At 43.1% G+C, this 114423-nt stretch carries 136 protein-coding genes (1 of these 136 only partly in view); 63 read left to right on the top strand and 73 right to left on the bottom strand.

What is annotated here, in order from left to right; all coding sequences use genetic code 11:
• Window positions 1-212: the 5' portion of a helix-turn-helix domain-containing protein gene (locus PHI47_RS06415; RefSeq protein WP_299935187.1), read on the bottom strand. It extends 16 nt beyond the left edge of the window; only the first 212 of its 228 coding nucleotides appear in the window; its start codon is at window positions 210-212; its stop codon lies off the left edge, out of view.
• A 9-nt stretch (window positions 213-221) separates the two neighbouring features.
• Entirely contained in the window at window positions 222-692 is a 471-nt protein-coding gene (locus tag PHI47_RS06410) for a phage regulatory CII family protein (protein WP_299935184.1), read from the bottom strand.
• Window positions 693-788: 96 nt separating this feature from the next.
• Here PHI47_RS06410 and PHI47_RS06405 point away from each other — a divergent pair, with 96 nt between their 5' ends.
• Complete coding sequence (locus tag PHI47_RS06405; protein WP_299935181.1) at window positions 789-1034, top strand: hypothetical protein; 246 nt, start codon at window positions 789-791, stop codon at window positions 1032-1034.
• Here PHI47_RS06405 and PHI47_RS06400 read toward each other — a convergent pair.
• Both PHI47_RS06400 and PHI47_RS06395 read right to left on the bottom strand, forming a co-directional pair.
• Window positions 1018-1305 carry a hypothetical protein gene (locus PHI47_RS06400; protein WP_299935178.1) on the bottom strand — a complete coding sequence of 96 codons (288 nt, stop codon included), beginning with the start codon at window positions 1303-1305 and terminating at the stop codon, window positions 1018-1020. The two genes, PHI47_RS06405 and PHI47_RS06400, sit on opposite strands and share 17 nt — an antisense overlap.
• On the bottom strand, window positions 1302-1553 hold the full coding sequence (locus PHI47_RS06395) for a helix-turn-helix domain-containing protein (protein WP_299935175.1): 252 nt from the start codon (window positions 1551-1553) through the stop codon (window positions 1302-1304). The genes PHI47_RS06400 and PHI47_RS06395 overlap by 4 nt, the downstream gene beginning before the upstream one ends.
• A gap of 105 nt (window positions 1554-1658) precedes the next feature.
• Here PHI47_RS06395 and PHI47_RS06390 point away from each other — a divergent pair, with 105 nt between their 5' ends.
• The 18 genes from PHI47_RS06390 to PHI47_RS06305 all read left to right on the top strand — a co-directional run bounded on the left by PHI47_RS06390 (window position 1659) and on the right by PHI47_RS06305 (window position 12470).
• Window positions 1659-2321: a LexA family transcriptional regulator gene (locus PHI47_RS06390; protein ID WP_299935172.1), complete on the top strand. Its 663-nt coding sequence runs from the start codon at window positions 1659-1661 to the stop codon at window positions 2319-2321.
• Window positions 2322-2332: 11 nt separating this feature from the next.
• Window positions 2333-2845 (top strand): hypothetical protein, encoded by a 513-nt coding sequence (locus PHI47_RS06385; RefSeq protein ID WP_299935170.1) that lies wholly within the window; start codon window positions 2333-2335, stop codon window positions 2843-2845.
• Window positions 2846-3602: 757 nt separating this feature from the next.
• Window positions 3603-3926, top strand: coding sequence for a hypothetical protein (locus PHI47_RS06380; RefSeq protein WP_299935168.1), 324 nt, complete (start codon window positions 3603-3605; stop codon window positions 3924-3926).
• The gene (locus tag PHI47_RS06375; protein ID WP_299935165.1) at window positions 3923-4417 is read left to right on the top strand and encodes a hypothetical protein; all 495 of its coding nucleotides are present in this window, start codon (window positions 3923-3925) and stop codon (window positions 4415-4417) included. The genes PHI47_RS06380 and PHI47_RS06375 overlap by 4 nt, the downstream gene beginning before the upstream one ends.
• 137 nt (window positions 4418-4554) lie before the next feature.
• Window positions 4555-5013 (top strand): hypothetical protein, encoded by a 459-nt coding sequence (locus PHI47_RS06370; protein WP_299935162.1) that lies wholly within the window; start codon window positions 4555-4557, stop codon window positions 5011-5013.
• A complete protein-coding gene (locus PHI47_RS06365; RefSeq protein ID WP_299935159.1) occupies window positions 4977-5618 on the top strand; it encodes a ParA family protein in 642 nt (213 codons plus the stop codon). Before PHI47_RS06370 ends, PHI47_RS06365 begins: the two co-directional genes overlap by 37 nt.
• Window positions 5590-6393 carry a ParB/RepB/Spo0J family partition protein gene (locus PHI47_RS06360; protein ID WP_299935156.1) on the top strand — a complete coding sequence of 268 codons (804 nt, stop codon included), beginning with the start codon at window positions 5590-5592 and terminating at the stop codon, window positions 6391-6393. The genes PHI47_RS06365 and PHI47_RS06360 overlap by 29 nt, the downstream gene beginning before the upstream one ends.
• Window positions 6394-6481: 88 nt before the next feature.
• On the top strand, window positions 6482-6760 hold the full coding sequence (locus tag PHI47_RS06355; RefSeq protein ID WP_299935154.1) for a hypothetical protein: 279 nt from the start codon (window positions 6482-6484) through the stop codon (window positions 6758-6760).
• Window positions 6761-7193: 433 nt separating this feature from the next.
• Window positions 7194-7403, top strand: coding sequence for a hypothetical protein (locus PHI47_RS06350; protein ID WP_299935152.1), 210 nt, complete (start codon window positions 7194-7196; stop codon window positions 7401-7403).
• Window positions 7404-7503: 100 nt separating this feature from the next.
• Complete coding sequence (locus tag PHI47_RS06345) at window positions 7504-7887, top strand: hypothetical protein (protein ID WP_299935149.1); 384 nt, start codon at window positions 7504-7506, stop codon at window positions 7885-7887.
• The gene (locus tag PHI47_RS06340) at window positions 7880-8803 is read left to right on the top strand and encodes a DNA cytosine methyltransferase (RefSeq protein WP_299935146.1); all 924 of its coding nucleotides are present in this window, start codon (window positions 7880-7882) and stop codon (window positions 8801-8803) included. Before PHI47_RS06345 ends, PHI47_RS06340 begins: the two co-directional genes overlap by 8 nt.
• Before the next feature lie 129 nt (window positions 8804-8932).
• Window positions 8933-9172, top strand: a complete 240-nt coding sequence (locus PHI47_RS06335) for a hypothetical protein (protein ID WP_299935144.1) — start codon at window positions 8933-8935, stop codon at window positions 9170-9172.
• On the top strand, window positions 9172-9501 hold the full coding sequence (locus tag PHI47_RS06330) for a hypothetical protein (protein ID WP_299935141.1): 330 nt from the start codon (window positions 9172-9174) through the stop codon (window positions 9499-9501). The genes PHI47_RS06335 and PHI47_RS06330 overlap by 1 nt, the downstream gene beginning before the upstream one ends.
• 64 nt (window positions 9502-9565) lie before the next feature.
• A complete protein-coding gene (locus PHI47_RS06325) occupies window positions 9566-10108 on the top strand; it encodes a hypothetical protein (RefSeq protein ID WP_299935139.1) in 543 nt (180 codons plus the stop codon).
• Window positions 10105-10317 carry a hypothetical protein gene (locus PHI47_RS06320; protein WP_299935137.1) on the top strand — a complete coding sequence of 71 codons (213 nt, stop codon included), beginning with the start codon at window positions 10105-10107 and terminating at the stop codon, window positions 10315-10317. The genes PHI47_RS06325 and PHI47_RS06320 overlap by 4 nt, the downstream gene beginning before the upstream one ends.
• The gene (locus tag PHI47_RS06315) at window positions 10314-11138 is read left to right on the top strand and encodes a hypothetical protein (RefSeq protein WP_299935135.1); all 825 of its coding nucleotides are present in this window, start codon (window positions 10314-10316) and stop codon (window positions 11136-11138) included. The genes PHI47_RS06320 and PHI47_RS06315 overlap by 4 nt, the downstream gene beginning before the upstream one ends.
• Window positions 11122-11361, top strand: a complete 240-nt coding sequence (locus PHI47_RS06310) for a hypothetical protein (protein WP_299935132.1) — start codon at window positions 11122-11124, stop codon at window positions 11359-11361. The genes PHI47_RS06315 and PHI47_RS06310 overlap by 17 nt, the downstream gene beginning before the upstream one ends.
• Before the next feature lie 11 nt (window positions 11362-11372).
• Window positions 11373-12470, top strand: a complete 1098-nt coding sequence (locus PHI47_RS06305; RefSeq protein ID WP_299935129.1) for a site-specific integrase — start codon at window positions 11373-11375, stop codon at window positions 12468-12470.
• Window positions 12471-12486: 16 nt separating this feature from the next.
• Here the strand turns inward: PHI47_RS06305 and PHI47_RS06300 are convergent, their stop codons facing one another.
• Entirely contained in the window at window positions 12487-13869 is a 1383-nt protein-coding gene (locus PHI47_RS06300) for a M23 family metallopeptidase (protein WP_299935126.1), read from the bottom strand.
• A 68-nt stretch (window positions 13870-13937) separates the two neighbouring features.
• Here PHI47_RS06300 and fbaA point away from each other — a divergent pair, with 68 nt between their 5' ends.
• Window positions 13938-15020, top strand: coding sequence for a class II fructose-bisphosphate aldolase (gene fbaA / locus PHI47_RS06295; protein WP_299935124.1), 1083 nt, complete (start codon window positions 13938-13940; stop codon window positions 15018-15020).
• A 38-nt stretch (window positions 15021-15058) separates the two neighbouring features.
• On the opposite strand, the gene PHI47_RS06290 is transcribed toward fbaA, so the two are convergent.
• From PHI47_RS06290 to PHI47_RS06280, 3 genes are all read right to left on the bottom strand, one after another.
• Window positions 15059-15901 (bottom strand): peptidylprolyl isomerase, encoded by an 843-nt coding sequence (locus PHI47_RS06290; protein ID WP_299935121.1) that lies wholly within the window; start codon window positions 15899-15901, stop codon window positions 15059-15061.
• 92 nt (window positions 15902-15993) lie between these two features.
• The gene (locus PHI47_RS06285; RefSeq protein ID WP_299935120.1) at window positions 15994-17910 is read right to left on the bottom strand and encodes a response regulator; all 1917 of its coding nucleotides are present in this window, start codon (window positions 17908-17910) and stop codon (window positions 15994-15996) included.
• A 9-nt stretch (window positions 17911-17919) separates the two neighbouring features.
• Complete coding sequence (locus tag PHI47_RS06280) at window positions 17920-19866, bottom strand: response regulator (protein ID WP_299935118.1); 1947 nt, start codon at window positions 19864-19866, stop codon at window positions 17920-17922.
• Window positions 19867-19981: 115 nt separating this feature from the next.
• Here PHI47_RS06280 and nth point away from each other — a divergent pair, with 115 nt between their 5' ends.
• Window positions 19982-20629: an endonuclease III gene (gene nth, locus PHI47_RS06275; protein WP_299935115.1), complete on the top strand. Its 648-nt coding sequence runs from the start codon at window positions 19982-19984 to the stop codon at window positions 20627-20629.
• 14 nt (window positions 20630-20643) lie between these two features.
• Window positions 20644-20859, top strand: a complete 216-nt coding sequence (locus PHI47_RS06270) for a hypothetical protein (protein WP_299935113.1) — start codon at window positions 20644-20646, stop codon at window positions 20857-20859.
• Window positions 20860-20862: 3 nt separating this feature from the next.
• On the opposite strand, the gene cmoA is transcribed toward PHI47_RS06270, so the two are convergent.
• The gene (gene cmoA / locus PHI47_RS06265) at window positions 20863-21579 is read right to left on the bottom strand and encodes a carboxy-S-adenosyl-L-methionine synthase CmoA (protein ID WP_299935110.1); all 717 of its coding nucleotides are present in this window, start codon (window positions 21577-21579) and stop codon (window positions 20863-20865) included.
• Between the two features lie 125 nt (window positions 21580-21704).
• The gene (pyk, locus tag PHI47_RS06260; protein WP_299935107.1) at window positions 21705-23201 is read right to left on the bottom strand and encodes a pyruvate kinase; all 1497 of its coding nucleotides are present in this window, start codon (window positions 23199-23201) and stop codon (window positions 21705-21707) included.
• A 135-nt stretch (window positions 23202-23336) separates the two neighbouring features.
• Here pyk and PHI47_RS06255 point away from each other — a divergent pair, with 135 nt between their 5' ends.
• From PHI47_RS06255 to PHI47_RS06215, 9 genes are all read left to right on the top strand, one after another.
• On the top strand, window positions 23337-23990 hold the full coding sequence (locus PHI47_RS06255; protein WP_299935104.1) for a hypothetical protein: 654 nt from the start codon (window positions 23337-23339) through the stop codon (window positions 23988-23990).
• Between the two features lie 58 nt (window positions 23991-24048).
• Window positions 24049-24705 carry a hypothetical protein gene (locus PHI47_RS06250; RefSeq protein WP_299935102.1) on the top strand — a complete coding sequence of 219 codons (657 nt, stop codon included), beginning with the start codon at window positions 24049-24051 and terminating at the stop codon, window positions 24703-24705.
• Window positions 24706-25020: 315 nt separating this feature from the next.
• Entirely contained in the window at window positions 25021-25266 is a 246-nt protein-coding gene (locus PHI47_RS06245; protein WP_299935099.1) for a helix-turn-helix transcriptional regulator, read from the top strand.
• On the top strand, window positions 25263-25508 hold the full coding sequence (locus PHI47_RS06240) for a hypothetical protein (protein ID WP_299935097.1): 246 nt from the start codon (window positions 25263-25265) through the stop codon (window positions 25506-25508). The genes PHI47_RS06245 and PHI47_RS06240 overlap by 4 nt, the downstream gene beginning before the upstream one ends.
• A gap of 105 nt (window positions 25509-25613) precedes the next feature.
• Entirely contained in the window at window positions 25614-25898 is a 285-nt protein-coding gene (locus PHI47_RS06235) for an HU family DNA-binding protein (RefSeq protein ID WP_299924521.1), read from the top strand.
• Between the two features lie 148 nt (window positions 25899-26046).
• Complete coding sequence (locus tag PHI47_RS06230) at window positions 26047-27480, top strand: ATP-binding protein (protein ID WP_299935094.1); 1434 nt, start codon at window positions 26047-26049, stop codon at window positions 27478-27480.
• A 20-nt stretch (window positions 27481-27500) separates the two neighbouring features.
• A complete protein-coding gene (gene msrB, locus PHI47_RS06225) occupies window positions 27501-27905 on the top strand; it encodes a peptide-methionine (R)-S-oxide reductase MsrB (RefSeq protein ID WP_299935091.1) in 405 nt (134 codons plus the stop codon).
• Window positions 27905-28438, top strand: a complete 534-nt coding sequence (locus tag PHI47_RS06220) for a peptidylprolyl isomerase (RefSeq protein WP_299935088.1) — start codon at window positions 27905-27907, stop codon at window positions 28436-28438. Before msrB ends, PHI47_RS06220 begins: the two co-directional genes overlap by 1 nt.
• A 130-nt stretch (window positions 28439-28568) precedes the next feature.
• Window positions 28569-30044, top strand: coding sequence for an inorganic phosphate transporter (locus PHI47_RS06215; RefSeq protein WP_299935086.1), 1476 nt, complete (start codon window positions 28569-28571; stop codon window positions 30042-30044).
• A 329-nt stretch (window positions 30045-30373) separates the two neighbouring features.
• Here PHI47_RS06215 and motB read toward each other — a convergent pair whose 3' ends face one another.
• From motB to PHI47_RS06175, 8 genes are all read right to left on the bottom strand, one after another.
• Window positions 30374-31222 carry a flagellar motor protein MotB gene (gene motB / locus PHI47_RS06210; protein ID WP_299935083.1) on the bottom strand — a complete coding sequence of 283 codons (849 nt, stop codon included), beginning with the start codon at window positions 31220-31222 and terminating at the stop codon, window positions 30374-30376.
• A gap of 12 nt (window positions 31223-31234) precedes the next feature.
• On the bottom strand, window positions 31235-32005 hold the full coding sequence (motA, locus tag PHI47_RS06205) for a flagellar motor stator protein MotA (RefSeq protein WP_299935080.1): 771 nt from the start codon (window positions 32003-32005) through the stop codon (window positions 31235-31237).
• Between the two features lie 107 nt (window positions 32006-32112).
• Window positions 32113-33270, bottom strand: coding sequence for a cation:proton antiporter (locus tag PHI47_RS06200; protein WP_299935078.1), 1158 nt, complete (start codon window positions 33268-33270; stop codon window positions 32113-32115).
• A 2-nt stretch (window positions 33271-33272) separates the two neighbouring features.
• Window positions 33273-34412: a dihydropteroate synthase gene (folP, locus tag PHI47_RS06195; RefSeq protein WP_299935075.1), complete on the bottom strand. Its 1140-nt coding sequence runs from the start codon at window positions 34410-34412 to the stop codon at window positions 33273-33275.
• Complete coding sequence (locus tag PHI47_RS06190; RefSeq protein WP_299935072.1) at window positions 34402-35025, bottom strand: DNA polymerase III subunit delta'; 624 nt, start codon at window positions 35023-35025, stop codon at window positions 34402-34404. The genes folP and PHI47_RS06190 overlap by 11 nt, the downstream gene beginning before the upstream one ends.
• Window positions 35012-35560 (bottom strand): HobA family DNA replication regulator, encoded by a 549-nt coding sequence (locus PHI47_RS06185; RefSeq protein ID WP_299935070.1) that lies wholly within the window; start codon window positions 35558-35560, stop codon window positions 35012-35014. Before PHI47_RS06185 ends, PHI47_RS06190 begins: the two co-directional genes overlap by 14 nt.
• On the bottom strand, window positions 35561-36772 hold the full coding sequence (locus PHI47_RS06180) for an aspartate kinase (RefSeq protein ID WP_299935068.1): 1212 nt from the start codon (window positions 36770-36772) through the stop codon (window positions 35561-35563).
• Window positions 36772-37242, bottom strand: coding sequence for an RNA pyrophosphohydrolase (locus PHI47_RS06175; RefSeq protein ID WP_299935065.1), 471 nt, complete (start codon window positions 37240-37242; stop codon window positions 36772-36774). Before PHI47_RS06175 ends, PHI47_RS06180 begins: the two co-directional genes overlap by 1 nt.
• 69 nt (window positions 37243-37311) lie before the next feature.
• Here PHI47_RS06175 and hemW point away from each other — a divergent pair, with 69 nt between their 5' ends.
• Genes hemW through PHI47_RS06145 form a run of 6 tightly spaced genes read left to right on the top strand, consistent with a single transcriptional unit; the run spans window position 37312 to window position 42253 of the window.
• Window positions 37312-38373 carry a radical SAM family heme chaperone HemW gene (gene hemW / locus PHI47_RS06170; RefSeq protein WP_299935062.1) on the top strand — a complete coding sequence of 354 codons (1062 nt, stop codon included), beginning with the start codon at window positions 37312-37314 and terminating at the stop codon, window positions 38371-38373.
• Between the two features lie 52 nt (window positions 38374-38425).
• Complete coding sequence (gene tatB / locus PHI47_RS06165) at window positions 38426-38839, top strand: Sec-independent protein translocase protein TatB (protein WP_299935059.1); 414 nt, start codon at window positions 38426-38428, stop codon at window positions 38837-38839.
• Complete coding sequence (tatC, locus tag PHI47_RS06160) at window positions 38839-39621, top strand: twin-arginine translocase subunit TatC (protein ID WP_299935056.1); 783 nt, start codon at window positions 38839-38841, stop codon at window positions 39619-39621. The genes tatB and tatC overlap by 1 nt, the downstream gene beginning before the upstream one ends.
• Complete coding sequence (gene queA / locus PHI47_RS06155) at window positions 39614-40645, top strand: tRNA preQ1(34) S-adenosylmethionine ribosyltransferase-isomerase QueA (RefSeq protein WP_299935053.1); 1032 nt, start codon at window positions 39614-39616, stop codon at window positions 40643-40645. Before tatC ends, queA begins: the two co-directional genes overlap by 8 nt.
• A 51-nt stretch (window positions 40646-40696) precedes the next feature.
• Window positions 40697-41923 (top strand): molybdopterin-dependent oxidoreductase, encoded by a 1227-nt coding sequence (locus tag PHI47_RS06150; RefSeq protein ID WP_299935050.1) that lies wholly within the window; start codon window positions 40697-40699, stop codon window positions 41921-41923.
• Between the two features lie 9 nt (window positions 41924-41932).
• Window positions 41933-42253, top strand: coding sequence for a sulfite:cytochrome C oxidoreductase subunit B (locus tag PHI47_RS06145; RefSeq protein WP_299935047.1), 321 nt, complete (start codon window positions 41933-41935; stop codon window positions 42251-42253).
• A 5-nt stretch (window positions 42254-42258) separates the two neighbouring features.
• On the opposite strand, the gene recQ is transcribed toward PHI47_RS06145, so the two are convergent.
• From recQ to ilvC, 4 genes are all read right to left on the bottom strand, one after another.
• Window positions 42259-44085 (bottom strand): DNA helicase RecQ, encoded by a 1827-nt coding sequence (gene recQ / locus PHI47_RS06140; protein ID WP_299935044.1) that lies wholly within the window; start codon window positions 44083-44085, stop codon window positions 42259-42261.
• A 21-nt stretch (window positions 44086-44106) separates the two neighbouring features.
• Entirely contained in the window at window positions 44107-44883 is a 777-nt protein-coding gene (locus PHI47_RS06135) for a DNA-processing protein DprA (RefSeq protein WP_299935042.1), read from the bottom strand.
• 68 nt (window positions 44884-44951) lie between these two features.
• Window positions 44952-45986 (bottom strand): divergent polysaccharide deacetylase family protein, encoded by a 1035-nt coding sequence (locus tag PHI47_RS06130; RefSeq protein WP_299935039.1) that lies wholly within the window; start codon window positions 45984-45986, stop codon window positions 44952-44954.
• A gap of 57 nt (window positions 45987-46043) precedes the next feature.
• Window positions 46044-47066: a ketol-acid reductoisomerase gene (ilvC, locus tag PHI47_RS06125; protein ID WP_299935036.1), complete on the bottom strand. Its 1023-nt coding sequence runs from the start codon at window positions 47064-47066 to the stop codon at window positions 46044-46046.
• 166 nt (window positions 47067-47232) lie between these two features.
• On the opposite strand from ilvC, the gene PHI47_RS06120 reads away from it, so the two are divergent.
• Window positions 47233-47868 (top strand): hypothetical protein, encoded by a 636-nt coding sequence (locus PHI47_RS06120; RefSeq protein ID WP_299935033.1) that lies wholly within the window; start codon window positions 47233-47235, stop codon window positions 47866-47868.
• On the opposite strand, the gene ruvX is transcribed toward PHI47_RS06120, so the two are convergent.
• Genes ruvX through rpmH form a run of 7 tightly spaced genes read right to left on the bottom strand, consistent with a single transcriptional unit; the run spans window position 47853 to window position 52815 of the window.
• On the bottom strand, window positions 47853-48251 hold the full coding sequence (gene ruvX, locus PHI47_RS06115) for a Holliday junction resolvase RuvX (protein WP_299935353.1): 399 nt from the start codon (window positions 48249-48251) through the stop codon (window positions 47853-47855). The two genes, PHI47_RS06120 and ruvX, sit on opposite strands and share 16 nt — an antisense overlap.
• On the bottom strand, window positions 48251-49600 hold the full coding sequence (gene mnmE, locus PHI47_RS06110) for a tRNA uridine-5-carboxymethylaminomethyl(34) synthesis GTPase MnmE (RefSeq protein ID WP_299935350.1): 1350 nt from the start codon (window positions 49598-49600) through the stop codon (window positions 48251-48253). Before mnmE ends, ruvX begins: the two co-directional genes overlap by 1 nt.
• Complete coding sequence (locus PHI47_RS06105; protein WP_299935030.1) at window positions 49594-50424, bottom strand: Jag N-terminal domain-containing protein; 831 nt, start codon at window positions 50422-50424, stop codon at window positions 49594-49596. The genes mnmE and PHI47_RS06105 overlap by 7 nt, the downstream gene beginning before the upstream one ends.
• Window positions 50411-52021 (bottom strand): membrane protein insertase YidC, encoded by a 1611-nt coding sequence (gene yidC / locus PHI47_RS06100; protein WP_299935027.1) that lies wholly within the window; start codon window positions 52019-52021, stop codon window positions 50411-50413. Before yidC ends, PHI47_RS06105 begins: the two co-directional genes overlap by 14 nt.
• On the bottom strand, window positions 52015-52347 hold the full coding sequence (gene yidD, locus PHI47_RS06095; protein ID WP_299935025.1) for a membrane protein insertion efficiency factor YidD: 333 nt from the start codon (window positions 52345-52347) through the stop codon (window positions 52015-52017). The genes yidC and yidD overlap by 7 nt, the downstream gene beginning before the upstream one ends.
• On the bottom strand, window positions 52325-52669 hold the full coding sequence (rnpA, locus tag PHI47_RS06090) for a ribonuclease P protein component (RefSeq protein WP_299935023.1): 345 nt from the start codon (window positions 52667-52669) through the stop codon (window positions 52325-52327). The genes yidD and rnpA overlap by 23 nt, the downstream gene beginning before the upstream one ends.
• An 11-nt stretch (window positions 52670-52680) precedes the next feature.
• Entirely contained in the window at window positions 52681-52815 is a 135-nt protein-coding gene (rpmH, locus tag PHI47_RS06085) for a 50S ribosomal protein L34 (protein ID WP_013459438.1), read from the bottom strand.
• 143 nt (window positions 52816-52958) lie between these two features.
• Here rpmH and PHI47_RS06080 point away from each other — a divergent pair, with 143 nt between their 5' ends.
• Window positions 52959-53483, top strand: a complete 525-nt coding sequence (locus tag PHI47_RS06080; protein ID WP_299935021.1) for a hypothetical protein — start codon at window positions 52959-52961, stop codon at window positions 53481-53483.
• On the opposite strand, the gene PHI47_RS06075 is transcribed toward PHI47_RS06080, so the two are convergent.
• The 3 genes from PHI47_RS06075 to PHI47_RS06065 all read right to left on the bottom strand — a co-directional run bounded on the left by PHI47_RS06075 (window position 53480) and on the right by PHI47_RS06065 (window position 57195).
• A complete protein-coding gene (locus PHI47_RS06075; RefSeq protein WP_299935019.1) occupies window positions 53480-53833 on the bottom strand; it encodes a hypothetical protein in 354 nt (117 codons plus the stop codon). The two genes, PHI47_RS06080 and PHI47_RS06075, sit on opposite strands and share 4 nt — an antisense overlap.
• Window positions 53834-53841: 8 nt before the next feature.
• A complete protein-coding gene (locus tag PHI47_RS06070; protein WP_299935017.1) occupies window positions 53842-56421 on the bottom strand; it encodes an AAA family ATPase in 2580 nt (859 codons plus the stop codon).
• A 75-nt stretch (window positions 56422-56496) separates the two neighbouring features.
• Window positions 56497-57195: a DUF445 domain-containing protein gene (locus PHI47_RS06065; RefSeq protein ID WP_299935014.1), complete on the bottom strand. Its 699-nt coding sequence runs from the start codon at window positions 57193-57195 to the stop codon at window positions 56497-56499.
• Window positions 57196-57355: 160 nt separating this feature from the next.
• On the opposite strand from PHI47_RS06065, the gene PHI47_RS06060 reads away from it, so the two are divergent.
• Genes PHI47_RS06060 through PHI47_RS06045 form a run of 4 tightly spaced genes read left to right on the top strand, consistent with a single transcriptional unit; the run spans window position 57356 to window position 59008 of the window.
• Window positions 57356-57835 (top strand): hypothetical protein, encoded by a 480-nt coding sequence (locus tag PHI47_RS06060; protein WP_299935011.1) that lies wholly within the window; start codon window positions 57356-57358, stop codon window positions 57833-57835.
• The gene (locus tag PHI47_RS06055; RefSeq protein WP_299935008.1) at window positions 57835-58260 is read left to right on the top strand and encodes a hypothetical protein; all 426 of its coding nucleotides are present in this window, start codon (window positions 57835-57837) and stop codon (window positions 58258-58260) included. Before PHI47_RS06060 ends, PHI47_RS06055 begins: the two co-directional genes overlap by 1 nt.
• Window positions 58261-58305: 45 nt before the next feature.
• Entirely contained in the window at window positions 58306-58725 is a 420-nt protein-coding gene (locus tag PHI47_RS06050; protein ID WP_299935005.1) for an HI0074 family nucleotidyltransferase substrate-binding subunit, read from the top strand.
• Window positions 58700-59008 (top strand): nucleotidyltransferase domain-containing protein, encoded by a 309-nt coding sequence (locus tag PHI47_RS06045; RefSeq protein ID WP_299935002.1) that lies wholly within the window; start codon window positions 58700-58702, stop codon window positions 59006-59008. The genes PHI47_RS06050 and PHI47_RS06045 overlap by 26 nt, the downstream gene beginning before the upstream one ends.
• 7 nt (window positions 59009-59015) lie before the next feature.
• On the opposite strand, the gene PHI47_RS06040 is transcribed toward PHI47_RS06045, so the two are convergent.
• The 16 genes from PHI47_RS06040 to PHI47_RS05965 all read right to left on the bottom strand — a co-directional run bounded on the left by PHI47_RS06040 (window position 59016) and on the right by PHI47_RS05965 (window position 74515).
• Complete coding sequence (locus PHI47_RS06040; RefSeq protein WP_299934999.1) at window positions 59016-59267, bottom strand: DUF2442 domain-containing protein; 252 nt, start codon at window positions 59265-59267, stop codon at window positions 59016-59018.
• A 77-nt stretch (window positions 59268-59344) separates the two neighbouring features.
• The gene (locus PHI47_RS06035) at window positions 59345-60004 is read right to left on the bottom strand and encodes a hypothetical protein (RefSeq protein WP_299934996.1); all 660 of its coding nucleotides are present in this window, start codon (window positions 60002-60004) and stop codon (window positions 59345-59347) included.
• Window positions 60001-61305 carry an aminopeptidase P N-terminal domain-containing protein gene (locus tag PHI47_RS06030; RefSeq protein ID WP_299934993.1) on the bottom strand — a complete coding sequence of 435 codons (1305 nt, stop codon included), beginning with the start codon at window positions 61303-61305 and terminating at the stop codon, window positions 60001-60003. Before PHI47_RS06030 ends, PHI47_RS06035 begins: the two co-directional genes overlap by 4 nt.
• 29 nt (window positions 61306-61334) lie before the next feature.
• The gene (locus tag PHI47_RS06025) at window positions 61335-61829 is read right to left on the bottom strand and encodes a chemotaxis protein CheW (protein ID WP_299934991.1); all 495 of its coding nucleotides are present in this window, start codon (window positions 61827-61829) and stop codon (window positions 61335-61337) included.
• 2 nt (window positions 61830-61831) lie between these two features.
• On the bottom strand, window positions 61832-64315 hold the full coding sequence (locus PHI47_RS06020; RefSeq protein WP_299934989.1) for a chemotaxis protein CheW: 2484 nt from the start codon (window positions 64313-64315) through the stop codon (window positions 61832-61834).
• 10 nt (window positions 64316-64325) lie between these two features.
• Window positions 64326-65270: a chemotaxis protein gene (locus tag PHI47_RS06015; RefSeq protein ID WP_299934985.1), complete on the bottom strand. Its 945-nt coding sequence runs from the start codon at window positions 65268-65270 to the stop codon at window positions 64326-64328.
• On the bottom strand, window positions 65267-66040 hold the full coding sequence (locus PHI47_RS06010) for a UDP-2,3-diacylglucosamine hydrolase (protein ID WP_299934983.1): 774 nt from the start codon (window positions 66038-66040) through the stop codon (window positions 65267-65269). The genes PHI47_RS06015 and PHI47_RS06010 overlap by 4 nt, the downstream gene beginning before the upstream one ends.
• On the bottom strand, window positions 66000-67013 hold the full coding sequence (argC, locus tag PHI47_RS06005) for an N-acetyl-gamma-glutamyl-phosphate reductase (protein ID WP_299934980.1): 1014 nt from the start codon (window positions 67011-67013) through the stop codon (window positions 66000-66002). Before argC ends, PHI47_RS06010 begins: the two co-directional genes overlap by 41 nt.
• Window positions 67000-67497, bottom strand: a complete 498-nt coding sequence (greA, locus tag PHI47_RS06000; RefSeq protein ID WP_299934978.1) for a transcription elongation factor GreA — start codon at window positions 67495-67497, stop codon at window positions 67000-67002. The genes argC and greA overlap by 14 nt, the downstream gene beginning before the upstream one ends.
• A 47-nt stretch (window positions 67498-67544) precedes the next feature.
• The gene (locus PHI47_RS05995) at window positions 67545-68183 is read right to left on the bottom strand and encodes a tRNA threonylcarbamoyladenosine dehydratase (protein WP_299934975.1); all 639 of its coding nucleotides are present in this window, start codon (window positions 68181-68183) and stop codon (window positions 67545-67547) included.
• On the bottom strand, window positions 68180-68947 hold the full coding sequence (gene surE / locus PHI47_RS05990) for a 5'/3'-nucleotidase SurE (protein ID WP_299934972.1): 768 nt from the start codon (window positions 68945-68947) through the stop codon (window positions 68180-68182). The genes PHI47_RS05995 and surE overlap by 4 nt, the downstream gene beginning before the upstream one ends.
• Entirely contained in the window at window positions 68944-70242 is a 1299-nt protein-coding gene (locus PHI47_RS05985; RefSeq protein ID WP_299934969.1) for an ArsS family sensor histidine kinase, read from the bottom strand. Before PHI47_RS05985 ends, surE begins: the two co-directional genes overlap by 4 nt.
• Window positions 70243-70905 (bottom strand): response regulator transcription factor, encoded by a 663-nt coding sequence (locus PHI47_RS05980; RefSeq protein ID WP_299934966.1) that lies wholly within the window; start codon window positions 70903-70905, stop codon window positions 70243-70245. It lies immediately after the preceding gene.
• A 34-nt stretch (window positions 70906-70939) separates the two neighbouring features.
• Complete coding sequence (feoB, locus tag PHI47_RS05975) at window positions 70940-73051, bottom strand: ferrous iron transport protein B (protein WP_299934963.1); 2112 nt, start codon at window positions 73049-73051, stop codon at window positions 70940-70942.
• Window positions 73041-73280, bottom strand: a complete 240-nt coding sequence (locus tag PHI47_RS05970; protein WP_299934960.1) for a FeoA family protein — start codon at window positions 73278-73280, stop codon at window positions 73041-73043. Before PHI47_RS05970 ends, feoB begins: the two co-directional genes overlap by 11 nt.
• 11 nt (window positions 73281-73291) lie before the next feature.
• Window positions 73292-74515 carry an OprD family outer membrane porin gene (locus PHI47_RS05965; RefSeq protein ID WP_299934957.1) on the bottom strand — a complete coding sequence of 408 codons (1224 nt, stop codon included), beginning with the start codon at window positions 74513-74515 and terminating at the stop codon, window positions 73292-73294.
• Window positions 74516-74660: 145 nt separating this feature from the next.
• On the opposite strand from PHI47_RS05965, the gene PHI47_RS05960 reads away from it, so the two are divergent.
• Window positions 74661-75209, top strand: coding sequence for a CDP-alcohol phosphatidyltransferase family protein (locus tag PHI47_RS05960; protein WP_299934954.1), 549 nt, complete (start codon window positions 74661-74663; stop codon window positions 75207-75209).
• 38 nt (window positions 75210-75247) lie between these two features.
• On the opposite strand, the gene PHI47_RS05955 is transcribed toward PHI47_RS05960, so the two are convergent.
• The 5 genes from PHI47_RS05955 to PHI47_RS05935 are packed head-to-tail and all read right to left on the bottom strand — an operon-like array spanning window position 75248 to window position 78644.
• Entirely contained in the window at window positions 75248-75583 is a 336-nt protein-coding gene (locus PHI47_RS05955; RefSeq protein ID WP_299934951.1) for a DUF86 domain-containing protein, read from the bottom strand.
• Window positions 75576-75869: a nucleotidyltransferase family protein gene (locus tag PHI47_RS05950; protein ID WP_299934948.1), complete on the bottom strand. Its 294-nt coding sequence runs from the start codon at window positions 75867-75869 to the stop codon at window positions 75576-75578. The genes PHI47_RS05955 and PHI47_RS05950 overlap by 8 nt, the downstream gene beginning before the upstream one ends.
• 56 nt (window positions 75870-75925) lie before the next feature.
• Window positions 75926-77227: a DNA recombination protein RmuC gene (locus tag PHI47_RS05945; protein WP_299934945.1), complete on the bottom strand. Its 1302-nt coding sequence runs from the start codon at window positions 77225-77227 to the stop codon at window positions 75926-75928.
• 52 nt (window positions 77228-77279) lie between these two features.
• The gene (locus PHI47_RS05940) at window positions 77280-78197 is read right to left on the bottom strand and encodes an SPFH domain-containing protein (protein ID WP_299934942.1); all 918 of its coding nucleotides are present in this window, start codon (window positions 78195-78197) and stop codon (window positions 77280-77282) included.
• A gap of 12 nt (window positions 78198-78209) precedes the next feature.
• Window positions 78210-78644 (bottom strand): NfeD family protein, encoded by a 435-nt coding sequence (locus PHI47_RS05935; protein WP_299934939.1) that lies wholly within the window; start codon window positions 78642-78644, stop codon window positions 78210-78212.
• A 134-nt stretch (window positions 78645-78778) separates the two neighbouring features.
• On the opposite strand from PHI47_RS05935, the gene PHI47_RS05930 reads away from it, so the two are divergent.
• On the top strand, window positions 78779-79177 hold the full coding sequence (locus tag PHI47_RS05930; protein ID WP_299934936.1) for a YchJ family metal-binding protein: 399 nt from the start codon (window positions 78779-78781) through the stop codon (window positions 79175-79177).
• 93 nt (window positions 79178-79270) lie between these two features.
• Here PHI47_RS05930 and PHI47_RS05925 read toward each other — a convergent pair whose 3' ends face one another.
• Both PHI47_RS05925 and PHI47_RS05920 read right to left on the bottom strand, forming a co-directional pair.
• Entirely contained in the window at window positions 79271-80077 is an 807-nt protein-coding gene (locus tag PHI47_RS05925) for a formylglycine-generating enzyme family protein (protein WP_299934934.1), read from the bottom strand.
• 93 nt (window positions 80078-80170) lie between these two features.
• The gene (locus PHI47_RS05920; RefSeq protein ID WP_299934932.1) at window positions 80171-81814 is read right to left on the bottom strand and encodes a methyl-accepting chemotaxis protein; all 1644 of its coding nucleotides are present in this window, start codon (window positions 81812-81814) and stop codon (window positions 80171-80173) included.
• A 217-nt stretch (window positions 81815-82031) separates the two neighbouring features.
• Between PHI47_RS05920 and rho the strand changes: the two genes are divergently transcribed.
• From rho to PHI47_RS05890, 6 genes are all read left to right on the top strand, one after another.
• Window positions 82032-83357 carry a transcription termination factor Rho gene (gene rho / locus PHI47_RS05915; protein WP_299934929.1) on the top strand — a complete coding sequence of 442 codons (1326 nt, stop codon included), beginning with the start codon at window positions 82032-82034 and terminating at the stop codon, window positions 83355-83357.
• A gap of 1 nt (window position 83358) precedes the next feature.
• The gene (murI, locus tag PHI47_RS05910; protein WP_299934926.1) at window positions 83359-84105 is read left to right on the top strand and encodes a glutamate racemase; all 747 of its coding nucleotides are present in this window, start codon (window positions 83359-83361) and stop codon (window positions 84103-84105) included.
• A gap of 57 nt (window positions 84106-84162) precedes the next feature.
• The gene (locus tag PHI47_RS05905) at window positions 84163-85806 is read left to right on the top strand and encodes a DNA polymerase III subunit gamma/tau (protein ID WP_299934923.1); all 1644 of its coding nucleotides are present in this window, start codon (window positions 84163-84165) and stop codon (window positions 85804-85806) included.
• 203 nt (window positions 85807-86009) lie between these two features.
• Window positions 86010-86228, top strand: coding sequence for a cold-shock protein (locus PHI47_RS05900; RefSeq protein ID WP_299923813.1), 219 nt, complete (start codon window positions 86010-86012; stop codon window positions 86226-86228).
• 92 nt (window positions 86229-86320) lie between these two features.
• A complete protein-coding gene (locus tag PHI47_RS05895) occupies window positions 86321-86506 on the top strand; it encodes a hypothetical protein (protein ID WP_299934920.1) in 186 nt (61 codons plus the stop codon).
• Window positions 86507-86572: 66 nt separating this feature from the next.
• The gene (locus PHI47_RS05890; protein WP_299934918.1) at window positions 86573-86935 is read left to right on the top strand and encodes a cupin domain-containing protein; all 363 of its coding nucleotides are present in this window, start codon (window positions 86573-86575) and stop codon (window positions 86933-86935) included.
• 13 nt (window positions 86936-86948) lie between these two features.
• On the opposite strand, the gene PHI47_RS05885 is transcribed toward PHI47_RS05890, so the two are convergent.
• On the bottom strand, window positions 86949-87080 hold the full coding sequence (locus tag PHI47_RS05885; RefSeq protein ID WP_299934916.1) for a hypothetical protein: 132 nt from the start codon (window positions 87078-87080) through the stop codon (window positions 86949-86951).
• A 77-nt stretch (window positions 87081-87157) separates the two neighbouring features.
• Window positions 87158-87757 (bottom strand): hypothetical protein, encoded by a 600-nt coding sequence (locus PHI47_RS05880; RefSeq protein ID WP_299934913.1) that lies wholly within the window; start codon window positions 87755-87757, stop codon window positions 87158-87160.
• A 116-nt stretch (window positions 87758-87873) separates the two neighbouring features.
• On the opposite strand from PHI47_RS05880, the gene PHI47_RS05875 reads away from it, so the two are divergent.
• From PHI47_RS05875 to PHI47_RS05845, 7 genes are all read left to right on the top strand, one after another.
• Window positions 87874-88506: an HAD family phosphatase gene (locus tag PHI47_RS05875; protein ID WP_299934910.1), complete on the top strand. Its 633-nt coding sequence runs from the start codon at window positions 87874-87876 to the stop codon at window positions 88504-88506.
• Between the two features lie 10 nt (window positions 88507-88516).
• Window positions 88517-88708 carry a YwbE family protein gene (locus PHI47_RS05870; protein WP_295012656.1) on the top strand — a complete coding sequence of 64 codons (192 nt, stop codon included), beginning with the start codon at window positions 88517-88519 and terminating at the stop codon, window positions 88706-88708.
• 225 nt (window positions 88709-88933) lie between these two features.
• The gene (locus tag PHI47_RS05865) at window positions 88934-90430 is read left to right on the top strand and encodes an aldehyde dehydrogenase family protein (protein ID WP_299934906.1); all 1497 of its coding nucleotides are present in this window, start codon (window positions 88934-88936) and stop codon (window positions 90428-90430) included.
• A 71-nt stretch (window positions 90431-90501) separates the two neighbouring features.
• On the top strand, window positions 90502-90888 hold the full coding sequence (locus PHI47_RS05860; RefSeq protein WP_299934903.1) for a DUF779 domain-containing protein: 387 nt from the start codon (window positions 90502-90504) through the stop codon (window positions 90886-90888).
• Window positions 90889-91083: 195 nt separating this feature from the next.
• Complete coding sequence (locus tag PHI47_RS05855; RefSeq protein WP_299934900.1) at window positions 91084-91425, top strand: nucleotidyltransferase domain-containing protein; 342 nt, start codon at window positions 91084-91086, stop codon at window positions 91423-91425.
• Window positions 91412-91801: a HEPN domain-containing protein gene (locus PHI47_RS05850; RefSeq protein WP_299934897.1), complete on the top strand. Its 390-nt coding sequence runs from the start codon at window positions 91412-91414 to the stop codon at window positions 91799-91801. Before PHI47_RS05855 ends, PHI47_RS05850 begins: the two co-directional genes overlap by 14 nt.
• A gap of 65 nt (window positions 91802-91866) precedes the next feature.
• Complete coding sequence (locus PHI47_RS05845) at window positions 91867-92058, top strand: YwbE family protein (protein ID WP_299934894.1); 192 nt, start codon at window positions 91867-91869, stop codon at window positions 92056-92058.
• A gap of 9 nt (window positions 92059-92067) precedes the next feature.
• On the opposite strand, the gene PHI47_RS05840 is transcribed toward PHI47_RS05845, so the two are convergent.
• The 4 genes from PHI47_RS05840 to PHI47_RS05825 are packed head-to-tail and all read right to left on the bottom strand — an operon-like array spanning window position 92068 to window position 94555.
• Window positions 92068-92514, bottom strand: a complete 447-nt coding sequence (locus PHI47_RS05840; RefSeq protein WP_299934890.1) for a hypothetical protein — start codon at window positions 92512-92514, stop codon at window positions 92068-92070.
• A complete protein-coding gene (locus PHI47_RS05835) occupies window positions 92511-93167 on the bottom strand; it encodes a 3-methyladenine DNA glycosylase (protein WP_299934887.1) in 657 nt (218 codons plus the stop codon). Before PHI47_RS05835 ends, PHI47_RS05840 begins: the two co-directional genes overlap by 4 nt.
• Entirely contained in the window at window positions 93168-93977 is an 810-nt protein-coding gene (locus PHI47_RS05830; RefSeq protein ID WP_299934884.1) for a TIGR00282 family metallophosphoesterase, read from the bottom strand.
• Window positions 93974-94555 carry a hypothetical protein gene (locus PHI47_RS05825; protein ID WP_299934881.1) on the bottom strand — a complete coding sequence of 194 codons (582 nt, stop codon included), beginning with the start codon at window positions 94553-94555 and terminating at the stop codon, window positions 93974-93976. The genes PHI47_RS05830 and PHI47_RS05825 overlap by 4 nt, the downstream gene beginning before the upstream one ends.
• 44 nt (window positions 94556-94599) lie before the next feature.
• Here PHI47_RS05825 and PHI47_RS05820 point away from each other — a divergent pair, with 44 nt between their 5' ends.
• Window positions 94600-95106, top strand: coding sequence for a YgjP-like metallopeptidase domain-containing protein (locus PHI47_RS05820; RefSeq protein WP_299934879.1), 507 nt, complete (start codon window positions 94600-94602; stop codon window positions 95104-95106).
• An 88-nt stretch (window positions 95107-95194) separates the two neighbouring features.
• Here the strand turns inward: PHI47_RS05820 and rlmC are convergent, their stop codons facing one another.
• The 10 genes from rlmC to yajC form a co-directional block, all read right to left on the bottom strand.
• Window positions 95195-96316, bottom strand: coding sequence for a 23S rRNA (uracil(747)-C(5))-methyltransferase RlmC (gene rlmC / locus PHI47_RS05815; protein WP_299934877.1), 1122 nt, complete (start codon window positions 96314-96316; stop codon window positions 95195-95197).
• Entirely contained in the window at window positions 96316-96795 is a 480-nt protein-coding gene (locus PHI47_RS05810) for a CZB domain-containing protein (protein WP_299934875.1), read from the bottom strand. Before PHI47_RS05810 ends, rlmC begins: the two co-directional genes overlap by 1 nt.
• A gap of 87 nt (window positions 96796-96882) precedes the next feature.
• Complete coding sequence (locus PHI47_RS05805) at window positions 96883-99870, bottom strand: DEAD/DEAH box helicase (RefSeq protein WP_299934873.1); 2988 nt, start codon at window positions 99868-99870, stop codon at window positions 96883-96885.
• Complete coding sequence (locus PHI47_RS05800) at window positions 99848-101011, bottom strand: Mur ligase family protein (protein WP_299934870.1); 1164 nt, start codon at window positions 101009-101011, stop codon at window positions 99848-99850. Before PHI47_RS05800 ends, PHI47_RS05805 begins: the two co-directional genes overlap by 23 nt.
• On the bottom strand, window positions 101008-102552 hold the full coding sequence (locus PHI47_RS05795) for a GGDEF domain-containing protein (RefSeq protein ID WP_299934867.1): 1545 nt from the start codon (window positions 102550-102552) through the stop codon (window positions 101008-101010). The genes PHI47_RS05800 and PHI47_RS05795 overlap by 4 nt, the downstream gene beginning before the upstream one ends.
• Before the next feature lie 10 nt (window positions 102553-102562).
• Complete coding sequence (locus tag PHI47_RS05790) at window positions 102563-103063, bottom strand: hypothetical protein (RefSeq protein WP_299934864.1); 501 nt, start codon at window positions 103061-103063, stop codon at window positions 102563-102565.
• Between the two features lie 4 nt (window positions 103064-103067).
• Window positions 103068-105515: a leucine--tRNA ligase gene (gene leuS, locus PHI47_RS05785; protein WP_299934861.1), complete on the bottom strand. Its 2448-nt coding sequence runs from the start codon at window positions 105513-105515 to the stop codon at window positions 103068-103070.
• A gap of 108 nt (window positions 105516-105623) precedes the next feature.
• Window positions 105624-106601, bottom strand: coding sequence for a protein translocase subunit SecF (secF, locus tag PHI47_RS05780; RefSeq protein WP_299934858.1), 978 nt, complete (start codon window positions 106599-106601; stop codon window positions 105624-105626).
• Between the two features lie 2 nt (window positions 106602-106603).
• The gene (secD, locus tag PHI47_RS05775; protein ID WP_299934856.1) at window positions 106604-108181 is read right to left on the bottom strand and encodes a protein translocase subunit SecD; all 1578 of its coding nucleotides are present in this window, start codon (window positions 108179-108181) and stop codon (window positions 106604-106606) included.
• Window positions 108171-108437 (bottom strand): preprotein translocase subunit YajC, encoded by a 267-nt coding sequence (gene yajC / locus PHI47_RS05770; protein WP_299934853.1) that lies wholly within the window; start codon window positions 108435-108437, stop codon window positions 108171-108173. Before yajC ends, secD begins: the two co-directional genes overlap by 11 nt.
• 69 nt (window positions 108438-108506) lie before the next feature.
• Between yajC and PHI47_RS05765 the strand changes: the two genes are divergently transcribed.
• A complete protein-coding gene (locus PHI47_RS05765; RefSeq protein WP_299934852.1) occupies window positions 108507-109724 on the top strand; it encodes an apolipoprotein N-acyltransferase in 1218 nt (405 codons plus the stop codon).
• A gap of 41 nt (window positions 109725-109765) precedes the next feature.
• Here the strand turns inward: PHI47_RS05765 and PHI47_RS05760 are convergent, their stop codons facing one another.
• Window positions 109766-111253 carry an acetyl-CoA carboxylase biotin carboxylase subunit gene (locus tag PHI47_RS05760; protein WP_299934850.1) on the bottom strand — a complete coding sequence of 496 codons (1488 nt, stop codon included), beginning with the start codon at window positions 111251-111253 and terminating at the stop codon, window positions 109766-109768.
• Window positions 111254-111463: 210 nt separating this feature from the next.
• Between PHI47_RS05760 and cysK the strand changes: the two genes are divergently transcribed.
• From cysK to PHI47_RS05745, 3 genes are all read left to right on the top strand, one after another.
• A complete protein-coding gene (cysK, locus tag PHI47_RS05755) occupies window positions 111464-112387 on the top strand; it encodes a cysteine synthase A (RefSeq protein WP_299934847.1) in 924 nt (307 codons plus the stop codon).
• On the top strand, window positions 112388-112957 hold the full coding sequence (locus tag PHI47_RS05750; RefSeq protein ID WP_299934844.1) for an aminotransferase class IV family protein: 570 nt from the start codon (window positions 112388-112390) through the stop codon (window positions 112955-112957).
• A gap of 65 nt (window positions 112958-113022) precedes the next feature.
• Window positions 113023-113442 carry a hypothetical protein gene (locus PHI47_RS05745; RefSeq protein ID WP_366882633.1) on the top strand — a complete coding sequence of 140 codons (420 nt, stop codon included), beginning with the start codon at window positions 113023-113025 and terminating at the stop codon, window positions 113440-113442.
• A gap of 10 nt (window positions 113443-113452) precedes the next feature.
• On the opposite strand, the gene PHI47_RS05740 is transcribed toward PHI47_RS05745, so the two are convergent.
• Window positions 113453-114352, bottom strand: coding sequence for a LysR family transcriptional regulator (locus tag PHI47_RS05740; RefSeq protein WP_299934837.1), 900 nt, complete (start codon window positions 114350-114352; stop codon window positions 113453-113455).
• Window positions 114353-114423: the final 71 nt, after the last annotated feature.

Below are 114423 nucleotides of genomic sequence, written 5' to 3'. Positions count from 1 at the left end.
TCGAGAAAATAGACTTTATATAGACCGCCATGCGGTGCTTTCTCTTCTCTACTATGGATAGGCCATCCATCAGATCTGAGAATACTTATCTTATTACGCAGGTTTAGCTCATTCCACATTTTTGCCGCTTCGAGTGCCGTGATCTCACGACCGCTCTTGAGCCAATCCAAAACCGTTTCGATCATTCCGGTACGCTTTGTCATAGGTGCCATCTCATCCCCCTACTTAGTCATACCGATAATCGAATACAGAGCCGTGATTTCATCCATCGCCATACGTCGGATACGTTCACCCTCTTTTTCGTCAATCTCTCCGTCTTTTACCGCCTCAAAAAGGGTTTCGCTGAGTGAGCCGGTATGAGATTGGATTTTCAACCCTGCCATCATAATGTCGGTGATGCTACACTCCTTCCATATATCCGAAACCTTTGAAGCTTCTTTGATTGAATCAATGATACGGGTGTCTCCGGTTAAGTTGGTGATTTCGATGACACGATCCACCGATAGAGGGCGATGTGTTTGATTCGGGTCAAGGGTGCCGTATAAATAGCCTCGTGTCGTTCCTAACTGCTCTGCGACCTTTTCGATCTTGCAGTTATGCAATGTCATATAGTCATTAATGACAGCCTGTGCGGTTTCGTATACGGTGCGGAACGGTGCGGTGTCATCGCCGAACATTTCTTCTAAACTCATTGGATTTCCTTGTATTTTTTTTCGGAGTTTTCCACTCTAAAAGCCTTTGTGATATAATCGAGTTGCAACAAAATCACACTCACAAAGGTTTTTACAATGGAAATTACTGTCATGTTAAGCGTTTTTAAAAAAGAGGAATGTTTGTTTGAAGAACTTGCCTCGTTTGGAGTTTTACCCCGAGTAGGGGAAACTATTGTGCTCAAAAAGTCAAAAGATGGAGATATGAGATGTGAGCATACGTGCGTTGTTGAATCGATAACACATACAGTTAATTTGGACACTAAGCCCATCTTCTCATCTATGATGCCGTATGTGACGGTGCAGGTCATCCCTGAGCCTTAGATGCTGAAATTAACCCTAATTTTTCTGCAATTTTTTGATTAATTGCAGATGCGTCACTATTTAGTTTTTCAACTTCATCAATCCATTTTTCATTCATGTGTGGCTCTAGGGCTTTTCGGATGTCACTGCATAGCCCTAAAAGTTTATCAGGGATAATAAATTCGTGAGGTCCGCGATTAGGGTTTTCTACTTCATCTACAATCGCCAAAATATCGTCTATGGCTTTGATATATTTTATGATCGTTAGGTTTGTACTATATGTTTTTTTCACGCACTCTCCTTTTGGTGTAATTGATTTTCGTGTTCTACTTGAACGTGCACGGCTGCATCGGGCATACTTTTACGATCAAGTAGCCATTGTTTGATGTTGAGCCATGCGTCGATTGGGATGCCAAACGCATCACGCAATTGAATAGCTTGACCAACTGATAAATCAAGCTTGCCTCTCATGTATTTTGATACTGTTGGCTGCTCTACTTTCAAAACAGCTGCCATTTGTGATTGTGTTGGTAGTTTCATGAGGCTTATTATTCCATTTTGGAATTTAAAAGATACTTAAAATAAATTCTATTTTGGAATATTCCATTAAGGCATAATTATCTAAGGTATAAATGGTGGTAAATTATGGATATTGTTATGCGTATTAGAACCGAGATGAACATTCTCGGAATTAAACAAAAAGACATGGTAAAGAGATTAGGCGAAAATCAAAGTGCGGTTGCTAAATGGTTAAGTGAAAATGATGATATACGAAATGATATTCCAATTTCTGTATTATCAAAAATTGCTTATATTTTAAATGTTGATGTTGCCTATCTTATCGGAAGCCAAGATGAAAAGCGGATCGATCCATCTAACGGAGTCACTTTTATACCAGTAGTAAATATTGCGGCGGGGGCAGGTGCTGAGGGGCTACTCCCTGAGTATATTACTGAAGAAAGAGTTCCAATATGGACTAAATTTCTAAACGGTATTAACCCTAAAAACTTGTCAATATTTCAAGTTGTTGGGGATTCGATGGAGCCTACAATTAGACCGGAGGACTGGGTTATCGTAGATATGGTTAATAGCAGATCAGTTGAAATGGTTGATAGTATTTATCTAATTAGCAAAGATGGATCTATTCAGATAAAAAGATTGCATTTCAGAGGTTCAAAAGGGGTTGATATCATAAGTGATAACAAAGAATATCCAACCGAAAACACAATATTGAATAATATTGAGCTTCATATTTTAGGAAAACTCTATAAGCATGTTAGATCGTTAGGCTCATTAGCAGAAAAATAAGGGGGTTTTAAATGGCAATTGTAAAATGTAAAGAGTGCAATGAGGGAATAAGTGACAAGGCTGAAAAATGCCCAAAATGTGGAGTATCTATCCCAAAAAAAACATCTACTACAACTTGGGTTGCTGGGATAATATTCGCTTTTATTGTTTTAAAGGTTATATCTCCATCTTCGAGTAATGAAAATGTTGCAAATTCAGCTCCTGTAGTTCCTGATGAAAATAAAATAGCAGAAGATAAAATTTGGAAAGAAAAATTTTATAAAACATTAATCGGGGCAAAAAGTATCAAAGCAAGCCTTAGAAATCCAGATAGTCTTGTTTTTGAATCTGTTTTTATGACTGATAACGGAGATGTTTGTTATAAATATCGTGCCCAAAATGGATTTGGTGGGCTTAACACCGAATATGCTGTTTTAACAAAAAAAGGCAACTTTTATCATAATAATTATGATCTTCAAAAAAAGAAGTGCTATAACGTAAGCGGGCAAGAAGTAAAAGAATCAGTAAAAATGGCTCCTCTTTAATCTATATTAACTATATTTTAGGGCTTCGCCCTGAAAACAAAATATTACCCCTCAAAAAATCCATATCATCTTAATTTTTTAAACATCCTATTTTTATTACAAAATATTCCATAATAGAATTATTTTAAGCTCTAATTAAATTCCATTATGGAATAATTACCATAAGAGTTAAAAAAAGGAAATACATGAAACGCAATGACCCTAAGTTCAAAGCCTACTGCAAAAAAGTTGATCCAACTGGATTTTACAAAAACCGTATTGATGAAATTTCAAAAAAAATCAAAATAGTTTCATAGATTACACCTCGGTGTGATCTGATGATCCTATGCTCAAACGGGGCGAGTTGCCCTGAGACCTGACAGTGAAAAGTAACCGTTGATCGGTGGTGCTGGTTTGGGATGAGTTACCGTGAGGGTGACTGAGCGGCGAAGCAGCCGTGTAATTTTCCCGCGGGAAAATTTGAAGAGTTAGAGTGTCTAATGGTGCCTATCTATATGGTAGGTTCCACCAACCACTCGAAGCAGTCGTGCCAATGAACAATCCATCATACGATCTCCTAAATCGAAACGGCATTACCGATCGACTGCTTCACTCCTCCCCTACCCCAGAGTCGAGTAAACCATAATGATGGGATTTTAATTGCAAGGTGGGGGCAGAGCTTTTTATAAACCATTCTGCGGTCGGGATTTACGCCAGGCTTTGCTCCTCGGAGCTTTGCCCGATAGTGGAGTGGTCTACAAAGAGTTCAGGAGAAGCAATGAAAGAGTATCTCAAATGGATTATTGGCGGCATTGTAGCGGTTGTAGCTATAACAGCACTATCGATCGGTATTAAATATTTCGCTCAACCAATGAGCCGATCAATCGATCAAAAGACATTTATGGAATCACAGCAGTACGTTGACGGCTCAGTTCGTGATTTGTCTAAGTATCAGGTTCAATACACGGTCGGGGATGATGCGACGAAAGCAATGATCCGATCAACGGTGCAACATCAGTTTGCCAATTTTCCGAGCGAAAAAGTGCCTTTGCACTTACAGCCGTTTTATAGCTCTATGATGAGCGGAGGAGATTTAAAGTGAAACGTATTTATCTGTTTTTAATGGCGTTGACTTTGGCGATGTTTTTTGCCGGATGCAATCAGGAAGAGTCAGGTGAGCAACTGCAAGATCGACAGCAAGCAGAACAAACAAAAATTGCCGTTCAATCAACGGGGATGCCGTCTATCATAAACTTTACTGAAAAAAAGAATATGAAGATGATCTTGGAAATGCGAGATAACGCAGGGCTTCGTACCTATACCTATATGCGCGATATGAACGGGAATCTGCATCAGTTATGCGATTCGATAGGGTATCCGATCCCATATAGCACTCAATACACCAACCCGCAACAAATTGCTATGAAAAGTAGCGCTTACGGAAACGCGGTACTACCACAAGCCGACCCTAACGGTCTTTATTCTCCTGAGTCGGCGGAAGGGTCTTATGTTATGTGCTTGAACCCAAATAATAAACAGCTTACCCCCGTATATGTCGAAGAGCGACTTATCACGAGTCCATACAAACTTTAACTATGTCCCCGACATCAATGTCGGAGACATCCCCACAGAGCTTTCTACGAGGCACAGGTTCCCTTTGCGGTTCGCTGAGTCACGTAGAGAGCTTCCGAAATTTCCCACGGGAAAATCCAACCAAAAAAGGCAAAGTAATGGAACAGTTGAAAGCGATAGCATTATTAAAAGCGTTTCAAACACATTTAGGTGCAAGCAAAGAAAGCCTTGCTAATTACGAAGATGATCTACAAACATGGGATCAAATCGATGAAGCAATCGCCGAACTCGAAGCCCCTAAAAGCTGTGAATGGATCAACACCAACGATGAAATGCCAAAAGCGGGTCAAATTGTATTTGCTTATATGGAAAATGATGTTGAGCTTGGAGAAAAAGTATTCGAGTTTCATGATGGAATAAGAGCCGTGTATTACCCTGAATTTCATATGGAATGTGACGGTACTTTTGATGGTGATTGCGATTACAATGAAGAAAGGGATGAATACTATTTGCCTGAGGGATGGTATGAATGGAATAGTGTTGAAGATATTCATTGGATGGCTACTAAAAAAGCAAAACTGTGGATGCATATCCTAGTGCCAAAGAGTTCCAAATGATACTCACCCTAGCACACACCAAAGGCGGTGTCGGAAAATCAACACTCGCTTGGCATCTCGCTCACTCGATCGGTCACGGCACTACTGTAATCGATCTCGACTTTCAGCAAACCATCAAATATCTAAACCTTATGGGTGGTGAACCGCTGAACGTTATACAGCCTCAAACGTCTGAGGAGTTGATCACCATACTCCAAAACATACCAAGCACTCAAATCGTCATTATTGATGTAGGTGGGTTTGATGCGGCGATCAATCGAACTGCTATCGAGTACAGCGACTTGGTAGTGATACCGATCAGCGATAGCGTTACTGAGGTGATAGGCTTCGAGACGTTCAAAGATATCTTGAGCGAGATCGGAAGCCATGCAGAGGTATGTATGGTACTCAACAACGTCCACCCACTCGCTCGTAACTTCAAAGATATTGAGCAAGCCGTATATGGAACTGGGTTCCGCATACTGAAAAACATAATCCGAAGCCGTAAAATCTACCGAACGACAATGGGTGATGGAAAGAGTGTATATCACGGTGCTATTGACGGTACCGCACGATCTGAAATATCAGGACTTAAATATGAACTTATCAGCCCTACTAGATGCTAAAGCCAAAACCCCGACTCGCACGAACGGTATCACTGATCTTATGGAGATAGAGATATCGAAGATATACCCAAACCCCGACCAACCCCGCAAATACTTCGACCATGTATCATTGGGAGAACTGGCTGAATCTATCAAAGAAAAAGGCCTGCTCCAACCTATCAGCGTAGTACGCAGAGAGAATAGATACATGATCATAGCAGGTCAGCGCAGATGGGAAGCTCATAAAATCATCGGAGCATTGACGATCCGGGCAATAGTATCATCGTATGAGAATACGGTTATCGATGAAATGGCGCTGATTGAAAATATCCAACGTGATGACCTGACCGATTTAGAAGTAGCAATGGCGATAGTTCGGCTATGGGAGTCGGGAGCGTATGATCAAAAGCAGGATCTCGCATCCGTGATTGCCAAACCGCTCTCATATATATCCAAGGCATTCAGCGTCGTGAACAAACTTGACCCAACTATCATTGCTGAAGTGAAGAGTGAAAGACGAGAATACGGAATGTCGGTACTCGATGAACTCGCACGAATAAAACAACCCGAAAAACAGCGTGAAATCTATCAGCGATACAAAGCAGGCGAAATCACACGCGATGATTTCAAGGAAGCGGCAAAGCCGAAAGCGGAAAAAATTTCCCGCGGGAAAATGAAACACGTTTCGACTATTTTCGCAAAGGGTGGAGATTCGGTTGAGTCTATCAACTTTGACAAGATCATTTCCACATTAGACCCTGAGAAACAGTACAGAATCACCATCGAGGAGATTTGATGAAGTATAGGCTCATTTTAGCATCCCTCAACGGTCTGCCATTATGGTGGGCGATACGCATTATTGAAGAACTACCAAAGGAGAAACTATGTTAGAAGAAACGCTCAACCTTAGCACGCCAAACGGGGTCGCTATAAATTTTGAAACCTACGAAGATTATGACACTTATGATAAAGCCTTCAAGGGTGCTATTCATGCGATTCTAATTCCTTTTATTTTGGCTTGGGTGTCCCCAGTATTAGCGAGTGGTTATCTTATAACTGCCGCTTTTTTATATGGTACCGTTTTTCGTCATAAGTCGCAAGGCTTTTGGGGAACAGTTGTTCTAGTACTTGGCTTATATGCTCTATTAGTTATGGCGGTGTGACATGGAAGATCAAATCATAGGAATTATTTGCGTTTTGGCTTTATTCGTATCTATCGGATGGGTTTCATACAAATCCAAGCGACGCTACGGCGAAAACCCAAAGGGTGCAAAATGGCAGAAATAATCCCCAACAACGGAATGTTTGAAGTATTGGATAGCGGTGAGCTTATCAAAGCTTGTAAAAGCGTTTATAGCGCAAATGGATTGTTGATGAAGAGGATTAGCGGATGATAGATAAACCAATGCCAAAGCAGTGTTGGACATGTGCTCATGCTATTGACCCGCACCTTGATACCCCGATCACTGAATTACCGGAAGAATATAACTTTATTTGTGAGTATAGCCGCAATGAGGTTGAGTTCAATGCTACGTGTGACAGCGATTATAAACCATGTCCGCAAGTTCAAAAAGATTTTAATAGTGGATGTCACCTATGAAAAAAAGAATACAAATCCCACCCCCGAAGATCGTCGCCCGATACGGCAAAGACTATGCCATTACTCAGGGAGTCAATAGCGGGTTGTTCTATGGATTTTATAGAGATAAGTTCCTCGGTCACAACATTGCTATGAGTTATGTTATCAGTTTAATCTCGATCCAAGAGGGTCAGAACTTCGACATTAATAAGGTGGAAATACTATGAGTACACATTTGAGAGTTTTGCAACACATTCACAAATCGCAAAATGTTTCTTCGCTTGAACGTGCGAAGCGTGAGATTGAAGAGATGATGAGGGGTACAAAATGCAACTGACATTACGAATCGATGGGATCACCACATCTGACGCCGACACCGTAGAAAATTTAGAATTGTTATGTCTGTCTAATGAGCGATATGGGTCGGTTGAGCTTTGTTTTAAAAGTGATTGTATCGGTGGAATGAATTTAGGTTTTGCACGAATCAAACTTTACAATTCAAATCTTGCTATTGATGCGGATGCAACTTTCGAGAGTGCTAAGTTTCTAGGTGAAGAAATTTGCCGAAGATGGAACCTGCAAAACGTAAAAATTGGGGAGGCTACACAATACTATCAGATGCCATGTCCATATGGCTTTGATAGTATAGAAGATAACCCGCTTTTTCAATCGTTTATGAAAAGCTCTACCAATAGGAGGATACGTGAATGAGTTGGCTCTTTTCGCAGATGCTGGTGGAGGAATACTCGGCGGTAAACTTCTCGGATGGCGAACCGTGTGCGCCGTTGAGCGTGATTCCTACGCCGCACAAGTTTTGGCACAACGACAAAATGACGGATCCTTCGAACCTTTCCCGATATGGTCTGACGTGTCAAGTTTTGACGGCTACCCGTGGCGAGGAATTGTTGATGTCATATCTGGCGGGTTTCCGTGTCAAGACATCAGCAGTGCCGGAAGCGGATGCGGATTGGACGGAGCGCGGTCGGGGCTTTGGAGAGAAATGGCGCGGATCATCGGCGAAGTACGACCCCCACGCGTCCTCGTGGAAAATTCTCCGCTTCTCACTTCTCGGGGAGGAGATCGAGTTATTGGAGACCTTACCGCGTTGGGGTATGACTGTAAATGGGGAGTTATCGGAGCGCACAATGCCGACGCTCCACACAAGCGTGACCGGATATGGATCGTCGCGACACGCCAATGCACTGAACACCCAAGACACAAAGCAATCCGAAAGTCTATTCGACGAAATCGAATTAAACGAGGATCGATCACACCAAGAGTTTTTCTATACTCCAAAAGCGAACGACGCAGAGAAGCGGGGAAAAGTGTCGGCGGACAAACGCAACGGGATAGTGGGGCAGGTGATGAACTTCTATCCAACTCCAACGGCTTCGGACGGTTTCAAATGGAACAATATGACAGTCCAGGAGAGAGTGGAAAAGGGTCAACATATTCGACTCTGCAATTTCATAACTACTATGGAGGGGAATCGGGTCGGTGGCCTATTGAACCCAAACTGGGAAGAGTGGCTCATGGCGTGGCCAATAGGCCACACAGGATTAAAGCCATTGGAAACGGACAGGTTGGAAGAATGGTACCGTTGGCATGGAGTATCTTAAGCAAATAATGCGGGTTCTCCCCGCATAACCACCTACTAAAACAATCCACCAAAATCACCACCCTGCCCCACACTAAACCCGTCCAACCATTCCTCACGCCGACGGGTTCACTGTGAGACAATCAAAAAGGATATTTTATGGACAAAGAGCAATTTCAAAACAATATGATGATGTTCAAAAACGGCATCATTGATTATGTAACATTCACTTCAAGATGTATTCAATATATAAATTCACTCGAAGCCGAAAACGCAAAGCTCAAAAAGCCGAAGACGTGTGATGGGTGTGTATTTGAAAATGCAAAGTGGGGAGTTCAAACACATTGTATAACTTGTAATAGAGATAAAACAGATCATTTCCAGTCAAAGGCTACCTAATGTGGCAAACCTACGAAGACTACTGTGCAGAAATGGAATATCTCAAGGCCGTTCCACTCCCCGAAGAGATATGGCGGAGAGAATACGCACCCAAAGACGAAGCCTACCGCGAACCGCTCATCATCACCCCGAAAAACAGAAACCGCCCGATGAGTGCTACTTTGGAAAACCATATTGCCAACGTCGGGAAAATGGTACCGAAGCCAAAAAAGAAGTATGCGCCTCGCATATCCCGCAAAGGGTGGACAACGGAACAGATCAAAGCGAGACGATCCGAGAATTCCCAAAAATGCAAGGCGCGGAAGAAATTAGCCCAAGTGATTTTATAAAGCCTGAGCATTACTTCGATGCTTTGGAAGCGCAGAGAATTTTAAATGAAATGAGGAGAGCGGGATGATACAAAAAACTTTAACCGAAACATATAGCCTAAGAGGTGAAAAATGCCTATGGGCTAAAATAAACCTTGATTGTGGAGAAGAGAGCGTTAATGTAATGATCTCAAGCGACTACGGTGAGTTTAATCACTATTGGGGTTATTGTGGGATGAACCCTAAAAAGTTTTTAACAACAACTGATATGCACTACACGATGAAAAAATTAATGGGTGGTGCTGACAATATGTATGAGCCTGACTTTGATGCTAGGCTCGTATCATTTAAAGAAAAAATTATTGAATATAGAAAAGAATATAATATCACTAAACGTCAAGCTAGAGACGCTTGGGATAAAGTTTTATCTATATTTAATTATTGCCAAAACAGTAACGAATTGTATTTTAGTCAATGTATTAATGCGGATGAGCTTGACTGTATTTTATATGATTGTGAATCAATCCCTGAAAATACAAAAATGAAAAATTATGTTACTGATTTTTGGGAAGATATTTGGGTTCCTTTTTCTGAGTTCTTGAAAGAAGAATTAAAGGATCAACTATGAACCGAGAACAAGCCAAAGCCACTATCCGAAGTCGAGTAGTAGTAAACGCACAACACATCAAAAGCCTCCATTCGGTTGACGAAGTGATCGATCAGCTCTGTGATGAACACGAAGATCGGATGAGAGAAAAAGACCTGAAAGTCGAGTGGTTACAAGAGTGCATCGATAAGCGAAATGAGTTTGATAAAAAGTATGGAGAGCAACCATGAAACCCGCAATATTCAACAACGAAATGGTGAGAGCGATACTTGATGATCGAAAGACTAATACACGCAGACCATTTACTTTTAAAAAGTGCATTAGAGATTATGTCAAATCAATGGGTCAAGATTATTGCCTAAAACATCAAAATAAACTACACGGCGAATATGATTGGTCGATCAGAGAGCGTAGCGGAGTATGGGCTGATTACACTCACCAACAATTTTTAGATGAATACGCTCCCTACAAAGTCGGTGACATTATCTATGTGCGGGAGACGTGGGCAGAAGTATTTGAAATAGAATATATAGACTTTGGGGTATGCGAACGTGAAATAAAAAATATAAGCGATTGTATATCAAATTTTGAATCCATATCTAAAATACAAGTAGGTATGTCTAATAGATGTTCGCCTCCAAATGCTGAAGAAAGAATGCGTTATATTGTCTATAAAGCTGAAAACTTAGAATACACTAATAAAAAGTATAAACTGCTTTGGACCCCATCTATCCATATGCCAAAAGAGTACGCCCGTTTATTCCTCAGAGTAAAAGACGTTCGTATTGAGCGGTTGAATGAGATCAACAGTGCAGATGCTAAAGCTGAAGGTATCGATGAGAAGAATATTACTGATGCAGAGGTAGCACATTATATGGGCTATACGTGTGATGCGTATGTTGGATATTACGATCATGAATACACAATATCAGCGTTTGCAAAACTTTGGGAATCAATCTACGGTAACGGCTCATTCGATAACCGATACGTTTGGGTGATTGAGTTTGAACGAATTAGTAAAGAGGAGGCGATGAGTGGAACAGCAACCTAAATACCTATCCCTCCCCCACCTCGCCCGTCACTATGATCTCCACACCGACACCATGAAAAAACGGCTTAAAGAGATCGAAATGCAACCGAACGAACACTTCATCATACTGCACGAGGGTGAGCGAAAAACAGTACGCTTTGACGTTGAAAAAGTCCACGAAGCCCTCACCGCAAAATCACAACCCGAAAACGTCAATGATATTTTAAACAGATTACTCATTTAAGGAGTGCTACAATGTCGCTTCATGGTGTTTCTGTCCGAAAGGGCAAAGGTATGGCAAAAGTATATGCCAGAGGTAAAAAGCTGTATATTGACTATATGGTGGACGGTGAACGTAAGAGAAAAGCAACGGGACTCGATGATACCAAAGAGAACCGAAAACTTTGTGAGACTACGATTATACCGAAACTAATGTCAATGATAGCTACAGGTGAAATCCATAAAAAGAAGCCGAAAACATTCGGACATTATTATGAGATTTTCTTAAAACGTAAATCCGAAAACTCATCCTACCGAAACAAAAAAACGCAGTGGGATATCGCGAACAAAGTATTCGGCTATAGAGATATCGACACGATAACACGGTTCGAGGTTAAAGAGTACCTAGCATCCGTTCCGATTATGAACCGATCAAAAGCTCCGCTCAAAACACTCTTCAATGAGATATTTGAAATGGGGATAGATGATCGGGTGATCGATGCGAATCCGGCACTAAACATCCGTTTAAAACCTGAACAGAAAAAAGAGATCGACTACTTCACAAAAGAGGAAGCTCGAGCGCTCATTGAAAACGCCGAGGGTATAATGCGGCCATATCTGCTATTGGCATTCAATACGGGTATGCGACCGGAAGAAATCTTCGGGTTGCAAGCCGGTGATCTGAAAGATGGATGGATCGATATAAAACGGGTCAGAACCGATAAAAAGATTCGACACCCGAAAACGAAAAGCTCTATCCGTAAGATTCCATGCCCTCAGTTCGTGATCGATGAAGTGCTGAAGCTTAACAGTGGAAATATCTTCTTATTCGGTGAGTATGATGATGCGAGAAAGATGCCGAAGCATTGGCACCCGTTGTTAGAAAAAACGGGTATCCGATACCGACGGCTATACGCTTGCCGTCACACGTTCGCCACCACGATGCTCCGTGAAAGCATTGTAAGCATCAGCGAACTATCCGGGATGCTTGGTCACGCAAATGTACAAACGACACTGGCACACTATGCCTCTGTAATCGATTCAGCATTGCTGAAACTGGATAAGAATTTCGACCTGTTTGGCTCATTTTCGTCACAGTCAAATAACAAAACCGCTCAAAGCTCCGTAAAATAGGGCTAAAACAAAAATATTACTGTACCGTATATCGATCACCTTTTTGCGGTAATATCACAATTCCCTGCGCCGTTTGCATTTTAATTGGCAGATTCATCGGGCGGCGCATCGAAATCGGATCAACTTTGCTGACACTAAAATGCAAATGTGGCCCGCTCGTATATCCTGTATTGCCCGAATAACCGATCAAATCCCCTTTGAGAACTTTTTGACCGATTGCGACGGCAGTTCCCCCCTGTTTAAGGTGGTAATAATTTCCCATTGTCCCATCGCTATGTTCAATAATGACGTAATTGGCGTATTGACGATATTCAGGACTTGCTCCGCCAAGGTTATTACTTCCCTCTGCTCCGACGACGATCCCTTCACGCGCTGCATATATCGGTGTTCCTACAGCTACAGGAAAATCAACCGCATAAGCTGAAAGCCCTTTGTGTGAAGTATCCCCATGATAGCCTTGGGAAACATAAACATTAGCCCCTTTCACAAACGGAAGTGTATAAAGATAATTATCTTGATGTATGGCAAAGGCCGATCCCCTTACCCACCCATAGGATGAACGATAATCAACTCCCAAGGCAGCTGAAATACGGGAAAGTTCCAATACTTTTTTTTTGCTTCTACCTGGGACTTCGATAAACAGCGGAAGGCGGTTTGAGGCTTTTAAATTACTAAGAGATTCAAAATCGATGCTCAACGTAACCGTATAGGGATTTAGGTTTTCCACTTCAAATTCATAACCGCCGGCTCCGTTTTGATCAGCACTTAAAATAACGCTGTTACGTGAACCGATTTGCGCTATTTTTTTAATACCGGATACTTCGGAACGTTTTAAAATCCGCAAATGTTCCTCGTATGCCTGTTCCTGTTCAATCGCGATCTGGATACTTTTTTGTTCCAGTGCCTGTTCATCACATAATGCTTCAATACTTTTGATAGAGTGGTGAGGATAGTTTTTTTGATAGAAAGCAATCACTTCCGCACGTATTCGAGGATGATGAAGCGGATCCAAAGGGGCTGATACCAAATCTTCAAAACTCTTTTTATCGGATTGCACCATCGCTGCATCCAAAGATTTTCGATACATCGCATCGATTGTATCCTTGGTACTTGCCAGCTCTCTTAAATCTTTGAGATAGATTTTTAATAGTTCACTGTCAACTTCCTTAGTAGCAGAAAGTTCCTGCCCTACAGCCAAGGTAGCTTGAACACTATCCAAAAAATTACGCAATATTTTTTTATTGGGTTCCATTACCGGTTGTTGACTCAGTTTTTCAATCGATACAGTACTTTTTTGGAGGGGATCAGCCAACGTATCAAATACTACCTGAGATTTGGCATTAAGTGTCAAAAAACTCAATAAAAAAAACATACTGACACGGGCCAAAACCAACTCCATTTTTTTTTAATTCTATCATTATTGCTCTAAGGATATAATATCGTCTATTTTAACTGTGGGGTAAAGTTATGTCCGTAAACATTTTAGAAGTGATGAAACCGGGAGTAATCTTTGGTGATGATGTTCAAAAATTATTTGAAATTGCCAAACAAGAGAGATTTGCTCTTCCTGCCGTAAACGTTGTCGGAACTGATTCTATCAATGCCGTTTTAGAAGCGGCCAAAATCGTCAATTCTCCTGTCATTATTCAGTTTTCCAACGGTGGCGCAAGTTACTACGCGGGTAAAGGATTAAGTAATGACAATGAACAAGCAGCCATCGTTGGTGCCATCAGCGGAGCCATCCACACACATATGATGGCAGAAGCGTACGGAATCCCAGTCATCTTGCATACCGACCATGCAGCACGTCATTTGTTACCATGGATTGATGCTCTTCTCGATGCAGGTGAAAAACATTACGCCCAATACGGTAAACCGCTCTTTAGTTCTCACATGCTTGATCTCTCCGAAGAGAGCTTGGAGCAAAACGTTTCAACGTGTGTTGAATACATGAAACGTATGGATAAAATCGGCATGACGTTAGAAATCGAACTTGGTGTTACCGGAGGGGAAGAAGACGGAGTTGATAATAGCAATATCGACAATGCCCTCCTTTACACTCAACCTGAAGATGTCGCCTATGCGTATGAAAGACTCAGCGCCGTGAGTAACCGATTCACCATCGCCGCATCATTCGGAAACGTCCACGGTGTTTACAAACCAGGCAATGTTGTCCTTACCCCTATCATCCTCAACAACTCTCAAAAATACATCAAAGAAAAATTTGCCACCGCTTCGGATAAACCTGTCAATTTCGTATTCCACGGCGGTTCAGGTTCAACTCACGAAGAGATCCGCGAAGCAATCAGCTACGGCGTTATCAAAATGAATATCGATACCGATACCCAATGGGCAACATGGGAAGGGGTCAAAGATTATTACGAGAAATACAAAGATTATCTCCAAGGACAAATCGGAAATCCTGAGGGTGAAGAAAAACCAAATAAAAAATATTATGATCCGAGAAAATGGTTACGAGACGGACAAAAAACATTAATAGCACGTGTAAAAGCGGCATTTAATGATTTGAACGCGATTAATAGAAATTAAGAAATATTCCCGCTAAAGCGGGAATATTTGAAGTAAGATTATTTAGAGTAATTAATTTTCGCTTTTGAACGTAAATCAGCCATTTTTTTATCCATATACGCTTTAAACTTATCCATTTTCAAACGCTGCTCGATAAAGTTTTTGACATCATCAAATCCAAGTTTTTTAGCCGCTTTTTTATCTTCGACATAAATAACATGATACCCGAACTGGCTTTGTACAGGAGTAGAGGAGATTGTCCCCTCTTTCATAGCAAATGCCGCATCGTTAAAAGATGGAACCATTTGCCCGCGAGGGAAGTATCCAAGATCTCCTCCTTTTGCTGCACTTGGTCCGGTTGATTTTGATTTGGCCTGTGCAATAAACTCATTACGCAGTTTATCTCCGCTAAGACCTCTCATGCTTTTGATGATTGCATTGCCTTCAGCTTCGGTTTTTACCAAAATATGGCGAGCATGGATTTTTTCTTTATCCACAAATTCATCCGGATTAGCATCAAAATATGATTTTACTTCTTTTGCATCAATTTTAATTGCTTCAAATTGTTGTTGTTCCCAAACTTTTGCTGCGAGCTGAACTTTTAACCGGCTTACCAGCGTATCAAGTTCTTGTTTATATTCTTTTGTATCCAAGACACCCGTTTTTTGAGCATCATCATAGACTAACTCTTGAGCAATCATCCCTTCGATAATCCGTTGGCGTAATTCGTTTTGTTTATCGGCCGGAAGAGAATCAAAACGTCCTTGCGTCCCTTCCATTAATACTTTATTAACTTCATCCGTGGTGATTTCATCACCGTTAACAGTCGCTAGAACAGCCCCCGATGCAATCGGAGCACTCAACAATAAGCCTAAAATCCAAGCGCTATAATATCGCTTCATTACTATCCTTGTGTTTTTCCCTTTTTAGGAGGGGGTTTTGATTTCGGCATTATAATACATTTGTGAGTATAGTACGCAATAAATAACCAAAATTAAATGGCGTTATTATTGCGTCTTTGCTGGGCAATTTTCAGGTAGCGATCCAACGTCTGCAAAAGGAAATGTTTATCGATCGGTTTCGCTAAGTGCGCATCCAATCCGGCTGCAATTATGCGTTCACGATCCCCGATCAATGCGTGTGCCGTAAGGGCGATGACCGGTACAAATCCGCGTGAATCACGCTTATCAATCTCCTTAATAAGCCGATTGGCCATCAAGCCATCCATTACCGGCATATCGATATCCATCAAAACCAAATCGAAATGCTCTTTCAGATAGGCATCGACTGCTTTTTGCCCATTCTCAACTGCTACGACTCGGAAATGTTCCTGTAATAAAATCGTCTCAAGAAGTTTAAGGTTGATAAGATTGTCTTCTGCAACCAAAATTTTGATATTCTCGGCTTGTGGAATAGTTTGCGCCTCGGGACTACGTGAAATATACTCTTTCGGCATCGTGTTCCAAATAACAGCCAATGTTTTATGAAGCGAACTTGGCAAAATCGGTAAGGTAACGATGGATGCAACAGAATCGATGACGGCATCTGCTTTCTCACCATAATCCAATTTCATAATCGGAACGATACGTAGATTTGGATAAGTCGATTTTAGTGCATCGATTTGGGATTTTGCAATATGCGGTATGTCTAAAAATAAGACATCACTCTCATGCAAAGCGGTATTCACCAAATCATGTATCCCTTTAGTTTGGACATTGAAAAGTTCTAAATATTTGTATAATAAAGCCCCTTGCGCAGAGAGGTGATGTTCTTGAGTATAAATAGCTGCACGGGTACCTTCGACAAAATCAAATTTCCCTTCTTCATTCAGCTGATGAGTAACTCGGAATGAAAAACGTGACCCTTTCCCACTTTCAGAAGCAAGCATCAGATGAGAATCCATCATATCCACATATTTATGGCTTAAGCTAAGACCGATCCCCAATCCGTCTTTGCCTTTGCGTTGATTATCCCATGCTGAAGCAAAAGGGCGTAGGAGGGTTTTGATTTTTTCATTTTCGATACCGATACCCGTATCACTTACCGCATATTCAACCTCAATGAAATTTCCCTCTTCTTTAGCAATAAGAATCTCAACAAGGACACGTCCTCCGTCTTCGGTAAATTTAATACCGTTTTGGACCAGATTACGCATAACAGCGAGAATTTTATCCTGATCTCCAATCATTGTTTTAGGCAAATGCGGATCGATTAAAAACATAAGATTAATATCTTTTGAGAGGGCAAGATCGCCAAACTGCTGTGAAAAACTCTCATACACTTCAAGAGGATTAAAAAGTGCCAGATTGGCATGAACACTTCCGCTTTCAACCTGCATCATCTCAAGAAGATTTTCGATATTACGCATCATTGACTGGGCACTTCGGCTTGTCATCTGCACATATTCTTGCTGCCATGAACTCAGAGGAGAGCTTTTAAGCAATTCGCTGAATCCGATAATGGCATTCATAGGAGTGCGAAATTCATGCGAGATATTCGTCAAAAATTTCTTTTTAAAATCTTCAAAATAACGCTCTGCCGCCCGTGCACGTTCAATGATCGAAGTATCTCGGAAAACTACGCCGATAATCGGATAGTCATCCAGTAAAACTGTTTCTGATTTTGCGGCAACATCATATGATATGCCGCCCGCAGTAATTTTTCCACGGTAATTACCCGATTGAGAGAGGAGAAAAGAGAGATCTACCCCCTGCGGATCAAACCACATATTTAACGGAGCAACCTCATCTAATTCGTTCACCCCTAAAAATTCTAAAAGGAGCTCATTACACCCAAGCAAGGTTCCTGACATATCCGTATAAATCATCGGATCAGAATGCAAATGAGCACACGAAGCGAGTAATTTAGCCGTATGGGCATAATCGTTTGCGAAACTTTCTAAGTAAACCATATCCGTTCCTTATGCACTAACATGCAAATATTTGTGAAGAATATATTCAAGTTTTTCACGTGTAAGCGGCTTTGAAAGATAATCATCCAAGCCACGACCTAAAATATACTCCCGATCCCCTTCCATTGCCAATGCGGTTAATGCGATAATAGGCATTCGTCCGACCCGTGCAGGACCTTCTTCAGCTTTAATCTCTTGGGTAGCCAAAATACCGTCTTTGATCGGCATATCAATATCCATAAAGACAATATCAAACTTATGTTCACGACACGTTTCCACCGCTTCATCTCCATTTGAAACTGCGATGACATTAATGCCATACTCTTTGAGCAATAATTTAATCAACCGCTGATTAATTAGATTGTCCTCGACGACCAAAGCATTCACACCGCGTTGGATTTGTGGGACGACAACAGGAGTCTCTTTAGGAATACTCAGGATTTCCACTAGATGCTCCAGTAAAGACGTCGGCAATAACGGCTTGGTGAGGGATACATCGATGAGATGAAGCATCTTTGCCTGAAGCCGTTCATGCTCTTCGAGAAGCAATACGGTTTTACACGTTCGTTTGATTCGTGAAAGCGGCATTGTCCAGTCACTTTTTTCTTGAGAAGCGATGATATAAACTATTTCCGCATCGGTAAAAATCGATTCATCAACCATTTGCGTTTTCGTTACACTCACCCCGAAACTACGCAAGTAGTTGGTGAGATGGTTGGCATCATCCAATCGTTTTTCATCAACAAGGACAACTTTAACATTATGCGCATTGATCATCTGCATCGCATGATCAGAAGAACCATCCAACGTTAATGCAAAACTAAATGAAGAACCCCGCCCTTCATCACTGGTAATTTTAAGTTCACCGCCCATCAATGAAATTAATCCGTGCGAAAGGCTTAGCCCAACACCTAAACGACTGTCGGCATGATCCCCTGATACAAACGGTCTTGTTATGTAACTGAGATCCGACTTACTGATCCCTTTACCTGTATCTTTCACCATAAAACCAATATTACACGTTCCCGTCGTATTGCGTTTAAGAAGCTTTACTTCAATCGTTATCCGTCCGCCCGGCTGAGTAAATTTAAGTGCGTTATTATAGAGGTTATTAATTACTTGTTTAATTTTACGGATATCTCCCGTGATATAGGTTGGAAGTTTCGGATCAATAAAGAATAAAACCCCTACCCCTTTATCCCCACCCATCGAAACGGCTCCACGAGCAAGCTCTTCCATCTCCGCAACGATGTTAAATTCGCTTTTACTGACGTTTAGCCGTCCATTTTGCATTTGTGCCAAGTCAAGGAGATTTTCGATGTTAGACATCAGGTTGCGCGCTGAACCTTGGACGGAATGGATGTATTCAAGCTGAGTATCGTTTGGAGACGTTTTGGAAAGAAGCTCTACAAATCCCAAAATACCGTTCATCGGGGTACGGAATTCATGCCCGATATTGGCTAAAAATTTGGTTTTAAGCTGTTCGACTTTTACCACTTCCGCCTTCAGATCGACGAGGTTGCTCTGATCTTCCAGTCGTAACAGATAAAGATCCGTCCCCCCCTCTTGAATCAAAGTAGAAGTCGCAGACATAATGTGCATCTTTCCGGAAGGATCGACCATACCCAAACCATACCCTTTGGGAAAATGGGTTCGTAAATAATCGAGCCAGCTTTTGTCATATTCGGTAAATACCTCTTCATCTTCATGATCAAAAAGTTCCCGGATACTCTCATGATTCGTACGTAGTTGTTCAATCGTTTTAAACGAAACCAAATCAAAAAAGGCTTTATTCGCCCCTATCCATCCATTCTCTTTTGTAAAAAAAAGTAAGGCAGCGGTATCGGTGTCCAAAACTTTATAAAAAAGCTCTTTATTGATGCTTTGATCACTCTCTTCAGCGAAGCGATGATCGTCTTTTGTAAAAAGTTTTTGAATCATACGTAGTAATCCCAAAGTTATCCCCTTAATTCATGTTGCATGGAAATCGGTTATTGTAACACAAAATTATCATACTAATGTTTTTTTTTCGAACGTGATACAATACGGCCCAAAAAAACGGATAATTTTGATGAAAAAAGCAACTAAAAAAGAGATTGCTGCGATCAAAGCAGCTCTTTTGGAACGCTATTCTGATGCGGTAACGGAACTCAACTATGCCAACGCTTATGAGTTGGTGATTGCCGTAGCCCTCTCCGCTCAATGCACCGATAAACGGGTCAACCTCATCACTCCCGCTTTATTCGAAGCCTATCCGACCCCTGAATCCCTCGCAAACGCGGATATTAACGATGTGAAATCACTCATTCAAAGCTGCTCGTTTTTTAACAATAAAGCGATCAATCTTATAGCTATGGCCAAAAGGGTTGTCGACGTTTACGGCGGTGAAGTCCCGTTGGATGAAAAAGAACTGGTAACGTTAGCCGGTGTCGGACAGAAGACAGCACATGTTGTCCTCATCGAATATACCCAGGCTAACCTTATGGCGGTCGATACCCATGTCTTTCGGGTAAGCCATCGATTAGGTTTAAGTGAGGATCTCAGCGCTATAGCTACTGAAGAGACATTGGTCAAAAAGTTTAAAACCAATCTCCATCAACTCCATCAGGGACTCGTTCTTTTCGGACGATACATCTGCACTGCTAAAAATCCAAAATGTGACAGTGAATGTTTTTTAAGAGAGTTTTGTAAAAGCACGGATAGCTTTAAACCCAGATGAGATACAATATTCAAATGAAAAAATACTATATTCTAATTGTACTTCCGGTTTTATTTGCAGGTTGCTTTAACGACCGTGGAGTCAGTCTTCGTTATTATAACGACTGTGAAGAGTATTATGATGCACAAGGGTATTATCACAAACAATGCGATAAAAACCTTGTGGATTATAAAGATATAAAAGAGGTACTTCAGCCGGCGCAAAACCCTGAAAGAGGAAGTGTAAGATAGACGCTATTTAATCGCAATAAACGTGGCAAAATTGGCCCACTGAAATAGCACTTCACACGTTTTGAATCCGTTATTCTTAGCCATTTGAATGTTTTCATTCATGGTATAAGGGATGAGGACATTTTCGAGCGCTTCCCGTTTTTGGACAATCTCGTATTCACTATACCCTTGTACCTTTTTGAAATCATAATAACAGTCGATCAGTTCTTTATTCAATTTCGGATCTTCACTCACCACTTTTTCGCTAAAAATAAAAACACCCCCTTCATTCAGCGTATCACTGATAGTACGCACGAGTGAGTCTCGAACCATCGGACGGATAAATTGCAGGGTATAATTGCTGATAATCACTTGCGCTTTTTCATACGGAAACTGAAGGATATCTCCTTCATACAGTTCGATAGCGGAACCGTACGCTTCGATCTTTTTACAAGCATGGGTAATCATCGCGGGAGAATTATCGATACCGACGAGCCGGACGCTGCTGTTTTTCCCCACAGCACGCTCTATCTCGAGTAATAACGACGCAGTCGAACATCCCAAATCGTATACAATTCCCCCCTCGCTCAATGCATTTAGGGCAAACCGGCGTGTGAGCGCTTGTGATTCTTTATAGAACGGAACGGAACGCAGAAGCATATCATCGAAAACAGCCGCAACTTCGGCGTCAAATTCAAATTGTTTGACAATCGGTTTGGTAAATAAGGTATCAGTTTTCATAAAGGGTATTGTAGCGTAAAAGGGAAAGTGTTTTGAGGGGCAATGAATGCGACGAAACAAACGTTTAGGCCCCTCAAGCGATAAAAAGCAATTTTCAGTCCATATTTTTAATCTTTAAGTTTACATCAAAACAAAGTTGGAATCCCATTCTCCTCACTTTTTTTCGTCTTACTCGGATGAGATTTCGTCTCACCGAAAAAAGTAATCTCATTTTCACGCAAAATTCGAATAATATTAGTAGTTCCCGGCATACCTATCGGGTATCCTGCCGTAAAGATATAGGTTTGGTCTTTATCGATAATTTTCCGCTTCAAACCGCTTTGGATAATATCGCTTAACATCTCTTCAATACGCCCTTTTTTAATAAGATAGGCAGGTACCACACCCCATACTATGGTAAGTAACCGCGCGACTCTCTCTTCATGTGTCGCCGCATAAATCGTCATTTTAGGACGGTAACGGGAGAGTTTTTTGGCGGAAGATCCCGACGTTGTCATTGCAATGATTCCCTCTGCACTCAATGAATCACCCAAACGGACAGCTGATTCATTGACCACATCCATCGCATCATCATAACCGAAGTCGAATTTACCAAACGGATAAATCTCTTCAATCGCTTGAATGGTATTCACCATCGTCTCAACGACCAGCACCGGATTATGCCCGATAGAACTCTCCTCAGAGAGCATTACCGCATCTGTCCCATCCAGAACAGCATTGGCTACATCACTTATTTCTGCGCGCGTTGCCATATCTTTTTCAGTCATCGATAATAACATCTGCGTTGCCGTAATGACAGGTTTGGAATGTTCATTCGCTTTGTCAATGAGCATTTTTTGAATTGTCGGTACACGATAATAAGGGACTTCAATCCCCAGATCACCCCGTGCCACCATAATGCCGTCCGAATGACGTAAAATCTCATCAATATTTTCAACCGCATCAAATTTTTCAATCTTTGCAAATAACTGTACTTCTCCATCACAGGAACGGATAACTTCACGCGCATTGATCATATCTTGAGCATTTTGAACAAACGAAATCGCCATGAAGTCAATCCCATTTGTAACTCCCCATGCCATATCAGTTTTGTCCTTTTCAGTCAAAACATCAAGCCCCAAATGGGAATTGGGGAAATTTACCCCTTTGTTCGACGAGAGTTTTCCTCTATTTTCGACAATGGCTTGAACATAACTACTGTTTTGAGAAACAATTCTGGCACGAATAGTCCCATCATAGAGATAAATAAGATCATTAATATTAAGCATACGTAATATCTCGCTTTGGTTAATGGAAAGTCGGTATTCATTTTCTACGACTTTTTCACCGTCAACACACTCATAATAAAAATTGAGCCGATCACCACTTTCGAGATAAAAATCTTCTTTAAGTTTGCCAACACGGATTTTAGGACCTGAAATATCTTGTAACACGCCGACGATCAACCCGGTTTCACGCATAGCTAGACGAATATTGGCTAAAACGCGGGAATGGTATTCATGGGTACCATGCGAAAAATTAAGACGGAAGACATTTACCCCTGCTTTTATCAATGATGAAAGAATTTCTACAGTATCAGAAGCGGGGCCGACAGTTGCTAAAATTTTGGTCCGTTTTTGCATAATCGTAACCTGCCTTAAATTTTTGGAAATGGTAACACATTTCCGAAATATTCTTGGAATTGCCGGGTTGAATTTTTAATCATTCTCAGCGATTTTAGAATACAATAAGATAATCTAAGTAATATGGATGGAATTATGACCCAAAGAGTGATTGATACGGATATTGTTCTTATCGATATCATCGACTTCTCCCGCCTTGGTATGGAGGAGCAACTTGAAATCATCTCTTATCTCTCCTTGACTTACAAAAAAATGATCCAAAAAATGGTCAAGATTTCTGGGATTCCGATGGAAAAAATGTTGCAGGGAATTATCCCGACCGGAGATGGTTTTTACTGTATTCTACATCCGAGTCTAAAAGGATTTGGTCCTATTTTAGGACTCTCTTTTATCCATTTTTCTGATTTGATTGCAAAAGAATACCCCTATTTTAGAGGGATCCGAGTGGCAGTACATACCGGCAAAGTACACCGTTTTGAAGATATTCTAGGGCATGAAAACTTTGTCGGTGACGGATTAAATGAATGCGCGCGCTACATTGAAATCAAAAATCTCATTATCAGTACCGTTATCATTTCCGATCGTGCGTATGAAGTACTGCAAGAGTTTTTACTTCTTCACGGCGATTTTCATGCTCTTTTGGAAAAATGTGAATTTCGACATAGCTCTCTTCATACCTTCCAAGACAAACACAAGGTTACTCGCAACGGCTATCTGATTTGGATGCGTAAGGGAGGGATCATTCCCCCTCCCAAACCCGATTGGATGATTCCTTCCAAAAAACGCTAATCAGGGACAATGATTTTTTTGGTAAGATAACATCAATAATATCCCATAAGGAGGATGTGTGCGTTTTAGTATTGATGAATATGCAAAGACATTCAAAATGTCTAAAGAGATGATCCAAAATAAGCTCCGCACCAAACGGCTTAACTACATTATAGAGGGAGGGGTGACGTATATCATCGTACCTCGAAGCTCTTTGGATGAAGAAAAACGACAAGAAATTGCTCAAACTATCAAATCTTCAGCTCCGGCACCCACTCCTCAAAAAACAACTGTGGGAATGATTATCACCCTTTATCAGAAAGAGAATCAGCAGCTCAAACTTAAAATTAAAGAGCTTGAAGCCAAAGTTGATCGTCTTGTTAATGATAAAGAGCAAATGCTCATCGCCGAACGTGAACGCATTGAAGAGATTTATACGGCCAAAGATGAACAGTTGAAAAATCTGTTGGAAGTGATCAATACCAAACTTCTCCTTTCGCAAGGCAATACGGTGCACGATGTGGATGTTACCGCCATATCTTCTGTCGCACCGACACTTGCAACCGGCATTATCGAACTCAAACGTTATCTAAAGTTCATCGGTATGAGTTCAGAAGAACGTAAAGCGGTGAAACGACGTTTTGAGTTTGCTTTCGGTAGTGATGTACGGATTATTCAAAAAGAGGGAGAATTCTACGTCGACCTCTCCAAATACGATTACACCGATTTTCTCTAAAAATGAGGGGGATTTCCCCCTCACCAGCCCTTCTTCAATCTCCCTTCTGCTCTAAAATCATCCTCCAAACGTTCTAGTACTATTCAAATTTGCTGTTTTACTTCCTATTTCTACCAACTTTTTATTAAATCCATACAATTAATATACGTTATTCCGTATGTTTTATACGTTTTAATTATTTATAAAACTGGTATAGTTTATGCTATATCTATTAAATATACATTTTTACTCTATTTATTGCACTTTATATGATATATTAATTATATTTTATACGTTTTAATGTTTATTTTAAGGAAAGAATACTACAATGGAGCAATGGAAATGAGTGATCTTTTTAATCTTCTTCACAATGCCGTAGAGGCACAAAGCAACGGTAAGAAGATTTCCCAAAAAGAGATGGCCGGTAAACTCGGAATTTCCATGCGAACATATCAAGACTGGAGACTTGGGAACGCGAAGCCCCAAGCTGCAAAAGCGGTAATCGATATGCTGGGTATGCTAGATGATGATGAGATCATTCGGGTAGTACGAAAAATAAATAAGTTAGGGGATAAATCATGAGCAGTTTAAGTGAACAAGAACGCATCGGATTGGAAGAGGTATTTTTATCTATCTCTTCTTCTAAAAATTTTATGAAGAAATGGTCCGTTTGGAGTAAAAACCTCTCTCTCCGTTTCGATGCAAAAAAGTTTGCTTCTCCCCTCTTATTGACACAAGTTCCAAGAATATGGATAAAAAATGGCCTAAAAAACCACAAAATCACTAAACTGTTCAACAAAATGCAAAAAAGAAGAAAAATTTAAGGTAAGAGATATTAAAGTATTCGCGGCTAAAACACTTTATCCCTCACGTACTCCTATGTACGGGAGGTTCGAGTGTTATTCGCATATCTAAATCAAGGGCAATAAATGAATAAAGCGCAATTCGTAGAGTTGGTTCAAAAAAGCGGCGGTTATAAAACAAAAGTTGAAGCTGAAACAGCTATTAAAGCTTTCACAGAAGCGGTAACCGCAGCTCTTGTTGCGAAAGAAGAAGTTTCATTGGTAGGATTCGGAAGTTTTGCTTCTTCTCTTCAAAAAGGGAAAAGCGGTAAAGTTCCAGGAACAACTAAAACTTACAGCACAGCTGATAAAATGGTTCCTAAATTCAAACCGGGCAAAAGTCTTAAAGACAGCGTTGCTGCCGGAAAATAATTTTCTCTTTCTTTTTCGAGGGGTTATCCCTCGAAACTTCTCTTCTGTACTTCTAACCTGTTTACACTGTATCATTTAAATTCTGTTATAATTTTTAACTTATATCGTATTTATAAAATTATCTATACTCTAAAAAGGGGCATTTTAAGTGTTTTTATCTTTTTTTAATCGCTTTAAATCCAAAAAGCCTCTATCTACTGAGCCAATAGAACAAAACAAAGATGATTTATTCCAAAAAGAGTTCTTCCAAACAATCGCTCAAGAAGTGAATGGAGCTTTTTTTGAGAACTTTGCACTTTACCACCATAATGCAGTTACCCCCATCGATCTCCTTATGTTTCTACCGGATAGAGGAATTTATTTTGGAGAAAAAATCACATGGACTTTTGATGAACTAAAAGGGGCACACGTCGAGCGTTCATCCAAACAAAGCAATAAATCCCCTGCAACCCATTTGGAAAATACACAATGGAGAATCCAAAAAAAATTAGAAGATGTATTATCTTTTGATTCAACCCCCATTGAACGATTTTTTTGGATGACACATATGAGTGAACATGAGTTTGATACTCTTGATTCCTCTTTCCAAGAACTTTTGCCAAAAGGGCGATTGATATTTTCCAATGATTCAAAAAAGATGATTCGAGAGAAATTTGAAGCCCTTTCGACCCTTCAAAAGGAACCCTATTCTAAAGTCAAAGTGATCGGTTCCCTTTTATCTCACACCTTATTACTCCCAAACCCTTCTAACCCTTTTGGTTCTTTGCTTTGCGATGAACAAATCCGTTTTTTGGATACTCCGCTTGAGACTCCGATTACACAATTATGTGGGGATTACGGAAGTGGAAAAAGTACCCTCTTACTCCGTAAAGCGATACAAATACTGCTCGATGATCCAACGAAAAAGATTATTATCTTCACGCCTACAAAACTAGGCGGGGAACTTTTGCGGGATGAGCTTCTCGCACTTATTGAATATGGAGCCTTCAGTGTTGAACTCGCTTCTTTCTCTTTTTACACTCCAGAACAAAGCAACTCTGCTGACTATAGAAAACATTTTCAAGATTCTACCCATCTTTTTTGTGATGATGCCGACCGAATGAAGAGTGCTTTTATCGAAACTCTGCGTCATGAAAGTAAAGGCCGGTTACTCTTGGTCTGCGCTCTAGAGCCGGTTGTCTCCTCTTGTACAGTTAAGCTTATCAATCATTACCGCTATGATGCACGTCATCATCTTGTCCGATGTAAAGAAAATGCCATTTTAATGACACTTTTAAGCCTTTTACGTAAACAGCTTACTCAATCGCCTACGTCACAAATTATGGTAGTCCTCGATGATTATGAAATGCTCAAAGAATACAAAATAGCTATTGATGAATATCTTCATAATAACTGCCGGATTTTGACTCCCGCATTTAGCCTCCAATATCAAAACCTCGACGATGTGATCCTGACGACACCAGAATGTCTGAGCGGTTTATCAATTCAGCACCTCTATCTTATCTCTGCAGTCGAAAATCACGACTATCCCTATATACTAAGCCGTGCATCAGAAACAGCAACTATAATCTCAGTTGCATAATAGCTAAGAGGAAGAAATCGATGACAAAAATCACAAAAACCGATCAAGAGTGGCAAGCCCTTCTATCGCCCGAAGCGTATCATGTCGCTCGTCAGCACGGAACAGAAAGAGCCTTTAGCGGTGAATATGCCCTATTTAAAGGGGATGGTGTCTACCAATGCGTCTGTTGCGGTGCAGCACTGTTCGATTCAAGTGCCAAATTCGATTCGGGTACGGGCTGGCCAAGCTTTGATCATCCTATTTCCCCTGACGCGTTAGAGGAGAATCGGGACAATTCACACGGTATGATCCGTGTTGAAGTGCTGTGCGCCGCATGTGATGCCCATTTAGGGCATGTTTTTCCCGACGGTCCCGCACCAACAGGATTACGTTATTGTATAAATTCGGTCACGCTTACCTTTACACCACACCACCAGGAGTCTTAATGCGATTACTACTTACCTTACTGTTCGCGGCAACGCTTTCATTTGCCGCTTCCCATCCAAAAGTTCTACTCCAAACAACTCAAGGAGATATCACGTTGGAGCTTTATGAAGATGTCGCCCCAATGGCTGTTGAAAACTTCACAACCCTTGCCAAAAATGGCTATTACAATGGTCTTATATTCCACCGTATCATCAAAAATTTCATGGTTCAGGGGGGTGATCCAACCGGGACAGGGGCAGGCGGTGAATCTATTTGGAAAAAACCGTTTAAAGATGAGTTTAAATCGGGTGTCGTATTCGACAAAGCAGGTATTTTAGCGATGGCAAACGCAGGACCCCGAACCAATGGAAGCCAGTTTTTCATTACAACCGCACCTACACCATGGCTTAACGGCTACCATACAATCTTCGGTCGTGTCGTAGCAGGTATGGATACACTCGCTAAACTTAACAATGTCCAAACCAACGGGCAATACGGCGGTGACAAACCGCTCCAAACACAAAAAATTATCAAAGCCACATTACTTCCTTAACCTCTCCCTATTCGCCCGTCAAAGTCTCTTCAAAGAGATAACCGGGCATAATTCTGTAATCATTTCGTAACCATTTTGTAACGGTTTCGTAATATTATTCCGGCCCTAAATTCAATTTGAGGATAACTTGATGTCTATAATTTTGGATGCGCTGAACAATGTCGGCACAATCACTATTTTTTTATTACTTCTTTCATTAGGTATTGCTCTATTTTATGAGATGATTAACGGCTTTCATGATACCGCGAATGCAGTATCGATGATCATTTATACTAATTCTCTAACACCGGGACAATCCGTTTTGATGGCAGGGATTATGAATTTCTTCGGTGTCATGCTCGGAGGGATTGGTGTTGCGTACACGATTGTCCATCTTCTTCCATTGGATATCATTGTTTCATCAAACCAAAGCGCTACATTAGTTATGATCTATTCATTGCTCATTGCCGCAGTCATTTGGAATTTTGGTACATGGTACTTCGGTATTCCGGTATCGAGTTCACATTCCCTAATCGGTTCATTAATAGGGGTAAGTGTTGCATTTAGCATGATGCACGGTTTCGAATTCTCACAAAGCGTCAACTGGTCTGCTGTTTATAAAGTTTTGACCGCATTAGCACTCTCCCCTTTGGTTGGTTTCGGTTTTGCCTATCTAATGATGAAAGCAGCCCGCAAATTTATGCCAAGCCCAAAGTTTTATAAATCTCCCGAAGATGAAACAAAACGAAAACGTCCAAATTTCTGGATGCGCATGGGGATCATCGCCACAGGTGCCGGTGTCAGCTTCGCACATGGTTCGAATGACGGCCAAAAAGGGATGGGTTTAATCATGATTATTTTAATCGGCATTCTCCCTACCTATTACGCTTTGGATATGAGCTCTCATGAGTACAAAATTAAGCAAACGCAGGACAGTGCCGCCAATCTTGCCAATTTTTACGCTGAAAATAATGAAACATTAAACCAATTGGTCAGTGATAAGCATCTCATCAGTGCCTTGAAAGTTAAAAATACGATTGCTGAATGTGATGTGAATCAAGTACATCAGACTACGGCCTTGATTGCCGATAAATTTAATGGTATCAAATCATATTCGGAACTCTCAGAAGGAGATCGTTGGAGCGTTCATACCGCTATTTTGTGTACCGATAACTTTTTCAGCCAAGTTGAAAAAGCGGTGGATAAAGACAAATCCGATTACGTTGCGAATCAGCGTAAAACTTTAGTAAATACTTCTGAATATATCCCGTATTGGGTTATTGTTGCCGTAGCCTTGGCTATCAGTATCGGAACCATGATCGGGTATAAAAGAATCGTCCATACTATCGGTGAAAAAATCGGAACACAACCGCTTAACTATATGCAAGGCACAGTGGCACAAGCCATCGCAATGGTAACGATTTTGCTTTCAAACTTTTTTCATGCTCCGGTCAGTACAACCCATATTGTTTCCAGCTCCGTTGCCGGATCGATGGTTGCAGAACCTGAAGGGGGAGTCCAAAAAGGGATGATCAAAACTATTTTGCTATCATGGATTTTCACATTGCCAATAACCGCATTGATGAGTGCGGCAATCTATTACTGCCTCAGCTTTATTGCTAAATAAACTCATTTAGCAATCAACGCTTTTTCCTTCTAATGGTATTTGGCTTTTCAGCCAAATACTTCCTCAATATTCGATTCATTAGACTTTCTTGCATAACTTCGAGTTGGGAAAATAGGACACGGTTCACCCTGAGCCTGTCGAAGGGTATGTAGTTGCTCATGGTTCGACAAAACAAGGGTACTGCTCGCGAAGCGATGTTTCCTTGAGCTCACCACGAACGAAAAAGCAAGTCTATTATTCTCTTGCATTGTAATGATAAAGTGCAAATGAAGATAAAATATCTAAGAAAAATGGGGGAAAAGACATCTCTTTTCCCCTTATAATTGCGGTTATTGAGGTTTCTTTATTTTACCTAATGCATCCAAAACGGTTTGCTGTTTCTGCGGTTCAACCGCTTTCTTGTCAGAAACAAACATATAGAATTCAACACGTCTATTTTTGACTCGCTGTTCTTCAATCGCATTGGAGGCAATCGGATTTGATTCGCCAAAGCCTGCTGATGACAAGCGTTCTGCTTTTACGCCGTTGCGAATGAGTTCTCTGACTACATTGGCGGCACGTGCGCTTGATAATTCCAAATTATCCTGAAAACGGCTGCCTACGGGAAGCTTTGCATTATCCGTATAGCCTCGAACCGAGATATCAACACTTGCAGGAAGCGTATTTATGATTTCTGCAATCCGTCTGATAAACATATGTTTTTCTTCATCGTCAATCGTTGCATCAGAGCCTCGGAACGATACACTCACCGGCAGCTTCAATAAGACACCGTCCACTGTTTCGTCCAAAGGACCGGCTCCGCTTCCGGTTTGATCACCCATGTCTTGCTCTAGTTTACTGAGCATTTTTTCAACCGTTTGCTGAACCATAGGTTCGCCCGTTAAAAGTGATCCGCCCTCTGCAACCGGCATTTGCCCTGCAGGATTTGCCGAAGCATTAGGAACAGGCTTAACTTCCGCTTCCATCGGCACAACCGGACTGGTTGTTTCCGGGGCAGGGGCATAATCGTAGATTTTAACAAACTCTTCTTTGACTGCCCGCAACTTCTCTTTATTGACCGAGGCAATCGCATAAAGGGCAATGAAAAGTGCCAACAAAAGACTGAAGAAGTCGGCTGTTGGTACTGCCCACTTCTCTGCCGGAGGACATTCAGGACACTTTTTACATTTCTTACCCATGCATGTACTTCATTAATTAAATTGACTGTGTTTCGCTTCAACAGGTGAAAGGAAATTTAATAATTTTGCTTCAAGGGTACGAGGGTTATCGCCGTGAACAATTCCAATAATCCCTTCCAGCATCAATTTTTGTTCTTTAACAATGTGGTGTGCTTTTTTATTCAATTTATTACCCATAGGTCCAAAAAGAACGTACGCACTGAAAATACCCGTTACAGTAGCGGTAAACGCTCCGGCGATACCGGCTGCCATTTCAGCTGGATTATCGAGTTTTTGCAGCGCCAAGATCAGACCCAAAACTGCCCCAACGAGACCCAAAACGGGTGATGTCTCCCCTGCTAGAATCCAATAGTGGGCACAACCGTGATAATAGTGTTCCGTCTCTTCAATCACCAGTTCAAGGGTTTCCTCAATGGTATGGATCTCATTACCGTCAACGGCCATACTAAGGCCTTGCTTCAAAAAGTCATTATCTAATTGTGCCACTTTTTGTTCCAAAGACAATAAACCGTCACGCCGAGCCATAATCGATAAATCAACGATCTCTTTGATCCGCTCATGTAGGTTAACCTGAGACTTTTTGAAAATAATCGAAACGCTTTTAAATGCCCCTTTAACATGCTCAGGGTCAGTACTTATCATTGACGCCAATAGCGTTGTCGGCATAATAATAATAAGTGAAGTAATATGGACAACATGGACAGGGTTCCCCCCCTCCATCAAGTCTCCAATAGAAATACTAGCAATCGCCCCCAATATTCCCAAAACGACCGTTAAATCCACGTGACTCCTTTTCGCAATAAGTAACTTTCATCCATGATAGTGTTACCTAGCCAAATTTTTCGATTGTACCTTGTTTTCACTAAAAATTGTCAAAATGCAACCTATTTTTAACCCTTATTCTGATTGAAAAATGAAAATAGCATCTTAATTACAATCATTAAAAATATCCCGCTTCCCATACTTGCTACTATAAACGCGTAATACTCATCATGACTAATCGCTTTCGCACCGTATCCGAGAGTAGCAATCGCAACCGTAAATGTTAGCGGCATCGAATCACTCAATGAAAATAGAATCGTATTTTTGAACCCAAGATACCCGCTATAAGCCACAAAAGAGCTTAAAAGACGAATACCGATAATCGCTCCGGCTATGAAAAGGGCCAACTGAAGTATTTTAGGGTCACTAAAGGCATCCAGAGATAGGGTTGAACCGACATGAATAAAAAAGATCGGAACCAAGAATCCGAATCCGAACGAAGAGAGTTTTTCAGGAAGCTCAGTTTTGTGTTTAAAGTACGTGGCAATAAACATCCCGGCCAAAAATGCCCCTAGAACCACATCGATTTTGAGATACAGCATCACGGCAACCATGATAAACATCAGTGCCATCGAAAAACGGATATCCTGATCTTTACTATCATCATGAGGCATAATAAGCGTTTTAAGTCCGGGATACCACCAAAAAAGGATTCGTATTCCTCGAAAAAATAGGATGAAGCCGATTAAAAAGGCAAACAATCCCCCTAACGTAAAGAGAAATTCACGATTATATCCATGCTCTAAGCCACCGCTGAGAATGGTGATAGCCATAATGCTTACCAACTCCCCGATAATTCCGATGTTGAGCGCAAGAGCCAGCCACGGCTGGTGTTTACCATATTCTTTTACTAATGCCATTAGCATCCCAAGCGAAAAGATAGGGAATACCACAAGATATACTGCGCTTAAATCCATGTACATAAACAGGGTAAAAGAGCACCCATAGAGCATCGTAAAATAGATCACCGTGCGCCGCAAAAGTGATGATTTAGCAAATCCGAATTCTTTGAGATTAACTTCCATCCCTGCCAAAAACATTAGGTATAAAAATCCTACTTTAGCAATAATTTTAAAGAGCTCATTTTCAACTAAAAATCCAAAATAAGCGGCCAGGCTCCCTAACATAATCTCGACAACAACTACCGGCACTTTGGTAACACGAGATAAAAAGGGAGAGAGCAACACTAATAGGGATAAGGTAATAATAACAACACTATTGCTCATAATCATCCCCTTAGCGCCTTCCATACTCGGATAGCCTGAGCATGTTCTTTCACATCATGAACACGGACAATCGAAGCGCCCTGTTCTATTGCTTTAAGATGAAGGGCCAGTGTGCCGGAAAGACGCTCAGAACTATTTGAAGGTGAAATCGAATTAATCATCGATTTACGGCTTGCTCCAACTAACAGTTTTTTACCAAAACGCAGATAATGGCTCTGGTGGGTAATCAGGGTGAGATTATCTTCTAATCGTTTACCAAATCCAATCCCACAATCCAAAATCACATCTTTAACTCCAAATGATTCCGCTTTAGCAATCCGCTCACTAAAAAAAAGTTCTACATCATGAATGACAGATGAGTAAATCGGATTTTCCTGCATATTCACTGGAGTGCCCTGCATGTGCATAATCACAGCCGTTGCACCGTAGCTGCCACAAAGCCGTGCAACCTCATCATTCGCTAAACCCGTAATATCATTAATAATATGAAATCCTCTTTCTAACGCATACTGAACGACACGAGGCTCATAACTGTCCAGACTAAGACGCGTTTTTTCATAGAATTTTTGCTCATACAATACATCGATAATCGGACGTACCCGCTCAAGTTCCTCTTCCACACTCACCGCAATACTTCCCGGACGGCTCGATACGCCTCCCAGATCAATGATATCGGCACCCTCTTCAATCATCGTCTCGATACGTTCAACCGCACTTGAACCCTGAAACCGGCTGGCGTGATAGAAGCTGTCGTCGTTAGCGTTAAGAATTCCCATAATGGAGATATCGTCATCGTGTTTCAAACGACAAAAACTTTCCAGTTCAATCGAAAGCTGTTTTAGGCCAAACGGTTGGGCCTTCTCTTTTTTCACAAGTTGTTGGAGTTGGCGCTCGGTTGCGATCAAAAGGACATCCACTTGAGGAATCGATGCTGTTACCGTACCTCGCGGAACCGCAACATCGGCACCGATGCTAAGAGCATCTTGCTTGAGGATATTGGCAGCCCCCACATGCAGATCACGGATACGGATCAGATGGAGTGTCCCTTTATCCTCTAAAATCGAAACGCCGCCGCCATCTACACCTAAAGATTTGAGTTCACGATGCAGATTTATAGTGTTTGAGAGTTTTTCAACGACCACGTTTGACCTCTTTGAGAAAATTCATGAGCACCATCACTAATACGCTTTGCAACCGGCTGTTCAGTTCTATCAGGCGGAGTGCTTTATCAAACCCTTCAAGCTGTACTGTTGAAAGAGGGAGCTTCTCGATATGAATCGCCTGATGCATGAGTTGCTCTATCAGTGCTTTGGCTTCATGTTTTTTAAGACGATCATTCTCTTTGACAAAAGCGAATAGCCCTGAAAGGTCAAGTGTTTTGAGGCTAATCGGAAGAGCTTCATGAGTGCGTTGTGTATGTTCTTGGGTAAGGCTAAGCCTGGAACGTACGGTTGGGAGAAACGTGCTTTTGTTAGGCGCGATAAGGATAAAAACGATATTGCGGGGAGGCTCTTCAAGAATTTTTAGAAGGGCATTTTGAGCCGGAACCGTAAAACTTTTGGCTCCAAGGATCAGCGTTTTGGTGTTTTCTTCACTTTTATACGCCTCGGCAATCACCTCTTTGGCATCTTCGATTTTAAAATCGTCTCGCATAAAGGTGACACTGCGAAGGGGGCGTAACGATTCCTCTATTTCTCTGGCTCTCTCTTCTATCTCAGAGGTGATAAGAATTCCGCCCCGTTCATTCGCGAACATTAATCTCCCCGAACAGTACGGCACTGAGTGTTTTATCAAAAAGGCGGTAAAGCTGCAATAGCTTGATATCGATGAGAGGGTCATGCGAACGCAATACTAATGCGTTTTGAAAGCGCTCATCCATAATCCATAACAGCGAGTTCGTACTGCGTTTGGCAATATCTGCGCGACGATCATCACCCTTACCGATGTACCAAAAAAGATATTCACCCTTAAAAGTGATATCAAGCATATCGCTGAGCATATCAATCGACTCGCCACCGCTGACATGATCATAATGGGGATACAACGCATCAATGCAAACAATAGGGATCATCGGACGGTCGGGGGAACGTTTGTTCAATGATGCCGTAATATAGTGCGAAAACCATTTACGGTCATGGTCGGTAATGAGGACGAGACTTTTCCCCCCCATCATCTGATCCATGGCATTAGCAATAGCAGGGGTCCATTCGAAACGCTGTTCTTCGAACCAGCTCATCGATGCCCCCTCGGAGCGAATCGATTCTAATGTCCATTGATCAAAACGGCGCACTTATTGATCCAATGCGTAAGCACTGTGCAACGATCGCACTGCAAGCTCCGCGTATTTTTCGTCGATAACCATCGACACTTTGATTTCCGATGTCGAGATCATCATTATGTTAATGTTTTCACGTGCCATGGTTTGGAACGCTTTTGCCGCTACGCCGGTATGTGATTTCATACCGACACCGACAATGGATACTTTACAAATATTTTCATCGTATGATGCTTCACTGATCTCATCATCGGCGATGAAGGTTTCAACCACTTTTTTGGCATCCAAAAGTTCCGTTTTAGGGACGGTAAAATCCAAATTGGTTTTGCCATCATGACCTGAAGTTTGGATAATCATATCGATATTTACACTGTTGTCGGCCAAACGGGTAAAAATATCCGAAGCAATTCCGGGACGATCGATCACGCCGCTGAGTGATACTCGTGCTTGGTTTTTATCGAGTGCGATACCGCTGACAAGTGGTTTTTCCATAATATTCTCTTCCTTTGTGATAAGTGTCCCTTCCGCATCACTAAAGCTGGAACGGGTTACGAGGTTAACGTTTAATTTTTTAGCCAATTCGACAGAACGGTTTTGGAGCACTTTTGCTCCTAAAGAAGCCAGTTCCAACATCTCATCGTAACTGATTCGATCCATCTTACGTGCTTTCGGCTCGATTCTTGGGTCAGTAGTATAAATACCGTCTACATCGGTATAAATTTCACATAAATCCGCTTCCAATGCTCCCGCAAGGGCAACGGCAGAGAGGTCTGAGCCTCCGCGTCCAAGCGTCGTTACTTGACCACTCTCACTCACACCTTGAAATCCGGCAACTACAACAACTTTACCTGACGAGAGTTCTGAATGCATCGCACTTGGATCGATACTCTCGATTCGAGCTTTCGTATGAATACTATCCGTCACAATCCCTGCGCGGCGGCCACTCATAGAGGTTGCTTTATGTCCCATCGCATTGAGGGCAATCGAAAGAAGCGCCGCCGTTACCCGTTCACCCGAACTAAGCAGCATATCGACTTCACTGCGTTCCGGCGTCGTCGTATAATGTTCCGCATACGCAATCAATTTATTAGTTTCACCGCTCATTGCCGATACGACGACGACAACTTGGTGCCCTTCTTTAAGCGTTTTAGAAACACGGTTGGCGACGTTTTGGATCCGCTCCAAATCGCCGACGCTGGTGCCTCCGAATTTTTGAACAATTAGCATTACAGATACCCCTTGGCTCTAAAATGGGAGATGACACGTTCATAGACCGGTTTTTTAAAATGGGCGATGTGGCCCAATAGCTCATCGATCGCAACAAAACGGTACGCTTTAAATTCAGGGTGCTTGGTATCCAAATCGATTTTTGCCCCTTTTTTCAAACGTACCAAATAATAGCGCTGTTTTTGACCTGCATACGGAGCCATTTTTGCTGCGACATGAGGAGGAAAGTCATACGCGATCCATTCAGGATACTCGGCAATGATCTCTACTTTTTTAGTACCGATCTCTTCCTCAAGTTCCCTAAAAAGCGCTTCTTCACTCGATTCGCCTTCATCAATTCCCCCTTGAGGAAACTGCCAAACCCCCACCAAATCATTACGTTCGGCGATAAAAATATCTTTCGTCTCGGGATACTCGGGAGAAACAATAATCGCCGCCACATTCGGTCGGTAGAACTTTTTTTCGGTCATTCACCATCTTTTAGTGTATTTTGGATGGGTATTGTAAACTATTCGCTATTAAAAATACTATAATCTCATATGCTTTTATATATTCACATCCCTTTTTGCGATAGCAAATGCTCCTACTGTGCGTTTAATTCTTATGTTGATAAATTTTCCCTGCGCGAAGCGTATATGAATGCCCTTATCCTACAGCTCAAAACAGAGTTGCTCCGTTTTAATGTAAGCGCAAGCAACCCTATTGAAACAGTATTTATAGGAGGAGGCACTCCTTCTACAGTAGAGCCCTCGCTTTATCGACCGCTTTTTGAGATGATCGACCCTTATTTAGCCCGTAACTGTGAGATTACTTCCGAAGCCAATCCCAACAGTGCCACCCGTTCATGGCTGGAGGGAATGTATGAATTGGGAGTTAACCGTCTGAGCTTCGGTGTTCAAAGCTTCAACAATGAAAAATTAAAGATTCTAGGACGCGCTCACCACACCCAGCATGCCCTCGAAGCAATCCGTACCGCTTCCGCTATCGGATACAAACATCTCAGTGTTGATTTAATCTATGGTGTACAAGGTGATACAAAAGCCCTTTTAAAAGCGGATGTAACCCAAGCACTTGCCCTTCCCATCGATCATATCAGTCTCTATGCCCTCACTATCGAAGAGGAGACGGCGTTCGAAAAAACACCCGAAATGGCAAATGAGGAGTTAGAACTGACCCGATGGCTATTTCGTGAAATCACTTCTCACGGATTTGATCAGTATGAAATTTCCAATTTCGGTAAATACCGCTCACACCACAATATCGGATATTGGGAGCATAAACCCTACATAGGGCTGGGAGCCGGCGCTGTCGGATTTTTAGAAAATTGCCGTTATTATCCGATAACAAGTGTCGAACACTACATCCAAACCCCCTGTGAAATTAGGCTCGAGGAGATTGAAGCGGAAGCACTTTTAAGTGAAAAACTCTTTTTAGGCTTTCGCAGCTGTGTCGGTGTTGAGGTAAAACATCTCAATCCTAAACAAAAGAGACAAGCCGAACTTCTTTGCCATGAGAAAATGCTCACCTGCCATAATGAGCGCTATTTTAATCCCGATTTTCTTCTGGCCGATGAAATCGCATTGAGAGTAGAAGGGTTTTAAACTTTATTTGGATAAAATCCCTCCTTATCACATCAAGAAGTAGGCACTTATTATGTTTGGAATGGGTTTAGGTGAAATTTTTCTTATCGCTATTATTGCGATATTGTTTTTAGGACCGGAAAAGCTCCCCAGTACAATGGTCGAAATCGCTAAATTTTTTCGAAGCGTCAAAAGTACGGTCAACACAGCACGTGCAACCATTGAAGAGGAGATGAAACTCTCCGAACTCAAAGAAGAGGTACTCAATTATAAAAATGAGCTCACAAATGCCAGTTCGGAATTGGAACGTATGACCAATGTCACTGAAATCGGTGCCGAACTGACCGGAATTAAAAGTGAACTTGATTTTAATACCATTGCCCCTTCCGCACCATCAGCGCCTAAAGAACCTGAGGTAGTCACTTTTGCGCCAAAGCCAAAAGAGATTAAAACAATAGAAACCAAAACTACCCTAGAGAATGCCTAATGTTTGATGATTTACGTCCCCATTTAGTCGAGCTTCGTAAACGCCTCGGCATCAGCGTTGCAACTGTTATTATTATGTTTTTTGTTATGTGGAATTTTCATGATGACATACTCGCATGGATTACTCAACCGCTTATTGACGCATTAACCGTAGCTGCTAAAATCTCTCCGAAAGCCGCTAAGGGTATGCTGGTTACCAAAGAGCTGTCCGAAGCCTTTTTTGTTGCGATGAAAGTTTCCTTTTTTGCCGGTCTGATCGTCTCACTCCCTGTTATACTCGCACAGATATGGCTTTTTATCGCACCGGGGCTTTATGCCAATGAAAAAAAGATGATTATCCCTATCGTTGCAGGGGGAACAATCATGTTCCTCATAGGTGGGGCATTTGCGTACTATTTTGTCACTCCGCTAGGATTTGCTTTTTTCATCGAATTCGGAAGTGCTTCGTTCGTCCCTATGTACAACATCAGTGAATATGTTGATTTTTTCACCAAAATAATATTGGGATTCGGTTTGGCATTTGAGCTTCCCGTCTTTTGTTATTTTCTCGCCCTCTTGGGTCTGATTGATGATCGAATGATGACCGGCTTTTTCCGCTATGCGATTGTTCTGATTTTCATCATTGCCGCTGTCTTAACCCCGCCGGATGTTCTCAGCCAAATCATGATGGCAGTACCGTTGATTCTTCTATATGGTATCTCTATTTTGATCGTTAAAGCAGTCAATCCAGCCCCTAAAGAAGATCCTTACATCGAAGAAGACGAAGAAGAGACCATTGACTGAACCACTCGACCCTCTTCTAACCGAAAGCTATGATTACCAACTCCCCGAGGGTCTCATAGCAACCCATCCGGCCTATCCAAGAGACCATGCACGACTTCTCGTCTATAATCGCTGTGATAAAACGATCACTCATGCCCGTTTTGATGCTCTTGAATCCTTTTTACCCGAAAGCTGCGGAATTATTTTCAATGATACCAAAGTCATCAAAGCACGGCTTTACGGGAAAAAAGAGAGTGGAGGAGCAATTGAGCTCCTTATCAATCGCCCCCATGATGCCCATACCATCAATGTCTATATCAAAGGACGGGTAAAAGAGTCTACCCTGTTACACTTCGATGATAATCTTAGTGCCCGAGTTATTGCATTATCTGAAGACGGTAGCCGTGAAGTCAACTTTTATTCCCATGACACCCTTATCCGATTTGAAGATCTCCTACCCATTCTAGAAAAGATCGGGCATATCCCACTCCCCCCTTATCTAGGACGTGAAGATGACTCCGAAGATGAGCGCGAGTACCAAAGCGTCTTTGCACACCACGAAGGTGCCGTTGCCGCACCGACAGCCTCTTTGCATTTTACCGATGAGCTATTTGAGTCGGTTTGTTCACAGCATCCACATGCTTTTGTAACCCTACATGTAGGTTCTGGAACCTTTAAACCCGTCGAAGCAAAGATCATTACCGACCATCCAATGCACTCGGAATATTTTAATATCTCACCCTCGGCACATGACCTTATCCACAGCGACATCCCCTTGCTATCCATCGGAACAACCTCGACGCGTACAGTCGAATACCATGTTCGTCACGATGCAAAAAGTGGAGAGGCAAACCTCTTTTTACACCCGAATAATCCCCCAAAACGTATCAATCATCTCCTCACCAATTTCCATCTTCCCCAGTCGACACTTCTGATGCTTGTTGCCTCATTTGTAGGACTCGAAGAAACGCACCGAATTTATCAAGAGGCGATAGATGAAAAATACCGCTTTTTTTCCTACGGTGATGCAATGCTTATACTCTAAATCATTCCAGATTATGATAAAATAGTGATATTATAATCGAAGGCAGATCGTATGAGATATCTTAACCGCAGACATTTTTTAGGTGCCGGCTTACTCCTTGGGGCGACAAGCCTTCTTGGAAAAGAGACACCGTCAAAACCTATTGCCATTCCACAAGAATTTACAACGCCCATTATTGCATTTCCGGAAAAAAAGCCAATGGTCACGATTTCCGACCGTCCTCCGTTGCTTAAGTCCTCAAAAGGACGTGATATTTTTACCCAAGCTATCACTCCGAATGATGAATTTTTCGTCCGTTGGCATCTTCCGGATATCCCGACTCACATCGATTTGAATGAGTTTCGTCTGGAGGTAAAAGGATCAGTCAATACCCCTCTTTCCCTCAGTGTTGATGATTTAAAATCTAAATTTGAACCTGCAGAGATTACTGCAGTCTTGCAGTGTGGCGGTAACAGCCGCAAATATTATGCAGTTACCGGACAAGCAACCCATGGTGTCCAATGGGACCATGGCGCAATGGGCTGTGCCGTATGGAAAGGGGTACGACTCAAAGACATTTTGAACCGTGCCGGAGTCAAAGAAAGCGCTTCATGGGTTGGCCTTAACGGTTTAGAAAAACCGGCGATGGAGGAGACTCCTGACTTTTTCCGTGAAATGGAGATCAAAGAAGCACTTGAGGATCAAATCATCGTTGCCTATTCCATGAACGGCGAAGATCTCCCCTATCTCAACGGTTTCCCGATCCGTCTCGTCATTCCGGGACACTTCTCGGACAGCTGGGTAAAAATGCTAAGTGAGATTATGGTTATGGATACCTACCGTACAAGCTTCTTTATGGACGTAGCCTACACCGTACCGGATAACGATTGCGAATGTGTCGTTTCAGGAAGCGATTTTGAATACAAACGTAAACCCATAGCTGCCATGAAAGTCAAATCGGTCATTGGTTATCCATCTTCCAATACCGTAATCAAAAAAAGCTCCAAAGTAAAAATTGCAGGTGTAGCCTTCGATCAGGGTAAAGGGATCAAAGAAGTTATGATTTCTCTCGATGGCGGTAAAAGCTGGAGTGCGGCAAAACTGGGTCAAGATTACGGCAAATTTGCCTTCCGGCCATGGAGTTTTGAATGGGAAACCAAAACAAAAGGTAATTTTACGATTATGGCACGTGCTATCAACCGTATCGGCAATATTCAGCCACTTGCGGATGAGATCGGTTGGAATGCCGGCGGATATCAATACAACGCTGTTGATAGCGTTAATGTGAAAATTGTATAAGGTTCAAAAATGAAAAAATTACTAATACTCAGCGCATTTTTGGCTGCTACCGCATTCGCTCAAGTTGATAAACCGATTGAGATGCCTTACGTTGATTATCCAATGGTACAAGGTGACCATGATGAAGTAGCACAGCAATACTGCCTTATCTGCCACTCATGGGGATACATTCTTAATCAAGGTAAAAAAAGCCGTCCCTATTGGACAGGAACCGTTCAAAAAATGGTTAATGAGTTCAAAGCCCCGATAGGAAAAGAAGATCAACAAACCATCATCAATTATCTCGTAAAACACTACGGATATGAGGCAACATCAGGACAAGGGCATTAAGCCCTTCACCCCTTAGCCCTCGACAACTCTCTGCAAACCTCCAAAAACTGTTCTCCGTATTTATCATACTTCACCATACCGATACCGGAAATCGCTAACATATCCTCTTTCATTTTTGGCATTTTGTGTGACATTTCAAGTAAGGTTTTATCGCTAAAGATAACATATGCAGGAACTTTTTCCTCGCGTGCCAAATGCGATCTCAGAACCCTGAGTGTCTCAAATTCAGGACTGTGTATCTCATTATTAAGCGATGTTTCCGATTTAATCGGTGATTTTGGCGGATTGAGTGTTGTTTCTTTGATACTAACTTTTTGCTCCCCTTTTAAAATAGCAACCCCCTTTTCAGTAATTTTTAACACTCCGAAATCGGCTTGAAAAAGTGCTTCTATCTCTATAAGTCGATTGGCAATAGTAAGCCACTCTTGTTTAGAGCGATCTCGACCGATGCCATAGACACTGAGAAGATTGTGTTGCGTACTCAAAACTTTTTGAGATTCAGATCCACGTAGTACATCGATAACATAATGGGAACCAAAACTTTGTGCTGTTTTATGAACCGTAGATAAAAACTTTTGTCCTTCAACGGAAATATCAGTGATCTGAAAACTGCCCGCTTCAAGACAATTATCACATACTCCCTTACAATCATCGATTTTATCTCCGAAATAGGCTGCTATCCCTTTATGACGGCACACCTCTCCACTCGCAAATCGGATGGAATCATTCAATTGTTGCAGGGCAACACGTTTATACTCATCGCTCCCGTCATTTTTTTCAATCAACGACTTTCGATTGACCACATCTGACATGGAGTAAAGTAATAGTGTCTGCGCTTCCAGTCCGTCTCTTCCGGCACGACCAATTTCTTGATAGTAATTTTCGATCGATTTGGGCATTGAAGTGTGAATAACAAAGCGGATGTTACTCTTATCAATTCCCATACCAAATGCTACAGTCGCGACTACTACCTGAAGAGAATCGTCCATAAACGCTTTATGAACAGAAGTCCTCTCATCTATGCTCATTCCGGCATGATACGCACGCGAAATAACCCCATTAACATTTAGAAATCGGGATATCTCTTCCGTCTCTTTGCGTGAAAAGGCATATACTATGCCACTTTCCCCTTGTTTTTGCCGAATAAGCGCCAATAACTGCTTTTGCCCATTTCCCTCTCTGTTTTTTGCCCTAATCGTAATATTGCTTCGAAAAGCAACTGCTTTGATCAGTTCCGGATCATTCAAATGGAGTTGGTTGATAATATCCGATTTAACTTTTTGTGTTGCCGTAGCGGTAAAAGCTGCTATGGAAACATGAGGGAATGTACTGCGGATGGAACTGAGCTTTCGGTAATCATCTCTAAATTCGTGCCCCCACTCACTGATACAGTGCGCCTCATCGATAACAAAGGTACTGATCTTCAAGTGTTGTAAAAATTCGATGAACCCTCTTGCTGCCATTCTCTCCGGTGAAACATACAAAAGTTTAATCTTTTGTTCCATCAGTTCTCTTTGGATACGTTGTACTTCTGCTTCACTTTGCATCGAGGAGAGCGATTCGGCTTTTACTCCCATCACTTTGAGTGCAGAGACTTGATCGTACATCAATGCCAAAAGAGGAGAAACAACAATAGTCACCCCCTCTTTCATAATGGCAGGCAATTGATAACAAAGCGATTTTCCCCCTCCGGTAGGAAGCAGCATTAGCGTATCTTTATTATCGATAATACTTTGAACCGCTAACGCTTGATGTTCTCTGAATTCGCTAAAACCGAATACCTCTTTCAGTGTTGCGTGAAGGCGACGATCATCCGTGGAATTATCTATCATAAGACTCTTTCATTATTTTTCTCATACTACAGCCACTCTTCCGTTTCGTACTTCAATGATGCCGCTTAACTCAGCTTCAAAAATATCACTCGGAAATTTCCCAACTACCTCTTCATAGGTTGGGTTATTACGACAATAGGCGATAAAGGGTGTATCATCGATTGCGTTACGCCCTTTTTGACTCATAAGGGCAACAAACGTGTCAATATCATCTATAGCAGTCGCTTTCCCATCACTCAAAAGCTGCCGCGTTGCAGTACTTTCTCGAAGACGATGTGGAAGAACATAGATCTCTTTGCCCATTGATAAAGCATATTCAACACTCCGCATACTCCCACTACCGATATCGGCTTCAGTCACTATCAGTGCATCGCCTAGGGCTACTACAATTTCGTTTCGTACCACGAAGCTCCATTCACGTGCCGAAAAATCTGGTTCAAACGGAGTCATAGTAAGGCCATATTGTTCAATCGCCTCAATCAGCGAAGCATTGGCAGCAGGATAACGTATATCAATACCACAAGGCAATATCGCTATCGTATTTTCCGATCCCGCCCCCTGATGAGCTATTGCATCTACCCCTGCGGCCGCGCCGCTGACTACCACCATTCCGGAAAGGGATAATTTTTTAGAAAGTTCATATGTCGTTGCACGGGTATATGGGTTAGGCCGACGCGTTCCGACGATCGATATTTTAGGGCGATCAAGCAGCCTCGAATCACCCCGATAATAAAGTTTTTCAGGATAACGCTTCATACAGGTGAGTTCGGGGATGAGAAAAGGAATTTCGTTGTTCATGTCCATTCTTTATGATAATACATAACGATAGCAAAAAATGAGAGAAAAATAAAATATCTGACAATTTGTCAGATTTGATCAATTCCGACCAGTTGTACCTCTTTTAAGATTTCTTTCGATTCTTTAAGTGCTTGAATCGTATCGACTCTGGGGTGTCCAATCGCAATAGCGGTTCCGTAGCGTTTTGCTTTTGCTACCGCCTCTTTGATCTGTTTTTTGACATTTGCCACACCATCTTTATCGTCTAAAAAGACATCTCGTACCAAATAACGCATTCCATATTTACCCGTCGTCTCTCGCCCTTTACTCGTAGCAATCGTACGGCTGTCTACAAATTGCAATCCCTCTTTTTGCATGATTCGGATCAATCTATCCATCGCAACCGGATCAGACGTAAACTTTGAACCTGTATGATTGTTCATATAATGAGCATTAGGAAAAAGCTGCTTTAGTGCATTGAGCCGTTGTTCGATCTCCTCTTCTGTACTACCTATCCGCAAGGTATTTGGTTCTTCATCCTGAAAAGCAACCGCTTCCAAAGGTAAATGCACCATATACATACGATGTTGTTTCGCCAATATCGCCGAATCGGGATGACGTGAGCTTGGAGGGAGGAAAGACATGACCAATGGTAATCCCGTTGATTGGATTGCCTTAACATCATGTGCATACGATACGTCATCCATTATAATGACCAATTTGGCTTCTGTTCCAGCAGGACGAAGAGGTCGCTTTTCCGGCGGTGGCGGTGGAATTTTTTTATCGTTGGGCGCATATTCATGCTGAGGATTAACCTCTTCATGGATTTTCTCACGTCTTAATAAATCTTCGAGTTCTTTTTTAAGACGGCGGATTTCATTTGCTTGTGTCACATTTTGAGGTTTTATAACCGGAAGGTTGTTTTCATCGATAGTTGCAATTTGCTGAATCTGTGCAACCAGTTTTTCCGTCTGCATACGTTCAGCGGCAAGTTCGTTTTCAGCCTGATGAAATCCGATAAAATAGCCGACTAATACTGCAGTAAAAATTAGAAGAAGTGCCGTAAGCCCAAAAAGAAACCATTTTAAAAAGGGAGATTTGGAAGATCGAGGTCGTTTACTCATTCTAGAAAGAACCTCTTGTTTGGAAGTTTTCAGAGCGTCATGCTCTGAAAGGGAAAATTAGTTTGTGCTTTGGTTAACGATTTTATTTTTAGAAATCCATGGCATCATCGCACGAAGGCTTACACCCGTACGTTCGATCAAAGATGCTTTTGCATTTGTACGTTCAGCGTTCATACGTGGATAACCCGCTTGACCTTCAAGGATGAAATCTTTTGCAAAACGGCCGTCTTGGATCTCTTTAAGGATCTCTTTCATGGCCGCTTTTGATTGTTCATTGATAACACGTTTACCGCTTACGTAGTCACCGTATTCCGCTGTGTTGGAGATAGAGTAACGCATATCCGCAATTCCACCCTCAAACATCAAGTCAACGATGAGTTTAAGTTCGTGAAGACACTCGAAATAAGCAAGCTCAGGTGCGTAACCCGCTTCTGTCAATGTTTCAAATCCCGCTTGAACGAGAGATACTGCACCGCCGCAAAGAACCGCTTGTTCTCCGAAAAGGTCTGTTTCTGTTTCGTCTTTAAACGTTGTTTCGATGATCGCTGTACGTCCGCCACCGATAGCCGATGCGTATGAAAGAGCCAAGTCTTTCGTTGTACCGCTCGGATTTTGTCCTACTGCGATCAAATCGGGAATCCCGCCGCCGCGAACAAATTCAGAACGTACGGTATGACCTGGTGCTTTAGGAGCGATCATTGTTACGTTGATATCGCTTGCCGGTTTAATACGTCCGTAGTGGATGCTGAAACCATGACCGAATGCGATCGTTGCACCTGATTTTAGGTTTGGAGCGATTTCGTTTTTATAGATTTCTGCTTGATTCTCATCCGGAAGAAGGATCATAACAACGTCAGCGTATGCAGAAGCTTCTGCTACTGTCATAACTTTGAACCCTTTAGCTTCCGCTTTGCCCCATGAGCTACCCTCTTTGCGAAGACCGATAACAACTTCAACACCGCTATCACGAAGGTTTTCCGCGTGTGCATGACCTTGTGATCCAAAACCGATCATTGCCACTTTTTTGCTTTTGATTAATTCGATATTACAATCTTTATCGTAGTAGACGTTCAATGCCATACAGGTATCCTTGGAGTAAGCTCATAGGCTTAAAATTTGGCGAATTATACCCCACTTTTGCATAAAAATATATTAGCGTACCCTTATACCGTTATGCTAAATCGTTCACTAAGGGTGTCTAAACGATCCCATGCTACAATTCACCCAAAAAAGAATGGGGATTTTTATGAAAAAATTTAACCTTTTTAAAGAGATTATTATTGTTACCAAAGATGATTTTTTACGTGCCGCCAATTCGGCAAAACGGTTTGCTATCAGCTATAACGGTGAAATCGTGTATGAACCCTTCCCTGCAACGTTCATCTCGATTTTTGAAGGCTCAATCCCCCCTCTCTCACCGCTTGCAACTAATCTCGCCCGTCCGATCAGTTCAATGCTCGGTGATAACTACCGTATTGTCGAAGATGACGATCGTATTTTGATCAAAGCCTCCGGTGCATGGCAAAACATTATCGGATATAACCAAAAACGCGCACTCTACGATGATACAACAGGTGATGGAATCGCCGAATTCTCGGATAAAACACTGGAAGATATCGGATGGCATGCAACCGAATTTAATATCGGTTATCGTGAGATTGTTGAACAGTTTGAAGTACAATGTGATGGGATTTTACTCTGTATTGAGCAAGAAGAGCCGTATCAGTTCAGCGGATTGGGATTTGTATTTGATATCGAGCGTGCAAGAAAGATCGGGTTTGATTATTGTGTAACGGCCATACAAAAGAAACTGGCAAATGATGAAGATTTTGCCATCCTAACCGACGATGAAGCAGAAGCCAAAGATTATTTCTTAAGCTGATCGAGATACCGTTCTAAAATAATCTTCGCCGAAAGAGAGTCGATACGACCGTCCCGTTTGTAGCGGATTTCACCCTTCATCAGCGCTTCCGCTTCTTGGGAGCTGTGAGATTCGTCTTGGTAGGCGATTTCGCCACTGAATTCAACGAGGTTCATAAAATGCGCTACACGACGTCGCATCTCATCCTCGGTCGTGCTTCCCATCGGGATACCAACCACAACCGTTGTTGCTTCATATTCGTTTAACACTTTTTTGACATCGTTGGCGGCTTGGTTACGGTTTTTGCGCTCTACCGCCGGAAGCGGTGTGACGATTCCCGATCCCGCACTCAGTGCTAATCCGATCCGTTTTAAGCCTAAGTCGATTGCGATAATAGTTCCCATCATTTCCCCAAACAAAACTGTCCGAACATTTTGTCGAACATCTCATCGAGTTCATACGGACGGCTGATTGAAGCGACAGCTCGGATCGCGGCATTGATGTGAAAGGAGAAAAACTCTAATTCACCATCACGAAGAGGCTCATACGCTTCATCGATAGAGAGAACGGCTTTCTCGGTTGCACTGATCTGACGTTGAGAGATCAACATCATCTCCTCACCGTCGTTTTCATAATCCATGAGAGAACTCAAAGTAGTAATCAACGATTGCATTTCCTGTTTACAACTCAACCGTATCGGAGCGTATTCACTAATCACGGTTGATTCAAAACATTCCGGCAAATCCGATTTGTTCAAAATGCAGATAAACGGTTTCTCTTCGCGGTAACGTTCGATCAAATCGATAATAGCACGATCTTCTCCATCGATCTCACGCGAAGAATCAAACAGAGCAATCACCACATCGGCATTTTCAATAGCTGAAATGGAGCGCTCTATCCCGATTCGTTCAATCTCATCGTGAGCGTTACGTATCCCCGCCGTATCGACCAAACGGATCAGATGAGTACCAATACGTACCTGTTCTTCGATCGTGTCACGGGTAGTACCTGCAATGTCGCTGACTATGGCACGTTCATAATCAAGTAACGCGTTAAGAAGGGAACTTTTCCCGACATTGGGTTTACCGATGATAGCAACCCGAAATCCCTGCATCAATCCACTGCGTCGTCGGCTTGATTCGAGGGTACGAGAGAGGGTATGTTTTATCTTTTCCAGCTTCACTTCGATCTGCTCTACGACATCTTGAGGCAAATCCTCTTCAGCATAATCGATCACCACTTCTGAGTACGCCAAGATTTCAAGAAGCGAATCACGAATTCCCTCGATATAACCGCGCAATTCTCCCTTCATCTGACGGGCTAAAATTCGTGCGGCATCGTCGCTTTTGGCTTCGATCAATGCTGCAGTTGCTTCGGCTTGGGTCAGATCGAGGCGCCCGTTTAAAAAAGCCCGTTTACTGAATTCACCCGGTTCAGCTAAACGTGCCCCTTCAAAAAGAACAGCACGTAACAGCGACTCGGCTACGACATAACCGCCGTGACATTGGAATTCAACAACCTCTTCACCAGTAAAACTTCGCGGTGATTGGAAATAGATCACGATCGCTTCATCGATGAGTGTCCCGTCATTATGATGCAAAGAAGTTAATGTTGCATGACGTGGCTGAAGCTCTGTTTTTTGGGTAAGTTTTAAAGCAATTGAGTGAGAACGATCCCCGCTAAGACGGAGAATCGAGATAGAACCGACACCGTTAGCGGTGGCGATAGCGGCAATCGTGTCGTTCATCAATATTCGTGATAGCTGTTAATGACGATAAATTTGCCGCCATCACGGGTAGAACGGATAGCCACATAACGATCAGGATAACGATCACGGAGCTGTTTAAGGGCTATTTGGACTAGTACACCATCCAAGACTTTCGTCTGTGCGCGTCCCTCTTGATCGATGATATCACACACATTGATCAAATAACGGGAAATCGACTCTTCCTGATTTTTCAAAAATTCTGCGATTTCAAGACGCAACTGCATCCCGTAAACTGCATTGATCCAATTGAACAACATATAGGAGAGTGCTTTGTAACGATACCCCTCTTTGCCAATCATCAATGCAGCATCAGCACCGGTGAACTCGACCAGCAAGGTATTCTCATCGTAAACACTGACGTCGATATCATTGATATCAAAACAAATATCTTTAAAAAGGATATTGATCTGTTCTTTGACTTCATCGGCACACTCTTGGGCAGAGAGTTCATAAAAATCACCCTCCATCTCCCCAGCTTCTTCAAAATCATCCGCTTGCTCGTAAAATTCATCTCCTAAAACCAATTCTTCAGGTTCAATCGATGATGGTGCAACAATCGCAACATCGTCTTCAGCAACAAAAGATTCATCACTTTCTATTGCAGGTGCAGCTGTTGTAGCAGATGCAGGAATATTGACATTTGCATGAGGAAGATTGGCAATAATGATTGCCGATTTTTTAAAGAGCCCCAATACCCCTTTGGAAGGGAATTGGACAATCTCCACTTGAAGTAGGGTTACAGAACACCCAAACTCAGCGGCCGCTTTGGCATATGCCAGTTCTAAGGTAGGTGCTTCAATCTTTTTCATGATGCTTTTCCGCAAGATGAGTTTCATGACGCATTGCACGCGCCGCTTCAAACTGTTTATTAACCATAAACTGCTGTGCGATCGAGAAAATATTATTCACAAACCAGTACAACACAAGCCCAGCTGGGAATGTGAAGAAGAAGAACGTGAAAATAACCGGCAAGAATTTAAAGATTTTCTCCTGCAATGGATCGGTGAAATTGCTCGGAGTAATTTTTTGTTGATAATACATCGTTGCACCCATCAAAATAGGGAGAATGTAATACGGATCCATACGGGATAGATCAGTTACCCACAGTACCCACGGAGCACCTTGCAGTTCAACTGCGTTAAGAAGAACTCGATAGATTGCAAAAAAGACTGGAATTTGTAATACAAGTGGTAAACACCCGCCCAATGGATTAGCTCCATGTTTTTTATACATCTCCATGACCGCAGCATTCATACGTGCCGGATCCCCTTTATATTTTTCCTGAACTTCTTTGATTCGTGGAGCAATCTCTTTAATTTTCTGCATCGAAACCATCCCTTTGTGAGTCAAAGGGTAGAGAAATACACGAATTAAAATGGTTAATGCAATGATTGACCAACCCCAGTTTCCGATCATTCCATGCAACCACATTAAGATTTTAAAAATCGGAGCGGCAACAAACGTAAACCAGCCGTATTCGATTGCATTGACCAAAACAGGATTGATTGCTTCAAGTGTTTTATACTCTTTAGGACCGATATACCCGTTAAAGGTAAAGTTAGTATTCCCTTCCAAATAAGTAACCGCATTGCTTTTGGCATCACGTTCAATCGTCACTTGGGTCGATTTGTCAAATCCGTACATCATACTTGCATAATATTGATCAAATGCAGAAACGAAATGGACATCGGTAAAAAGTGATTGTCCTTCAACATCGCCGTCTTTGAAAATTGTCGTAAGTTTATCTCCGGAGTAGACCATCCCACCGACAACGGTCATCATCTGCTCTATAATTTGCGGATGTTGCCCGAGGTAAACGAAATAACGTTTTTCATTGGAGAGCGCTATTTTTGCATCATAATGGCCGTCTGCGTAAAACGTCAATGTTTTTGTAACAGTCAATTCCGGAAGGTTTTGTGTCAATACAACGGTTGATTTACCGTTCTCACCTAAAGCGATATTACTCGCATCACTCGTATAAGGGACTTTTGCCGCTGCTTCATTCAATGCTTGATCGGCAAATCGGATTTGAATCGGTTTGGCACCTTCCGGCGCAACCAATTCGGATAATTTACCGTCTTTTCCATTATGTTTTTTATCACTCAGGATGACCGATCCAATCCGTCCAAGAGTATCAATTTTGAGGGTGAACTCTTTTGCAGAAACTGTGGTAAGCGTATCGGTTTTCGTTGTTTTCATCTCTGTAGCAGCCGCAGGGGTACTATCAGATTGTTTTGTCACTACAGCACTCTGTGATACGCTTTCTTTTACTGTGTTTGCTTTAGTAACATTGGATTCGTTAACAGATGATTTTGGTGGAACGAGCGTGGTATAACCTATAAAAAAGGCAAAAGATAAAGCGACGGCAACGATGAGTCGCTGATTGGGAGTAAACTTTTCTAGCACTGTGACCCTTTAAACTTAAAATTTTTGATCAGAAAATAATTCTGTTGATATGGAACAAACCAGTATTTTATCGTATTTATGGAGAGTTCGGAGGGTTTTATCATCGGTTTGCCGATAATCGGATAATCGATACCGCCGGAAAAAAGCTGATTGCACCGTAAAATTCGTAAAAAAGTGGATAAGAATGCGCGTGGGAGGGTATTACGCTCAAACTGCCATAGAGCATATTCGGAGCATGAAGGATAGTGACGACACGCACCGCGTGTCACCAAAGAGAAAGAGTGCCGATAAAGCCACAGGAGCTTAAGAAAGAAGATTCTTATCATCACCTGATCCAGTCATGGCACCCGTCCGTTTTAAAACATATTTGCAGTCGCGTCGCACTGTATCGAAAGAGTTGTCAAATAACCCTTTCTTGGCGACAAAAACGTACCATCCGTCTTGTGCATTGGGTGAAAACTCGTTAAAAAGAGCCCGAAGACGTCTTTTACACCGATTTCTCACTACTGCATTTCCGACTTTTTTACTGGCCGTATATCCAACTTTTTTTTCTCCCGCTAAGGGGAGATAAAACAACGCGATTGAAGTGCTGTGCGCATTTTTCCCGCGTTGATAAACACGCTGAAACTCACTGTGGAGCTTTAGCATCGAGAAGCTATTTAGACAGCCAATCGTTTTCTACCCTTAGCACGACGAGCGTTCAATACTCGACGGCCGTTTTTTGTCGCCATACGTGCACGGAAACCGTGGGTACGTTTACGTGGCGTATTATGCGGTTGGTATGTTCTTTTCATAAGCCATTCCCTTTAGAAATTTTTAGCACGCAATAATAGACAATTTTTACTTAAAGGTCGGTTAAGCTTCGTAAAAGCTTGTTAAAACAATCTCGAAAATGTCCGATATTGTCACTAACATACTAAACTGCAAAGGTGCAATTATGATTAGTACATCCTCACTTGATGCATACCGTTCTCATGAACTGAATATTCAAATGAAAACGAGCAGCGGCGATACTCTTTCGCTCAATTTTGAAAATTCCCAGTCACTTTCTCTCAGTGAGAAAACAACCGATACAACCAAAGAACAATCGTTTTCTTTTTCTTCATTGCAGGCATTTTCATTCAACCTCGACAGTAATGGCATCAGTGAACAAGATCAGAAAGAGATCAACGCATTTATGAAAAAAGCACAACCCTATATCGATAAATTCATGAAAGAGCTTGAAGATCAAAACCAAACTTCACCAATCAATAAAGTGGCGTCGGATGTGACAAAACTTATAGGTAATCTGAAAAACAGTGATGAAAATGTCAAAAATTATGCGAAAAAAGGGGTAGTTGATCTCTTTGATAACGCAGTCAAAGAGACAAAAAGCACTGAAAAAATGATCGATGAGGCTCAAAAATTGATGCAAAAAATCATTGACGGATTCGATAAACTTTTCGAGCCTATTTACGCTTAAGGCTTCAAAAAGTCCCTGAGAATCATCTGATTTGATTGCCCTTTTGGCCCCAAATCAATTGGGATGGAGGGTTTGAGTTTCATATGACAATCACGACATTCACGTATTACTGCATGTTCGGCAACCCTTGCCCCCTCAATCTTCGCAATCGGATGACAGGCGAAACAGTCACTTCCGCAATCACCCATTTTAGCAGGGTCGGCACTGTGACATTTGATGCACGTCGTCATCGGTTTGTGCCGTTTATCGGTATCGATATTTTTAAGCAATGCAGGATGGCAAGTCATACAATCTCCCGTACATCCCCATAGCGGTAACAATAATATAAAGAGTAATGCAATCGTTTTCATAAACGCGATTATGCCACAGTTACGGTAACCTCATCTCCAACAGCATCAAAAGCTACTGAAGCACCCTCTTCAACCTCTCCGCCAAGGATCAAATCAGCGAGACGGTCTTCGATAATCTCATACAATGCCCGTTTAAGTGGTCGAGCACCGTACACCGGATCGAATCCCGCACTTGCGATGTATCGTTTTGCACTATCGGTGATGGTAAGGGTAATATCTCTCTCTTCCACTTTTGCTGCGATATCTTTAAAGAAAAGATCGACGATGCTGAGGATTTGCGCTTCCCCTAATGGATTAAAGACTACCACATCATCCAAACGGTTCAAAAACTCCGGTTTAAAATGCTGTTTGAGTTCACCAAGCACCATTGCTTCGAGTCCGCTCTCCCCATGATGCGCCATAATCTTATCGCTAGCGATGTTAGAGGTCAAAATAATGATCGTATTGGTGAAATCGACCACTACCCCTTTATTATCAGTCAGACGTCCGTCATCAAGTACCTGAAGCAATACATTAAAGACATCAGGATGGGCTTTTTCCACCTCATCAAACAAGATGACACTGTAAGGCTTGCGGCGTACCGCTTCGGTGAGCTGTCCCCCCTCATCAAATCCGACATATCCCGGAGGAGCGCCGACGAGACGGGAAACGGCATGTTTTTCCATGTATTCGGACATATCGATACGGATCATCGATTCACTGCTGTCGAAAAGGAATTTCGCCAATGTTTTCGCCGTTTGCGTTTTTCCGACACCCGTAGGTCCTAAAAAGAGGAACGATCCGATCGGACGGCTCTTATCGGAAAGACCCGCTTTGTTCCGTTTGATCGCACGGGCTACCGCGTGGGTCGCTTTCTCTTGCCCAACGACATCACGATTTAGTTCGTCCTCGATGTGGAGAATCTTCTCTTTTTCGCTTTGGAGCATTTTATTCACCGGAATTTTTGTCCAGCGGCTTACGATTCCGGCGATAGAAGCTTCATCAACACTGTTTTTAAGCAGTGTTCCAGCAGCCATCATCCCTTTCCACTTCTCTTGAAGAACCTTTTCCTCTTCGAAAAGTTTCGGAATTTGTCCGTATTCGATCTCAGCAGCCTTATTAAAATCGGCATTTTGCTTGGCTACTTCTGCTTCACGGCGTTTCGACTCCAACTCCCCTTTGAGCTTCGCCATGTAATTAAAGACCTCTTTTTCATGCGAAAATTGCCCATCCAGAGCACGGCGTTCTTCTGCAACATCGGCTAACTCACGCTTAATCTCTTCAAGACGTTTCGTATTAGCAACACTCTCTTCCATCTTGAGCGCTTCTTGTTCAACCTGCAAGTTGGTTTGACGTCGTTTTACACTCGCAAGAGCGTTGGGCTCCGATTCAATCTGCATTTTAAGTTCTGCCGCCGCCTCGTCGATCAAATCGATCGCTTTGTCCGGCAGAAAACGATCATTGATGTAACGATCGGAGAGCTTCGCCGCAGCTACCAGTGCCGAATCGGTAATGGTAACATTATGGTGTGCTTCGAGACGTTCTTTCAAACCACGGAGGATTTGTAATGATTGGTTGACACTCGGTTCATCCACATTGACCGGTTGAAAACGGCGTTGTAACGCGGCATCTTTTTCGAAATATTTACGATATTCTTTGAGCGTTGTCGCACCGATCGTGTGTAACTCTCCGCGAGCCAATGCCGGTTTGAGGATATTGGCAGCATCCATTGACCCTTCCGATGCTCCTGCACCGACGATCGTGTGAATTTCATCGATAAATAGGATGATATTGGCTGACTTTTTCACCTCATCGATTACCGCTTTGAGACGATCTTCGAACTCACCTCGGTATTTTGCCCCCGCGATCAGGGCGCTCATATCAAGGGTTATAACCCTCTTATTTTGAAGACTCAGGGGTACCTCTTTGTTGACGATACGTTGTGCCAATCCCTCTACCAAAGCTGTTTTACCTACGCCAGGTTCACCGAGAAGAATCGGATTATTTTTGGTTTTACGGATCAAAATCTGCATCATACGAGAAATCTCTTCATCCCGACCGATCACCGGAGAGAGTTTCCCATCAATCGCTTCTTTAGTTAAATCAATCCCGTATTTTGCAAGACTTTCCAATGTCTCGTCCGCCGTTTGAGACTCGATTTTTTGCCCTGCGCGCATTGCTTCAAATGTTTTGCGTAGTTCAAAGATATTGAGATACTTTTCAAGAATTTCTTTGAAGGGAGTTTTGTTCAGATTCGCAAGCAAAAAGGTATCAATAGCGATAAACTGATCACCGTTCACCGCCATTTCAGCGGAACCGTGTTCCAATGCACGGACAAATTCCCGTGACAGACGAATACTCTCTTTGGTAACGTGTGAAGCGCTGGATAGTTTTTTCGCGGCACTTTTAACATCCAGTTCTATCGCCGTTTTATCGACATTCATTTTCATCAATGCCTGATTGAGAGGAGAGTTACTGTTGGCCAGTAACGCCCATAAAAAATGGATCGGTTCAACTTCGCTGTTTTTATTGTGTAAGGCTAGAGAGATCGACGATTCGATCATCTCGGTCATTTGATGGGTTAGTTTTTCAAAAATATTGTTTGACATAAAATTCTCCTTATTGAGTTGCAAGAATTATAATACTTTGAGTCACTTGTTGTCAAGTCTTTTGAGTAAAATCTTTTAAATCAAGAAAGCCGACATAATTCCTATCGCTCCACCGAATACACCACCCCATACGACCAGCCATCCTAAATGCTCTTTCATGAGTCCAAAAAGCATCTCTTTAATCATCACCGGCGTTAACTCGGCAAGACGCGATTCCACAATCTGATCGATTGTACTTGCTAAATGGGAACTTCCCTGATGCAAATGCGTATTGAGTGCATTCATAAACGATTCGCTTTGAGAAATCTCGATCGTAGAGAGTTTGATCTTTTCCAAAAACGGCTCTTTGAGTTTTGCAATCATCGCTTCGCCTCCGAACATCCCTATCATACCACCTAAAGATGAATCCATGACACTTCGGACCAAAGCATTGTACGCAGGGGTAAAATCGGTTTGTTCGATGATGGGAGAGAGATCTATCGTCCGTTCTTGAGACTGAACAAAACTTTCAATTTTTTCAGGAGTGAAGAACTGCTCCATAATAAGTTTTTTTAACGCTTCGCGGATCGATTCAAACCGATCAAGGATGATTCCCGAACCGTATAAAAATGGTACTTTTTCAAAGAGCATGTGAATAGCAAGCTGATTTGTCACGGCACCCGAGAGGGCAAACAGTCCGGCACTGCGCAATATATTTGCCTCCATACCGTCTACGGTATACGATAATCCCACCAATCCGAGGGAAATGCCATTCGTTAACCATCCTTTATCCATTAAAAACTCCTTTTATCTATTATAAACGCCAAAGGAATAGAATCTCTTTAGCTCCGTTAAGCACTATGACACTGAATCTTATCTCATAAATGAGACAAATTTTGTTAATGTATGTATTATACAAAAAAGGTTAAAGTTAGACCCAAAAAAGGAGCGGTAAATGATTCTTCACACTATGGATACACTGCTTCGCACTACTGAATCCTCAGCAATACTCGGAGCAATTTCAACCGCACTCGATCGAAGCGATGAAGCTCCCTTTTGGCGACAAAAAAGTCTCCCCTTTTGCGAGGCTGTTTTAAGCGTACTTATTCCTCTGCGAGAACAAAACCTTCTCTTTGATCCCGAAGGAAATCCTTATTCCGAGCTCTCTCCTGCCCTCTTTATACGATGGTGTGATTTACTGAGTCTCAGAACCCTTGCCTTTACCCTCGCAAGAAGTAACGATGAGGGAAAACTTCTTCGGACTAAAATCGATACCGATTCCTACCAGTCAATCGATTTAGAAATTTTGGGAAAGTATCTCAGCGGTTACAGTGTCAATCTCGAAAACGAGATGGTCGATTTTCCGGTAACTAACTATAATCTCCACCTCGGTATGACCTCGCTTATCACTAAAATACTCGAAGGAAAAGTCTAATGCAGGAAATGCAAGCACTCAAAGTTCACAGCTACCTCTCATCAGGAGAGATTACAAAACTCCTCGAAAAGGTCGACTACATCCTGATGGCATCCCCGTCGATGATGGCGGATGAACTCCCGATCCATTTCACCATTATTCTCAATACGTCCGATATTATTCCTGATGAAGTGAAACCGCTAATTTTGGAAAAATTCTGCCGCGAACTGGGAATCACTGCCACCAGTCATGTGTTGAGCAACCGTGAACGGATCGCTTTTGCTATGACAACCCAAGAGACCCCTATGCCTAAACACATCGTCGATGACGCCGAAGCGAACAGTATTCCGTGGACATTGTTGCATATTATCGATTTTTTAGGGGATTCGGAAGGGTTTAAAGAGGCGAAAGACGGCCTCAATGGTTGGAGTTATAGCTATAATTAAGTGGCATAACCCTAAAATCATTACAGTAGATTTTCAAGGAAACCGATGGCACTTGTCCTCACCAATTTTTTAAAAGCAATCGAAGCACTGGAACGATCTCTCCAAGCAGATGAAGATGCAACTACACTTGAACTCTCAAACGATATTCGTGAGAGTATCCGCTCAGGAGTGATCCAAAATTTCGAAGTATGCTATGAGCAATCATGGAAAATGATGAAACGGTGGATCGAAAATCATGTGGGGAGCGCTTATGTGGATGGTGTGACGCGCCGTGAGTTGTTTCGTGTTGCCGCTGAAAATCGTCTGATTAACGATGTCGAGTTATGGATGGGGTTTCACTCTTCCCGAAACGAAACCTCTCACACGTATGATCAAACAACTGCCAACGAAGTATTCGCCGATGCCAAACCATTTTTAATCGAAGTAAAATCTCTTTTTGATGCCATCCAATCGCGCAATGATTGATCTATCACCTGAACATCTCGCCCTTTTAAAACAACTCATTACCGAGCATCTTAGCGAATGTGAAATCCGTGTATTTGGATCACGCATCCACGGAACGGCAAAGCCCTACTCCGATATCGACATCGCCCTTAAATGTGGCTCACCGATTGATCGACGAACGATGAGCCGTCTCAAAGAGGCGTTACAAGAATCGACCCTTCCAGTACGGGTCGATGTATTGGACTGGCATGGTATTTCGGAGGAGTTTAGAGGGGTGATTGAAGAGGGGTATGAAGTTTTGTAAACTTGTACTATGCACAATGCGACAAAACAAGCTCATGTTTTAGTTTGTAGTCAATAATCCCTTCCAACGATATATCCTCATCAATATCCTCAAAATGGATACCTCTTCCCCCACCGATAAGATGGTAATTTAAAAGTTGTGATACATTGCTTTGTTCGATGCGTTTGGTATACGAATACGGCAGGCTTAAAACATCACCGCTATCGAGGTGAACTAAAATTTTTGTGTCGAATTCAATCTTATTGATTAAAGTATTCATTCCACGCCTCCAAAAAATCGTCTTTGTGTTTTTCCACAATCGCTGTAACGTCGCGTATCTACGCAGAACAGCTTTGCTCATTTCTCAAACTTCAGAACATCCTCGTATATATAATCTTTCATTCCATTAGTCGGATGTCCACAAGCTGAATAGCTTTGCCAATAACTAATACCTATGATTTTTTTATTATATTCTTTTTTACCATTTTCTGTAATATATGCATTTATCTGATCTATTTCATCTTCAGAAAACAGATACGTAACTAAAACATCATAAGTTTCTGATTGATCAAAAGAATAATTATGATTAATGTGAATATTTTCTGGATGCTTTTTTAAAAAGTCATCTACATTTTGAGCTATTTTTTGAATATCTGTATCATCATAATCATAACCTCTACCACTTTGAGTTTCAACAAATTTTTTCTTTGCTAAACCATGTTCTGCAAGTTCACTAACTATCCTAGACATAGGGTGAAGATACATATCCTTTTGTGATATATATTGCATTCTTTCAAAACAAAATCCAGTAAAGCTTAAAAGAAAAGTAAGGCTAAACCCTACAACTACAATAAATTTTATGTTCTTTATCCAAGAGGCTTTGCTTTTATATACATCATCAAGCAACAACCCTCCAAAGAAAATTATGTTAAAAATGGAAATCGTGGAATAAAACGCTCCATTTGAAAAAATTCCAATAACTAAAAAACAAAATACATAAATGACTCCTAGAATCATTGATTACACATCCCCTCTATCTCCTCCACACTCTTGGCAATCATCGCCGAAAGATTCTCATACCCCTCTTCGGTAACGAGAATATTATCCTCGATACGGATACCGATGCCGCGATAACGTTCAGGTACACTCTCATCATCGATGCGGAAATAGAGCCCCGGTTCGATCGTCATCACCATCCCCGCCATAAACGCTAACGACGCACCCTCTTCGTCCACGTACGGACACGGATCATGAACATCCAGCCCCATCCAGTGCCCTATCCCGTGCGGAGCGTATTTTTTGTGCTCTTTGGCTTCTATAAGGCTATTTCGTTCGCCGCTCAAAATCCCCAATTCTATCAAGGCATCACAAAGGAGTTCTTCACTGTAAGTTTGAAGCCAGTCGCGTTTAACCCCCGGTTTGATCGCTTCGATAACACAGAGCTGAACATCAAGGACGGCATTGTAAACCTCTCGCTGTGCATCACTAAATTTTCCGTTGACGGGAAAGGTGCGGGTAATATCGCTTGCATAAAGTTCCCACTCGCACGCGGCATCGATCAGTACCAAATCCCCATCGTTAAGAGTATCGCGGTTATCAACGTAATGAAGTGTATTGGCATTATTACCACCGGCTACAATTGCACCATAAGCTTCACTCGATGCACCATTATTGAGAAAAATATAACTCATGGCGGCTTGAAGCTGATATTCTCTCATCCCTGCACGGCACTCTCGCATTGCACTATGGTGTGCCTCAGCAGTAATAGCAATCGCTTTTTTAATCAACTCAATCTCATCGTCGGATTTAATAAGGCGTAAGGTTCGGATCAGATAGGTGATGTCTCGGATGGAGCGAATATGGCGTTTGACACCGCGTGTACTGTGTAGAGACTGTGCGGCATTTTTCGCTTCGATAAGGCTTACAGAATCACTGTATAAATCGATATAAAGATTGATATGCTCCCGCAAAAGCTCTTTAATCATACCTATATATTCGGTGTTGTCATGCACTTCATCTACTTTGAAACACTCACGTGCACCATCAACCCCCAAACGTGCACCATTCCACAATGCGGACTCGGCGTTGTACGCTTCGACAAAGAGGATCGTTTTCGTAAATTCGGGAGTTTTAATCAACACTAAAACAGAGTTGTCTTCATTCAACCCGCAAAGATAATAAAAATCGCTGTTTTGACGGTAAGGGTATTCGGTGTCATTCGAGCGGCTTTGAGTAAGTGCAGAGGTGATGATCGCCACACCTTCGTCCATGAGGTCAAAGAGTTTTTGGCGGCGGTTTAAAAAGTGTGTTTCATTCATGGCGATATTGTGCCATAAATGATATTTAATTAAAAATTTCGCTCAAGTAATTTACCGACTTTAAGGATGGTAATGATGCGATCAGCTTGTTTACCAACTCCGTCAATCATACTCTCCGCTTCATTTATCGTATCCGGTGCCGGACCAACATCGCGTTTTGGCAAGCGAATGGCTTCGGTTAGACGATCAATCACGAACCCGGCAACATCATCCCCATTTTTCATTACGATAAATCGAGTCTCTTCGGTATGCTTCATCGTTTCCAATCCGAAACGTGAACGTAAATCGATCAACGGAATAACCGAACCGCGAAGATTAAATACCCCTAAAATATAAGCAGGTGTTTGTGGGACACGTGTCCAAGAAATCGGTTTAATAATCTCTTGGATACTCAAAATAGGTACCGAGAATTCTTCATCGCCGACGATAAATCCAACCAGTTGAATTACTTCATCGATCTTAGTGTCATCCCCTGAGAGAGCTCTATGCTGTTTGTTGATAATTTGTTGAAGTTTTTCACTCATGGTTATAGTCCCTCGTTAAACTTGATATTGCGTTTGACGACATTCATCAGATATTCCGGTGAATACGGTTTGGTGATATACTCTACCATTCCCGACTCTACTCCGCGCATCCGATCCGCTTTTCCGGTACGGGATGTGACGGCAATGAGCGGAAGATTTTTATATTTGTTGTATTTTTTGATCTCAGCAGCTAAGCTGTAACCATCCATTCGCGGCATCTCAATATCAACAAGCATCGCATCAAAGATATAATCGCCCTGTTTGAGTACGTTCAGGGCTTCAACACCATCTGTTGCCTCGACGAGAGTAATTCCTAACGGCTCCAACGATTTACGCATAATCGTTCGGTCTGTCTTGGAATCATCCACAATCATTACCGTGTAATCGCTCGGTTTGTTTTTAACGCCCGAACGCCCTTTGGCTTCAGCACTCTCTTGACCGACAGTCGATTTAACCGATTTGGCCATCTGCATCAGCGCGGCAACATCGACGATCAAGGTCACACCGCCATCACCGCGAATGGTTGCTCCTGCAATCCCTTCGATCCCTTTGAGGTATTCGCCGAGAGATTTAATAACGATCTCTTCTTGCCCAACCAACGAATCGACGATAAGACCGATTTTGCTCTCTGCCAGTCCGAGGACAACGACGTAGGCATGTTCACTGTTATCAAAGACACGTTCCACTTCAAATATATCACCGATATGAACGAGAGAAAGGACTTCGTCACGAAGACGCATAACGGAGCGGCTCTCAACAGTGTAAATTTCATCTTTACTGATACGAACCGTTTCAAGAACCGATGCGAGAGGAATCGCATAATACTCTTCCTGCACTCCGACAAGCAAAGCTTGAATAATCGCGAGGGTAAGAGGGATTTTGAGCTTCATCGAAGTCCCCTTCCCTACCTCAGAATCAATATCGATCATCCCGTTGAGCTTTTCGATATTGGTCTTGACCACATCCATTCCGACACCGCGTCCTGAGACGCTGGTAACCTGTGAAGCAGTTGAGAATCCGGGACGAAAAATGAGGCCGAATGCCTCTTTTTCAGACATGGCATCAGCCTCTTTTTCGGTAACAACCCCTTTTTCAATCGATTTTTGCTTGAGCATATCCGCATCAAGCCCTTTACCGTCATCAATAATCTGGATAACGATATGGTTCCCTTCATGATAGGCTTTGAGATGAATCGTTCCCGTTTCTTCTTTACCCGCAGCAAGACGGATATCAGGTGTCTCAATACCATGGTCGCACGAGTTTCGGATGATATGGACTAACGGGTCGCCGATCTCTTCAACGATCGATTTATCAAGTTCCGTCTCTTCACCGGTAATCTCTAGTTCAATCTTTTTATTCAGTTCACGGGATAGGTCACGGATCATGCGAGGGAATTTATTGAATACTTTTCCGATTGGCAGCATTCGCGTTTTCATAACGGCAATCTGTAAATCGGTTGTTACGAGTGAAACAATCGAAACCACTTGGTTAAGTTCTTCCAAGAACGCTTCCCCTTCGTAGCGCTCTTCGACATCGTCGTTAATTTTGATTAGACGGTTTTTCCCTAAAACGAGTTCTCCGATCAGATTCATCAAATGGTCAAGTCGTTTGACATCAACACGAATGGTTTGTTCCACCGTAGCACCGCCACGAGATTCTCCCTCTTCTTTCGGTTCTACTTTTCGAGGTGCCGATGCCACTTTTACAGGTGCAGGGACAGTTTGTGGCGTAGATACAGATACTGGTGCCGTTTTTGGTGCTTCTGGTTCTGCACTTTTTTGTGCACGTTTTGCCGCATCTTCAGCCTGACGTACAGCAATCAAACGTTCGATTTCCGCTTCAACTTCCGCTTCGCTCATCCCTGAATAATCAGGTTCCTCTTCTTCTGCTACCGGAGCAGATGGTGCTTTGTGTGCGCGTTTTGCCGCATCTTCAGCTTGACGTACCGCAATCAGTCGTTCGATTTCCGCTTCAACTTCCGCTTCGCTCATCCCTGAATAATCAGGTTCTTCTTCAGCAATAGCCACCGCAATCACCGGTTCGGGCGCAGCTTTAGGTACGGCTACATCTACCGGCGCAGGAACCGTTTCACCTAATGCCGTACCGTTTGCAACGGCGTCCAAACGTTCGACGCATGCACTTATCTCAATTCCGCCGTCTTTACCGCTGTCTCGAATGCGTACCAATAACGCCTTCATCAAATCGATCGATTCAAGAATGACGTCCATCACGTCCGCATCAATAACGAGGTCTCCGTGACGTGCCATATTCAACAAATTTTCCATATGATGGGTCAAGTGGGTCAATACATCGAAATTTAAAAAGGAACTGGCCCCTTTAATCGTATGGGCAACCCTGAAGATACGATTAAGTAATTCCAAATCATCCGGCCGTGATTCTAACTCGACAAGGTCCTGATCCAGTTGTTCGATCAGTTCAAATGATTCAACCAAAAAATCTTGTAATATCTCTTCAAATTCATCCATTGCCTAACCCCTATTGAATATGAGCACGTACGACACGTGCTACTTCATCGTAAAATAAATTCGAATCAAATTTGACCAAGTAAGCCTCTCCGCCTGCTTCTTTTCCGCGTATTTCGCTGAAATGGTCGCTAATAGAAGAGTTAAATACAATCGGAATCATCTTAAACCGTTCATCCGCTTTCACATTGGCCGCAAAATGGAATCCATCCATCAACGGCATCTCAATGTCTGATGCGATGAGACGCAGTTTGGAAGGAAGATTGTTGCCGTATGCCTGATACAGATCCTCCAAGATTTTAAGCCCTTGCTGACCGTCCGTCGCTTCGATTACATCAAAGCCCATCTGTTCTAATGCTTCTTTGATAATCCGTCTTGCGGTTGAACTGTCATCAAGAAGCAAGACATAGCCGCTGAAATGGTTTTTTCCATCTTCAAGTTTTCCTCTGGAAGGTTGATAGAGGCCAAGTTCTTGAACAACCCCTTCCAAATCCAAAATCAAAAGAACTCCATCGTCTTCAATACGGGTTACTCCGGTAATTTTAGAACCATCCAATCCCCCTGACGAGGATACAAAAGAAGCCGGCTCAATATCTTTCCAGTTAATACGGCGAATCCGTTTGGCTTCATGAACGACAAAACCGATCAGGATATTGTTAAACTCGGTAATAATAACACGGGCTTCTCTGTCCATCTCTTCAGGAGCCTCGACACCCATCCATTTAGCCAAATTAACCACAGGGATAACAACACCGCGCAAATCAAAGATTCCTTCGATAAAAGCAGGTGTACCTGGAAGTTCTGTCAATTTCGGGAATCGGATAATTTCGCGTACTTTGGCGACATTGACCCCGTATATCCCCTCATATATCTCATCGCCTTCGCGCTTGAAGATACGGAAATCGACCAATTCCATCTCATTTGTGCCGACTTTTAAAACATCACCTTGTCCCTTCATCGGGGCTCCTTACGAAAAACTGCTTCGTGTAATAACGGCTGATTTTGGTTTGATTGTACAGTAAAGTATCTTTCATTGCAAGCAAAAGCGCCGACGTTGATGTAATCCAAGCCATCCAGCGTAAATGTCTGATTTTGGTGAAAATGCCCTTCGACCAATACATCAACAGAACCCAGATTTAATGATTCCAACCGTCGCTCAATCAAGCCTTGAAAATTCTCAATGCTACGGCAATGGATTTTTCGTTTCATCTGCTCTTCCAGCCACGCAACAATAAAACCTTTGCCCAGATTATCGATCCTTCGGAGTATCCCTAAAACCAAAGGGCTGCGAATCAGCGCAGTATACAGTTCATAACCCCAGCCCATATTACTGTCACCGTGAGAGAGAGCAATCTTTTTCCCCTCAAAGCTCATTAGCAAAGGCTGATATTCTCGGCGAATGACCTGCACATTAGGAAATAGACCACTCATTAAAAAATCATGATTACCCTCTAAATAGAGTATCTCCATTCGCAAAGACAACCGGTTTAGAAGATCGATCCCCTCCGTGTTATAACCATACGTTCGCGGTATAGGACCGTAGAGCATATCAAACACGTCCCCCATCAAAATAAGTTGCGGTGTCGTAATCTCGCCCGATTCAAGGGAATAAAGAAAATCGATAAAAGAGGTGCGCCACGGAGCGCAGTGGGCATCAGCGATTAAAATCGCACCCGCTTGAAGAGGTTTAGGGGACATACGCGATTTTTGGAATGCCGAGCGTTTCATCCAAATCCATCATGAGGTTGGCATTCACAAGCGCTTGTGAGCTCGCTCCGCGCATCAAATTGTCGATTGCACACATCGCAACGAGAGCATTCCCATGGCGTGCAGCGTACACATCGGCAAAATTAGTTCCCGATGTCATTTTGGTATGCGGAGGTGCATTACGAAGACGGACAAACGGCTTGTTCTGATAAAACGTTTCCATAAGCGCCAAAGGGTCACAATCGGTTTTCAATGTTGCGTAGACACACGCGAGCATTCCCCGCGTCATCGGAACGAGCGAGGGGACAAACGTGACATGAATATCGTTGCCGCACAAATCACTTGCATGTTGCTCGATTTCAACCGCATGGCGGTGCTTGATAATGTTATAACAATTGATATTGTCATTGACATTCACGTAATGTGTCCCTGCAGAAGGTGATTTACCGGCACCCGACACCCCTGTTTTCGAATCGATAAAAATCGGCTGCATCAAATCAATATGATCCAAAAAGGGGGCCAAAGCCATCAACGATGCGGTGACGTGACATCCCGGATTGGCAATAAGTTTTGCACCTTTTGCAATATTTCCATGAAGTTCAGGAATCGAATAGATCGCATGAGAAAGGTTTCCAATATCTTCGTGTTCACAATAGAATGCTTCGTAATTTTCCTGAGAGAGACGGTAATCCGCGGAAAGATCAACGACTTTGACACCGCGTTCCAATAACCCTTTGGCTGTCTGCATCGCTGTTTTATGCGGAAGTGCCAAAAAAATCAGTTCGCATGATGCGCACGCACGATCCAAATCGACCTTATCCACCGACAAATCGCATACTCCGGCTAAAGAGGGATGTAATGCGGCAATAGTGGTTTCACCCTCCGTATTGGCACAATACGTCAAAGCAAAAATCGGATGGTTGATAAGCATTTTAACGAGTTCTAAACCCGTATAACCGCTGACTCCGATGATTCCGACGTTAATGGCTTTCAAACACGATCTCCTGATATTTGACCTCTACTACTTCAAATGACTTTTCACCGCCCGGAAGGCGAGCTTTAAAATCATCCCCCTCCTCACGTCCTAAAAGCTGTTTTGCAAGCGGAGAGTTAAACGAAATCAATCCACGCTCAGGATTACTTTCACATCCGCCGACGATCGTGTACGTCACCTCTGAATCGCTATCAAGATCATTTAATACAACCGTAGATCCGAAACTGACACGAGCGTGTTCGAGTTCGCTTGGATCGACAATCTGGGCACGGGAAATAACGTCTCCGAGTTCTGCAATACGTGTACCGATAAAGGCCTGCTTTTCACGCGCAGCATGGTATTCGGAATTCTCTTTTAAATCTCCGTACTCTTTGGCACGATCGATTTCGACATTAACCGCCGGTAAATCGACATTTTTAAGGGTATTCAGCTCATCACTTAATCGCTGAAACCCGTATTTGGTCATGGGTTCTTTTTGTTCCACTGTTTGCTCCGCAAAAATAAGTGGGAACATTATACCAAAGTGATCGATTAAAACCCTATTCTCCGCAATGCCAGTGAACACATCGCAAGACCAAAAGCTCCCGTCACTGCGACAAAGCTCCCTTTTTCTTTAATACGGGGAAGTTCTGATGAGCAGATACAACTGAAATCACCGTTAAACTTACGTTTACGCAATTCATTTCTGAGTTTAGAAGCAAACGGATCGCCTTCGGTTTTCCAAATGGAGCGCACCTCAATCTTCGTCGGGTCAAGCCGTTTCGCCGAACCGACGGAGGCAATGAGTTTAGGATAACACTTTTGAATAAGGGAAAGTTTGGCACGCATATCGTCGATCGCATCAAGGACAAGATCATACGGTTCGAAATCAAACGCTTCAACCCATTCAGGGGTAATCTTTTCGGCGATAGCTATCACTTCGGGATAGTGCTTTTTGAGTGCTTCGACTTTGAGTTCCCCTTCATGCTCTTCGGAATGCATCTGGCGGTTTTGGTTCGTGAGATCGTAACGGTCAAAATCAATGATTGTTATGTGTCGTACGCCGGATCGATAAAGACAATCGAGACAAAAACTCCCGACACCGCCGACACCGAGAAGAAGAATATTCGCATTTTGAAGTTTTTCGAAAGTTTCCTCACCGAAAACCAGCTTCGTACGGGTATGCCTCACAGCCACTCCTGCAATTTTTTCATCGATTCGTACGCACTCATATCAAGCTGAATAGGGGTAAGAGAGACCATCCCCTGCTCGATTGCCTCAAAATCGCATAATCCCATCCCATGTTCACGTGCTTTAAACTCCAACGGGTGAAGCCCAAGCCAATAATATTCCATCCCTCTGGGATTACGGTGGAGATGGGCATCGTTCGCATAATAGCGGTATCCGGCATAGGTGACGCACCATTGCAACTCCTCGACACCGTAGGGAATATTAACATTTAAGAACTCACGATGCTTCAACGGAAATTCTCCGTCCAGGATTTTTGTTACCAATGTTCGGATGGCATTTTTAGCCAACGCAAAATCACCCATAGGCTGTGTAAAGTCCATCACTTGCGATATTGCTATCGACGGAACTCCCTGCAATACCCCCTCCATCGCCGCCGCCGCCGTACCTGAGTAGGTAATATCCTCACCCATGTTGGAGCCTTTGTTGATTCCACTAATAACGAGATCAGGTTTTTGCTCCTCAAACAGTGAATGAAGAGCGAGATAGACACAATCACTCGGTGTCCCGTCATCAAGTTTGTAAAAATCATCCCCAACACTGATAAAGCTCAAAGGGCGAGTCAAGGTCAAAGAGTGACCGCATGCCGATTTCTCAGTCGAAGGGGCAACAACCGTAATATGCCCCAAACCATCCAACGCTTCGATCAATGCCAAAAGCCCCGGAGATTCGTACCCGTCGTCATTACTGATGAGGATTTTTTTCATTTATGGTTCCTTTTGGAGGGTTTTTCAGGGACAAATATAAAGCAGTTACGATTCTCTCGCCGCTCATACGCTAACACGTAGCCGTGCTCTTTTAAAATCGCATCGACAATGTAAAGCCCCAATCCGAAGCTGTCTTTGGTCGGATGATCTTTCGTAAAAGGCTCAATATAATACGAAAGTGGTTTTTTGAGCGGTTGACCGGTATTAATAAAAAGAATTTCTCCCCCCTCCGCCGCAATCTCCATTTTTTTATCGGGGGAATATTTGATCGCATTGTCAATCAAATTTTTGACTGCCGTCATAAAAAGACGGTAATCAACTTCTATTTTTATCATCGTATCGACGTGACAGCTCACCGAATCATACTCTACCATCGCCGAATCAATCGCACCGTCGATGATATCGACAAGCCGATACTCTTTTTTCTCCAAATACTGATTTCCGGATGATATCTCTTCGATAAGAGCAAATTCGCCGATCAATAACTCTAAACGCTCAAATATCCCCTCAAATCGTCCCCGTTGCTTTTCATCGCCGATCATCGTCGCGACAATACGCCCCTTGGCAATTGGTGTTTTAAGTTCGTGCATAATGTTTCGTAAAAAAAGATTGCGTGATTCAATCAAAGAACGAATTTTGTTTTGGGTAGTGTCAAGCTCATTGGCGATCAGTGCGATTTCATCACTGCCGTTAATACGGAAACGTACACCCATATCCCCTTCCCCGAATCGAGCGATTTGACGGCGAAGGCGGCGTAGAGGACTGAGCCGATGGATAATAAGGGCAAATGAGACCAACAAAATCGTTATCAGCGTTCCGTAAGCCGACAATAGATTAATCGGATTATACGCGTGGATACTATGATCTTCAAGCAACACCGTATGATGAGACGACTCTGCCCAAAAATAAATCTTATCCTTGTACTCAATCATCGAAATAATAATAGGCTGTACCGTTGGATGTATGTATGAAAACTCTAAAGAGCTCATCTCACGGTCCGTTGTTCCGTCACTTTTGAGCACCTTGCCTTGACGGATAATCGCCTCATATTCCTCTTTACCGGTAATATCATCCAAATCATACAGTGCCAAATTGGCTTCAAACATCGGTTCAGAAATTTGTTTTAGAAGATAGGTATGGTAGATTTGACTGATAAGCGCATGTTTGCCAAAAACATTATCAATATGCTTGGCTCGATTGGTCTCATAGAGTTGATAAAAGGTGTAACTTACACTCGTCACCGTAACGACGAGGGCAAACATAACGGTTGCTAAAACAGCATTATTTTTGATCATTTACTTTAATAACTTATAACCGATACCACGGATCGATTCAATGAGAGCTTTATCCCCAAGCTTGTTGCGGATACGCCCCATCATTACATCAATACTTTTGTTCGAAGAGTCTTCGTTTATCGCACTGACATTGTGAATCAAATCCTCTCGAGAGACGACCATTCCCTGTTTTTTAATCATGTGTGCGAGGATACCGTACTCAGCATTGGTGAGTTCGAGAGGACGCATCTTGTAACTGATCTGCATCGCCGATTCATTGAGTTTAAAATCACATGCAATCTCGGAAGCGGCAACCGAAGCCGCATCGTATCGGCGCAATACTGAGTGGATACGGGATACAAGCTCTCTCGGGTCATAAGGTTTAGGGAGATAATCATCGGCACCGAGTTCGAGCGCATTAATCTTATCGGTCACATCGGAGCGTGCCGAAGAGATAATGATCGGGATGTTTTGACGTGCGCGGATTGCTTCACAGACCTCTAACCCATCCATCCCCGGCAAGGTTAGATCCAAAATCACTGCATCAAACTTTTCAAGTTTGAGGATACTGAGAGCTTTAAACGGATCATCTTCCGTCGTCACTTCAAATTCATACTGTTCTAAAAATTCGGTAAGGATCTCGGCCAGTTCGAGATCGTCTTCTATCATTAATATTTTACTCATACTCTAATTGTAACGCAGGGACGGTTAACAAGCGCTAACTCAGCCACAACGTCAAATGATAAGCAATAAATGCCAGCGAATAGGCGACGATTGTTGTGAAAGCGAACAAATATCCGAAATATTTAATTCCTCCCGCCTCACGAGTAAAGACAACGGATGCCGCCAGACACGGCAGATAGGTCATAATAACCACGATAAACGCTACCGCTGAAGCAAAAGGGATATGATCATGGATAGCACTGACTAAAGAGTTATCGGCCTCCGTCGCATCACTCCCCAACGAGTAAAGAACTCCCATAGTTGATACCACCACCTCTTTCGCCGCCAATCCCGTCTGCAACGCAACCGCCATTTTCCAATCAAATCCAAGAGGTGCGAATACCGGCTCTATCACATGACCGATTTGACCCAAAAAGCTTTGTTCCAACTGCGCTTCGGCGAGCTGATTTTCGAGCACTTTTACCTCATCATCGGACGAGGATGCTTCGATTTTTGCCCCAAACATAGCATCAAGAGCACTGTCTTTCGGATAGCTGCTGAGAAACCAAACAAGAAGTGAAGCAGCGGCAATAAACGTCCCCGCTTTTTTCAAATACATCATCGTTTTAGTCAATACGGTATGCCATATCAGTTTCACGGAAGGGAGCCGATATTTTGGCATCTCCATAACGAACGGTTCGTCAATCCCTTTGAACGCCGTCATCTTCAACACTTTTGCCGCAACAAGACCAATCATTGCTCCAAGAATATAGATTCCGAACAACACATTTCCTGCCATCTCAGGACCGAAAAATGCTCCTGTAAAGAGAACATACACCGGTAAACGCGCACCACAGCTCATAAATCCGATGACAAAGAGTGTTAAAAGCCGATCACGGTCATTTTTCAGAATACGCGCCGACATATACGCCGGAATTGAACATCCGAATCCTGATACAAGCGGGATAAATGACTGCCCGTGAAGTCCAAATTTATGGAAAAAACCATCCAATAAAAATGCAACACGTGACATATACCCCGTCGATTCAAGCAAAGCTATTCCTACAAATAAAATCACGATATTAGGGACGAAAAGGATAACCGCTCCAACCCCGGAGATCACTCCGTCTACAATGAGGGAACGTATTTCACTATTCGTGATCGTTGAACCGATCGCCCCACCGAGCCATCCGAAAAAAGCATCAATCCAATCCATCGGAATGCTTCCGATCTTAAACGTGAGTTGGAACAATCCCCACATAAAAAAGAGAAAAATCGGTATTCCGAATATCGGATGAATTAAAACCGAGTCGATTTTCTCTGTTGTTGTTTTTTTCTCTACCGCCACAAGCTTTACTTTCACCGCTTCCTTGATAACCCCGCGATTAAAAGCAAGATATTCTTCGGCAAAAACTTCTTTGATATCATCGCTGTCATGATGAAGAGAGATGTGATGGTCCGCTTCGATCAACATCGGCTGAAGTTCAGTCCAAATCGGATTGGAATGAAGGGTTCGATAAGTCTTTTTCTCTTGTTGGAGTAAATTAATCGCAATATTACGATTACTAATCGATGCCTTGAATTTGTGTCGATTCAGATAATCTGTAATGACTACGATCTCCTCTTCAACCGCTTCGCTAAAGATCAGTTTTTGTTCTTGATAAGCAACCTCATGCACACCGATCACTGCTTTCATGAGTTCATCAAGACCGATTTTTGCCGCAGCGGAAACGCGCACACACGGAATCCCTAGCAGCTGTGTCAAATAAGGAGCATTGATTTCTATCCCCTCACGATCCGCTTCATCACTCATATTAAGAGCAATAACCATTTTTTTACTCATTGTCATCAACTCTGCGGTGAGCTGAAGGTTTTTTTCCATGTTGGTCGAATCGAGGACGTTGATAATCAAATCGTAGCTCTCATCGCATAAAAAATCATGCGTTACCCGCTCTTCAATCGAATAATCGGTAAAGGCATACGTTCCAGGCAGATCGACAACACTAAAATGGTATCCGCCGTATTCAAATAAAACTTCTGTTTTCTCGACGGTTACCCCGGTAAAATTTCCGACATGCAAACGTGCGTTACTGATCGAATTAATGAGCATGCTCTTGCCGACATTAGGCTGTCCTACGAGAGCAACTTTTATTTTTTTATCGGACATTGGACACCTCAATCAACTCGGCTTCTTCTTTACGTAGAGCAATATTCATATTCCCGATTTTGATCTCATAGGTACTTTTATTGAGTGCACATTCAAGCATTTTAACTTCTGTCCCCTTCATAAGACCAAATGAAATAAGCCGCTGTTTCAGCGGTCCTTGGGCATTAATTTTTACTACTGTAGCAATCCCGCCTTTGGTACATGCACTCAGTAAGGTCATTGTATTCATAAAAATCCTTCTTAAAAGCTATAATTTAAACGCACCAAAAAGCGGTCATATCCGCCATCTGTTCCGGTATCACTAGTGTTTTTGTTTTTATCATTGACCCTGGCATAACTCATATCGGCACATATATTTTCATCTAGTGTATAGGCTGCAACAATGTCAAATTCGCTTACTTTGGCATCCAAATTTTGATTTTTTCCTCTGAAATCACCGTACAACGTTGCAAATTTCAGCCCTTCGATCCCTACATCAGTCATATCGATTTCAGCACTAACCTGATATGCTTTTGCATCTTCCAAGCCATCAATAGTCATCTCTTCCATTGACGTGTAATAGGGTCCTCCGCCCAAACCGTTGGTAATAAACTTCCCATTCGTATTGGAAGTACGGTTATAGGCTGTACCCAGTGTTATCATTCCTATGTTTACATTTATCCCTGCACCGTAAATATGTCCGTCAATCCCTGTTTCATTTCCTTGGGTATCTTTATCTTCATCGAAAAGGGCATATTGCACACTCAACTCTACCGTGGAGGTTTCGCCCAGTCTCTTTGTGTATGTTGCATCCGTATAGAAAATGTCAGAATATTGATTGATCTTATAAAGCCATCCCTGCAATCCAATATTCTCGAAACTTTCATTGGTTATTCCTACCAAATACACTCCGCTGCTGTCATGATTTTCACCGAATTTTTTAAATTCGTTCAAGCTATCATTATGACCTGTTGGAGAATCATATCCTGCCCATCGCTGTGCATATCCTGCAATCACAGTTGTTTTTTCAATACCGCTGTAAGAAACAATCGCCGCTTCAAAACTGTTAGGAAGAAACCGAACATCATCGGTTTCCATAAAAGGGGTATCGACCATTTGCCGACCGATACGCACGGACACATCATCCGCGCTGTAATCGATATACGCTTCTCCTAAATACACAAAAGAGTTTCCGTATGTATCAAAGAAATCAGGATTTAACTTCTCCCCGTTTCCACTGGCAAACGAAAGTTTTTCACTGACGTAAGCGGCAATACCGAGTGTCACGTTATTCCATGTAGCCGTCTCGTACTTAAGCCGCCCGCCTACAGACGTTCCATAGGTATCAGTATCGATTGCATTGTCTTGATTCACATATGCGGTACGAATCTGTCCGCTTACTTTTCCACTTTTAAACGCTTCGTCGATGCTTACTGCGTTTAAAGCGGCTGCGGCTACTAAACTGATTAGGACAACACGCTTCATCTCTCTTCCTTACACATTGCTATAGATAGAATGATAAACATTATCAACTTATAATATCCTTAATAATGATAACCTTTTTCAATTAGGCCTATTTTGCCGGCTTTGGTTATAATTTCAATTTGAATAATACAATAATAGGACTTTTATGCAATTCTTATGGCGCTCAACCAGTCACTTTAACCTTGCCAACTTAGTAACAATGGCAAATATCACCTGCGGTCTTCTCGCCACCTATTTCATTACCCAAAATCATTTTATGGTCGCCGTTGTACTCGCATGGATGGGGGGAGCTTTTGACATTATCGACGGTAAAATCGCCCGTAAATTCGGCCTTTCCAATGAATTCGGAATTCAGCTCGACTCGTTTGCCGATTTTCTCAGCTTCGTCCTCGTCCCCACCTTTTTTATCTTCCAATCAGTCTACACAAACCTCTCAGGACTACCGCTCATCATCACCTCTATCGCGTCGATCTACTACGTCATTAGCGGTTTGCGCCGTTTGATCCAATTTAACATCAACGCCGATGTCGGAGAGGTAGCCAAACATTTTACAGGGGTTCCAACACCGCTGGGAGCAATTCTTTTATGGCTTGTATGGTTGGGATCAGGATTTATCGGATGGATGGGGGTACTCGCCCTGATGATTATCATCGGAGCGTTACTAAACTCTAAAGTGAAGATTCCCCATTTATAAGAAAATAAGAGTACCGGGATCGTATTCCATACTATTGATTATTGATCCAATAACTCGATCTTTTCTTTCAATATTGGCAATTCTTGAATCGTCAAATCCCACACGATCCTCGGATCAACACCAAAATACTCATGCACGATGAAATTACGAAAATCTTTAACCATTCGCCATTCATAATCTGGAAACCGCTCTTCTAAAAGATCGATAATCGCACTGATTGCTTCTCCGATAATGATATATTCTCTAATCGTCGCGCTGTACGTTTTACGGTCATTGAGAAACGCATCGAAATCGATCCCCTCAACATAACTTTCAACCGCTCGCACAGATTCTAATATATCCTCGACGTAAAGACGATGATCCCGCTTAGACATAAATAATCTCTTTTTGAATAAACTCTTTTGCAATAGGCTTCAACGTGCTTTCGATCCCCAAATCAATTTTGGGATAAAGATTGGTTTCGAGATAATTTTTCAATCCAAAAAAACTTCTAAATTTGTTAGGAGCTTCGATCTCAACGGCAATATCGACATCACTCTCTTCATTTGCCTCATCACGTGCATAACTGCCGAATAATCCGATCTGAGTTACACCGAAATTTTGTTTAAGTGACTCTTTGTGATCGGATAGAAAAGAGAGGATATGAAGTTTTGATGTCATCTCTATGGTTCCCTATTTTTATCTATTATTCATTATTAAAGTGAAGATATTATAACTCAATTTTCATCTTCTACCTCATCATCAATCACCGACGATGGAAGCAACTTCTTCGGCTTCAAACCCAACTTCCGCATCGACTCGACACGCCGGATAAGATTCCCTTTTCCGGTTGAGAGTTTATTCATCGCCCCCTCATAGCTTTTTTGGGTACGTCCGATCTGTTCGCCGATCTTCTCCATGTCCTCGACAAATGCCACCAGTTTTTCATACAGCGCTTCAGCCGATTCCGCTATCGCTTTGGCGTTACGTTCCTGATACTCACTTCGCCAGATATGTTCGATGGTGCGTAGCGTAACCAATAGCGTAGACGGGGAGACAACGACGATGTTTTGCTCATACGCCGTTTTAAAGAACGTATTATCCTGCTCCAATGCAAGTAAAAATGCCCCCTCAATCGGCATAAATAGCAACACAAAATCGAGTGTCCGTACTCCGCTGAGCTGTTCGTACCGTTTGCCGCTGAGACCTTTGATATGGGCATGAATTGAAAGAAGATGCTGTTTGAGGGCATGGGCACGTTCTTCATCCGTGTCGGCACGAATAAAGGCATCGTAGGCGACCAAAGAGACCTTCGAGTCGATGATGATATCTTTGTTCTGCGGCAGATGGACAATAACGTCGGGGCGGAATTTTTTTCCCTCTTCATCGCTGTAGGTATTTTGGGTTTCGTATTCATGCCCCTCGCGCAGCCCCGACTCCTCTAAAATCCGCTCCAATACGATCTCTCCCCAGTTCCCCTGGGTTTTATTCTCCCCCTTAAGGGCATTGGTGAGATTGATCGCATCTTCACTTAGACGCTCATTGAGGGTTTTGAGACGGAGGATTTCGTCTTTGATACTTTGACGCTCTTTGGCATCGTGGATAAACTGCTCCTTGCTCTGTGTGGCAAACTGCGAAATTTGCTCGCGGAACGGCTTTAAGAGGAGGTCAAGCCCTTTGGTATGCGCTTCGTCGAATGTTTTGGCTTTTTGATCGAAAATCTGGGTGGCCAAATGTTCGAACTGCGCTTTCATCTGCAGTTTCGCCTCATCGAGGAGACGAATTTTTTCTTCAAAAGCACGAGCTGATTCCTCATGTCGCGTGTGCAGTACTGCGAAATCCCGCTCCAGCGCATGATAATCCATTCTTTGACTCTCATATTTTCGTTCTGTTTCACTACGAAGATTGTGTTCTTGGGTGAGTTGTTCTTGGAGTTGGAGAGCATGCGCGTGCATAAGCGAGTATTCTTGGCGTGCGCGGATCAGCGCCCACGCAACTGCAATAAGGATAATGGTTAAGGGTATTAGTAAATATATCATAAAGTGATTATAGCCAATCACCCCTAAGAGCTAAAAAAGTTGGCAAATTGCCCTACTTTTTATCCCCAAGTGACGTTCCCAAATATCCCAGTGCTCCTACTGCACCGGCAAGACTTTGCTGCCAGTCGGCAGGCATAAAGACTACCTTTGAATTGCCCGATTCGCTCAGTTTTTTGACACTATTGATATAGTGTTGTGCGAGGAGGAAATGAGGTGCCGCCTCCCCTGCGGTGATCCCTTCAGCGATCAGGCCCATGGACTTTCGATCCCCTTCGGCCAGTTCCACTTTGGCTTGTGCATCCAGTTTTGCCGATTCCAGTCTTCCCTGTGCTTCGAGAATCATCGACTCTCTTAACCCTTCCGCTTTGGCGATGGCAGCCCGCTTTTGTCCGTCAGCGATCAATATTGCCGCTTCACGCTCACGATCGGCTGCCGCTTGCCGTTCCATTGCTTCTTGCAAATTCGGACTCGGACGGATATCCTGAACTTCCAGATTACCCAGAGTCAGTCCCCATCCGCTCAGCGAATCACGGATTTTTTCCGCAACCTCCGCTTTAATGACATCACGCTGAGAAAGTGAAGCGTTCAGCGTCATCCCCCCGATAACGGCGCGCAATGTCGTTGTCGTCATATTCGCAACGGCACTCTCAAAATTGCTGATCGAATAGGACGCTTTCCCTGGATCGGTAACGCGGTAAAAAACCACCGCACTAATAATGACGACGGCATTGTCTTTAGTGATGACCTCTTGCTCGCGCGTCTGCTGGATCAGCTCTTTCGTCACAATCTTATAGGCCACAATATCGACGATAGGTATCAATAAATGGAGACCCGGTAAAAGGGTCGTATGGTATTTACCCAGCCTCTCGACGACCCATTCCTCCCCTTGAGGAACGATTCGAACCATTTGCGAAAGACTATAAATCGCCGCAACAACCAGTACCAGCGAAAAAATAATACTTGTATCCATAGAAATCCCTTCTTAGCTTTTTTCAACGATCAAAGTATTGCCATTGAGCTTCACTACCCGTATTTCTGTACCCTCATCAATCTCATTATCTTCTGAAACAGCCGGCCAGTGACGGCTCCCTACAATCGCTTCATACAATTCCACTTCTCCCTCTTGGTGAGGAGATAACGCTGTTTTTACAGTTCCGGCAATCCCTATAAATTCGTTGTGTGTTCCAACCGCGTCGCGCGGATCATCTCCGAAACCCCGTTTTTTAAATATTATCGCTCCAATAACCATGAAAACCGAGGCAATAACCAACTGGAGCACAAGCGATTCGGGAAAGAAAAAAGCGGCTGATGCTGCAAAAATAAAGCCGATGCCTGCGAATAAAGCAAAAAAAGTCGGTAATGTCATCTCCACCACAAATGCCGCAACCGCTAACATGAGCCAGATAAAATAGGACATCTTGCCCCTCCTCTTTTGTTCGGATGAGTTATCTTCAATAAAGTAGAGTACTCGCTTCACGCTTATTCAATCCTTATTAACAAAAATTATTTATAATAAGCAATTTTCAAGAAACGGTTCACTATTATGACATCATGAAAATATCTGTAAATTCGCCTTGTCCTTGCCATAGCGGCGAAAAATATAAAAACTGCTGTTTCCCCTATCACCGAGGGGTTCTTCCTTCTAATGCTCAAAAACTCATGTGCTCACGCTACAGCGCATATGCATTGGGATTAGCCGATTATATTATGGCAACGACCCATCCGAACAATCCTGATTACACAGAAGATAAAGAGATATGGAGAAAAAGTATTCTAGAGTTCTTTCACAATACTCAGTTTTTAGGATTAAAAATCAGTGAATTTATCGATGGGAAGGAAGAGGCATTTGTCACGTTTGAAGCGATGTTAGATCACGGTATTCTCAAAGAGAAAAGCCGCTTTTTAAAAGTTGAGGGAAAATGGCTATACGTAGATGGTGAATTTTTATAGCGCGTCCATCTGCGCGTGGGCTTCCTGCCGAAGGAAACATAGCGTTAGCGTAGTTTCGAGGATTTTATTCTCGGAACGTTTTAATAACTTTTTTTACTTCAGAGGATCACCGTTGATAACCAGACGAAATCCGATATCATTAGCGGTCAAATCAGGACGCGAATATCCCCGAAATGCACTTCTTAAACATAAATAACCGGTTTTATAACTTCCGCCGCGGCGAACTTTAAACGATTCTCCCTCGGCTCCGCCGATACGAGGTCGTCCATCACTCGGCGCACCGTTATAGTTGGCAAAAAAGTCATCTTCACACCACTCCCATATATTGCCGAGTAACCCGTGAACCCCTAAACGGTTAGGGGTTTTATTGTCAACAACCGCCGTTCTTCCGTTTGAACTGTATTCATAAATCGCGTAATCATCAAGCAGTGCTTCCGAATCGCCGAAGGTGAAACGGGTATTTCCTCCCGCTTTAACAACGTATTCCCACTGCGCTTCGCTCGGAAGAGCATAAAATCGTGTTTTCCCCTCATATCGGTTGAGAAGCTCCACAAAAGCTTTGGCATCAAACCAGCTCACCTGTTCCACCGGATGACGGCGGGAACTCTCCTCTTCCACCTTGTCATTTTTAAAATAAGAAGGATTGACTCGGGTAAGTTTGAAATATTGTTCCTGTGTTACAGGATATTTGGCGATCCAAAAGCCACCCACTTTCACCGGATGCGCAGGTGATTCGACATCGCCGCCTTCATTATATTGCGGATTGCGCCCCATCGTAAATTCTCCGCCATCGATATAGAGAAACTCCATCCCGATCGAGTTGGTAAAATCTCTGGGAGTCTCTACCACCGCTTCAACTGCGGGAGTTACTTCGGTTTGCTTTTTAAAAAAATCGAACAAGCTGAACCTTTTAAATATGTTTATTTTTCTTCATTAACACTTCTAGCAAAAATCGTTCACAACTCGATCCATACGATAAAATACAAGAGCTGCTTAGTCTTTAAATTCATTCAAGCGGGTATTTAAATTTTCAGTCATAACATGAAGATGATCTGCTGCGGCAGCAATTTCTTCAACACTGCGGGCGTTGGAACTGCTCAACATATCAATCTGCTGGATTTCTTTATTGATTGTTGCAATCATCTCAACCGTGTGACTGATAATGGAAACAGTCTCTTGTGTGGTGTGTGTTGCGGTAAGCATACTGGAAGAAGCTCGTTCAATTTCACCTTCAGCTTCATCCGAAATAGTAGCTAGTTGATACATATTTTTTGAACTTTGATTCATCTCTTCACTTGTTTCCATAATAGCCTGAACAATAATATTAATCGTGGTTTGGATTTCAACCAAGCTCTTCTGAGTACGCTCAGCCAATTTACGTACTTCATCCGCTACAACGGCAAAGCCGCGACCATGTTCTCCGGCTCGAGCTGCTTCAATCGCAGCATTAAGAGCAAGCAGATTCGTCTGATCAGCAATATCGGAAATGATTCCGAGCACTTCTTTTACCTGCTTTGTATCGTTACTTAACTGCTGAATACGAATCGCCATATCATTCTCAGTTTGCGAACTTTTTTGTACCTGTGCCGTCAATGCCGTAATTTTTGAAGCAGTTACGCTAAGTGCATTACCGGCATCTATAATTTCCATTTTATTTTGTTGTGCTTTATCAATAATATTTTGTGTATCGGAATGGATCGCTTCCACTTTACGCACTACTTGGTTAATAACATCAACCGTCTCTTCCACGGTTTTTCCTACACGCAGTGAAGTAACGGAAAGTTCATGTGCAACCGACGCATTTTCATTCGAAGTATCTTTCGCATGACCGATAACGCTGCTGAGTTTACATCGTAAACTTTCAAGATGAGAGGCAATAAAAGCAATTTCATTTTTCCCGTTCATAGACTGTGATTTGCTTAAATCCAATTGATCCAAATAACCGATCCGAGTAATAAGATGCTTTACACCTTCCAAAATAAGTGCAACAACACCAAAACTGACCATAACAACCACAAACAATATAATAGACAAAAGCAATACCCAAAATTTTGCTGAAGCGTTGTATTCTGCGATGTTTTTAGAGCTCTCTTCAACCTCTTTGATATATTCATCGCTCCACGAGTCCAAACGTTTAGACAATGCTTCCGCATAAGGATCCACTTTGCCCATCAACGCATTTCCCTGCTCTGGGCCTCCTGAAACATAAGCCTCTGCCATCTTTTTGCTTACCGCATAATAATCATCCAAATCATTTTTGAATTGTGTAATTTCTTCTTTTTTCTTAGGATTATTTTGATACTGAACCAATAGTTTTTCTATAATGGCATTGGCGTTTTGGTAATACTTTTCTGCTTCGCCAAACCCGTCATCATATCCTTTGGCTCCCCGTGTCGCTGAGATATCCGTAAGCCACTGTTGGATTTGGATAACATTAATTTTGAGGTTGATATAATCAATTGCCTGAGGGATACTTTCTTGACTTTGGGTTTGCAGCATGCTGTCAACATCTTTTGAAAACTTGTATTCAATAACCGTGTTTACAATCAATAACAACCCGATAACAGACATTACCACTTTTAAAATTGTTTTTATCGAAAAATTATATACCCACCCCATCCAACGTCCTTGCTTCATTAAAGTAATATTACACAACAATAAAAATTTGAATAATAAATTTATCTAATATATTTCCTTATACTTGCTGAACCGTTACTGAAAGAGGCTATAAGAAAGTTTTCTTGACAACCTGCTTCTCGATAGTTTATAATGTCGGAACAAATACCATGACCTGTCAATGACATCTCACCTAGTACTCGCCGATTAAATCCACACACTTTAAGGCATTCCACGCATGAGCGATACCGCAAAAACTCCTCGAAATAACTCGAAAAATCGTACTCACATCCCTGTTGATGGGTTCACGATCGAAGCACTACGTACCAAAAAGCTTGAAGATCTTCTTGAGATTGCTACCTCATTAAGCATCGAAGATCCTAACGAACTCAAACGTCAAGATTTGATTTTCGAAATCTTAAAAACCCAAGTACAGCAAGGGGGATTCATCCTCTTTACGGGTATTTTGGAAATTATGCAGGACGGTTACGGCTTTTTACGTGCTGTGGATCAAGGGTTCAGCGATTCACTTCATGATGCCTATGTTTCCAGTACACAGATTCGCCGTTTCGCCCTGCGTAACGGGGATATCGTTACCGGTCAGGTACGTGCACCCAAAGACCAAGAGCGCTACTATGCCCTCCTTAAAGTCGAAGCGATCAACTATCTCCCTCCGGAAGAGTCTAAAAAACGACCTCTTTTTGAAAACCTTACCCCGCTTTATGCGCTCGAACAGCTCAAACTCGAATACCAGCCGACCAAATTGACCGGACGGATGATGGATTTGTTCTCTCCAATCGGTAAAGGTCAGCGCGGTCTTATTGTTGCCCCTCCCCGCTCTGGTAAAACAGAACTTATGAAAGAGATTGCTCACGGTGTAACCAACAATCATCCTGAAGTAGAGTTGATGGTTCTTCTCGTCGATGAACGTCCCGAAGAGGTTACCGATATGGAGCGCTCTGTTAAAGGGGAAGTCTACAGTTCCACCTTTGATGAACCGGCTAAAAACCACGTTAAAGTAGCCGAAATGGTCATCGAACGGGCAAAACGACGTGTTGAACTTGGTAAAGACGTTGTCATTCTCCTCGACTCCATCACTCGTCTAGCACGTGCGTATAACACCGTCACACCGAGTTCGGGAAAAGTTCTCTCGGGTGGGGTTGACGCCAATGCCTTGCACAAACCGAAACGTTTCTTCGGTGCCGCACGTAACATCGAAAACGGCGGAAGTCTCACGATCATCGCAACGGCCCTTGTCGATACAGGAAGCCGTATGGATGAAGTCATTTTCGAAGAGTTCAAAGGGACCGGTAACTCCGAGATTGTCCTCAGCCGTAAAATCTCCGATCGCCGTATTTTCCCTGCGATCGATATTCTCAAATCAGGAACCCGTAAAGAGGAACTCCTCCTCGGACCGGATGTCTTGCAAAAAGTATTTGTCCTTCGCTCGATGCTGCATAAACAAGAAGACGAAGTCGAAGCACTCCGCTTCCTCTACAACACCATGCTCAAAAGCAAATCGAATATCGAGTTTCTTGATAGCATGAACGAGTCAAGCAAATAAGATGAGAGTCGGCGTCTTTGATAGCGGTGTCGGAGGCTTAAGCGTCGTCAAGTCGCTGCTGGAGCATAAACTTTTCGAAGAGATTATCTACTTCGGCGATACCGCCCGCGTCCCTTATGGGGTCAAAGATCAAAACACCATTATCCGCTACTCCCTCGAAGCCCTCGAATTTTTCAAAAACTTTGAAATCGATTTACTCATCACCGCATGCAATACCGTCAGCGCCTATGCCCTCGACGAAATGCGCCTTCACAGTGATTGTGATGTTATCGGAGTGGTCGATCCGGGGGTGTTGGCACTCAAAAATGCCATCCCTTCCACCGAGGCCAATATCCTCATTCTCGGAACCAAAGCAACTGTCAAATCAGGTGCCTACGAGAAAGGTCTTCACGAGTTGGGATACAAAAATCTCAGCGCCATTGCAACCTCTCTTTTAGTACCTATTGTAGAAGAGGGATTGTATGAGGGTGAAGTGCTCCAGAGTGCCTTGCATCACTATTTCGCTTCCTTAGATAAAACCCCCGATGCCATTATCCTAGGATGTACTCACTTCCCTCTCGTCGCCCGCGCGATTGATAACTATTTCGAAGGAAAAAGCTCTCTCATCCACTCGGGAGAAGCGATTGTCGAATATCTGGAAAGTCACTACGATTTTACGAAGCGATTTGAGAATACCAGTCTCAAATTTTTTGCCTCTGAAAATCCCGAAGGGTTACGCCGCGTTGCCAAAGAGTGGCTGTCACTGTAATCTAAAATTTATCGTATCCACGGTAAACTCCCTTATACAAAATCAAAGAGGTCTCAATTGGGCACATCCGAAGTACTCGCACTCAAATACCGTCCTCGACGTTTCGAAGAACTCATCGGGCAGGAGAGTATTTCCCAAACCCTATCCCTCGCACTCGATTCAAAACGCCTCTCTCACGCCTATCTTTTCTCAGGACTTCGCGGATCGGGTAAAACTTCTACCGCACGGATTTTTGCCAAATCACTGATTTGTGAAAATGGCCCTACTTCCAGCCCGTGCGATGTGTGCAGTCATTGTGTCATGGCAAATGAAGGGCGTCATATCGACATCATCGAAATGGATGCCGCTTCCAGCCGTAAAATCGACGATATTCGCGATCTGATCGAACACACCAAATACCGCCCTGCCAGTGCCAAGATCAAAATTTTCATCATCGATGAAGTTCACATGCTTACCAAAGAAGCACATAATGCCCTCCTCAAAACTCTCGAAGAACCGCCGGAATACGTCAAATTCATCCTAGCAACCACCGATCCGCTGAAACTCCCACCGACCATTTTAAGCCGAACGCAGCATTTTCGATTTAAACGGATCAGTCATCCGAACATCGTCCATCACCTCAGCCATATCCTCCATCTGGAAAACATCGAGTACCAAGCTGAAGCATTGGATATCCTAGCCCGTAGCGGTTCAGGAAGCCTGCGTGATACCTTGACCCTCATGGATCAGGCCATCATCTATTCCAAAGGATTCGTGGATGTCAAAACGGTTGCCGATATGCTGGGGCTTCTCGATCCTGATTATATCAGCCGACTTTTTGATGCCATTTTTGCGAAAGATCGGCACAGTTTAATCGCTATGCTTCAAGAACTCGAAGCGTATGAATCCGAAATGGTGGTGGATGAGCTTATCGCCTATCTCAAAGAGCGTCTCTATGAAGGGGATCACCGTTTCAGCCCCCTCGTGATTGAGCGGTTTTTCCGCATCCTCAGCGATGCAAAAACTCTCTTTGCGATCAATGCCGACGGCGGATTTGTCGTGAGCCTTGTTCTCTTTAAAATGATCGAAGCACTCAAGATAAAAGAGATCGATGAGATGATCGAATCTCTCGAATCGCGTGTCTCCCATGCACCGACAAAAGCTCCTACACCGATCAGTGTGACGGAAGCTCCAACCATCCATGTCACCCCTACTCCGCCTGCTGTAAAATCCCCTTACGAACAGCTGTGTGAGCGGATCAGTGACCGAAGTGTCGAGCTTGGTATCTGTTTTAACAATAATGTTACCTTCCTCTCCTTCGATAATAATACACTCACCTGGGAAAGCTGCGCGGAGGGAGAGGAAAAAGAACTGCTCAAAAACAGCTTCGGCATTATCCGACAGTTTGTCCGTGAGATTTACGGCATCGATACCCAGATTAAATCCAATGCGTGTACCAAAACCGCTGAAAGCGTAGCTGTGGATAATACCTCAGTGGCTGAACCTGAAAAATCGCTTGCCGCCGAGACGATTTCCGAAGCACGTGACGAACCCGCATCCATGGTCGAAGAGGCCGAAATCGGTGTAGGAAGTTGTGTCAGCCAATGCGATGAAACAAGTGTCAAAGAGTTTGACGGCAGCGATGTTCTCAAAGAGCCGATGATCCAAAAAGCAGCCGAATTGTTCGAAGCGACAAAAATCACTGTGCAATCCAAAGTATAAAACGGCTCATGAATAAAATCTTTCCTTGCTATTAAGTTTTTTTTCAGGTATAATAACTCCATTGAAAGATGATTTAGAGTTTCATCTTTGGCTTGCTTTTTATTGATGACTTCCGTTAGCAGTACGACCCGCCCTTAGAATACTCCACTTTATATTTTCGACCACTTCAGCAATGAGGTGTATTACAACCCAAAGGAATTGCTATGGCAAATCAAGTTAACGGAACAGTCAAATGGTTCAACAGTGAAAAAGGTTTTGGATTTATCCAACAAGACAACGGCGGTAAAGACGTATTCGTACATTTCCGTCAAATCAACAGCACTGGTTACGGCCGTGTAAGTCTTGAAGAAGGACAAAAAGTAACTTTCACTATCGGTGAAGGCGAAAAAGGTCCTCAAGCAGAAAACGTTAGCGTTATCTAATTGCACAGACAGGCAGTCTTTCTGCCTGTCACCTTTATCGTTCTATTAAGGCACCATCAGGTGTTTTTCCGAACCGATTTAAAGGAACCCACATGGAAAGCAAAGAAGCCGTTCTATTAGCGTTAAAAGAGGGTAAAAAGCTTACCAGTAACGTCACAGGGTTACAATACACTCTCATCGGCGGACAACTTCACGCCCGTAACGGTGAAAAAACCGACTGGCACGAAAGTGAACTCAGTTTCGACAATCCTCCATCATGGCTCAATCTTCGAGATTGAGTTCATCTTTTTAACTCCCCTATATTTTTAGTATGCTAACCTACCGTATTTACAAAATACGAGGTTATGATGTTTCTCCACAAACAAATCGATGTCATTGATGCGACTCCCCAAAAAGCCGGTCGTGGCGTGAGTATGAAAATGCTCCTGTCTCCGGATGAATCTCCCCATTTTGCCATGCGTAACTTTACTATCGATGCAGGCGGATATATGCCTTTGCATACCAATACCGTTGAACATGAGCAATACGTCCTCAGCGGTCGGGCAAAAGTTGTAATAGGTGATCAAACGATTGAAGCGGGGAAGGGAGATGTGTTATTGATCCCTGCGGGAGTGCCCCATAGTTATGAAACCTTAGGTGACGAAACCTATAGCTTTTTATGTCTCGTCCCAAAAGGTGAAGATTGCATCGAAGTATTAGCGTGTTAAATCCGTTACGGGACTAATTGTTTGTCCCGCGAACAACACGTTTAATATCATTTATACCATCATCTACACCACTGTTAAATTCTTTTGCGGTGCATCCGCCCAATATCAAAACAGCCAATACCGATAGCATCAAAAAACGAATCATATAGTCTCCTAAAATTTCAAGTTGTAACAAAATTATAACGCGTTTAGTGTTTATCCTCTGTTTATACCCCTGCGCTCTCAACTTTTACGAAACCCGAATAACTCCAATGAACTTTTCGTCGCTCGGGCGATAATACTCTGTTCGGGTCGGAGCATAGCATCTGAAATCACTTTTACCGCATCGGAAATCTCGTCAAATCCATGAAGGGGATAACTGCTTTGCAGGACAATCTGATCCATACTCAAACCGCTTAACGTATCAGTATCAAACGCTCCTATATTCTCTGCACCGAGAGCGAGATGAAAATTCGACAATGCGGTATGTTCACGCGTCGCATTAAGGATAATCCCTTTACAGCTGCTCAAATCATACACGGCAGCATCATTGAGTCGGGATTCATCAATCATGATCGGTTTGCCCGATACTGGGAGAAGAGCACTATCCTCATCACTTTGGATCGAAAAAGCTACACAATTTTCGTCGGCTTCATGATGCAAGCTCAGAGGAATAGAATAAAAAACACTCCCATACTCCGCTGCAACCTTTTTAGAATGTTCGAGTTCAGCCATCGTCGACGGATGTAAAATAAACATCTGCACCATGCTATCTTCCATAATCTCATCAAGATTATCAAAAAAATCCTCGTCTGTGCGATGCAGATTGACGTCGATCGTCATAGTTCCCCTTTGGCATAATATTGTTTATGGGTATGCAAATACAGTTCTATCTATACTTTTCGTCTAGGTGAGAAGAGTAATGATAACGGTAAGGTAACAACGGTACAATTCCATCCATGAAAACACAGATCCTTTTTGACAATGACGGAGTACTCGTCGATACCGAACACTGGTACTACACTGCCAGCGCCGAGGTATTAAACACCATGGGATTTCATCTGAGCGAAGATCGCTACCACGACATTATGATCGCAGGAGAGAGTGCCTTTTTGATCGCCGAAGAAGCGGGGGTACCGATCTCTGAGACCGACAAATGGCGCGCACAGCGAAACGAACTTTATCAACACTATCTCCGAACCGAAGAGATCGCTATTTCCGGTGTCAAAGAGGTACTAGAACAACTCTCACACCGATACCGCATGGGGATCGTCACCTCAGCGTTGCGGTGCGATTTCGAGCTCATCCATGCCGACAGAGGGATAGCCGATTACATGGACTTCGTCCTCTGCAGCGGTGAGTACCCCCGTGCCAAACCCTACCCCGACCCCTACTTGATGGGATGGGAGAGATTAGGGGGAGAGAAGCACGAGACGATCATTATCGAGGATTCGGAGCGGGGGCTGCGCTCCGCCGTTGCGGCAGGGATCGAGTGTGTCATCGTCCACAACCGCTTTACCGAAAAGCATGACTTTAGCGCGGCAGCGCATCGGATCAAAACACTCGAAGAACTTATAACACTACTCAACTAAGGAGATACACATGGACGGCAAAGAACGAAAAAATATCATGTCGGGCAAACGGGTGAGCATCGTCCTCAAAGAGGATCAATCCACAGGAAGATTAACCGAAGGGGTTGTCCGTGATATTCTCACCAAATCACCCTCCCATCCGCACGGGATCAAAGTGCGGTTGATGAGCGGAGAAGTAGGACGGGTTAAAGAGGTCTTTTGAGCCTCTTTAAACGACAATCCTACAGTATTTAAAAAAAATCCTTACCGTTGCACTGCACATACACTCTAATCATCCCCTGAAACCACCTAGATATAGCCGAAAAACAGGCACTTTCGAGACCGCTATTTTCAAGCTATAGAAGTAGTATAAAGTATGCTCAGAGAAAAAATTGCTGGAAAGAATTCCGTCAAGTTTCTTAATGAAATTGAATCAAAGGAAAAAACAGTGGCATACACAAAACCGACTTACAAAGCTCAATATGAGAACTTCATTGGTGGAGAATGGTTAGCTCCACAAAGTGGCGAATATTTTGACAATATCTCTCCCGTTGACGGTGAAGTTTTAACAAAAATTCCAAGATCGAATGAAGCCGATGTCGAACTGGCAATTCAAGCCGCAAACAAAGCATTTCAATCCTACAAACATACTTCCGTCGTAGAACGAAGTATTATGCTCAATAAAGTTGCCGATGCGATCGAAGCAAACTTGGAAGCGTTAGCGATTGCAGAGACGTTGGATAACGGTAAAACGATCCGAGAAACTTTATTTGCAGATATCCCTTTGGTTGTGGATCACTTCCGATATTTCGCGTCCGTCATCCGAGCCGAGTCAGGTACCGTGGCCGATATCGACGAAACAACCATTTCTCAAGAAATTTATGAGCCGTACGGTGTTGTCGCGCAAATCATTCCTTGGAATTTCCCGCTATTGATGGCGGCATGGAAACTGGCTCCGGCATTGGCGGCAGGTAACTGTATCGTCATGAAACCGGCTTCTGCTACCCCTATGTCCATTCTACTTTTGATGGAAGCGATCCAAGATGTCCTTCCAAAAGGGGTCGTTAATATTATCAACGGTGCCGGCGGAAAAATCGGTAAATACCTATCAACCCATCCTCATGTTAAAAAAGTCGGATTTACCGGTGAGACGACAACGGGTCAGTTAATCATGCAATATGCGACAGAGAACATCATCCCTACGACGTTGGAATTGGGTGGTAAATCTCCGAATATCTTCTTTGAGTCGATTATGGCTGCCGATGATGAGTTCTTTGATAAAGCGATTGAAGGGTTGATTCTATTCGCGTTTAACTCCGGTGAAGTGTGTACGTGTCCTTCACGCGCATTGATTCAAGAGTCGATCTATGAACCGTTTATGAAACGTGTTTTAGAGCGGATGGAAGCGATCAAATTAGGAAATCCGTTGGATGTAGCCAACATGATGGGTGCTCAATGTTCACTGAACCAAAAAGAGAAGATCCTCGAATACATCAAAATCGGTAAAGAAGAAGGGGCTGAGTGTCTCATCGGCGGAGAGGTGTATGAGTCTGCAACGTATCCGAACGGATTCTATATCCAGCCGACCGTATTCAAAGGTCACAATAAAATGCGCATCTTCCAAGAAGAGATTTTCGGACCGGTTCTTGCCGTTACAACCTTTAAAGACGAAGAAGAAGCATTGGCTATCGCCAACGATACCATCTACGGATTGGGTTCAGGGGTATGGTCACGCGATGCACATCAACTCCATAAAATCAGCCGTGGAATCGAAGCCGGCCGTGTTTGGGTGAACTGCTATCACATGTACCCGTCACACGCATCATTCGGCGGATACAAAAAATCGGGTCTCGGCAGAGAGACGCACATGATGATGTTGAACTCATACCGTCATACGAAAAATATTTTGACCTCTTACAACAAAAGTGCTATGGGATTTTTTTAATCGATAGTTGAAAATTCGAACGGGGTCAAAATCGTTTTGATCCCGTACATAGTGCATCTTAGGAATTTAGTATGAATATAGAACGATTATCCCTCACCCCCAAAGCCGCAGAAGTCATCGAAATATTAAAAAAACAAAACGGCGAATTAGTTTTTAACCAAAGCGGCGGATGCTGTGACGGAACAGCTCCGATGTGCTATGAAAAAAGCGATTTTTACGTTCCCAGCAGAAATGTCAAACTCGGTGAGATATGTGGATGCGAGTTTTTTATCGACAAAGACCAATTCGAATATTTCAGACATTCCCAAATTATTATCGATGTCAAAGAAGAAAAAAGTGCGTTTGGAAACTCGTTTTCATTAGAGATTGATTTAGGATATCAGTTTATCACCCGTTCGAGAATCTTTACGGACGAAGAGTATGCGTATATCAAAGAGCAAGATAGTAATCCTAGTTAAAATAAATTACCCATACATCACCTTGACATTATAGTAGAGATCATTAAACGCGGGATCGAGTGCATCATCGTCCACAACCGATTTACCGAAAACCACGATTTTAGCGCGGCGACCCATCGGATCAAAACGCTCGAAGAATTGCTAGACTTGTTACCGTAATTCTTAAAGAAATCAAAAATCTGTTATAATCTTCTCATGAAGTTAACCAATGCACTGAAAGATCAAATCATTACTCAACTAACGCCTCTTAATCCCATGCAGGTCGTTTTATTCGGAAGCTATGCCTATGGTGAGCCTACAGAGAATAGTGATATTGATTTATATGTTGTGACAGATGATGAGTTTATCCCTCAAAACTGGGGCGAAAAAAACCGAGTCTATCTCAAAGTTGCAAAAGCGTTGGAAAATATTGTTCGAACCCATCCCACCGATTTGATCGTCCATACCAAGGCAATGCACCGAGAGTTTATCGCTATGAACAGTTCATTTTCGAGAGAGATTACGACCAAAGGGGTCAAGCTCTATGAATCGGCTTAGCCAAGCATGGCTCCAAGCCGCCTCCGATGATCTCGATGTCATCGAGCAAATCCTCTCACAACCTCATCTAACTCATCTCGTCGCGTTTCATTCTCAGCAGGCAATCGAAAAAGCTTTTAAAGCACTCATGGAAGAAAACGGCGAAAATGTCCCGAAAATTCATTCACTCAATAAACTCTTCGACCTCAATAAATCTGAATTGGTATGCGATGATACCGATCTATTTCATACCCTCGACGAACTCTATATTGAGTCCCGTTATCCCGGAGATTTCGGCTTGATGCCCAACGGAAAACCATCCGTCGAAGAGGCAAAAGAGTTTTATGAATTTGCCAAAACAATCTACAAACAAACAAAACAAAAAATCGGACAATGAGAGACGACTACAATTTTTCAAAATCCAGTATAACTCCCTATAAAAACAAAGAGCAAGGATCAACAATGGACGGCAAAGAACGGAAAAATATCATGTCAGGCAAACGGGTGAGCATCGTCCTCAAAGAGGATCAATCGACGGGTAGACTGACCGAGGGGGTTGTTCGTGACATCCTCACCAAATCATCCAACCATCCGCATGGGATAAAAGTGCGATTGATGGGTGGGGAAGTGGGACGGGTTAAAGAGGTGTTTTAATTAGCAGTCTTACTTCATTTCATCAAATTCAATATGAATTTTTTCGTCATTCACTTCCACCGTTGAATGATTCATATAAATATGTTTCGCGTCAGAATATTGAACTACCAATTCACTCGGTGATTTCCATTGAACTATAACCCCATATTTTGTAGAATTTGTCTCTTTATTCTTAATGACAGGACTATCAATAACTGCAACAGCCTTTCCAGATAGTTGATCGCCTCGTTTTACAATATATAGTCTTTGCATTACAGAAGTAGTCAGTGCACCTGCATCAGCTTCGATGACAACGGCATCAAGCTTTCTATCTGGAGATACATGTCTATGTGTTTCAATTTCACTTACTAAATCTTTACCTAAAATATAAAATATTGTCATGACCAAGATAATAAAAGCAATGATTCCAATCACTACAATCCAAAAAAGAATTTTTAGAAGCTTTGCCCATGTCATCTTAATAATCCTATATTAATTTCTTCGATTTTAACCACTTTCCCCTTACTATTCTTCTTCACATACTCCACTATCATCCCATGAAACCGCGCAAATGCGGCGGGAAGCTGAACGGTGTCGAAATAGCCTCGTACCCCTGCTTCGCACCACTCCTGAAGTTCATCATAACTTTCGAACTCATATCCGAATGCGCCCAGTAGTCGTGCCGTGTAGGCATCGACGACCATAGCCGGACGGGCGCAGGCGTAACAGAGTATGGAATCCGCCGTCTCAGGTCCGATCCCTTTTTGAGACAACAGCCAGTCGCGATCTACCGAGAGGACAAAGGTCTCGAAATCACCGAACTCTTCAATCATATTGTGTGATAAGCGGATGAGATTAGCGGCTTTGGCTTTGAACAAACCGCTCGGACGGATCAGCTCCATCAGACTTTCATTATGACATTTAGAGAGCATAGCAGGGTCTATCAGATCGAGATTACGCAGGTTGTCTAGGGAGATTTTTACACGTTCCCACTGGGTATTTTGAGTAAGGACGGCACCGATGACGACTTCAAAGGTTCCATAAGAGGGCCACCATAGCGGCGGAGAATTTTCGAGAAGTTTTAAACGCTCTAATGCGCTGAATAGGTCCCAAGAATCTTGTAATTCCATTTATTCTTCTACCCACGCATCGGTTCTGTAAACACGCCCGTCATCGAAGATTTTGAGCTTGAACGCTTCGGTACATTTTCCTTCTTCGAGATTCATAATAGCGATTTGGAGGATTTTTCGGCATTTTTCTGGGACTTCAAAACGTCCTGATACTCCCGTGGTAAACCGTTCCAAAGGTACTCTGGAATCCATACCGATGACGTTATCACGGCATCCGCTGAGACCGATATCGGTCATATAGGCTGTCCCTTTGACAATCTGGAAATCATCGCTCCCCACATGGGTATGGGTTCCGATAATACCGCTAACTTGTGACTGAAGAAGCATCAGCATAGCCCGTTTCTCACTGGAGGCCTCAGCATGGAAATCGAGGAAGATGTGATCGACTCCGTCATTTTTGAGACTTGTGACGGTGTCACGAGCGCATCGAAAGGCATTATCGACATATGGCATTCCGTAATGTCCCATAATATTGAGTACAGCGAGTTTTTCTCCCGCAACGTCAAAAATACGACACCCTGTCCCTTTTACCCCTTCAGGGTAGTTGTGAGGACGCAGGAGAGGCAACGACTCCAACAACGGCTCAATCTCTTTTTTATCCCACGTATGGTTCCCGCCGCTCATGCAGTCGATCCCCATATCGAACAACTCCTTGGCATTTTTCATCGTTACACCGAATCCGTGCGAAGCATTTTCGTAGTTGGCGATGACGAAATCAATGCCGTGTTCACGTCTGAGCTTTGACAAGTGTTCTTTAATCATCGTCCGTCCCGGACGACCGACGATATCTCCAATAAACGCTATTTTCACTCTTTCTCCTCCATGAGTTCCTTTCTTAATGGTTCAATCCCATGGCGATAATGGCTGCTGTCACCGTACTCAAAAAACTTCTGATACCGTGAATGGATTGATTTGACCCTGCTCGCATGGCGAATCGGGCACCAGTATTGTTCCGTACGGGCGGCAATCTCGGAAATATACGCCATCAGACCGCCAAAATAACTGCAATAGAGGCAGTTTAGTTTTTCGATAATATTGAGATACCCCAAACGATGGCGGTCGACGATAATATAATCTTTACGTTTGACTTTAGTAATCTTGTAGATCGGAAAACAGATCCATTGATAGATCGAGACAAACCCGTCCAAAATCAATGCCGGAATTAGAACAGACCAAATCACCGGAGCACTCAGGAGATGTAAAATCGGCGTTGTCGCCAAATAGCGCAATAGGCTCTGACGATCATGCCGATAAGATTCGAGTATCTCTTCTCGTTTTTTTGTTATTTCACAGGTAAATTTCTCATATTCCTGATGAAGTTCCATTTCCAGTTCTGATTCGAGTGCTTTGATCTTTGCGACGAGTTCGTCGATCTTTTGATGTTCCATCCCGAACCTTTGCATTATGTTGTGAAACTATACTACAATTGCGTATGCATACCCTTAAATATTTAGCTCATTACCCTCAAGAGATACGGACTCAGGTCCTTCATCTGATCGATACTGACACACTGGGTGAACGGCTTTTGCTCAAATATCCCGATACCCATCCCTACAACACCGATAAAAGTCTCTATGATTATGTGATGGAACTCAAGAATACCCATTTCCGAAGCTCCGCACCCATCTCAAAAGTACTCTTTGACACCAAAATCCGTGATCTGCACTCCGCACTGGGAACCCATACCTTCGTCTCACGGGTTCAGGGGGGGAAGTTAAAGGCTAAAAACGAGATTCGAATTTCACACTTCTTTAAAAAAGTCCCTGAGTCGTTTCTTCGGATGATCGTTACTCATGAGCTTGCCCATCTCAAAGAAAAAGAGCATAATAAAGCATTTTATAAACTCTGCACCCACATCGAACCGCAATACCATCAACTCGAATTTGAAGTCAGGCTGTATTTAACGTATATTGATCACTTCGGGCAATTATATAGATAACAAGTGCGGTTTACTGCGCGTGGGCTTTCCGCCGAGGACATTGTGCCCCCTGCGGGTAAAACTCAGCGTTAGCGTAGCGAAAGGGATTTTATTCCTTTCGCGTTAATTCAATTAAAACTTCATAATGAGCCGTATGGGGGAACATATCAAACAGCTGAACCCGATTCACACGGTAGCCGCTTAATATTTCAAGATCTTTCGCCAGACTCATCGCATTACAGCTCGAATAGAGTATCCGTTCACTACCGACGCGTATCAGCCATTTGCATAACTGCTCTCCCAATCCTCGGCGCGGCGGATTAACGATCACAACATCCGGTTTTTCCCCTGAACTGGCTCCGAAACTCGCTGCATCGAGCGATTCGAACCGGATATTTTTCATCTCCAATTGTGCCGCCGAATCACGGGCGCACTGGATCGCTTCGGGCTCGATCTCGATTCCGATGATGTTACGCTCCGGAGTAGCACAATGAAGGGCAAATCCCCCTACCCCGCAAAACAGATCCCATAACCGTGTCGGTTTTGTCTCTCCTGCCCATTCAGCAGCAGTACGGTAAAGCTTTTCAGCTACTTCGGGATTGGTTTGGAAAAAACTCTTCGGACGGATATAAAGAGGGATACCGTTGAGCCGCTCTTCGAGACGACGTTGCTCGGTAAAGAAAATCTCCTCATCCCCTTCTAATATCGCCATATGGACGCTCTGAATATTGGCCGTGATCACTTTCAGTTCAGGTGCGCGTTTGAGTAAATCATCTAGCCCTTTTTCCAGCCTTCCGACAATCCCATGGGAACGTAGGACAAAACGGAGCATCATCGTTCCGTTGGATTTGCTTCGGGTGAGGAGAACGTATTTCAGCTCCCCTTTTTTCTTTTTAACGTCATACCCTTTGACACCCAGCTCTCGAAGCCACAGTTCTACGGTGTGCAGGACTTTTTGCATACTCGAATCATACAAAGGACACTCGATCAGACTCACCTCTTCGGAGAGTCCTAGCACCACTCCCTCTAACGTCGGACTTGCTACCATTTTTGCTTTGTTACGGAAACCTTTTAACGGTGAGGTGGCAGGTTTTAACCACTCCGTCGGATTAAAAGGGGTCAAAAGGGTATGCAAATGCTCATTCTTAAGTTTTAGCTGTTCGGCGTAATGGTAATCGATCCAACTGCATGATCGGCATTGATACGTGTCATAGTAACTGCAAAAGCTCATCACATCCCTGCTTCTATTGTATTTTCACACACGTTGAAAGTACTTTCCGGAATTGCACGTAAACGACGTTCCAGTTTGCCTATAAGAGTGAGGAGTTCTTCTGAAGTTGCCTGTAGCATACTAAAATATTCTTTAGCCATCTCTTTTCCCTGATCACTTATCTTTTTTTTGGAGTTTAATAGTTTTGACAAAAAAGAACGATTGTCATCGGCAAAATATATTCTAAATATTTTCATATAGTGATCGTGTAAGTCAAAGTGTACTTTTTCAATATCGCCTATATACGGTATGTTTCCAAGGGCAGTTATTTTTTCTCCCTCTCGGTAGAGCCATTGCCCAAATTCACAATCACTGCAACTTAACGGTATCGCATCCTTATCGATCGGCAATCCGTCAATCAGCAGTTGTGCACGTTGTACCCAGTTCATGTGTGCTCTCTTCGCATCACTTAGCAACTGCAATGTGACAGCTTTATCCAAAGCTTTCTCCTCATTTAAATAAAGACCCCATTATATCCATCTAACATTATAAAAGACAAATATAAATACACATCTATTAACTGTAACCTACAAAGCTTTCGGTTTCGCAGTCCGAAGGTACTGCAAGACAGCTCCGATGAGATCATCGTCATCTTTGCTTTTACTCTGCAATGTCTCTTTGACACCGCTTATATATTCGATGGTGATGTTTTGATTGTAGTTGCTCACCATTTTGATTTTCTTTTCGATACTGAGGAGTTTGATCACCATAATCTCAAAGAACTGTTTCGTCGGCATATCAGGTTTGCCAAAACGATCTCCGACCTCTTCCTCAATCTCATAAATCTCGCTCGGTGATTCACACTGGCTGAGACGGCGATAGAGTTCGAGGCGGAGACGGTCTTCACTGACGAGCTCATCGCTGATAAAGGCACTGACGGTGAGTTTAATATCGACCTTTGCCCGCACTGCCGTCGTCTGATTCGTGAGAATTTTGATCGCATCTTCAAGCATTCGCAAATAAAGGGCATAACCGATATTTTTGATATGACCGCTTTGGGCATCTCCGACGAGGTTCCCACCTCCGCGAATTTCGAGATCGTGATAGGCCAGCATCGATCCGCTTCCCAAAAAGGAGTTCGATTCGAGTGCCACGAGGCGCTTTTTCGCTTCTTCGGTAAGATGGTCTTTGTCATCGACGATAAAGTAAGCATATCCCTCAATATGTCCCCGTCCGACCCGACCGCGAAGCTGATGCAGATCGGCCATCCCGAAACGATCCGCTCCGTCGATGATCATCGTATTGACCGTCGGCATATGGATACCCGATTCGATGATTGACGTGGCAAGTAACACATCATACTCACGGTTAGCAAATTTGGCTAGTTCATCCTCGGTTTGGGTTGCACTGATTTGAGAGTGCAATATTAGGATACGCAGATCAGGAAGGATCGCTTTGAGCTCTCCCGATTTGATGATCATAGAGTCAATCGAGTTGTGGACATAAAACACTTGACCGCCACGGCGAAGTTCGCGTAATATCACCTCTTTGATCAGTTTTTCGTCATAGTTTTTAACAAAGGTCCGTACCCCTAAACGCTCGGATGGAGGGGTGAGGAGTTCGCTCATCGTCTTGATCGAACTAAGAGCTTGGTTCAGACTTCGCGGGATCGGCGTTGCACTCATACTAAGGAGATGGACGTTTTCATAGAGGGATTTGAGCTTCTCTTTTTGTTTCACTCCAAATTTATGCTCTTCATCGATGATAACGATCCCCAGCTTCGCACAGTTCACACCGAACAGGGCATGCGTTCCGACAACACAATCGAGTTCTCCCGATTCCAACGCTCTAAGCGTCGCATTTTTCTCTTTGGTGCTAACAAATCGGTCTAACTTTGCCACTCGAAGCCCAAACGGTGCCAGCCTCGTTTTAAGTGATTGAAAGTGCTGAGAACTGAGCAACGTGGTCGGAACGACGAGGAGCGATTGGTATCCCCCTTTGGCCGCAGCAAAAATGGCGTTCATCGCTACTTCGGTTTTCCCGAAACCGACATCTCCGCTGAGGAGCCGATCCATAATCTGTCCCGAAGAGAGATCACGAACAATAGAGCTGATCGCACTCGCCTGATCCGGGGTATAATCAAATCCGGCAGCCGCTTGGAATTGTCGCAGTTCTCCCGCATCGACGTTAAGGACAGAAGCTTTAATAAGCGCACGGCTCGCCGCGATTCCGACAATCTCGGAGGCTATCTCAAACAGTCGTGCTTTGACCGATTCTTTGAGCTTACCGAAGCTCCCCTTGCCCAGACGATCGAGTACGGGAAGAGAGCCGGATGCGATATAGCGATCGATTGCATCGAGGTTTTCGACGGGGAGGAGGAGTTTGTCATCCCCCATGTATTTAATCACAACGAGGTCTTTGATCCCGCCGAGAATCTCCGCCTGCTCGATTCCGACGAATATCCCCACGCCGTACTCTTCGTGGACAACATAATCGCCCACTTTCAAATCATCGAGGAGAATGGAGGTACGGCGGCGACGGCGCTTTTTCTCGTGATGGTTGAGGGAGAGGATGATTTCATCGGGACCGATCAGGTTGAGAACGATCCCCGAGGTTTTAACCGTTATCCCTTTGAGCTCAAAAATCCCCGCTGCTTTAAGCTGGGTATCACTCGCGGCGATGAGGGTGAATTTTTTGTTTTTATGGACGCTTCGGAGGGTCTCGAAATTCCCTCCCCCCAAGGGAGTATAACGTTCCGACTCAGGGAGAATATCCGCTTCCAATCGCTCACGCGCCAATACGGGTTGATTGAGACCGTACGCTTCATCGAGAACGTTTTTCATCTCTCGAATACGCGCGACCTTTTTACCCTCGCACAGATCGATCCCCTCAGAGCCCAATACCCAAAATCCGAGTGAAGCAATGTCTTTGACGAAGCTGTCGCTCTGAGCGGAAGCAATCGCTTTCTCAAAAGCTTTATGCTGCTGTGCATCAAGTGAGAAAAAAGCGCTGGTGACGTCGATAGAGGCTAATTCCTCTTTATCCGTCCGCTGTGTCTCGACATCGAACGCTTTTATCTCTTCGACCTCATCGTCAAATAGGCTGATACGGTACGGGTTGGATTGGTTCGGGACGTAGATATCGAGGATATCGCCGCGATGGGATACCTCCCCCTCCATCTCCACCATATCGACAAAGCTATAGCCCCAATGGAGGAGCTTCTCTTTAAATACGCTCAAATCGATACGGGAAGCAAATTCGATGGTCTCACTTTGAAGCAATGACGCAGAAGGGAGAGGGAAAAGCAACGTTTTTACGGGTGATATGATCAGCGGTTTTTTGGACGCCGTATAATAGGTACGCAGTGCGGCAAAGAGGGCAAACAACTCTTCGCTAAACGGACGCAGATCATCCATATAGGTTGCACGAAAATCGGGTAATACGATATGAGGTATCTCTAAAAAGGTGGAGACGTCACTCAGTTCCGATGCCTCTTTTGCATCCTCGCACAGGAGGATTTCAGGGAGCTTTTTCGGGCTATTTTTTAGGTACTCATACCATCGTGCTTGTGACATTCATCCTCTTTAAAAACGTCTCGGCTACGCTAAACGAACCGAAAACCAAATATTCTTTATTAGTGTTTATTTCTTCAAATGATCGATATGGGATATTCAGTTCATGTAATACCGATTCGAGAAGACTCCGTTCCACAATCCGCCCTTCATTGACGTCGATAATCTCAACCGAATCAATAATCGGTTTTAAAAGGCTCAAAATCTCACCGTAATCTTTATCACCATAGGTGTTATAGATCAGTGTTATTGTTCGACCCTTGTACGCTTTAGCTATCGACTCTGCAGCTAAGGCGTTATGCCCTACATCCAAAGTGATGTTCGAAGCAATTTTACTCAAACGGCCGAACAATGCACTCTGATCAAACAACCCCTCGGTTGCTTCAAACCCTAAAAGCTCATACGCCGCCATAGCAAGGGTAAGATTATCGCGTAAATAGTCGCTGAGACTGTTTTTCGTGGCAAGGTGCCATGCCATTGTTTCAATATTGAGGGTAACGCGTTCCGAAAGAGTGTAGAGGGTGCACCTTTTTTCACCCGCAACAGTGCGTGCAATTGTCTCGACTTGTGAGTGTTTTTGTTTTCCCAAGAGAGCAATGCTTTGCATGCTCCTCAGTTTTGTCGATGCAATAGATTCGATCGTGGTTCCCAAAAATGCCGCATGGTCAAAATCGATAGGGGTGAAAATACTCAGCACTTTATCAAAGGCATTGGTAGCATCGTATTCACCACCCAGTCCCGCTTCAAGTACGACATAGTCACATTCTTCATATACTACCATTGCCAAAAGAGTCGTATACTCAAAATAGCTCAGCGTATTAGCAATCTCCGTGGATAAGAGGGCAAAAAGCTTTTGGTGGGCATTCTCTAACGCTTCATCACTGCCCTCAGAACCATCCAACCAAATCCGCTCATTAAAGCGAAGAATATGAGGAGAGGTGTAATGCCCTGTCTTTTTCCCTGAACGACTCAACGCAGTTGCCAAAAAACGTCCCGTAGAACCTTTTCCATTGGTTCCGACAAGGTGGATGATTTTCAAACTCGGAAGAAATTGTTTGATGCTTTGATACGCATTGGGAAAGCGTTCATAGTCGATTACATCGTAAAAAAGAGGTTTAGCGGCAAGGAACTCGTTTAATGTCATGCTGGCTCTACGCGGTTTCGCCCTTTGCGTTTGGCATCATAGAGCCGCTCGTCCGAACCGTTAATGAGCCCTTTCAGGGAAGGATAGTCTTTACGCTCGGCGACACCGATACTGATACTGACTTTTATCCGCGCACCCTGATACATAAAATGAGCTGACTCCACATGTGCTCGTACTTTTTCACAAAATACTTTTGCACCGGCGATATCGGTATCGCCTAAAATCGCCAAAAACTCTTCTCCACCGTAACGACCGACGATATCGCTGGTACGCGCTTCTTCTTTTAAGATTTTAGCAAAAGCGATCAGCACCGCATCCCCGGCCTCATGCCCGTAGGTATCATTGACCGTTTTAAAGTTATCCAAATCAAGCATTGCAACACAAAAAACGCGGCCATGTCGCTCATATTCTGCTTCTTTGATCGTTAAATATTCTTCAATCGCCCGTTTATTAAACAACTTGGTCAAAAAATCTTCGCGGGAAGCTTGTGTTGCCTGCGTGAGTTCCGCCTCCAATGTTGCAATTTTTTTACCCATTTGTATTACTTTATCATTATGAATTTTGAGATCTTTACTTAAAACTTCCACTTTCTCTTCGAGAGTGCTCGCTATAGCATAGAGCCGTTTGTGTGCCGTTTTAAAATCGCTGGGTTTGTTACTCTCTAAAGATTCGAGGTCTCGTTTGACTTCTCGGATCTCACTCGTCGAATTTTCACTCCGCTCTATCAGTTCAATCAACTGTGCAGAGAGTTTTTCCAAAAGCACATCGAGTGCACGAACCATCTCTTCGACACTTTGTTTATCCAAAGCAATACGCATCGAAATGGCTATTTTAAGCTCTTTTTCACACTCATCTGATGCGATGTATGCAGGATTGTCAGCCAATTTTTGGGAAAGCTGAATTGTTGCGGTATCCATAGTCGGTGCGATAGAGGGAACTAAGGATGAAACAAGAAGACGAACCGTTTTAGCATGATCAATCACCATGCCGCCTTGACTTCCCCCCTCTTGGAGATTAAGTCCTTCAATGGTTTTACGCAGATTAGCCGTATCGACAGGTCCGAAAGTTGCCAGTTTCATCAAAAATGTGTCATCATAAATTGTGAGGAAATTGCTCCATGCCTGTTTGAGCAAATCAATCTGCGTGGAACCGCCTTGGCTTTCTAAAATAGCAATGGTTTTTTTGGCCAATGCGGAAGCTTCAGGATTGTGTAACGCGTCCATGCTCTGTGCCATTTTTTTGGCTAAAGCACTTAATAGTTCAACAAGGATGGAGGCTTCATTGGGGTTTAGACGACTGAGCTTCGAGATCAAAAAACGGATAAGTTCAGCTGTGGTTCTGACACGATACTGCTTAATCTCTTCAGCAGTTTTTTTGTCCAACAGTGTCACATAACGATCAATGCCGCTGCAATCTTCTACGGCAAATCCCGCTTTTTTAGCTTCAGCACAAAATATTTCGGCATACACGTCGGGGGTCCATACTTTTCCTTCGGCTTTAAGCCGATCTACGGTGTTGCGAACAATTTGGTTGATGGTCATAACCTACCCCTTATTTCGAGTTTGCACCCTGTGCCGCTACTTGTGCGATAAATGAATCAATCCCTTTTTGCGCACCCTGACGTATTGCCTCAAAACGGGCTTGATCCGAAATAATAGCATTCGGTTCAATCGAGAAGTCATATATACCATGTGTCGAATATGGAGATGTTTTTTCTCCCACAATACGATCAATACGCATCACCACGGTTGTACGATACGTAATGACATACCCATTAGTATCATAACGTAACGGTGTGAATAAAACCGAAGCAATCGATATTTTTAGATGTGTTTTGGAGAGTTTTTTCGAAACCAGTGCCGTTTTGAACTTTGTAATAACTGCCATATCCACGGCATCTTTGATAATCACCGTATTTTGAGGGTCTTCCATAGAGATAACGACTTCGGTACTGACGCTGTCACCGAGAACATTTTTGGCATAGTAGGATGCCGGAGCATACCCGCATCCGCTCAATAATACGACCCATACCAAAAATATTGCTAAACGCATCTCACTATCCTTTTATCACCAGATTAACGAGTTTTCCGGGTATCACGATCGCTTTTACGATCTCTTTGCCTTCAATCCATTTTTCAACGGAAGCTTTGGCAATCTCTATGATTGCCTCTTGGCTCTCACTAACCCCTACTTCTATCGTAGCACGATTTTTGCCGTTAATGGAGACACCGAGGCTCAATTCTTCGACCTCAAATACCTCTTCGCGAACGACGTGTACACCAAAGTTTTTGCCACCAAAAAATTCGGTTGAGAGTTCCCAGCAGATATGAGGGACAATCGGTTCGAGTATCGAGGTGAGAATCCAGTACCCTTCCGTCCATACGTCCGTATTGTTTTGTTCATTCAGCGCATTCATCGCTTCCATTGCACCTGCAATCATCGTGTTAAAGGTATGACGCTCACCATACACTTCTTGAGCCCGCACAAGTGCTTCATACACTTTTTTACGTGCCCCTTTTTCTTCTTTAGAAAGGGTTGTGTGGTCAATGCTAGGAATCGTGTCCGTTTTTCGTACGTATTGGCTGCGATCGGCAAAGCGTTTTAAAAATCGGAAAGCCCCCTCAACAGCACTGTCATTCCACTCCAACTCTTGGGTCGGAGGAGCAGCAAAAAGGATAAAGAGACGCGCCGTATCGGCACCGTATTTCTCTACCAATGCACCCGGATCGACGGTGTTGCCTTTGGATTTCGACATCTTCGCACCGTCTTTAAGAACCATCCCCTGAGTAAGAAGATGCTCAAACGGCTCATCGCTGTTCACATAACCCAAATCGCGGAGCATTTTCGTAAAGAAGCGTGCATACAGCAGATGCAAGATCGCGTGTTCAATCCCGCCGATGTAGTGGTCAACTCCCATCCAATAATCGAGTGCTTGCTTATCCAATGCCTCTTTAAAATCGTTTTTGACCGTATAACGGAGGAAATACCACGATGATTGTATAAAGGTATCCATCGTATCCGTTTCACGGATAGCTGGCTTGCCGCATTTAGGACATGCGCAATGTTTCCATGACGGATGATGTTCGAGCGGGTTTCCCTCACCGTTAATCACAACATCCTCAGGAAGTGCTACCGGAAGATTGGATTTATCTTCCGGAACGATTCCGCACGATTCACAATGAATCAAAGGAATCGGTGCACCCCAGTAACGCTGACGGCTGATTCCCCAGTCTTTTAGACGGAAATTGATCACTTTTTTCCCGAGTTTGTTTGCCTCAAAATGATCCATGATCGACGCTTTTGCGGTGACGTTATCAAGACCGCTAAACTCTGCACTATCACGTAGTATTCCCGTTTCGGTATACGCACACCCGCTCGGCAATTCTCCCTCGGATGGAAAAATAACCGCTTTGATCGGCAAGGCGTATTTGGTTGCGAATTCATAGTCACGATCATCGTGCGCCGGAACCGCCATAACTGCACCCGAGCCGTAATCGGTAAGGACGAAGTTCGCCACCCATACCGGCACTTTTGCCCCCGTGAGAGGATGAATGACATTAATACCAAGAGATACACCCTCTTTCGGGCTGGTTGCACGATCACGTGCGCTTACACGCTGCATCGCTTTGATCGCACTGGCTGTTGATTCATCGAGCAGACCGAATGAGAGCATATGACGGACAATCTCGTGTTCCGGTGCGAGAGCGGCGTAGCTCACTCCGTAAATCGTATCGGGACGGGTGGTAAAGACATCAAAACTTTGATAGACGGCGCCAAGACGTGCTTCACTCTCTTCGTCGAGTTTGAACGCAAATTCCAACCCGTACGATTTCCCGATCCAGTTCTCCTGCATCGTCAAAACCTGTTTCGGCCATTTCCCCTCAAGTGTTTTAAGCGATTCGAGAAGCTCTTCGGCGTAATCGCTGATTTTGAGATAATACTGAAACATCTCTTTTTGGACGATAGGGGTTCCGCATCTCCAGCATCCGCCATCGACTACTTGTTCATTCGCTAAAACGGTCAAATCGTGCGGACACCAGTTTAAAAAGCCCTGTTTACGATACAAAAGTCCTTTGTTAAACATATCGATGATAAAGCCCTGTTCAAACGCAGTATATTCAGGGTTAGAGGTTGCAAATTCACGCTCTTCTGAGAAAGAAAGCCCTAAACCGGCAAGCTCTCCGCGCATGGTTGCGATATTTTCGTATGTCCATTTTTTAGGATGGACACCGTGTTTGATCGCCGCATTCTCTGCAGGCATTCCGAAACTGTCCCATCCGATCGGGTGCAGAACATTAAAACCTTGTTGGCGGTAATAACGGGCGAAAGCGTCGCCGATGGTGTAGTTGCGGACGTGTCCCATATGGATGCGCCCCGAAGGGTAAGGAAACATACTGAGGACGTATTTTTTGGGTTTACTAAAATCGTTTGAAGGTTCATACGCTTTTGTAGCGCTCCACGTTTTTTGCCATTTGGCTTCTATTGATGCGGGGGTGTAATTCAAAAATACTCCTAAGTCTATCTAGAACGCCAAAAGGAATAAAATCCCTTTTGACTACGCTAGCCGCTATGGCACTAAAGCTAGCCTCTTCGAGGCAGATTTCATCCAAGTTTACACAATACCTTGTTCGAACTGTGCACGCATTTTCTCTTTTTCAGCATGTCTGCGTGCTTTATCGGCATGAGCGGCTTTCGCTTTAGCCACATCATAACCAAACCAAATCAAAAATGGTGACGCAACAAAAATCGAGCTGTAAGCACCAAAAATGACCCCTATCAGCATCGCAAAACTGAATCCGTGGATAATCTCTCCACCGAATAAAAAGAGGGTTAAAATAACAAAAAATACAGTCGCAACCGTCAGAATCGTTCGTGAAAGGGTATTTGTGACACTCTCATTAATAATATCGGCCAAGCTATAGCGTGATGCATCTTTCGTATCACGAATCGTTTCGCGGATACGGTCGAAAATAACGATCGTATCGTTGATCGAAAATCCTAAAATCGTCAGCAATGCCGCCAATACCGTCAAATCAAATTCAACATTAAATAAACTGACCATACCCGCGGTAATCACAACGTCATGCACGAGGGCAATAATTGCTGCAACCCCATAGCGCCATTCAAATCGAAACGCGACATAGATCAAAATTCCGATTACGGAAACCAAAAGGGCGATGATACCCTGTGTTTGGAGTTCTTTCCCGACTTTCGGTCCCACCATGTCAACACGGCGAATTTCAAAGTTCCCAGTTCCTTTAAGAGCTGTAGAAACTTGCTGTGCCGTATCTTTGGTTACGTCTGCCGTCGTATTTTGAAGACGTAAAATAATCTCACTGGATGAGCCGAATTCTTGAATCCCTGCCGAAGCGAATGGAGTATTTTTTAACTTCTCGCGCAGTGCATCAATCTGAACCGGTTTATCGTATTTTACCTGTACAACCGTACCACCGGCAAAATCGATTCCATACACAAACCCTTTATGAAAAATCAGGTAAAACGAAATCAGGGTAACGATCAGTGAGAACGTAAAGATGGGCTTGACCAATCCCATCAAATTAAACGCTTTTTTGGCTCTAAAAAATTCCATGATTACTCCTTACCCTCAAGGCGGATACCGAACCATCGGTTCATCTTGCCGCTTTTTTCAATCTGTTCCATGAGGGCACTGAAAATTCCGTGTGTTCCCAAAATCGCGGTAAACATCGATACTAAAATACCGACGGCCAACGTTACTGCAAACCCTTTGATCGGACCGGTTCCGTACATATACAGAGCCACTGCCGCGATAAGTGTGGTCAAATTCGCATCCACGAGGGTACTGAACGCATTGTCATATCCCCCTTCAATCGCTTTACGCACTTTGGCCCCTTCACGAAGAAGTTCGCGTATCCGTTCATTGATGATGACGTTTCCATCTACCGCCATACCGACGGTAAGGACAATCCCTGCCATCCCCGGCAATGTCAACGTCGCTCCAAACATCGCCATAACGGCAATGATTAAAATAATATTGATGACCATTGCGGTTGTTGCTATAATACCGGCATACCCATAGTAAGCAACCATAAACAAAACGACCAGTGCCGCACCCGTTGCAAATGCAAAAAGAGACGCTTTAATACTATCCGCACCGAGACTTGGTCCGACAGAGCGTTTTTCCATCATATAAATAGGCGCAAGTAACGCCCCTGAACGCAATGCGATCGCAAGGTCGTTTGCTTCAGCAACGGTATAGTTACCGCTAATCTGACCGCTTCCACCGCCGATACGTTCATTGATAACCGGAGCTGAATAGACTTTACCGTCCAGAACGATCGCAAGACGTTTACCGACACTTTTACCGGTGAAATCACCGAAAATTTGCGCTCCGGCAGAGTTGAGTGAAAAGTTAATCACCGGACGGTTATTTTGATCGTAGCCGACATGAGCATCAGTCAACATTGTCCCATCTAAAATAGGAATCTCATTGACCAGATGTTTGAGCTGAGGCTGAAGTGCATCTTCGAGGATTTTATCCCCATAAGTTGCCGCTTCACCTTCATTCATCTCATTAACTCGCATTGCATGGTCTTCATCAACCGCCATAAGTTCAAGCTTCGCCGCACGGGAGATCAGTTCACGTGCCCGTTGTTCTTCTTGAGGGGTTTTAATCCCCGGAAGTTCTACAAGGATTTTATCAACCCCTTGACGTGCTACTGTAGGTTCAGCAAGTCCAAATTGATCGAGACGGTTACGAATCGTCTCGATTGCTTGATCAACCGCACGTACCTTGAGCTTTTCGATCGCCGCAGGGGTCATTGTAATCGTATATTTCCCCTCGCTTGCATGGACAATCGTCCCCTCAAGTGTTTTTAGGTACGTATCCATAGTTTTCGCATCATCAGCATCGATCAACTCAAACGTAACCCTATCCTCTTGAGCACTTATCGCATCAAGCAGTACATCGTTACGCTCTCCAAAGTGTTTCAAAGCGGATGCAATTGATTTAATTTGAGAGGTCACCGCTTCATCGGTTTTAACTCCCAACAGCATATGCAATCCACCTTGCAGGTCAAGACCTAAGGTAACTTTTTTTCCTGCACTGCTTTGAGTGAAGGAAGGGATCGAAAAAACTAAACCGAATACAGTGGCAATAATCAGTAAAACGAGTCGGTAATTAAGCTTCATCCTCGTACTTTCGCGCCACTGCGTCTTTAACAAGACGCCCTTCGGTGTCATTGTTGAATTTCACAGCAAAAAATTGATCTTCGACTTTTTTAATCTCGACGATAAGTCCTCCGCTTGTGACGACTTTATCCCCTTTGGTCAATGCTTCAACCATCTCTTTGTGCTTTTTAGCCTGTTGGTTTTGGGGACGAATGATCACAAAGTACATAATAGCGATCAAAAAGACGAAAGGGAGAATTTGGGTGAGAATTTCCATGGATATCCTTAACATAAAGAAAATTGTCGCATTATACTCAAAAGACATTAACATCGGTATAATTGCGCCATGAAAATCAGTTCTATCCACCGTAGTACCTATGTTTATCTCCCCCTCCTGATTGCCGTCGGTTTCTCCGCTTTTATCTATTGGGAATATTTTGGGCTCACATCACCATTTATCAATACCGTATTTGGATTAGGGGCACTGTACGGACTGCTCCACGCCCCTAAAAAAGTCCTTCCCATCGCCGGATTTTGGATCGGACTTTTCTGGTGCTATTGGATCGGTTTCAGTTTTCAATATTATGGGCTTGGATGGGCGATCTGGCTCGTCGCGCTTGGATTTGGTTTTGTCTATGCCCTCTATTACGGAGTAATGGGCCTAACTTCGAATCCCTTAATCCGTGCGGCAATCCTTTTCGGTCTTACCTACGTATGGCCAATGGATTTTAACTGGATGCAGCCGGAACTTATTTTTGTCAACAGTTATCTCGGATTTTCAAAATGGCAATTTGCCCTGATCCTTTTTTCGCTTGCCTCTACCGCATGGTTCAGCAGTATCAAAAAGCTCTTTCCTCTACTCTTACTCCTGTTTGCAATCCAAACCCATTATCCGAAGCCGCCGATCCCACAGCTAAAAATTAAACTCGTCACAACCGATGTTCCGCAAGACATTAAATGGGAAGAATCTCAACAATATCGATTAAATACTGAAAACATCGCCGCTATCCAAGAAGCCATCCAGCAAAAGTATGATCTTGTTGTCCTCCCAGAAGCGTCGTTTGCCCTGTTTATGAATCATCATCCGCATCTAAGTGCCTACTTGCAAAAGCTTTCCTATCAGATTCCGATTGTGACCGGAGCATTGTATGAAGAGGACGGATTAAATTACAATGTCTCTTATCTGTTTCAAAACGGTCACGTTACCGTTGCCAAAAAAACTATTCTCGTCCCGTTTGGCGAATACATTCCTCTTCCCGCATTTATCAAAGAGTGGGTCGATCGGGAAATTTTCGGAGGAGCCTCTGATTTTGTCACCGCCGATAAACCAACCGATTTTATAATCCACGGCGTCAAATTCCGAAACGCCATCTGTTATGAAGCAACAAGAAAAGAACTCTACACACCGGATGTACGCTACTTGATTGCGATGAGTAACAACGGCTGGTTCACCCCTTCGATTGAACCGACGTTGCAAAGATTATTGATTCAATTCTATGCACGTCAAAACAATACAATTGTCTTTCATTCGGCTAACAGCGGGGGAAGCGGGATAGTGTATTAAAAGTATAAGAAGAAAATAAAAGCCCTGAGGGCTTTTATTGTTTAGTGGCGAACGTTGAGTTTGTTTTTGTTGATTGCTTCGATAACAGCAGTAATTTGCTTCATCTTAGCCTCTTCGTCATCCATGTTGTGGATCGCATCGAGATTAAAGTGTTGCAATTTGGTATCAAGATACCCAGTATCGAGTTCACCTTTGATAAAGTGCTCATCACGAACGATTTGACGGTGAAGAGGGATATTCGTCGGTATACCCTCGATCAAGAACTCATCCAAAGCACGACGTGCCTTACGAACAACATCTTCCCATGTCAAAGCAGTAACGATCAATTTTCCGATCATTGAATCATAGTTTGACGGGATTAGATAGTTAGTATACGCCATAGAGTCCAAACGTACCCCAGGACCACCCGGTGCAAGGTAGTTAGTGATAAGACCCGGAGATGGAACAAATCCCATTTTAGGATTTTCAGCATTGATACGGAACTCAATCGCATACCCACGGAATTTAATCTCTTCTTGCATAAAAATCAGTTGATCACCCTCAGCAATTTGAATCATACGTTGGATCAAATCGATTCCTGAGATCGCTTCCGTTACCGGATGCTCTACTTGAACACGAGTGTTCATTTCGATGAAATAGATATTGTCATCTTGGTCAACCAGATATTCGATTGTTCCAACACTCTCGTAACCGAGTTTGAACATCGCTTTGGTAGAAATACGATAAAGCTCACGGCGTGTTGCTTCATTCAACAACGGTGATGGAGCGATTTCGATTACTTTTTGGTGGCGACGTTGGATCGAGCAGTCACGGTCACCGAGGTGAACAACGTTGCCGTATTTGTCCGCAACGATTTGGATTTCGATATGGCGTGGGTTTTTGAGGTATTTTTCGATAAATGTTTCACCACGGCTAAAGAAACGCAATGCTTCTTTGGTTGCAGACTCATACATCTCTTTAAAATCTTCCGCACGTTCAACGATACGCATACCGCGCCCGCCGCCGCCGAAAGCCGCTTTGATGATAACAGGGAATCCGATTCCGATTGCAATTTTCTCAGCGTCTTCGACATTATCAATCGGCTCATCGGTACCCGGAAGCATCGGAACACCAACGGCACGCATCGCTACTTTTGATGCCATTTTGTCCCCGAACAGAGCGATATGCTCCGGCTTCGGTCCGATAAAAATAATACCGTTATCAACACATGCTTGAGCAAACTCTGCACTCTCAGACAAAAATCCGTATCCTGGGTGGATCGCATCACAATCCGCTTTTTTAGCCAAAGAGATAATACGCTCATAGTCAAGATATGCGGCGATCGGGTCACCCATGATCGGATAACATTCATCAGCTTTACGAACCCAGACGCCATTTACATCGACTTCTGAAAATACAACGACACTTTTAATCCCCAACTCTTTACAGGCTCGAATAATACGAAGTGCGATTTCACCACGGTTCGCAATCAATACTTTACTGATCTTTTTAGTTTTCACGGTTCCCTCATTTGAACACCTTTGAAGCATTTAGCTAGGCTAAATTTTCCAAAGACACCCGATATCTTGATTTAAAAATGAAATTATAGGATAAAACCGCTGTTAATGCAAAACTTTTTCCCTTCAAACACTATTATCAATGGTATTAACGGATATTTATCACTATCCATACTGAATTGCTAATAATTATTGGATTTTTAAAAATTTGTTATTATAATGTGTAAAAAACAGGGATACAACATGAAGATAGCTGCTAATATCACTGAACTCATCGGAAATACCCCCCTAGTCCGGATTAATGCCCTCTCCCTTGCAAGCGGAGCAACGATTTTAGGAAAATGTGAATTTATGAACCCCACCAGTTCAGTCAAAGACCGCATCGGTTTTAATATGATTAAAACGGCTATGGATGAGGGGAAAATCACATCCGATACTCTTATCATCGAGCCTACCAGCGGAAACACCGGTATTGCCCTCGCATCTATCTGTGCTGCTTTGGGACTGAAACTCACGTTGACAATGCCGGAATCCATGAGTATCGAACGACGCAATCTCCTCAAAGCGCTCGGAGCCAATCTCGTACTCACCCCTGCCGCACAAGGTATGAAAGGGGCGATTGATGAAGCCAATGCCTTAGTCGCATCAATGCCTAACGCCATCGTCCTCCAGCAGTTTGCCAACCCCGCCAATCCTGCTATTCATCGCATCACCACGGCACAAGAAATTCTTCGAGACACCGATGGGAAAGTTGATATTTTTATTGCCGCTGTCGGAACAGGAGGCACATTGACAGGAACAGGAGAAGCGCTCAAAGCCGTTTTGCCGAATATCCAAATCATTGCCGTGGAACCTAAAGACTCCGCTGTCCTCTCAGGCGGAAAACCGGGACCGCATAAAATTCAGGGAATAGGTGCAGGATTTGTCCCTGATATCCTCAATACATCTTTGTACGGTGAAGTGATTACCGTAAGCAATGAAGAAGCAATTGCCGCGTCCAAAGCGCTTGCAAAAGCAGAAGGACTTCTCGTTGGAATCTCCGCAGGAGCAAATGTCCATGCTGCAGCACTCGTTGCCGCACGACCTGAAAATCAAGGAAAAACAATCGTCACAATTTTGTGCGATACCGCAGAACGTTACCTCAGCACCCCGCTGTTTGAAGCATAAATGCTTTTAGAGACGCTCCGCTGTGAAAACGGCGCAGTTCTTCATATTCCTTACCATCAAGCACGTTTAGATCAATCACTAAAAAGTCTCCATAGTCGACAGCACTATGATCTCAATTCCCTCTTACATCCCCCCGAAAAAGGGATATATCGATGTCGCTTTCTCTACAACGCGACTCAATATACAGTTGAATTTCATCCGTATGAACCGCGAATCATTACCTCTTTAAAACTCGTTTATGATGATACTATTGAATATCCGCTCAAAGATTCAAATCGAGAAGCACTCAATGCTTTATTTGAGCAGCGTGGTGAATGTGATGATATTCTCATTGTAAAAAATACTCTGTTAACGGATACAACCATTGCTAATATAGCCTTGTACATCGATGGAAAATGGTTCACCCCCGATTCTCCTTTATTGATGGGAACTACACGTGCACGTTTAATCAAAGAAGGATTTCTAACCCCTGAACCTCTCCGTCCCGAAAACATCACCAAAGCAACCAAAGTTGCCCTTATGAATGCGATGGTAGGGTTCATTGAAGTCGAAAATGGTATAATAGGTTAATTTTATAAAACAGGTCTGCCCTAATGTTATACGATATTATTAAAAATCCTTCCTTCGCGAGATTGATGGAAAACCATGTTCGTGATATGCTCATCTATCTTTTTGAAAACGACCAAAATTTCGGTATTCTCTGCAAAATTGAGCAGGTCACTTTTGACCCACCTCTTCCACAACATCTAAGTGAAGAGTTTCGGGCAATGACCCTCTTTTTCTTAGCAGGTTATACGTTCGAAAGTGCGCGAATCGATAATGATATTTTAATTTTTGAAGCGGGATTCGGGCAAGAAAATATCGGAAGCTTTGTTTCGGTTCCACTGCTCTCGATCGTTCAGATCATCATCGATGACACACCGGCATTTGTAAATCTTGCCCTTCCGAGAGAGCACCACCCTATGATCAATATTGAGAAACAAGAAGGGGTTCAGAATTCAATGAGCGCTCTGCTATCAAATCCTGAAAATCAGAAATTTTTGAAGAAAAAGTAAGGATTGAAAGTTATAACTTCAATCCCAATAGATACGTTACAACATTATCAATAAAGGCATCATGCTTACGCTCTTTGCTGTAAACGATGTAAAACTTGCGTTTAATTTTATAGTTTTTGATCCGCGCTTCAAACAGTTTACCTTCTTCTACCTCATCACTGATAACATGGCGAGAAATAACAGATACCACAGGGCGCGTTCCATCTTTCGGTGAACGCATGATCGTCTCTTTAATCGCAGTAGAACTTGCCACAACTCCGATGACACTAAAGCCCGAACACTCTACTCCGATTTCTTCGAATACTTCCGCTGTTAATTTACGGGTATGAGAGTTCTCATCACGGCAAATCCAGTCAAATTTATACATATCCTCTTTGCGAAGTTGTTTAGGGATAGGCTGATTGGAAAAAATCACCAACTCATCTTCTTCCCATTCGCGGTAAATAAGTCCGTCTTTAAATATTGGTGATTCGATAAGGGCAATATCGATCTTTTTATCAAGCAACTGATCAACAATATCCTCCGAAAATGCCACACGGATATGAACTTCGTTATTGATCTTCTCTTTGAGCTGTTGGAGATAGGTCGGCAAAACATAGTTTCCGATCGCGTAAGATGCTCCAACAACAAACGTAAACTCTTTATTAATAATTTTGAGAAGTTCTTTTTCGCTTGATTGGATCGCTTTTTCGAGTTTAGTTGCAATACGGAAAAGATCTTCTCCCTCTTTCGTCAGCTTAATTCCGTTCTTTTTACGTTCTACCACTCGGGTATCAAGATAGTCTTCGATAAATTTAATCTGCTGTGTAACCGCAGGCTGCGAAATACCCAATTTTGCCGATGCTTTTGAAAAGCTTTTTTCACGGACTACCGTGAGAAAAGTCATAAGTTTCGCAAAGTCTTTTAACATAATAATTCCTATAAGTTGAATGAATAGCAGTATTATAACCCATCATTATAACTAAAGCAAGTATTTTCATA

Source organism: Sulfuricurvum sp., from assembly GCF_028713855.1.
Taxonomy (GTDB): Bacteria; Campylobacterota; Campylobacteria; order Campylobacterales; family Sulfurimonadaceae; genus Sulfuricurvum.
The sequence above is the reverse complement of the archived record's forward strand: the minus strand, read 5'-3'. Positions and strand labels throughout refer to the sequence as shown.

Coding starts and splice junctions, on each gene's coding strand:
- PHI47_RS06190 (WP_299935072.1), bottom strand. CDS start 35,025: ATGTTCGCGAATGAACGGGGCGGAATTCTTATCACCTCTGAGATAGAA.
- PHI47_RS06300 (WP_299935126.1), bottom strand. CDS start 13,869: ATGGAGTTGGTTTTGGCCCGTGTCAGTATGTTTTTTTTATTGAGTTTT.
- hemW (WP_299935062.1), top strand. CDS start 37,312: ATGCTTTTATATATTCACATCCCTTTTTGCGATAGCAAATGCTCCTAC.
- recQ (WP_299935044.1), bottom strand. CDS start 44,085: ATGATAGATAATTCCACGGATGATCGTCGCCTTCACGCAACACTGAAA.
- PHI47_RS06070 (WP_299935017.1), bottom strand. CDS start 56,421: ATGTCAAACAATATTTTTGAAAAACTAACCCATCAAATGACCGAGATG.
- PHI47_RS06385 (WP_299935170.1), top strand. CDS start 2,333: ATGGCAATTGTAAAATGTAAAGAGTGCAATGAGGGAATAAGTGACAAG.
- murI (WP_299934926.1), top strand. CDS start 83,359: ATGAGAGTCGGCGTCTTTGATAGCGGTGTCGGAGGCTTAAGCGTCGTC.
- PHI47_RS05790 (WP_299934864.1), bottom strand. CDS start 103,063: ATGCGTTTAGCAATATTTTTGGTATGGGTCGTATTATTGAGCGGATGC.
- PHI47_RS06200 (WP_299935078.1), bottom strand. CDS start 33,270: ATGAGCAATAGTGTTGTTATTATTACCTTATCCCTATTAGTGTTGCTC.
- PHI47_RS05750 (WP_299934844.1), top strand. CDS start 112,388: ATGCTTTTAGAGACGCTCCGCTGTGAAAACGGCGCAGTTCTTCATATT.
- PHI47_RS05960 (WP_299934954.1), top strand. CDS start 74,661: ATGCAATTCTTATGGCGCTCAACCAGTCACTTTAACCTTGCCAACTTA.
- PHI47_RS05885 (WP_299934916.1), bottom strand. CDS start 87,080: ATGATTCGTTTTTTGATGCTATCGGTATTGGCTGTTTTGATATTGGGC.
- secF (WP_299934858.1), bottom strand. CDS start 106,601: ATGGAATTTTTTAGAGCCAAAAAAGCGTTTAATTTGATGGGATTGGTC.
- PHI47_RS06370 (WP_299935162.1), top strand. CDS start 4,555: ATGGAACAGTTGAAAGCGATAGCATTATTAAAAGCGTTTCAAACACAT.
- PHI47_RS06240 (WP_299935097.1), top strand. CDS start 25,263: ATGAGCAGTTTAAGTGAACAAGAACGCATCGGATTGGAAGAGGTATTT.
- PHI47_RS05970 (WP_299934960.1), bottom strand. CDS start 73,280: ATGAATACAATGACCTTACTGAGTGCATGTACCAAAGGCGGGATTGCT.
- PHI47_RS06405 (WP_299935181.1), top strand. CDS start 789: ATGGAAATTACTGTCATGTTAAGCGTTTTTAAAAAAGAGGAATGTTTG.
- PHI47_RS05855 (WP_299934900.1), top strand. CDS start 91,084: ATGAAGTTAACCAATGCACTGAAAGATCAAATCATTACTCAACTAACG.
- PHI47_RS06350 (WP_299935152.1), top strand. CDS start 7,194: ATGAAAAAAAGAATACAAATCCCACCCCCGAAGATCGTCGCCCGATAC.
- PHI47_RS06175 (WP_299935065.1), bottom strand. CDS start 37,242: ATGACCGAAAAAAAGTTCTACCGACCGAATGTGGCGGCGATTATTGTT.
- PHI47_RS05840 (WP_299934890.1), bottom strand. CDS start 92,514: ATGACATGGGCAAAGCTTCTAAAAATTCTTTTTTGGATTGTAGTGATT.
- nth (WP_299935115.1), top strand. CDS start 19,982: ATGAAAAAAGCAACTAAAAAAGAGATTGCTGCGATCAAAGCAGCTCTT.
- PHI47_RS06010 (WP_299934983.1), bottom strand. CDS start 66,040: ATGAAACGCTCGGCATTCCAAAAATCGCGTATGTCCCCTAAACCTCTT.
- PHI47_RS05920 (WP_299934932.1), bottom strand. CDS start 81,814: ATGAAGCAAGGACGTTGGATGGGGTGGGTATATAATTTTTCGATAAAA.
- PHI47_RS06285 (WP_299935120.1), bottom strand. CDS start 17,910: ATGGTTTACTTAGAAAGTTTCGCAAACGATTATGCCCATACGGCTAAA.
- PHI47_RS06410 (WP_299935184.1), bottom strand. CDS start 692: ATGAGTTTAGAAGAAATGTTCGGCGATGACACCGCACCGTTCCGCACC.
- ruvX (WP_299935353.1), bottom strand. CDS start 48,251: ATGGGAACTATTATCGCAATCGACTTAGGCTTAAAACGGATCGGATTA.
- msrB (WP_299935091.1), top strand. CDS start 27,501: ATGACAAAAATCACAAAAACCGATCAAGAGTGGCAAGCCCTTCTATCG.
- yidD (WP_299935025.1), bottom strand. CDS start 52,347: ATGATAAGAATCTTCTTTCTTAAGCTCCTGTGGCTTTATCGGCACTCT.
- rpmH (WP_013459438.1), bottom strand. CDS start 52,815: ATGAAAAGAACATACCAACCGCATAATACGCCACGTAAACGTACCCAC.
- PHI47_RS06255 (WP_299935104.1), top strand. CDS start 23,337: ATGACCCAAAGAGTGATTGATACGGATATTGTTCTTATCGATATCATC.
- PHI47_RS06130 (WP_299935039.1), bottom strand. CDS start 45,986: ATGAGTAAACGACCTCGATCTTCCAAATCTCCCTTTTTAAAATGGTTT.
- PHI47_RS06035 (WP_299934996.1), bottom strand. CDS start 60,004: ATGATTCTAGGAGTCATTTATGTATTTTGTTTTTTAGTTATTGGAATT.
- PHI47_RS05900 (WP_299923813.1), top strand. CDS start 86,010: ATGGCAAATCAAGTTAACGGAACAGTCAAATGGTTCAACAGTGAAAAA.
- PHI47_RS06390 (WP_299935172.1), top strand. CDS start 1,659: ATGGATATTGTTATGCGTATTAGAACCGAGATGAACATTCTCGGAATT.
- PHI47_RS05890 (WP_299934918.1), top strand. CDS start 86,573: ATGATGTTTCTCCACAAACAAATCGATGTCATTGATGCGACTCCCCAA.
- PHI47_RS05740 (WP_299934837.1), bottom strand. CDS start 114,352: ATGTTAAAAGACTTTGCGAAACTTATGACTTTTCTCACGGTAGTCCGT.
- PHI47_RS05745 (WP_366882633.1), top strand. CDS start 113,023: ATGGAAAACCATGTTCGTGATATGCTCATCTATCTTTTTGAAAACGAC.
- PHI47_RS05880 (WP_299934913.1), bottom strand. CDS start 87,757: ATGACGATCGACGTCAATCTGCATCGCACAGACGAGGATTTTTTTGAT.
- PHI47_RS05965 (WP_299934957.1), bottom strand. CDS start 74,515: ATGAAGCGTGTTGTCCTAATCAGTTTAGTAGCCGCAGCCGCTTTAAAC.
- PHI47_RS06380 (WP_299935168.1), top strand. CDS start 3,603: ATGAAAGAGTATCTCAAATGGATTATTGGCGGCATTGTAGCGGTTGTA.
- PHI47_RS06075 (WP_299935019.1), bottom strand. CDS start 53,833: ATGAAAACGATTGCATTACTCTTTATATTATTGTTACCGCTATGGGGA.
- PHI47_RS06355 (WP_299935154.1), top strand. CDS start 6,482: ATGTTAGAAGAAACGCTCAACCTTAGCACGCCAAACGGGGTCGCTATA.
- rho (WP_299934929.1), top strand. CDS start 82,032: ATGAGCGATACCGCAAAAACTCCTCGAAATAACTCGAAAAATCGTACT.
- secD (WP_299934856.1), bottom strand. CDS start 108,181: ATGAAGCTTAATTACCGACTCGTTTTACTGATTATTGCCACTGTATTC.
- PHI47_RS05850 (WP_299934897.1), top strand. CDS start 91,412: ATGAATCGGCTTAGCCAAGCATGGCTCCAAGCCGCCTCCGATGATCTC.
- PHI47_RS05985 (WP_299934969.1), bottom strand. CDS start 70,242: ATGATCAAAAATAATGCTGTTTTAGCAACCGTTATGTTTGCCCTCGTC.
- PHI47_RS06060 (WP_299935011.1), top strand. CDS start 57,356: ATGATTCTTCACACTATGGATACACTGCTTCGCACTACTGAATCCTCA.
- rnpA (WP_299935023.1), bottom strand. CDS start 52,669: ATGCTAAAGCTCCACAGTGAGTTTCAGCGTGTTTATCAACGCGGGAAA.
- PHI47_RS06025 (WP_299934991.1), bottom strand. CDS start 61,829: ATGAGTGAAAAACTTCAACAAATTATCAACAAACAGCATAGAGCTCTC.
- PHI47_RS06180 (WP_299935068.1), bottom strand. CDS start 36,772: ATGCTAATTGTTCAAAAATTCGGAGGCACCAGCGTCGGCGATTTGGAG.
- PHI47_RS06345 (WP_299935149.1), top strand. CDS start 7,504: ATGCAACTGACATTACGAATCGATGGGATCACCACATCTGACGCCGAC.
- tatB (WP_299935059.1), top strand. CDS start 38,426: ATGTTTGGAATGGGTTTAGGTGAAATTTTTCTTATCGCTATTATTGCG.
- PHI47_RS06080 (WP_299935021.1), top strand. CDS start 52,959: ATGATTAGTACATCCTCACTTGATGCATACCGTTCTCATGAACTGAAT.
- cysK (WP_299934847.1), top strand. CDS start 111,464: ATGAAGATAGCTGCTAATATCACTGAACTCATCGGAAATACCCCCCTA.
- PHI47_RS06270 (WP_299935113.1), top strand. CDS start 20,644: ATGAAAAAATACTATATTCTAATTGTACTTCCGGTTTTATTTGCAGGT.
- PHI47_RS06065 (WP_299935014.1), bottom strand. CDS start 57,195: ATGGATAAAGGATGGTTAACGAATGGCATTTCCCTCGGATTGGTGGGA.
- PHI47_RS06320 (WP_299935137.1), top strand. CDS start 10,105: ATGAACCGAGAACAAGCCAAAGCCACTATCCGAAGTCGAGTAGTAGTA.
- PHI47_RS05980 (WP_299934966.1), bottom strand. CDS start 70,905: ATGAGTAAAATATTAATGATAGAAGACGATCTCGAACTGGCCGAGATC.
- PHI47_RS05950 (WP_299934948.1), bottom strand. CDS start 75,869: ATGACATCAAAACTTCATATCCTCTCTTTTCTATCCGATCACAAAGAG.
- feoB (WP_299934963.1), bottom strand. CDS start 73,051: ATGTCCGATAAAAAAATAAAAGTTGCTCTCGTAGGACAGCCTAATGTC.
- PHI47_RS05895 (WP_299934920.1), top strand. CDS start 86,321: ATGGAAAGCAAAGAAGCCGTTCTATTAGCGTTAAAAGAGGGTAAAAAG.
- rlmC (WP_299934877.1), bottom strand. CDS start 96,316: ATGAGCTTTTGCAGTTACTATGACACGTATCAATGCCGATCATGCAGT.
- PHI47_RS05805 (WP_299934873.1), bottom strand. CDS start 99,870: ATGTCACAAGCACGATGGTATGAGTACCTAAAAAATAGCCCGAAAAAG.
- PHI47_RS06290 (WP_299935121.1), bottom strand. CDS start 15,901: ATGAAGCGATATTATAGCGCTTGGATTTTAGGCTTATTGTTGAGTGCT.
- PHI47_RS06245 (WP_299935099.1), top strand. CDS start 25,021: ATGGAAATGAGTGATCTTTTTAATCTTCTTCACAATGCCGTAGAGGCA.
- PHI47_RS06105 (WP_299935030.1), bottom strand. CDS start 50,424: ATGAAAAAGATTGAAGCACCTACCTTAGAACTGGCATATGCCAAAGCG.
- PHI47_RS06360 (WP_299935156.1), top strand. CDS start 5,590: ATGAACTTATCAGCCCTACTAGATGCTAAAGCCAAAACCCCGACTCGC.
- PHI47_RS06050 (WP_299935005.1), top strand. CDS start 58,306: ATGGCACTTGTCCTCACCAATTTTTTAAAAGCAATCGAAGCACTGGAA.
- PHI47_RS06120 (WP_299935033.1), top strand. CDS start 47,233: ATGAAAAAATTTAACCTTTTTAAAGAGATTATTATTGTTACCAAAGAT.
- motB (WP_299935083.1), bottom strand. CDS start 31,222: ATGGGTAAGAAATGTAAAAAGTGTCCTGAATGTCCTCCGGCAGAGAAG.
- surE (WP_299934972.1), bottom strand. CDS start 68,947: ATGAAAAAAATCCTCATCAGTAATGACGACGGGTACGAATCTCCGGGG.
- PHI47_RS05795 (WP_299934867.1), bottom strand. CDS start 102,552: ATGACCATCAACCAAATTGTTCGCAACACCGTAGATCGGCTTAAAGCC.
- PHI47_RS05945 (WP_299934945.1), bottom strand. CDS start 77,227: ATGATATATTTACTAATACCCTTAACCATTATCCTTATTGCAGTTGCG.
- PHI47_RS05835 (WP_299934887.1), bottom strand. CDS start 93,167: ATGGAATTACAAGATTCTTGGGACCTATTCAGCGCATTAGAGCGTTTA.
- PHI47_RS06315 (WP_299935135.1), top strand. CDS start 10,314: ATGAAACCCGCAATATTCAACAACGAAATGGTGAGAGCGATACTTGAT.
- PHI47_RS06040 (WP_299934999.1), bottom strand. CDS start 59,267: ATGAATACTTTAATCAATAAGATTGAATTCGACACAAAAATTTTAGTT.
- PHI47_RS06220 (WP_299935088.1), top strand. CDS start 27,905: ATGCGATTACTACTTACCTTACTGTTCGCGGCAACGCTTTCATTTGCC.
- PHI47_RS05875 (WP_299934910.1), top strand. CDS start 87,874: ATGAAAACACAGATCCTTTTTGACAATGACGGAGTACTCGTCGATACC.
- PHI47_RS06215 (WP_299935086.1), top strand. CDS start 28,569: ATGTCTATAATTTTGGATGCGCTGAACAATGTCGGCACAATCACTATT.
- fbaA (WP_299935124.1), top strand. CDS start 13,938: ATGTCCGTAAACATTTTAGAAGTGATGAAACCGGGAGTAATCTTTGGT.
- PHI47_RS06145 (WP_299935047.1), top strand. CDS start 41,933: ATGAAAAAATTACTAATACTCAGCGCATTTTTGGCTGCTACCGCATTC.
- PHI47_RS06305 (WP_299935129.1), top strand. CDS start 11,373: ATGTCGCTTCATGGTGTTTCTGTCCGAAAGGGCAAAGGTATGGCAAAA.
- PHI47_RS06045 (WP_299935002.1), top strand. CDS start 58,700: ATGCCATCCAATCGCGCAATGATTGATCTATCACCTGAACATCTCGCC.
- PHI47_RS06235 (WP_299924521.1), top strand. CDS start 25,614: ATGAATAAAGCGCAATTCGTAGAGTTGGTTCAAAAAAGCGGCGGTTAT.
- PHI47_RS06335 (WP_299935144.1), top strand. CDS start 8,933: ATGGACAAAGAGCAATTTCAAAACAATATGATGATGTTCAAAAACGGC.
- PHI47_RS06150 (WP_299935050.1), top strand. CDS start 40,697: ATGAGATATCTTAACCGCAGACATTTTTTAGGTGCCGGCTTACTCCTT.
- PHI47_RS05935 (WP_299934939.1), bottom strand. CDS start 78,644: ATGTCCTATTTTATCTGGCTCATGTTAGCGGTTGCGGCATTTGTGGTG.
- PHI47_RS05765 (WP_299934852.1), top strand. CDS start 108,507: ATGAAAATCAGTTCTATCCACCGTAGTACCTATGTTTATCTCCCCCTC.
- PHI47_RS06135 (WP_299935042.1), bottom strand. CDS start 44,883: ATGAACAACGAAATTCCTTTTCTCATCCCCGAACTCACCTGTATGAAG.
- yajC (WP_299934853.1), bottom strand. CDS start 108,437: ATGGAAATTCTCACCCAAATTCTCCCTTTCGTCTTTTTGATCGCTATT.
- PHI47_RS05860 (WP_299934903.1), top strand. CDS start 90,502: ATGAATATAGAACGATTATCCCTCACCCCCAAAGCCGCAGAAGTCATC.
- PHI47_RS06015 (WP_299934985.1), bottom strand. CDS start 65,270: ATGAAGGGACAAGGTGATGTTTTAAAAGTCGGCACAAATGAGATGGAA.
- PHI47_RS05870 (WP_295012656.1), top strand. CDS start 88,517: ATGGACGGCAAAGAACGAAAAAATATCATGTCGGGCAAACGGGTGAGC.
- PHI47_RS05940 (WP_299934942.1), bottom strand. CDS start 78,197: ATGGATACAAGTATTATTTTTTCGCTGGTACTGGTTGTTGCGGCGATT.
- pyk (WP_299935107.1), bottom strand. CDS start 23,201: ATGCAAAAACGGACCAAAATTTTAGCAACTGTCGGCCCCGCTTCTGAT.
- PHI47_RS06330 (WP_299935141.1), top strand. CDS start 9,172: ATGTGGCAAACCTACGAAGACTACTGTGCAGAAATGGAATATCTCAAG.
- ilvC (WP_299935036.1), bottom strand. CDS start 47,066: ATGGCATTGAACGTCTACTACGATAAAGATTGTAATATCGAATTAATC.
- PHI47_RS06395 (WP_299935175.1), bottom strand. CDS start 1,553: ATGAAACTACCAACACAATCACAAATGGCAGCTGTTTTGAAAGTAGAG.
- PHI47_RS05800 (WP_299934870.1), bottom strand. CDS start 101,011: ATGACATTAAACGAGTTCCTTGCCGCTAAACCTCTTTTTTACGATGTA.
- PHI47_RS05845 (WP_299934894.1), top strand. CDS start 91,867: ATGGACGGCAAAGAACGGAAAAATATCATGTCAGGCAAACGGGTGAGC.
- PHI47_RS05955 (WP_299934951.1), bottom strand. CDS start 75,583: ATGTCTAAGCGGGATCATCGTCTTTACGTCGAGGATATATTAGAATCT.
- PHI47_RS06020 (WP_299934989.1), bottom strand. CDS start 64,315: ATGGATGAATTTGAAGAGATATTACAAGATTTTTTGGTTGAATCATTT.
- PHI47_RS05760 (WP_299934850.1), bottom strand. CDS start 111,253: ATGCTTCAAAGGTGTTCAAATGAGGGAACCGTGAAAACTAAAAAGATC.
- PHI47_RS06055 (WP_299935008.1), top strand. CDS start 57,835: ATGCAGGAAATGCAAGCACTCAAAGTTCACAGCTACCTCTCATCAGGA.
- PHI47_RS05820 (WP_299934879.1), top strand. CDS start 94,600: ATGCATACCCTTAAATATTTAGCTCATTACCCTCAAGAGATACGGACT.
- PHI47_RS06325 (WP_299935139.1), top strand. CDS start 9,566: ATGATACAAAAAACTTTAACCGAAACATATAGCCTAAGAGGTGAAAAA.
- cmoA (WP_299935110.1), bottom strand. CDS start 21,579: ATGAAAACTGATACCTTATTTACCAAACCGATTGTCAAACAATTTGAA.
- tatC (WP_299935056.1), top strand. CDS start 38,839: ATGTTTGATGATTTACGTCCCCATTTAGTCGAGCTTCGTAAACGCCTC.
- PHI47_RS05930 (WP_299934936.1), top strand. CDS start 78,779: ATGAAAATATCTGTAAATTCGCCTTGTCCTTGCCATAGCGGCGAAAAA.
- PHI47_RS05825 (WP_299934881.1), bottom strand. CDS start 94,555: ATGGAACATCAAAAGATCGACGAACTCGTCGCAAAGATCAAAGCACTC.
- PHI47_RS06030 (WP_299934993.1), bottom strand. CDS start 61,305: ATGAATGAAACACACTTTTTAAACCGCCGCCAAAAACTCTTTGACCTC.